Origin of the sequence: Pseudomonas sp. Z3-6 (assembly GCF_051131985.1) — a bacterium.
GTDB classification, from domain to species: Bacteria; Pseudomonadota; Gammaproteobacteria; order Pseudomonadales; family Pseudomonadaceae; genus Aquipseudomonas; species Aquipseudomonas zanjanensis.
Window position 1 is genome coordinate 2,975,893 of the sequence record NZ_CP071644.1, and the last position, 115,343, is coordinate 3,091,235.

Annotated in this window: 70 protein-coding genes (2 of these 70 only partly in view); 25 read left to right on the forward strand and 45 right to left on the reverse strand. The window is 63.3% G+C overall.

The features are described from left to right. Positions 1 to 823, forward strand: the 3' portion of a protein-coding gene (treA, locus tag J3P88_RS13735) for an alpha,alpha-trehalase TreA (RefSeq protein WP_186704813.1). Its footprint begins 806 nt before the window's first position; only the last 823 of its 1,629 coding nucleotides appear in the window; the start codon falls outside the window, past its left edge; the stop codon is at positions 821 to 823. 385 nt (positions 824 to 1,208) lie between these two features. On the opposite strand, the gene J3P88_RS13740 is transcribed toward treA, so the two are convergent. Beyond that, a complete protein-coding gene (locus J3P88_RS13740; RefSeq protein ID WP_434575887.1) occupies positions 1,209 to 2,162 on the reverse strand; it encodes a diguanylate cyclase in 954 nt (317 codons plus the stop codon). A gap of 3 nt (positions 2,163 to 2,165) precedes the next feature. After that, a complete protein-coding gene (locus J3P88_RS13745; protein WP_186704815.1) occupies positions 2,166 to 3,176 on the reverse strand; it encodes a response regulator in 1,011 nt (336 codons plus the stop codon). Between the two features lie 299 nt (positions 3,177 to 3,475). On the opposite strand from J3P88_RS13745, the gene J3P88_RS13750 reads away from it, so the two are divergent. Further along, positions 3,476 to 5,848 (forward strand): bifunctional diguanylate cyclase/phosphodiesterase, encoded by a 2,373-nt coding sequence (locus J3P88_RS13750; protein ID WP_434575889.1) that lies wholly within the window; start codon positions 3,476 to 3,478, stop codon positions 5,846 to 5,848. 11 nt (positions 5,849 to 5,859) lie between these two features. On the opposite strand, the gene J3P88_RS13755 is transcribed toward J3P88_RS13750, so the two are convergent. From J3P88_RS13755 to J3P88_RS13770, 4 genes are all read right to left on the reverse strand, one after another. After that, a complete protein-coding gene (locus J3P88_RS13755; RefSeq protein ID WP_434575891.1) occupies positions 5,860 to 6,297 on the reverse strand; it encodes a phosphate ABC transporter substrate-binding protein in 438 nt (145 codons plus the stop codon). An 11-nt stretch (positions 6,298 to 6,308) separates the two neighbouring features. Beyond that, positions 6,309 to 7,541 carry a porin gene (locus J3P88_RS13760; RefSeq protein WP_434575893.1) on the reverse strand — a complete coding sequence of 411 codons (1,233 nt, stop codon included), beginning with the start codon at positions 7,539 to 7,541 and terminating at the stop codon, positions 6,309 to 6,311. Positions 7,542 to 7,624: 83 nt separating this feature from the next. Further along, positions 7,625 to 9,487, reverse strand: a complete 1,863-nt coding sequence (locus J3P88_RS13765; RefSeq protein ID WP_434575895.1) for an ATP-binding protein — start codon at positions 9,485 to 9,487, stop codon at positions 7,625 to 7,627. A gap of 423 nt (positions 9,488 to 9,910) precedes the next feature. Next, positions 9,911 to 11,614 carry an ABC transporter ATP-binding protein/permease gene (locus J3P88_RS13770; RefSeq protein ID WP_434575896.1) on the reverse strand — a complete coding sequence of 568 codons (1,704 nt, stop codon included), beginning with the start codon at positions 11,612 to 11,614 and terminating at the stop codon, positions 9,911 to 9,913. Between the two features lie 199 nt (positions 11,615 to 11,813). On the opposite strand from J3P88_RS13770, the gene fhuF reads away from it, so the two are divergent. Further along, positions 11,814 to 12,497 (forward strand): siderophore-iron reductase FhuF, encoded by a 684-nt coding sequence (fhuF, locus tag J3P88_RS13775; RefSeq protein WP_186704820.1) that lies wholly within the window; start codon positions 11,814 to 11,816, stop codon positions 12,495 to 12,497. 801 nt (positions 12,498 to 13,298) lie between these two features. Here fhuF and J3P88_RS13780 read toward each other — a convergent pair. From J3P88_RS13780 to J3P88_RS13815, 8 genes are all read right to left on the reverse strand, one after another. After that, on the reverse strand, positions 13,299 to 14,945 hold the full coding sequence (locus J3P88_RS13780; RefSeq protein ID WP_434575898.1) for a cyclic peptide export ABC transporter: 1,647 nt from the start codon (positions 14,943 to 14,945) through the stop codon (positions 13,299 to 13,301). A gap of 1 nt (position 14,946) precedes the next feature. Then, complete coding sequence (locus J3P88_RS13785) at positions 14,947 to 18,777, reverse strand: non-ribosomal peptide synthetase (RefSeq protein ID WP_434575899.1); 3,831 nt, start codon at positions 18,775 to 18,777, stop codon at positions 14,947 to 14,949. Then, positions 18,774 to 28,973, reverse strand: a complete 10,200-nt coding sequence (locus J3P88_RS13790; protein ID WP_434575901.1) for an amino acid adenylation domain-containing protein — start codon at positions 28,971 to 28,973, stop codon at positions 18,774 to 18,776. Before J3P88_RS13790 ends, J3P88_RS13785 begins: the two co-directional genes overlap by 4 nt. Positions 28,974 to 29,066: 93 nt before the next feature. Then, entirely contained in the window at positions 29,067 to 43,013 is a 13,947-nt protein-coding gene (locus J3P88_RS13795) for a non-ribosomal peptide synthase/polyketide synthase (RefSeq protein WP_434575903.1), read from the reverse strand. A 58-nt stretch (positions 43,014 to 43,071) separates the two neighbouring features. Further along, positions 43,072 to 46,134: a non-ribosomal peptide synthetase gene (locus tag J3P88_RS13800; protein ID WP_434575905.1), complete on the reverse strand. Its 3,063-nt coding sequence runs from the start codon at positions 46,132 to 46,134 to the stop codon at positions 43,072 to 43,074. A gap of 111 nt (positions 46,135 to 46,245) precedes the next feature. Then, positions 46,246 to 47,292, reverse strand: a complete 1,047-nt coding sequence (locus J3P88_RS13805; RefSeq protein WP_434575907.1) for a TauD/TfdA family dioxygenase — start codon at positions 47,290 to 47,292, stop codon at positions 46,246 to 46,248. Positions 47,293 to 47,309: 17 nt separating this feature from the next. Then, on the reverse strand, positions 47,310 to 50,738 hold the full coding sequence (locus tag J3P88_RS13810) for a condensation domain-containing protein (protein WP_434575909.1): 3,429 nt from the start codon (positions 50,736 to 50,738) through the stop codon (positions 47,310 to 47,312). Between the two features lie 7 nt (positions 50,739 to 50,745). Further along, positions 50,746 to 51,723 (reverse strand): TauD/TfdA family dioxygenase, encoded by a 978-nt coding sequence (locus J3P88_RS13815; protein ID WP_434575911.1) that lies wholly within the window; start codon positions 51,721 to 51,723, stop codon positions 50,746 to 50,748. A 249-nt stretch (positions 51,724 to 51,972) separates the two neighbouring features. On the opposite strand from J3P88_RS13815, the gene J3P88_RS13820 reads away from it, so the two are divergent. Together J3P88_RS13820 and J3P88_RS13825 are read left to right on the forward strand one after the other, a co-directional pair. Further along, positions 51,973 to 54,036, forward strand: coding sequence for a TonB-dependent receptor (locus J3P88_RS13820; RefSeq protein ID WP_434575913.1), 2,064 nt, complete (start codon positions 51,973 to 51,975; stop codon positions 54,034 to 54,036). Between the two features lie 108 nt (positions 54,037 to 54,144). Continuing rightward, complete coding sequence (locus J3P88_RS13825) at positions 54,145 to 55,566, forward strand: diaminobutyrate--2-oxoglutarate transaminase (RefSeq protein ID WP_434575915.1); 1,422 nt, start codon at positions 54,145 to 54,147, stop codon at positions 55,564 to 55,566. A gap of 54 nt (positions 55,567 to 55,620) precedes the next feature. On the opposite strand, the gene J3P88_RS13830 is transcribed toward J3P88_RS13825, so the two are convergent. The 11 genes from J3P88_RS13830 to tssB all read right to left on the reverse strand — a co-directional run bounded on the left by J3P88_RS13830 (position 55,621) and on the right by tssB (position 68,833). After that, complete coding sequence (locus J3P88_RS13830) at positions 55,621 to 56,574, reverse strand: MBL fold metallo-hydrolase (protein WP_434575917.1); 954 nt, start codon at positions 56,572 to 56,574, stop codon at positions 55,621 to 55,623. 313 nt (positions 56,575 to 56,887) lie between these two features. Continuing rightward, on the reverse strand, positions 56,888 to 57,424 hold the full coding sequence (locus J3P88_RS13835) for a toxin-antitoxin system YwqK family antitoxin (protein WP_434575919.1): 537 nt from the start codon (positions 57,422 to 57,424) through the stop codon (positions 56,888 to 56,890). Between the two features lie 13 nt (positions 57,425 to 57,437). Further along, a complete protein-coding gene (gene tssI, locus J3P88_RS13840) occupies positions 57,438 to 59,447 on the reverse strand; it encodes a type VI secretion system tip protein TssI/VgrG (protein WP_434575921.1) in 2,010 nt (669 codons plus the stop codon). A 43-nt stretch (positions 59,448 to 59,490) separates the two neighbouring features. After that, on the reverse strand, positions 59,491 to 60,159 hold the full coding sequence (locus J3P88_RS13845) for an endonuclease/exonuclease/phosphatase family protein (protein ID WP_186704834.1): 669 nt from the start codon (positions 60,157 to 60,159) through the stop codon (positions 59,491 to 59,493). Between the two features lie 11 nt (positions 60,160 to 60,170). Continuing rightward, complete coding sequence (gene tssH / locus J3P88_RS13850; RefSeq protein ID WP_434575923.1) at positions 60,171 to 62,714, reverse strand: type VI secretion system ATPase TssH; 2,544 nt, start codon at positions 62,712 to 62,714, stop codon at positions 60,171 to 60,173. 1 nt (position 62,715) lies between these two features. Further along, entirely contained in the window at positions 62,716 to 63,741 is a 1,026-nt protein-coding gene (gene tssG / locus J3P88_RS13855) for a type VI secretion system baseplate subunit TssG (RefSeq protein ID WP_186704836.1), read from the reverse strand. After that, on the reverse strand, positions 63,705 to 65,495 hold the full coding sequence (tssF, locus tag J3P88_RS13860; protein ID WP_434575926.1) for a type VI secretion system baseplate subunit TssF: 1,791 nt from the start codon (positions 65,493 to 65,495) through the stop codon (positions 63,705 to 63,707). Before tssF ends, tssG begins: the two co-directional genes overlap by 37 nt. Then, positions 65,479 to 65,922 carry a type VI secretion system baseplate subunit TssE gene (gene tssE / locus J3P88_RS13865; RefSeq protein WP_434575928.1) on the reverse strand — a complete coding sequence of 148 codons (444 nt, stop codon included), beginning with the start codon at positions 65,920 to 65,922 and terminating at the stop codon, positions 65,479 to 65,481. Before tssE ends, tssF begins: the two co-directional genes overlap by 17 nt. Before the next feature lie 13 nt (positions 65,923 to 65,935). Then, positions 65,936 to 66,433 (reverse strand): Hcp family type VI secretion system effector, encoded by a 498-nt coding sequence (locus J3P88_RS13870; RefSeq protein WP_186704839.1) that lies wholly within the window; start codon positions 66,431 to 66,433, stop codon positions 65,936 to 65,938. Positions 66,434 to 66,760: 327 nt separating this feature from the next. Beyond that, positions 66,761 to 68,242, reverse strand: a complete 1,482-nt coding sequence (gene tssC, locus J3P88_RS13875; RefSeq protein ID WP_186704840.1) for a type VI secretion system contractile sheath large subunit — start codon at positions 68,240 to 68,242, stop codon at positions 66,761 to 66,763. 30 nt (positions 68,243 to 68,272) lie between these two features. After that, positions 68,273 to 68,833, reverse strand: coding sequence for a type VI secretion system contractile sheath small subunit (gene tssB, locus J3P88_RS13880; protein WP_207967163.1), 561 nt, complete (start codon positions 68,831 to 68,833; stop codon positions 68,273 to 68,275). Positions 68,834 to 69,057: 224 nt separating this feature from the next. On the opposite strand from tssB, the gene J3P88_RS13885 reads away from it, so the two are divergent. Genes J3P88_RS13885 through tssA form a run of 5 tightly spaced genes read left to right on the forward strand, consistent with a single transcriptional unit; the run spans position 69,058 to position 76,585 of the window. After that, on the forward strand, positions 69,058 to 69,522 hold the full coding sequence (locus J3P88_RS13885) for a type VI secretion protein (RefSeq protein WP_186704842.1): 465 nt from the start codon (positions 69,058 to 69,060) through the stop codon (positions 69,520 to 69,522). 52 nt (positions 69,523 to 69,574) lie between these two features. Continuing rightward, positions 69,575 to 70,906 (forward strand): type VI secretion system baseplate subunit TssK, encoded by a 1,332-nt coding sequence (gene tssK / locus J3P88_RS13890; protein ID WP_434575931.1) that lies wholly within the window; start codon positions 69,575 to 69,577, stop codon positions 70,904 to 70,906. 17 nt (positions 70,907 to 70,923) lie between these two features. Beyond that, entirely contained in the window at positions 70,924 to 71,685 is a 762-nt protein-coding gene (locus J3P88_RS13895; RefSeq protein WP_186704844.1) for a DotU family type IV/VI secretion system protein, read from the forward strand. After that, on the forward strand, positions 71,682 to 75,506 hold the full coding sequence (locus J3P88_RS13900) for a type VI secretion system protein (protein WP_434575933.1): 3,825 nt from the start codon (positions 71,682 to 71,684) through the stop codon (positions 75,504 to 75,506). Before J3P88_RS13895 ends, J3P88_RS13900 begins: the two co-directional genes overlap by 4 nt. Further along, complete coding sequence (gene tssA / locus J3P88_RS13905) at positions 75,503 to 76,585, forward strand: type VI secretion system protein TssA (protein ID WP_434575935.1); 1,083 nt, start codon at positions 75,503 to 75,505, stop codon at positions 76,583 to 76,585. The genes J3P88_RS13900 and tssA overlap by 4 nt, the downstream gene beginning before the upstream one ends. On the opposite strand, the gene J3P88_RS13910 is transcribed toward tssA, so the two are convergent. Next, on the reverse strand, positions 76,582 to 77,535 hold the full coding sequence (locus J3P88_RS13910; RefSeq protein WP_186704847.1) for a 2-hydroxyacid dehydrogenase: 954 nt from the start codon (positions 77,533 to 77,535) through the stop codon (positions 76,582 to 76,584). The two genes, tssA and J3P88_RS13910, sit on opposite strands and share 4 nt — an antisense overlap. 409 nt (positions 77,536 to 77,944) lie before the next feature. Between J3P88_RS13910 and J3P88_RS13915 the strand changes: the two genes are divergently transcribed. Continuing rightward, a complete protein-coding gene (locus J3P88_RS13915) occupies positions 77,945 to 79,225 on the forward strand; it encodes a serine/threonine transporter (protein ID WP_434575938.1) in 1,281 nt (426 codons plus the stop codon). A gap of 748 nt (positions 79,226 to 79,973) precedes the next feature. Here J3P88_RS13915 and J3P88_RS13920 read toward each other — a convergent pair. Then, positions 79,974 to 80,099 carry a hypothetical protein gene (locus tag J3P88_RS13920; RefSeq protein ID WP_434576669.1) on the reverse strand — a complete coding sequence of 42 codons (126 nt, stop codon included), beginning with the start codon at positions 80,097 to 80,099 and terminating at the stop codon, positions 79,974 to 79,976. A gap of 234 nt (positions 80,100 to 80,333) precedes the next feature. Then, a complete protein-coding gene (acnB, locus tag J3P88_RS13925; protein WP_434576451.1) occupies positions 80,334 to 82,943 on the reverse strand; it encodes a bifunctional aconitate hydratase 2/2-methylisocitrate dehydratase in 2,610 nt (869 codons plus the stop codon). A 407-nt stretch (positions 82,944 to 83,350) separates the two neighbouring features. Here acnB and J3P88_RS13930 point away from each other — a divergent pair, with 407 nt between their 5' ends. Further along, a complete protein-coding gene (locus J3P88_RS13930; protein WP_186704849.1) occupies positions 83,351 to 83,821 on the forward strand; it encodes a DUF1289 domain-containing protein in 471 nt (156 codons plus the stop codon). A 217-nt stretch (positions 83,822 to 84,038) separates the two neighbouring features. On the opposite strand, the gene J3P88_RS13935 is transcribed toward J3P88_RS13930, so the two are convergent. Further along, complete coding sequence (locus tag J3P88_RS13935; protein WP_434575940.1) at positions 84,039 to 84,902, reverse strand: universal stress protein; 864 nt, start codon at positions 84,900 to 84,902, stop codon at positions 84,039 to 84,041. Positions 84,903 to 85,080: 178 nt separating this feature from the next. Between J3P88_RS13935 and J3P88_RS13940 the strand changes: the two genes are divergently transcribed. Continuing rightward, positions 85,081 to 85,686, forward strand: coding sequence for a tRNA-(ms[2]io[6]A)-hydroxylase (locus tag J3P88_RS13940; RefSeq protein WP_434575941.1), 606 nt, complete (start codon positions 85,081 to 85,083; stop codon positions 85,684 to 85,686). A gap of 280 nt (positions 85,687 to 85,966) precedes the next feature. Here J3P88_RS13940 and J3P88_RS13945 read toward each other — a convergent pair whose 3' ends face one another. The 3 genes from J3P88_RS13945 to J3P88_RS13955 all read right to left on the reverse strand — a co-directional run bounded on the left by J3P88_RS13945 (position 85,967) and on the right by J3P88_RS13955 (position 88,373). Next, positions 85,967 to 86,455, reverse strand: coding sequence for a GFA family protein (locus tag J3P88_RS13945; protein ID WP_434575943.1), 489 nt, complete (start codon positions 86,453 to 86,455; stop codon positions 85,967 to 85,969). Between the two features lie 197 nt (positions 86,456 to 86,652). Further along, on the reverse strand, positions 86,653 to 87,267 hold the full coding sequence (locus tag J3P88_RS13950) for a DNA-3-methyladenine glycosylase family protein (protein WP_434575945.1): 615 nt from the start codon (positions 87,265 to 87,267) through the stop codon (positions 86,653 to 86,655). Positions 87,268 to 87,290: 23 nt separating this feature from the next. Continuing rightward, positions 87,291 to 88,373 (reverse strand): bifunctional transcriptional activator/DNA repair enzyme AdaA, encoded by a 1,083-nt coding sequence (locus J3P88_RS13955; RefSeq protein WP_434575946.1) that lies wholly within the window; start codon positions 88,371 to 88,373, stop codon positions 87,291 to 87,293. A gap of 145 nt (positions 88,374 to 88,518) precedes the next feature. Here J3P88_RS13955 and J3P88_RS13960 point away from each other — a divergent pair, with 145 nt between their 5' ends. After that, positions 88,519 to 89,025 carry a hypothetical protein gene (locus J3P88_RS13960; RefSeq protein ID WP_434575947.1) on the forward strand — a complete coding sequence of 169 codons (507 nt, stop codon included), beginning with the start codon at positions 88,519 to 88,521 and terminating at the stop codon, positions 89,023 to 89,025. 75 nt (positions 89,026 to 89,100) lie between these two features. On the opposite strand, the gene J3P88_RS13965 is transcribed toward J3P88_RS13960, so the two are convergent. Next, the gene (locus J3P88_RS13965) at positions 89,101 to 90,555 is read right to left on the reverse strand and encodes a TrkH family potassium uptake protein (RefSeq protein WP_434575949.1); all 1,455 of its coding nucleotides are present in this window, start codon (positions 90,553 to 90,555) and stop codon (positions 89,101 to 89,103) included. Positions 90,556 to 90,728: 173 nt separating this feature from the next. Between J3P88_RS13965 and J3P88_RS13970 the strand changes: the two genes are divergently transcribed. Next, a complete protein-coding gene (locus tag J3P88_RS13970; protein WP_434575951.1) occupies positions 90,729 to 91,316 on the forward strand; it encodes a LysE family translocator in 588 nt (195 codons plus the stop codon). 222 nt (positions 91,317 to 91,538) lie between these two features. On the opposite strand, the gene J3P88_RS13975 is transcribed toward J3P88_RS13970, so the two are convergent. Then, positions 91,539 to 92,363, reverse strand: coding sequence for an AraC family transcriptional regulator (locus tag J3P88_RS13975; protein ID WP_434575952.1), 825 nt, complete (start codon positions 92,361 to 92,363; stop codon positions 91,539 to 91,541). A 137-nt stretch (positions 92,364 to 92,500) separates the two neighbouring features. Here J3P88_RS13975 and J3P88_RS13980 point away from each other — a divergent pair, with 137 nt between their 5' ends. Next, entirely contained in the window at positions 92,501 to 93,463 is a 963-nt protein-coding gene (locus J3P88_RS13980) for a diguanylate cyclase (RefSeq protein ID WP_434575954.1), read from the forward strand. A gap of 410 nt (positions 93,464 to 93,873) precedes the next feature. Here J3P88_RS13980 and fabI read toward each other — a convergent pair whose 3' ends face one another. The 8 genes from fabI to gloB form a co-directional block, all read right to left on the reverse strand. Continuing rightward, positions 93,874 to 94,668, reverse strand: coding sequence for an enoyl-ACP reductase FabI (gene fabI, locus J3P88_RS13985; protein ID WP_186704859.1), 795 nt, complete (start codon positions 94,666 to 94,668; stop codon positions 93,874 to 93,876). A 20-nt stretch (positions 94,669 to 94,688) separates the two neighbouring features. Continuing rightward, entirely contained in the window at positions 94,689 to 96,299 is a 1,611-nt protein-coding gene (locus J3P88_RS13990; protein ID WP_186704860.1) for an ABC transporter ATP-binding protein, read from the reverse strand. Position 96,300: 1 nt separating this feature from the next. After that, positions 96,301 to 97,320 carry a microcin C ABC transporter permease gene (locus J3P88_RS13995; RefSeq protein WP_186704861.1) on the reverse strand — a complete coding sequence of 340 codons (1,020 nt, stop codon included), beginning with the start codon at positions 97,318 to 97,320 and terminating at the stop codon, positions 96,301 to 96,303. Position 97,321: 1 nt separating this feature from the next. After that, on the reverse strand, positions 97,322 to 98,395 hold the full coding sequence (locus J3P88_RS14000; RefSeq protein WP_434575957.1) for a microcin C ABC transporter permease YejB: 1,074 nt from the start codon (positions 98,393 to 98,395) through the stop codon (positions 97,322 to 97,324). Positions 98,396 to 98,399: 4 nt separating this feature from the next. Beyond that, a complete protein-coding gene (locus tag J3P88_RS14005; RefSeq protein WP_434575959.1) occupies positions 98,400 to 100,253 on the reverse strand; it encodes an extracellular solute-binding protein in 1,854 nt (617 codons plus the stop codon). Continuing rightward, positions 100,250 to 102,082 carry an extracellular solute-binding protein gene (locus J3P88_RS14010; protein WP_189656087.1) on the reverse strand — a complete coding sequence of 611 codons (1,833 nt, stop codon included), beginning with the start codon at positions 102,080 to 102,082 and terminating at the stop codon, positions 100,250 to 100,252. The genes J3P88_RS14005 and J3P88_RS14010 overlap by 4 nt, the downstream gene beginning before the upstream one ends. A 295-nt stretch (positions 102,083 to 102,377) precedes the next feature. Then, positions 102,378 to 103,826 (reverse strand): transglycosylase SLT domain-containing protein, encoded by a 1,449-nt coding sequence (locus J3P88_RS14015; protein ID WP_411387361.1) that lies wholly within the window; start codon positions 103,824 to 103,826, stop codon positions 102,378 to 102,380. A 99-nt stretch (positions 103,827 to 103,925) separates the two neighbouring features. Then, complete coding sequence (gene gloB, locus J3P88_RS14020; RefSeq protein ID WP_434575962.1) at positions 103,926 to 104,693, reverse strand: hydroxyacylglutathione hydrolase; 768 nt, start codon at positions 104,691 to 104,693, stop codon at positions 103,926 to 103,928. Positions 104,694 to 104,758: 65 nt separating this feature from the next. On the opposite strand from gloB, the gene J3P88_RS14025 reads away from it, so the two are divergent. The 4 genes from J3P88_RS14025 to J3P88_RS14040 all read left to right on the forward strand — a co-directional run bounded on the left by J3P88_RS14025 (position 104,759) and on the right by J3P88_RS14040 (position 107,984). Continuing rightward, positions 104,759 to 105,517: a class I SAM-dependent methyltransferase gene (locus tag J3P88_RS14025; protein ID WP_186704866.1), complete on the forward strand. Its 759-nt coding sequence runs from the start codon at positions 104,759 to 104,761 to the stop codon at positions 105,515 to 105,517. Between the two features lie 88 nt (positions 105,518 to 105,605). Continuing rightward, entirely contained in the window at positions 105,606 to 106,058 is a 453-nt protein-coding gene (rnhA, locus tag J3P88_RS14030) for a ribonuclease HI (RefSeq protein ID WP_030142629.1), read from the forward strand. A 223-nt stretch (positions 106,059 to 106,281) separates the two neighbouring features. Then, positions 106,282 to 107,043, forward strand: coding sequence for a DNA polymerase III subunit epsilon (gene dnaQ, locus J3P88_RS14035; RefSeq protein WP_434575964.1), 762 nt, complete (start codon positions 106,282 to 106,284; stop codon positions 107,041 to 107,043). Positions 107,044 to 107,369: 326 nt separating this feature from the next. Next, positions 107,370 to 107,984, forward strand: coding sequence for a GNAT family N-acetyltransferase (locus tag J3P88_RS14040; RefSeq protein ID WP_186704868.1), 615 nt, complete (start codon positions 107,370 to 107,372; stop codon positions 107,982 to 107,984). Here J3P88_RS14040 and J3P88_RS14045 read toward each other — a convergent pair. Continuing rightward, positions 107,950 to 108,843, reverse strand: a complete 894-nt coding sequence (locus J3P88_RS14045) for a LysR substrate-binding domain-containing protein (RefSeq protein ID WP_186704869.1) — start codon at positions 108,841 to 108,843, stop codon at positions 107,950 to 107,952. The two genes, J3P88_RS14040 and J3P88_RS14045, sit on opposite strands and share 35 nt — an antisense overlap. Positions 108,844 to 108,924: 81 nt before the next feature. Further along, complete coding sequence (locus J3P88_RS14050; RefSeq protein WP_434575966.1) at positions 108,925 to 109,176, reverse strand: hypothetical protein; 252 nt, start codon at positions 109,174 to 109,176, stop codon at positions 108,925 to 108,927. Positions 109,177 to 109,361: 185 nt separating this feature from the next. Here J3P88_RS14050 and J3P88_RS14055 point away from each other — a divergent pair, with 185 nt between their 5' ends. Then, positions 109,362 to 109,919 carry an NADPH-dependent FMN reductase gene (locus tag J3P88_RS14055; RefSeq protein ID WP_041476018.1) on the forward strand — a complete coding sequence of 186 codons (558 nt, stop codon included), beginning with the start codon at positions 109,362 to 109,364 and terminating at the stop codon, positions 109,917 to 109,919. A 324-nt stretch (positions 109,920 to 110,243) separates the two neighbouring features. Then, a complete protein-coding gene (locus J3P88_RS14060; RefSeq protein ID WP_186728528.1) occupies positions 110,244 to 111,527 on the forward strand; it encodes an arsenic transporter in 1,284 nt (427 codons plus the stop codon). A gap of 131 nt (positions 111,528 to 111,658) precedes the next feature. Here the strand turns inward: J3P88_RS14060 and J3P88_RS14065 are convergent, their stop codons facing one another. Continuing rightward, positions 111,659 to 112,609 (reverse strand): DUF1853 family protein, encoded by a 951-nt coding sequence (locus tag J3P88_RS14065; RefSeq protein ID WP_434575968.1) that lies wholly within the window; start codon positions 112,607 to 112,609, stop codon positions 111,659 to 111,661. A 104-nt stretch (positions 112,610 to 112,713) separates the two neighbouring features. Here J3P88_RS14065 and J3P88_RS14070 point away from each other — a divergent pair, with 104 nt between their 5' ends. The 3 genes in view from J3P88_RS14070 to J3P88_RS14080 are tightly spaced (each overlapping or abutting the next) and all read left to right on the forward strand, a layout consistent with a single transcriptional unit that may run on beyond the window. Continuing rightward, positions 112,714 to 113,604 (forward strand): NAD(+) kinase, encoded by an 891-nt coding sequence (locus J3P88_RS14070; protein WP_003180647.1) that lies wholly within the window; start codon positions 112,714 to 112,716, stop codon positions 113,602 to 113,604. Then, on the forward strand, positions 113,601 to 114,575 hold the full coding sequence (locus tag J3P88_RS14075) for a metallophosphoesterase (protein ID WP_434576454.1): 975 nt from the start codon (positions 113,601 to 113,603) through the stop codon (positions 114,573 to 114,575). The genes J3P88_RS14070 and J3P88_RS14075 overlap by 4 nt, the downstream gene beginning before the upstream one ends. Next, positions 114,572 to 115,343: the 5' portion of a rhomboid family intramembrane serine protease gene (locus tag J3P88_RS14080; protein ID WP_186704873.1), read on the forward strand. The gene runs 101 nt beyond the window's last position; 772 of the gene's 873 nt are visible here — the first part of the coding sequence; its start codon is at positions 114,572 to 114,574; its stop codon lies beyond the right edge, outside the window. The genes J3P88_RS14075 and J3P88_RS14080 overlap by 4 nt, the downstream gene beginning before the upstream one ends.

Sequence of the window (115,343 nt, forward strand, 5' to 3'; positions counted from 1 at the left end):
CTGGGATGCCAGCCCGACACCTCGACAGGAGTCCTGGTTGCAAGATGTCAGCACCGCCGAACAGGTGCCGGAGCGGCCCAAGGAGGAGGTTTGGCGTGATCTGCGCGCCGGCGCCGAAAGCGGCTGGGACTTCAGTTCGCGCTGGTTGGACGACGGCCAGAACCTGGCGAGCATTCGCACCACGGCCATCGTGCCCGTGGATCTCAATAGCCTGATCTATCATCTGGAGCACACCATCGCCAAAGCCTGCGAGACGGTGCAAAACATGGCCTGTGTCCAGGCTTATGGCCGGCGCGCCGAACTGCGCCAGCGGGCCATCGAGAAGCATTTGTGGAATGCCGACAAAGGCTTCTACGTGGACTATGACTGGCAACGCAACCAGCAACGCCAAGGCCTCACGGCCGCGACGCTGTTCCCGCTGTACACGGGCCTGGCCGCTGTCGAGCATGCCAATCGCACCGCCGATGCGGTGCGTGACGGCCTGTTGCGCCCCGGGGGTATCGCCACTACCCAGGCCAGCAATGGCCAGCAATGGGACGAACCCAATGGCTGGGCACCGCTGCAATGGGTCGCGGTGGAAGGACTGGAGCGCTACCAGCACACCGCGCTGGCGCAACAGATCGGCAGTCGTTTCTTGCAGCAAGTCGAGAACCTCTACGGCAAGGAAAACAAGCTGGTGGAAAAATACGACCTGTCCGGTCGCGGCGATGGCGGGGGAGGCGGCGAGTATGAATTGCAGGATGGCTTTGGCTGGACCAACGGGGTGACGCTCATGTTACTGGGCAAGTATGGCGAGACGTCTCAAAGCCTGGTGGGTAAGTAAATGCCACACACACATCCCCTGTGGGAGCGGGCTTGCTCGCGAAAGGGGTGGTTCAGCCACATTGAAGGTTGCTGACGCGCCGTCTTCGCGAGCAAGCCCGCTCCCACAGGGGATGTGGGGTGTGTCTCAAGCCTCACCATCGCGCGGAAAAAAACTGTGGGAGGGCACAAATCTCCTCTATCCGAATCGAGACGCACTTGTGGCGAGGGAGCTTGCTCCCGCTCGGCTGCGCAGCAGTCGCAAAAGCGGTGTGCGCGGTGTGCCTGGCGAAACGGTGTGGCTGATTTGGGGTTGCTGCGCAACCCAGCGGGAGCAAGCTCCCTCGCCACAAGTGCCGGTGTTGGATGGGCTGGATGTGATCGGGTACTGAGCCGTTGCGGGCTCGCTACTCATGCACCGTAACCCGGTTGCGCCCGGTCTTCTTCGAGGTATACAGCGCCTGGTCCGCCCTGGCGATCAGGTCGGCGTGGTCGTTCGCGGGCTGGCTCAGGTCGGCCACGCCCAGGCTGATGGTGAAACGGATGGCCTGGTCGTTGTACTGCACTTCCAGCGCTTCGACGGCCTGGCGCATACGCTCGGCAAAAATCCGGGCGCCGGCCTTGTCGGTGTCTGACAGCACCACGCCGAACTCTTCCCCGCCATAACGCCCAGCCACGTCGGATTCGCGTACATGCTCGCGCAGCAGCCTGGCGACATGTTCGATGACCTTGTCGCCCGCCTGGTGGCCGTAGGTGTCGTTGACCCGCTTGAAGTGATCGATATCGAGCATCACCAGGCTCAACGCATTGCCGTAGCGCTGGTGCCGGGCGTAGGCGGCTTTGAGGTTGCTTTCCCAATGACCGCGGTTGTACAACCCCGTCAGCCGATCGGTGCTGGAGAGGAGTTGCAGCTGTGCGTTGGCGGCTTGGAGCTGATGCCGGTTGGTGGCGACGTCGGTGACGTCATAGATCACCAGGCAGATGTGCTTGATGGTGTTGTCCGGCGAGCGCAACGGCAACAGGGTGGTGTTCTGGTACATGAACGCTTCCTGGCCGGTGATCGGCTGGTAGCTCTTGAAGCGCATCAGGTACGGACGCTGCTCCCAGACCGTGAACGCCGGCGTGCCCAGGGTCGCGACGCTTTCCACCTTGCGGCTGAACCATTGGCGATCGATTTCAGGGAACAGGCTGAAAAAATGCTGGTTGTGGGCGTCCTTGGGCTGCACCCCGGAGCGGTTCTCCATGAATGTGTTCCAGACTTGCACGCGGTACTCGCGGTCGAGCACCACCACCCCGACGTCGATGCTCTGAACGATCGCCAGCAACCAGTGGAACTCGTTCAGATCGATGGATTCGCTCATGGCTCAGTTCATCAGGTAGGCAAGTTTATGGGTCAACCGTTCGATGGAGTCCTCCGTGAACAGCAGCAACAGGTCGAAACGAATATCGTGCCCCTCCAGGCTGTAGCTGATTTCCACCGCCAGGGTCTTTTTCCAGTGCTTGCTGTTGTCCCGGATCAATTCCTCGATGGCGGCGTGCTGGCCGAGAATCTGCGGGTGGCCCTGGGAAAACACCACGTCGATCTGTTCGGCAATGCTGCTCAGGCACGCGCCGATCAAGACGCTGGAAAGGTCCAGCAGCATCTCCAGGTCCGAATAGTCGGCGCTTTGGCGCTGCATCAACTGCGCGATATCGGCGATCTCCGAGTCGTGGAAGATCAGCAAGGCTTCGCCGGCGATGCCGCTGCCGATAAACCCCTGGCAAATGGCGGTGAGTTGCTGGGAGCTGCCGACATCGTTCAAGGCCATGTGCAATTCCCCGACCTCGAGGAGGTTGACGTTCGGCACCGGCAATTGCACGAAGACCCCCAACACCTTGGCGATCAGCGCCGCCGCCCGGCCGATGGCCACGTTGACGGTCTCGCGGAACGCATCGTGGAAACCGATGGCCACGTTCGTGGCCGAACGATTCTGCGGCGGCACCTGCCCGGGTTGGGCCAGTAGCCCCAGCCGCGCCAGCGTCTGGCGCAGGTCGTTTTCGTCGAACGGTTTTTTCAGGAACGCCAGGGCGCCCAACTCCAGCACGCGGCGCACCGCCTCATCCTGGACGTCACCGGAAATCACGATCACCTGCGCCTTCAAGCCCTCGTCGCGCAAGGCGCTCAACACTTGGTAGCCATCCATCTCCGGCATGGTCAGGTCGAGCAACACCACGTGGCCCAGGCCTTGGCGTATGGCGTCCATGGCCTGGCGCCCGTTGACCGCCTCGGTGACCGAAACCGGCCAGTCCGCCGGCAGGGCACGCAACACCTGTTTGCGCGCCATGTTGGAGTCGTCACACACCACCAGAGGGATCAACGACACAAGGACATCCATCGAATTTCAATGGCTGGAGAGGAGGTGTTGCGTACTTCATTCATAGGCTTGCAAAGACCCTTTTGGTTAACGAATCGGGTTTATCAAGCGTGGTGTCCAGCACCAGACACCGCTGGACACGGTTGTATTGAAACTGGACCAATAAGTCAGGGACGTCAACTGCACTTCGTCATCGAATCCTGGGCAAAGCCACGGTCGGCGCGCGATTGGGCGTGGCAGGCGCGGTTTGTGGTCTATAGTTTTCAGCAGGCGGTCGGTGACCCGCAGTCCGTCAGTGGGAACAATGCAGGGAGCACACCATGGCGATCCAACGGGCGAGTGTCATGACGTCGGCCCCGAGTGTCGTCCATCGAGAAAACGCCCAGGCCGATGTGACGAACAATCTGTTTCGGCGCGGTTTCGACCAGGCCAGGGAAGCCTATATCCTGTTCCCGTTGCTGGCGGTCCTGCTGCTGTTGCTCATCTGGGCCGGCACCCTGTACCTCATCAAGGTCGAACACGCTCGTGCGCAGCAGGGAATTGCCGAAGCGAGCCTGGAGATCGGCGCAACCTACGAAGCGCAGATCCTGCGGGCGGTGCGTGAAATCGACCAGACCCTCAAGCTGGTCAAGTACACCTACGAGTCCGAGCGGGAGCCCAACCCGTTGCCCAAGCTCAAGGCACGCGGCTTGCTGCCTTCTCCCTACTTGTTTGACGTCAGCGTTGTCGATGCCAGTGGCCGGGTCGTGGCCAGTACCCAGCCGAGCGAGGCCGGAAGCAGGATGGCCAAGGACGCGCTGCAAACACCAGGGCCGGACACGGCGCTGTCGATTGGCCGCCCGCGGAAAAGCCCGGCGACGGGGGAGTGGACATTGCGTTTCAGTCGGCGGCTCGATGAAGGAAATGGCGGGTTCGCCGGGATCGCCATGATCGAGGTCGACGCGGCCTATTTCGTCAGCAGTTATGACCCCTCGAAACTGGGCGACCACGGCTTGCTCGGCCTGCTGGGCATCGACGGTATCTTCCGGGCACGGCGCAGCGGGGAAACGATCTCGGCCGGTGACCCGATCGATTACGCCAGCGTGGTGCCGGATACGGAAAACACCGAGGCCGTACGCGCGATCAACCCATGGGACGGTGTGCGGCGCTATACCAGTGCCCGCCAGCTCTACGACTTTCCGCTGGCGGTGATCGTCGGTTTGTCCGAGGAAGAACAACTGGCTGCGGTGACCCGGCAGGCGCAGCGCTATCTCTGGCGCGCGGCGGGCGCCAGCCTGCTACTGGTGTTGTTGGCGGGACTTCTCGCGCGGATGAGCTGGCAGCTGGCGCAAAGCCGCTTGCGCGCGGGCGAAGCGAAAATTGCCTACGCGGAAAGTGTCGAGTACCTGGCCTATCACGACGGCCTCACGGCATTGCCCAATCGCAGCCTGTTCAGCAAGTTGTTGAGCCAGAGCATCCGTGAGGCCGACCGTTACGATCGGCAATTGGCCGTGTTGTTCCTTGACCTCGACCGTTTCAAGCAAGTCAATGACACCCTCGGGCACGATGCCGGCGATCAACTGCTCATGGAGGTGGCGCAGCGCCTCGAGGCGTGTCTGCGCAGCAGCGATACGGTGGCCCGGTTGGGCGGCGACGAATTCGTGATCCTGCTGCCGGAGCTGTCGCAGGACAACGACGTGGCGAGCGCCGCGCAGAAAGTCCTTGGTGCGATTGCCCGGCCTTTCAACCTTCAGGGCCAGGAGTTTCGGGTGACTGCCAGCCTCGGGATCAGCGTGTTTCCACCGGATGGCCTGGACGAGCAGACCCTCACGAAAAACGCCGATATCGCGATGTACCAGGCCAAGCAACGTGGCAAGAACAACTTCCAGTTCTACTCCGCGAAACTGAACGCCGATTCCCTGGAACGGCTGACCCTGGAGCTGAGCCTGCGCCACGCGCTGGAGCGCCAGGAGTTCCAACTGCATTACCAGGCCAAGCGGGACATTCGCAGCGGCCAGATCACCGGCATGGAAGCACTGCTGCGCTGGAATCATCCCGACCTGGGGATCGTGGCGCCCATGCAATTCATCCCCATTGCGGAAGAGACCGGTTTGATCGTGCCGATCGGCAAGTGGGTGCTCAAGACCGCTTGCCAGCAAAACGTCGCCTGGCAACGCCAAGGCCTGCCGCACCTGGGCGTCGCCGTGAACCTCACGGCACGGCAGTTTGCCGATGAGGACCTGCTGGCGGATTTGGCCGAGATATTGGCCGAAACCGGTATGGATGCGCGCCTGCTGGAACTGGAAATCGCCGAGCGCCTGCTCATGCAGGACGTCAAGAGGGCGCTGAGTGTGTTGACCGGGCTCAAGCGCCTGCAGGTCCGTATCGCCATCGATGATTTCGGTATCGGCTATTCGTCGCTCTCTGCCCTCGAACAGTTCCCGTTGGATGTCATCAAGATCGACCGTTCGTGTATCTGCGACACCAGCAGCGTGTCGGAAGACAAAGCCCTGACCGAGGCCATCATCGCGATGGGCCGCACCCTCAGCCTGACCGTGGTGGCCCAGGGCGTGGAAACCAAGGAGCAGGCCGATTTCCTGCGGGACAATGCGTGCGATGAGTTCCAGGGTTTCTACTTCAACAGGCCGATTCCCGCCGATCAGTTCAAGTTATTGCTGCAGGCCCAGGCAACTGATCCAAACCTCGATCCGTAAGGGCTCGCCATTCATTGCGGCTCGAGCGGCAGAGCCCTGACGCTGTCATCCAGCTCCCGCGCGTCGATATAGCCGATGGTGTCGGGGTTCTCGGCAATACGTTTCTTGACTTCCGTGGCGCTTGAAACCGCCAGTGGCGGCTGGCCCCTGCCGGTGAAGATGATTTTTGACCAGTGCGCCTTGAGCTGGGCTGCGGACTTGCTGGTGATCGTTGTGTAGAACTCATCGCGGGTCGGGGAGTCTTCTGTCTGGTCAATGGGAATCGCCTGGCCACCACCGGGAAAACGACTGGCCTTGCCCAGGAAAATATCCGCCACCTGATTGCGCGCGAGTGTCTTCACCGGGCTGGCCGTGGCGACGACCACCACCACGTCGGCCTTGACGGCAGCGCTGGCGGCGCCCAGGGCGAGTCCCGCCACAGCGAATCCGATGAATCTCACAACCCACATGGCCTGCTCCATCAGAAGACAAAATCCACAGCCAGGCTGATGACGTTGAGCGAGCCCCCCGACGTGAAGTCCGGTTGGGGATTGATCAACGGACCGACCGAGTTGCCCTTGAAACGCGTGTGATCGAATTGCACTTTGGCATCCATGTTCCTGGTGAAATCCCAGCGCACGCCCAGAGAGAGGGTCTGCTGGCCTTCGTTCGAGCCCAGGACGCTGTTGAGCGCACCGTTGAGCTCGGCGGCCGTGCCCGCCAAGGCGGGTGGCAACGCCGCTATCGTCAGGCCCGGGCTGGAAACTTCGGTTTCGGTCCGGGAGCGTGCGTAGGTGACGTAAGGCGTGAACGCTTCGATGCGGTACCCGCCGCTGATGTACCAGGCACTGGTGCGGCCCAGGCCGGAACGGCTATCGAGACGCCCCCATTCACTCATGACGAACCAGTCGCCCGGATCGTAGCTGGCGCCCACGCCGAGAAATTCGACGGGGGTGTCATCGGAGTCGTAGCGATCGGCAATGGCGATGCCTTCTGTGCCGAACGCCCTGAACGTATCGAAGAGTGAATTGAACTGCTCCAGGGTCAGGTCGGCTTTCATGTAGGTGATGCGCGTGGTGAGCACGTCGAACTCGGTGGTATTGGTGATTCCCCAGAAGTTTCTCGTCAGTGCCTTGCCGGCCCCGTCGGGCTGCCGGCTGTCGGTCTGGCCGTAGTGAGCCTGCACGGTATTGATGATTGCATCGACATGAAACCGGTAGCTGCCATCGATGCCGTCGCTGCTGGAAATCGGCATCAGGCTGTAGACTTCCATGGGTGCGCGTACCCAGGGCAGGGTATAGCCCACTTTACGGGTGTCGGACACCAGGAAGGTCGGCAACACAGTACGGCCAATGCGTGCGTTGAAATCCGGTGTGAATTGGTACTTGATGTTGGCCCACTCGACGAAGGGCCGGTAGCTGTTGTCGTAGCGCTGCTCGGAAATGACCTGCACCACGGCCGAAAGCTGCGGGGTGAAGGTGGCGGTCAGTTGGGCGCCTATCAGGCTGTCGACATCGGCGCTCCAGTTGCGCGAATGCCCGGCGCCGTTGGGCTTGAAGATGCTGGACGTGAAGTCGGCTTTTTTCTCGCTGGAATGGACGATCCCCACCGTGCCGAAACTGCTCAGCGAGAACATGTCGGCCGAGTCAGCACTGGCGCCGCCGGCGTACAGCGTCACGACGATCAGGGCCAAGGTATTGGGCTTGTTCACCATGGGCTCACGGTGACCTCGTTGCGTGGATCGGCATTCGTCTGTTCCTTGTGACGTTGGTTGAACCTTCGCGTTTACCACGGGCTCTAGACCGCCAATTTGAGCGTAAAGGTCGCCCCCGTTCCCGGGCCGTCGCTGTGGGCCTCCAACGAGCCGCCCATCTCCATGGCCGCCAGGACGCAGCTGTGCAGCCCAAAACCATGGCCGTCCTTGCGCGTGGTAAAGCCATGGGCAAAGATCCGCGTCAGGTTCTCGGGCGCGATACCTTCGCCATTGTCGATGACCTTGATCACCAGGGTGTCTGCTTGGGGAATCTCGCTCTGAAGGATGATTTGAGGGGCCGGCTCCAACCGGTCGCCCATTGCCCTGCTGGCGTTTTTTATCAGGTTGATCAGGATCAGCAGCACCCGGTGCTTGTCCAGTTGCAGCAAGGGCGTATCGGCCAGGTTTCTCACCACGGTGATCCGATGCGCCGCGATGATGCCGGCGTTCATGCGCAGGGCATCCTCGATCAGTTCCTTGACCTGCACGGTTTCGGCGAGGCTGGATGGACCTGCATAGGATTGCTGGGCGGCGACGATTTCCTTGATGTGGTCGACGCTTTTGCTCAGTTGGCCGAGTTCTTCGGTCATGCTCTGTTGCTCGATCGCCAGTGCGTCCACCAACTGGTTCAGGTAGCCGGGCAACAGCTTGCCTTTGTCGTCGTGGGAGATGAAATCGCCGAGGTCTTCAGCGTGCTCGTTCATCATTTGCACCGCCTTGCCAAGCCCCAAGGCCTTGCTGGTGCGCAGTTTGCGGGTGACCAGATCGGCGGAGATATTCACGCTGTTAAGCACGTTGCCGACGTTATGCAGCACATTGGTGGCGATTTCGGCCATGCCGGCCTGGCGTGCGGCCGCGGCCAGTTGGACCTGGGCTTCGGCGGCGCGCAAGCGGCTTTGCGCCAGCTGCCAGCTCATCCGGGCGAGCAGGCCCACCAGCAACACCAGTACCAGGCTACCGCCCGCGGCACGCCACAGATAGGTACGCGCTTGCTGGTTCACCGCGGCCAGCTGTTCTTCCTCGGACAAGCCGACGATCACCGCCAGCGGAAAATCGTAGAGCTGGCGGGCACTGGTGTAGCGCCGCACGCCGTCCCAACCGTTGATCGAGAGCTTCGCCTCGGTGTTTTCGGCGTCCGGCACCACCGCCGTGTAATTGACCGCATCGCCGGCCGATAGCGTTTCCCCGGTGCGCCGTACGCGAAAGATGCCGTCCGTGCCCAGCAGCCCGAGCGCACCCTGGTCGCCGAGTTTCGAGGCGTCGTAGCTGCTGACGAAATAGGCAGCATCCACTTCGACCCTGGCGATCCCGGAAAGCCTGCCATCCGCGGCATCGAGTCGCCGGCTGAAGCGCAAGCGCCATTCTCCAGTGATTGGGCTTTTCCATGGGTGGCTGATGGACAACGAATCGCTGTGTCGCAGTGTTTGCTGTTCATCCGGGTCAGCGATGTTTTCCCGGTCGTTGACCCGCGTGCTCGCCACGAACCGGCCGTCCGGATTGACCACGCTGACGTCGAACACCAAGGCCGGCGGCAACAAGGCCCGCTCCTGGAGGCGGCGCAGGGGATTGGGCTCGTCCTCGGTCTCAAAGGTGTATTTGACCAGCTTGAGGGTCTGATCGATTTCATGGATGGCGCGCAACATTTGCGCTTCGTAGGTAGCACCCATCTCCAGGCTGGCCGTCGCGGCGCTCTGCTGCGCGCGAAGATGTTCAACCTTGATCAGGTAGAGGGTGGCGCTCCAGACAACCAGCAACAGCAGGGCGGCCAGCAGCGGGAACAGGATGTAGGCTTCCTTGGCCTGGTCGAAGAAGCGCCGAAGCGTGCTGGCTTCGGTACCGCCATCGGCTTCTGCACAATGAGCGGTGCCAGGGGCCAACCTCAGTGTCTCGGGCCGCTGGATCGGCATGGCTTGCTCCCTGCATTGTCCGACCGAAGGCTGGTGAGCATCCGACACGGTTACGGCTCGAAGGGGTGTTGCTCCTGAAGGCCCGAGCGAAAGAGCCTGGATGTGTCTGACTATAGACCACAAACTCTGCATGCCAATTATGCGAAGAGGGATGGAGTGTCGCGCAGGTCATTTGCGCTTTTTCAGGGATCTGATTGCGCAGCAAGAGGGCACATTTTGAATGAGCCCTGTGGCCCAAGTGCATCCTGTGGCGAGGGAGCTTGCTCCCGCTGGGCTGCGCAGCGGCCCCAAATCAGCCACACCGTTTCGCCAGGCACACCGCGGACACCGCTTTTGCGACTGCTGCGCAGCCGAGCGGGAGCAAGCTCCCTCGCCACGGATCTATCTTTCCCATGCTCTATTTCGTAGGCACAGGATGCGGGTTCACACCGCTTGCTTGACCTTGCGATGCACCCACTGCGCCTCGTCCTTCAGCTCCAGGACGTGCCAATGGAAGTGCTCCAGGGAAGCGCTGTGCCCGACGCTGATCAGGATCGTGTCCGGCAGCGTCTCCCTGAGCAGCTGATAGCAACGCGCTTCGTTTGCCGCATCCAGCGCCGAGCTGCTTTCGTCGAGGAACAGCACCGTGGGCCGGGCCAGCAGGGCCCTGACGAACGCGCAGCGTTGCTGTTCGCCGATGCTGAGGGTCTGTGACCAGTCCCGCTCCTCTTCCAACTGATCGGCCAGGTGTTGCAGGCCGACTTGCTCCATGACCTGGCGTAGCGCGGCATCCTCTTCGCGACGGGGCGGGTTGGGGTACCAGAGCGCTTCGCGCAGGCTGCCCAGCGGCAGGTAGGGTTTTTGCGACAGGGTCAGGGCGCGCTGGCGGTCATAGCCACTCGAGCCGCGAGCGTGATGCCACAGCCCGGTGATCGTGCGGATCAGCGTCGATTTGCCGTAGCCGGACGGCGCGCTGATCATCAGGCTGTCGCCGGGTTTGAGTGACAGGTTGAAACCTTTGAACAACGGCCGGCCATTGGGCAGCCAGATGTCCAGGTCCTTGATATCAAGACCGCTGGCCTGCTGTTCGTGCCTGACCTGGGACTTGACCTCGACGTTATCCAGGCGCTCCTGGAAGCCGACCAAGCGGTCGATCACCGATTTCCATTCCGACAGTTCCGGGAACACGCTCACCAGGTAGGCGATGGCCGCGTGCACTTCGCCGAAGGCCGCGCTTATCTGCGTCAGGCGGCCGAGGGGAAAGGCGCCGGCAAAGAACTGTGGCGCCATGATGAACATCGGGATGACCGTCGCGCTGCGCAAATAGAAGGTCGAGTAGCCCATGATCAGCTTCTGTTTCTTGACCAGCGCCCAGAAGTTTTCCAGCGCCGCGTCCAGGCGACGGTTGAAGCGTTCGTTCTCCACGACTTCGCCGCGGTATTGCGCCACCGAGTCAGCGTTCTCCCGCAGGCGGATGAGCGAGAAACGAAAGTCCGCTTCACGCCGCTGTTGCATGAAATTGAGGCTGGGCAGGGCGCGGCCCAGCCAAAAGGCCAGGCCGGTGCCCAGGAACGCATACACCAGGGCGATCCACACCAGCAGCCCCGGAATGACGAACGACTGATCGTTGAATGGCACGCTGACGAGGCTGGAGGCTTGCCAGAGGATATGCAGGAAGGAAAACAGCGACACCACCGACGTCAATAGGCCCAGGCTCAACTTGAGTGACTTGACGATGAACAGGTCAATGTCTTCGGCGATCCGCTGGTCGGGGTTGTCGACATCGGTTTCGGTCAATTTCAGCTTCTGGTAGCGCTGGCTGCCCAGCCACTGATCGAGCATGTTGCGGGTCGCCCAGCGCCGCCAGCGGATGGTCAGCTTTTGCTGAAAGTGAAACGCGCCCACGGTAAAGGCCGCCGTGCCGATCTGCAGCAGGATGAATTGCAGGCTGCCGATCAGGAAGCCGTGGTAATCCAAGGCCTGCAAGGCGTTATAGAAATGCAGGTTCCAGAAGTTGGTGAGGATGTTGACACCGACCAGGCACAGGGTCATCAGCACGGTGGCCAACAGTAGCCACAGGGCCGGGTACTTTTCCTCGGAAGCCCAGAAAGGCCGCGCGAGACGCCAGAAGTTGCGGAGTGTGTGCATGGAGTCTTGATGAGCCTGGTCGCTAACGACGTTGAGTTTGCAGGGGAGGGAGGATAGGATCAGCCAATGCTAATCGTTTGCATTAATTAGGGAAAGCCACGGGAGCCCCGTTATCGAATTTCCAGAATGGCTTAACCAGGCCTGGCCGCCGATACAGCGGGTCATCCGGCAGGCACCTGGCGATCAGTCTTCCGTCGCGTTGAGCCAGCTTGCCGATCCTGCCGTGCTGCAACCCTTGCTGACTCGATTCGCCCTGCGTTACCCGGGGGTGAACCGTGCCGCCGTGGTGTCGCAGTGGTCGATGAACTACATGAGCATTGTCTTGCCCGCCACCCTGGCCTGTGTGCTGACGCGTCACTGCGCCATCGAGTTCTGGGGCGAGGACGCGCTGCTGTGGCACGACGACGGCCAACCGGCGGCGCTGGGCCTGGCTGCCGGGGTGTCGGACTTGGCCGCGGATGACCGGGCGGCCTACTGGTCGCGGTTGGTCCATGAGCACCTGGCGCCACTGTTCGGCACATTGGCCGCCGCCGGTGGCCTGGCCCCGAAAATATTGTGGGGCAACTTCGTCGCCATCTGGGACGGCGCCTTCGCCAGGATGGACCCGGAGCTGTCCAGGGATGGTTTCGCCGAGGCGCACCAGTGGCTGGAGCCCGTCACGGTGAACAATGGCCGCTTGAAGCTGCGGGGTCTGCAACGCATGGTCGAGTCACCGGCGCCGCAGATTTGCCCCAGCTTGCCCTTGCGCCGGCATTGCTGCCTGCATTACCAACTGCACGAGCCGGTCGAAGGCCAGCCGCCCGTGCTCTGCGAATCCTGCCCCAAGCTGCACCGCCTGCCGGTGGCGGAGCAGGTGAGCTACCTGCATTACATCTATGAGTAGGAATGACCGCAGGTTTTGAACAGCCTTCGGGGTACTTGCCGGCATTCCATGTGGCTGAGCCACCGCTATCGCGAGCAAGCTCGCTCCCACACTGGATCTGCGGTGAACACAAAATTCATGTCCGACACAGGACCACTGTGGGAGCGAGCTTGCTCGCGATAGCGGTGGCACATCCAACATCACCGCAAACTGAGCCACCGCTTTCGCGAGCAGGCTCGCTCCCACACTGGATCTGTGGTGAACACAAAATTCATGTCCGACACAGAACCACTGTGGGAGCGGGCTTGCTCGCGATGAGGCCGGCACATCCAACATCACCGCAAACTGAGCCACCGCTTTCGCGAGCAGGCTCGCTCCCATACTGGATCTGTGGTGAACACAAAATTCATGTCCGACACTGGATATGTGGTGAACACAAAATTCATGTCCGACACAGAACCACTGTGGGAGCGGGCTTGCTCGCGATGAGGCCGGCACATCCAACATCACCGCAAACTGAGCCACCGCTTTCGCGAGCAGGCTCGCTCCCATACTGGATCTGTGGTGAACACAAAATTCATGTCCGACACAGAACCACTGTGGGAGCGGGCTTGCTCGCGATGAGGCCGGCACATCCAACATCACCGCAAACTGAGCCACCGCTTTCGCGAGCAGGCCCGCTCCCACAGGGGAAACGCGGACTCACCAAGCCCGTCTGGAAAAAGGCGCGTAGATTTTTCAAAAAAAACGGCGCTTTTCATTTCTGAAACAAGCGCCGTTTTTCCTGAGTGAACAGCATTACCTACAGTATTCAGGGTTTGCTCAAGACAGCATTTCGGCCAAGGGCGCGGCATCAGACTGTGGGGTAACTTCGCTGAGCTTACCGTGTTCGATGCGGATCAACCGGTCGGCCAGGCCGAAGTAGGCGTCGTCATGGGAAATGACAATCAGCAGTTTGCCGCGCTCGCGCAGGTCCGGCAGGATCCGGGTGTAGAAAAAGTGCTTGAACACCGGGTCCTGGTCGGCGGCCCATTCGTCGAACAGATAGCAAGGGCGGTCGTCCAGATAGGCGCTGAGCAGCGCCAGGCGCTTGCGTTGCCCGGTGGACAGCGCCAGCGTGGTCAGCTTGCCTTCCTCGATTTGCACCTTATGGTCCAGTTGCAGGTGGACCAGGTAGTCCTGCGCCTGTTTCACCAAGTGCGGATCGTCGCCATCGAACAGGTTCTCGAACAGGCAGAAGTCGGTGAAGATCGCCGAGAAGTGCTGCCGGTAATGGTGGTTGTCATTGCTCGAGGACACTTGCTCGTCGAGCATGATCTCACCGCTTTCCGGTCGGTACAGCCCGGTCAGCAACAAGGCCAGGGTGGTCTTGCCGCTGCCGTTGCCGCCGGTGATGAACACCACTTCGCCGGCATTGAGGGTGAGGTCGATGGGGCCCAGGGTGAAGTGCCCGTCCTCGCGCTCGCGGTAGTAGGTGTGGGTGACCTGGCGGCACACCAGGCTGCGGACCTGGGTCGGCGAGATCGTGTCGAGGGTCTCGTCGGCGGTTTGCATCTCGCCTTCCAGGGCGCGGATCTTGTTCAGGGCCACGCTGGCCCGGCCGAGGGTCGGCAAGGCATGCATCAGTTCCGACAATGGCGTGATCATGTAGAGGATCGCCAGGATATAGCCAGTGACCAGGCTCGCGCTCAGGTCGATGAAATGCGGCGCGGCGAACAACACCACGCCGATCAGCAGGTAGAACACGGCATTGCCCCAGTTCAGGACCAGGGCATAGATGCTCATGCCCCGGACAAAATCGCGGCGGTATTGCTGGCTCACCGGTATCAGCAGCCGGGTGAAGAAGTGCTGCCGGCGCGGATGGTTGAGTTGCAGTTCCTTGCTGCCATCGGTGAGCAGGCGGTATTGATTGAACAACTGGTCCTTGAGCTCACGAGCACGGGAGATCGAGGTCAGGGCCCGGCGTTGCGGCCAGTGAAAGCTCAGGCTGCCCAAGGCGATCAGCAGCAGTGTCAGGCCGAGCAGCGGCATGCTGAGCCAGCCCAGGTAGGCGAGGCACGCGGCGATGATCCCGACGTTGACCAGCAGGATCGGCACCAGCTCCACGGCCTGGCTGATGGTTTGCGTATCGTCGGTGAGCATCGCCAGCAGGCGATGCTTGCCCAGGCGCTGCAATTGCGCGTAGGGCGTGTCGATCAGCTTGGCGCTCAGGTGCAGGCGCATGTCGTTGACCGCCGCCTGGCCCAGGCGCAGCAGGCTGATGTCGGAGATGATCCGCGACACCGCGACCAACACCACCAGGCCGGCGAAGAGCAGGCCATCCACCGGGCGCAGCGTATCGAACACCTCCAGGCTGTGGTTGATGTTGGCGATCAGGCCGGCTGCCGCGAGGCCGCAGGTCAGACCCGTGAGGGTCGCCACCAGCAGTGCGCGCCAGGAGCGTTTAGCCATGAGTAACAACAGATCCATTTCAAACCGCTCCGTGTGTAGCAATGGCCGTGAGGTGCGCCGCCAATTGTTCGTGCAGGGCGCGTTGCTCAAGGATGGTCAGGTGTTGCGCTGCGATGACCTCGCGGGTCAACGGCCCACTGCTGAGGTTTTCCCAGTGCGGGTCGGCGAACTCAGCCTGGGCCAGGGTATCGCTGGCCCACCAGACATGCACCGGGCAGCTCAACCGTACGGGCTTGAACGTGGCCAGCAGGTGCTGCGTATGCTGCTGGTAGTTTAGACGCGTCTGCAGGTGCTCCCAACTGTCGCCATCGAGTTGCAGGCCTTGTTGCCGTGCCCACTGGACCAGTTCCGGCAAGCGTGCCGCTGGGGGCAGGGCGTCCAGTTGCGCCAGCAACGCGGTCATGATCGGCGTTGGCAACTGGCGTAACACGGCCTGGCTGTCCTGCGTCAGCGCTTGGGAAGCTGATTCCAGCAGCGCTTCGACACTGTCTTCCGGCGCTTGATGCTGGTATTGCGAGTCGATGATACCGAGAAACGCCACTTCTTCGCCCTGGCTTTCCAGGCGCGCGGCCGCGGCAATCGCGAGCAGGCCGCCGAGGGAGAACCCCAGCAGGTGATAAGGCCCCTGGGGTTGTTGTTGGCGCAGGTGCTCGACGTAGCACGCGGCGAGGCTTTCGATATCGCCGCCCAGTGTCGTGCTGTCGTCGGTCAGGTATGCCGCCTGCAAGCCCCAGAGGTGCCAGGCCGCAAGCGGCGTCAGCAGCGTGCGGTAATCCTGCACGTGGCCGGTGGAGGGGTGGAAGCAGAACAGATGGGCGGCTTCAACGGCGTTGGGCGCCGACAACCGCACCAGCGGCGAAAGCTTGAGTTCGGCCTGCACCAGTGCGGCAAATGCCGAGACGCTCGGGGCGTTGAACACCGCATTGACCGTCACCGGTGCCGACAGCGCGGTCTGCAAGCGGCTGGCAAGCGTCACCGCCGCCAGGGAGTGGCCGCCCAGCTCGAAGAAGTCGTCGTCGATGCCCACCCGTTCCAGGCCCAGCACCTGTGCCCAGACCTCGGCGAGCAGGGCTTCCAGCGGTGTGCGCGGCAAGGCGCTGCCGACGGTGTCCAGCACTTTGTCGGCCCATTGCTGCAAGGTCTTGCGGTCGAGCTTGCCGTTGCCCATCAGCGGTAATGCCTCGACGATCCGCAGGGTCGGCAGCATGTAGTCCGGCAAGCAATCCTGGGCCTGGCCATGCAGCCGCGCGACCGTGGTCGAATGCCCAGGTGTCAGGGTCATGAAGGCGAACAGTTGCTGGCCGAGCTCGCCCCGGGGGATGCATTCGACCGCGGCCTGGGCCACGCCGGGAAGGCCGGCCAGTTGTGCCTGGATCTCATCGAGCTCCACGCGGAAACCACGGATTTTCACTTGGCGGTCGGCGCGCCCGGTGATCTCCAGGCTGCCGTCATGGCGATAGCGGGCCATGTCGCCGGTGCGATAGAGGCGTTCACCTGGCCGTTGGGCCAGTTCGATGAAACGTCCGGCATTTTGTTGTGCGTCCAAGTACCCGCGAGCCAGTTGCGGGCCGGCGATATACAGCTCGGCGCTCTGCCCGGGAGCGGCCGGCGCTTGCTGCTCGTCGAGCAGGTACAGGCGCATGCCGTCGAGGCGGTCGCTCAGGGGCAGGCGGCGATAGTCCATGGCCGGTTCGGCTTTGTGCATCACCACCCCCACGGTGGTTTCGGTCGGGCCGTAATGGTTCAAGACTGTCAGCGCCGGCGCGAGGCTGCGAATGCTTTGCAGCAGGCGCCGCGAGCAGCTTTCGCCACCGAGAATCAATTGCTTGCGCGGCAACACCGCAGCGCTCTGAGCGTGAATCAACCAGGCGTCGAGCAACGACGGCACGACCTTCAGGTGGTCGATCGGGTACTGCGCCTGCCAGGCTGCCCAGGCTTGGGCGTCCATCGCCGTTTCCTTGTCCAGCAGGTGCAATTCGCCGCCGCTGAGCAGCGCCGGAAACAGCAACGTGTAGCCCAGGTCGGCGGCCAGGGAAGTGACCACCGCACTGCGTTCGCCCACTCCCAGGACCAGGCGCCGGGACACGCTGGCGACATAGCTGGCGAGCTGCCGATGCTCGACGATCACGCCTTTGGGCGTGCCGGTGCTGCCGGAAGTGAACAGCACATAGGCCGCGTCCTGGCCTTGGACTCCGGCGTTGATTGCCGTGGCAGGCGCTTGCTGCCAAGTCGCTTCATCACTCAGGTCGAGGCTGCCGATGCCGGGCAACGCGGGGGCGCTGCCGGCCGAACCGCTAAGGACGAAGACCGGCTGGGCCTGTTGCAGGATCGCCAGGGAGCGTTGCGCCGGCTGATGCACATCCAGGGGAACGAATGCCGCGCCGCTCTTGAGCACGGCGAGCATGGCCAGGACCATCTGCGTCGAGCGGTCCAGGTACAACGCCACGCGATCTTCGCGCCCCACGCCCTGGGCGCGCAGGTAATGGGCCAGTTGGTTGCTGCGCGCCTGCAATTGGGCGTAGCTCAGTGGCCCGTTGTGGTCGCGCAGGGCCAAGTGTTCGGGGAACTGCGCGGCACAGGCATCGAAATCGGCCGGCACGCTGGTAAACGGCAACGTTGCGACATCGTCCTGCAGGGCGGCCAGCGTCGCGGTGAAGCTCGGCGCCTGCAAGGACAGCTCGGCCAAGGGTTTGTCGGGGTGGGCGAGGGCATCGAGCAGCAGCGATTGGAACTGCTCCAGCAGGACCCGTGCGGCTTGTTCGCTGTAGCGGCCCGGCAGGTGGCAGAGGTTCAGGCGATAGCCGCCGGCGCTGGTCTCGGCCACCAGCAACAGTTCTATGCCCGCGGGGATAGCTTGGGCGTCCAGCACCGTGAGTGTCGATGCCAGGCTGCCCAAGGTGTCGAGTCGATCGGGCAACTGACCACCCCACTGGAAGCCGTACTGCGAAGCCTCGGCCGGCAGTGCAGCGCTGACGCCGCAATATTCCTGCCATTCCGTCGCGTGTTCGCAAAGCGCTTGCAGTTCTGCCAGCGCCTGGGAAAAAGGGCTGCCTGCCGGGGGTTGCCAACGCAGGGGCAAAGGCTTGGCGAACAAGCCCCAGCAGTCGGCGAGTTCTTCATAGTCGTCCCGGCAATCGTGGACCCAGTTCAGGGTCAGTGCCGGGTTGTCACCGGTGCTCAGGCGTTGCAACAGTACGCCCCAGGCGGTCATCAGGACCTGCTCGGGCGAGGCGTCGTGACGTTGGCAAAAACCGTCGAGGGCCACGTTCAACTGTGGATCGGCGCTCAGGCGAGTGGTCACCGGGGCGCCAGGGCGGTCGCTGCGTACCTGGCGGTAGAGCAACTCGCCGGCGGCCGGCTCGTCCAGGGCCTGGCTGGCCCAGAAACGCCGGCCAGGCTCGGCGTCTTCATCGGCCTGCAATTCGTAGAGCCAGGCGCTGTACTGGGTATACGTCATGGCCTCGTCATCCACCGTCGGCGCATCCGTCGAGGCCAATGCCTGCACCAGGCGCAGCAGGGTCCCGCGATCCGCGCTCAGCGCCGGCAGTTGCAGCGTCACCCGGTGGCGATCGTCGCCGACCGCGTGCGCCTCGACGCTGATGGCGTCCGCGGCCATGACGGTGGATTCCACCACTTGCAACGGCATCAGCAAGCCCGGCTCAGGCCGCAGCCGCAGGCGCAGGGCCTCATGGCAGTCGCTCAGGGCGACGAGCCGTTGGCGCAGGCGCTCAAGGGCCAACGGGCCGGTTATTTCCAGTTCCAGGCGCACTGCGGGCAACCCCGCCAACCACTGGCTGCGTTGCTGGGGCGAGAGGGCGAAGGCTTCTTCACGTTTCTCGAAGGCGCTCATGCCTGCACCTCCGCAGTCGGCTGTGCTTCGGGCAGGCCGCCGGTCAATTGTTCACGACGCATCATCTGGCCCATGGCGACGCAGATCTTGCGCTCGCCCTCGAAGGGATCCCGAGCGTGGGCCACCAGCATGTTGTCCAGCATCACCATGTCACCCTTTTGCCAACTGAAACGTACCGCGCAGTCTTCATAGGCCGCGCCGATTACCTGCATCACCGCGTCTTCGATCACGCTGCCGTCACCGTAGTAGACGTTGCGGGGCAGGTGCCCGGGACCGAACAGGCTGATCAGGTTGCTGCGCACTTCCGGCTCCAGGCAGGCGGTGTGGTGCAGTTGCACTTGGTTGAAGAACGACAGCTCCCCGGTCTCGGGATGCGCGACGATGGCCGGGCAATGCTGGGCGATCCGCAGGTTGTCGGCCCCCAGCCACTCCCAGCGCATGCCCGATGCCAGGCATTGGCGCTCGACTTCCTCGCGCTGTTCGGTCTTGAAGAAGTCCTGCCAGCGCACATCCAGCTTGTCGGTGAAGTGCCGCACGTAAAGCAGGCCCAGGGCCTTGAAGCGGGCGACGATATCCTCGGGCAAGCGCGCCAGCACCTGCCGGCAATCGACGATGGGCGTGCAGCCGCCACGTGGCGCCGGTGTTTCGCAGTAGAACCACTGCTTGCGTGGCCACTGCGGCAGATGGGAGCTCTCGTTGTGGAAGAGAATCATGTGCTGTTCCGGGTACGGCGTGGAGTGGTAGATGTTCTTGCCGGAAGTGTTTTTTGGCAGGTCGCCGTAGGTCCCGTACAGGTCGGGTTCGATGGCCTGGGCGAACTGTTCGAAAGCGGCGGCATCCGGCAGGTTGAAACCGCGGAACAACAGGCCGCCGTGGGTCAGCAGTTGGGCGTTGATCCATTCCCGAGCTTGCAGCGCCCAGTGCACCGGGTCCAGGTCGCCGAGCAACGGCTCGATCACCAACGGCAAGGCTTGCCCGGCGTCGAGGGTGCGGGTACGGACCTGCTCGTGGGCCACCTGGCTCACGGCGGTTGCGCGGGTCTGCTTGAGCTTGCTCAGTTTCGACTGCTTGCGCGCGCTGCGGGCCGAGGCCTCGTCGAGCGACGCTTCAGGCTGGGACGCTGCGCTGGCATTGTCGCCGTCAAGGCGCCACGACCATTGGTCCAGCGCTTGCGCCGGGGCCACGACGAGCTGCTCCAACAGGTGCTCGAAACCTTGTTCGAGGCGCTGGATGGTCTGCTCTTGCAACACGCTGGTGCGATATACCCAGCGCACGTTCAGCCCTTGTTCCTCGTCTTCTTCGACAAACACGGCGAGGTCGAACTTGCTGCTCTCCTGGGGCGATACCAGGTGTTCCACCTCAAGGTCCGGCAGGCTGGCATTGCCGCTGGGCGTGTTCTGCATGACGAACAACACCTGGACCAGCGGATTGATCCCTGGCGTACGCGGCGGCTGCAGTTCCTCGACCAGTTTGTCGAACGGCACTTGCTGGTGCTGGAACGCCGACAGGCAATCTTCGCGCAAGCGCTGCAGGCGGGCGTCAAAGGTTTCGCCTTCGCTCAGGCGGGCACGGATCGGCAACACGTTGACGAAGAACCCGATGAGGTGTTCCAGGGCCGGATGTTCGCGGTTGGCCAGGTCGGTGCCGACGATAAAGTCATTGGCCCCGGTGGCCCGCTGCAACAGGCTGTTGAAGGCGTTGAGCAGGACCATGAACAGCGTCGCCCGTTGATCCTGCGCATAGGCCTTGAGCACCTGCGTCTGGGCTGCGGTGAAGCGTTGCTCCAGGGCCGCGCCCTGATAGTCGGGGCGTGCCGGGCGTGGCTGGTCAAGCGGCAGCGGGATCACCGTGGGCGCGCCGTCGAGCTGGCGACGCCAGTAATCGATGGCCCGGCCCAGCAGGCGCTGTTGCGTTTCGCTGCGTTGCCAGTAGGCATAGTCGGCGAACTGGATCGGCAACACTGGCAGCACCGGCGTCGAGCCGCTGGTGCGGGCCTGGTAGCCGACGATCAACTCCTGCATCAGGATGCCCATGGACCAGGCGTCCGTGGCGATGTGATGCAGCACCAGTTGCAGCACGTGATCGTCGCTTCCCAAGTGCAGCAGGTTGGCGCGCAGCATCGGCGCCTGTTGCAGATCGAACGGACGCCCGGCCTGTTCATCGATCAGGCGTTGCAGGGTTTGCGCCTGTTCCTCGCTGGCGAGGTGACTCAGCTCGGTGGGTGTCAAGTCGACCATCGGCGCCGGGCTGATGACCTGGCAAGGCTGGTCGCCGTGGAGGTGGAACGCGGTGCGCAAGGACTCATGGCGTTCGAATACCGCTTGCAAGGCTCCTTGCAGGGCCGTGATGTCCAGCGCGCCACGCAGCCTGACGGCGGTGGTCATGTTGTAGGCGGCGCTAGGGCCTTCGAAGCGATCCAGGAACCACAACCGTTGCTGGCTGTAGGACAGCGGCAACGGCTGGTTACGCGGCGCCAGGGCAATTTCGCTGTCGCCGTCGGCCTCGCTCTGGGCGTCGCGCTGTCGATCCACCGCGTCGGCCAGTTGCTCGAGGGTGCCACGCTCGAACAGCGTGCGCAGCGGCAGGTTCACGTTCAACCGTCGACGAATCCGCGACAACACCTGGGTGGCCAGCAATGAGTGACCGCCGATGGCGAAGAAGTCGTCGTGCACACCCACGTTGTCGAGGCCGAGAATCTCTTGCCAGAGTTCGGCCAGGACCTGTTCGGTCGGCGTGCGCGGTGCCATGGATTGCCCCTGCGCCGTTTCGTCCTGGGGTACGCCCAGGGCGGCGAGGGCTCGACGGTCGACCTTGCCATTGGCGTTCAGTGGCAATTGCTCAAGGGCCAACCAACGAGCCGGGACCATGTAGCTTGCCAGTTGCTGGCCCAGGTAAGCGCTCAAGGCCTGTTGCGTGGACTCGCCGCCCAGGTTGGCCGCTTCGTCGAGCACATACCAGGCCACCAGTTGCAACGCGCCACGGGCATCGGGCAGCGCCAGCACCGCCGCGCTGTCCACTGCCGGGTGCTGCATCAGGCGGTTTTCGATTTCGCCCAGTTCGATGCGGTGGCCACGGATCTTCACTTGCTGGTCGCGACGGCCGAGGTATTCGATCACGCCATCGGCGCGCATCCGGCCGATATCACCACTGCGATACAGGCGCGCATCGGCCTGGAATGGGTGCGGGACAAAAGCTTCGCGGGTGCGTTGCGGATCGCGCAGGTAGCCGCGACCGACGCCGACACCGCCGATGCACAACTCACCCGGCACGCCGATGGGAACCATGCGCAGGTCTGAATCGAGGACGAACACCTGGTTATTGGCGGTCGGCTTGCCGATGGGCATGTGCAGGCAGTCGTCGGCTGGCGCTTCGGTGATGGGGTAGAAGGCGACGTCGTCCGAGCACTCGGCGGGACCGTAGGCGTTCATCAACGCAATCGCCGGGAAGCGGGCGAACCAGTCTCGCGCCAGGGCCGGTGGCAATGCCTCTCCGGTGGGCAGGAGCCAGCGCAGGCTCGCCAGGGCGTGGTGCGCCTGGCTTTCCTGGAGCATGCCGCGAATCAGCGCCGGCACGGTTTCCAGCAGGGTCAGCTGATGTTCTTCAACAGCGTCGAGCAGGGCCACGGGGTCGTGGGCCTGGGCATCGGGCAGGATGTGCACGGTGGCGCCGAACAGCGGCGCGGCGAGGAACTGCCACACGCTGATATCGAATGCCGCCGAAGCGGTCTGGGCAATCCGGTCGTGCTCACCCAGGCCCAGGCTCGGGACCTTGCCGAACATGTTGTTGAGCATGCCTCGCTGTTCGACCATCACGCCTTTTGGCGTACCGGTGGAACCCGAAGTGAAAATCACGTAGGCCAGTTGCTCAGGGGTGTGGGCGTAGGTGACCGGTGGCTGCTCGTTGCCTTGCCAGAGCGCCTGGGCGATCAGGCAGGTGGGTTGCTTGCGCATTTGCGGCAGGACATTGTCCAGTGTCGAGGCTGCGTGCTCGCATACCAGCAACAGCGGCGCTTCACCCAAGTCCAGCAGTTCCGCCAGGCGGGCGTGGGGCTGTTGGATATCCAGCGATTGGAACGCCGCGCCGACCTTGAGCGTGGCGATCATCATCGTCAGCAGCGCCAGGCCGCGCTCGGCGAACAGCGCCACCAGGGTTTCCGGGCCGGCACCGGCGGCTTGCAGCGCATGGGCGATGGCGTTGGCGCGACGGTCGAGTTCGGTGTAGGTCAGCGATTGCCCCTGGCAGATGGCAGCCAGGTGTTGCGGGCGACTGCGCACTTGCTCGGCGAACAGCGCCGCATAGCCGCGCTCCAGGGGGAAGTCGACGTCGCTGCGGTTGCAGTCGATCTGCAACTGCCGACGTTCGGCCTCGGGCAGCATGTGCAAGCTGCCCAGGGGCGCCTGCGGTGTCTCGAGCATGCCCGAAAGCAACTGCACCAAGTGCCCGAGCATGCGTTGCACGGTGTCCGTGGTGAAACGCTGGCTATCGTAGGACAGGCGAATGCCCAGGCGGTCGCCGGGGTACAACACCACCGTCATCGGGAAGTTGGTGTGCACGCGGTCTTCATAGATGTCGATGCTGAAGGCATCCAGTTGCACGCTGCTGATGTCCAACGGCGCGTTCTCGAACACCACCAGGCTGTCGAACAACTGCTGGCCGCGCGGCACTTGGCTGCAACGCTGGATGTCCACCAACGATGCGCTTTCGTGTTCGCGCAATTGCGCGTTGTGGGACAGCAGCGCTTGCAGCCAGTCGGCCACGGGCGCATCCGGGTCGACATCGATGCGCAGTGGCAGGCTGTTGATGAACAGCCCGACCATTTCTTCTACACCGGCGAGGTCGGTCGGGCGGCCGGCGACGGTCACGCCGAACAGCACGTCGCGGTTGCCACTGTAGCGCGACAACAACAGCGCCCAGGCGCCCTGGATCCAAGTGTTGGGTGTCAGTTGGTATTGCTGGCACAGCTGCTGCAGACGCTGGGTCTGGGCGATGCTCAGGGTCTGGTCGAAGTCGCCGACCTGTTCCGGTGCCTGCTCCGGGCGGGCCACCGGACTGTCCACATGCAGTGGCGTTGGTTCGCTGAAACCGGCCATTTCGGCTTGCCAGAACGCGTGGGCGGCAGCCATGTCATGGCGTTCCAACCAGCTCATGTAGCCGCGGAACGAGCGCAGGCGTGGGCGGGCCACCGGCTCCTGGCGCACGATGGCCTGGTAGATCGCCAGCAGATCTTCCATCAGCAGGCCGAAGCACCAGGCGTCGGTCAGGATGTGGTGGAAGCTGCGCACCACGGCGAAGCGTCGCTCATCGAGTTGGAACACCCGCAGGTGGGTCAACGGCGCACAGGCCATGTCGAAACCTTGCAGGCGTTGTGCTTCGAGGGCCTGGTCCATCGCCAGGCGCTGTTGCTCTTCGTCGAGGTGGCGCAAGTCCTGCCAGTCGAACGCCCGGTGGGTTTGGCGATATACACATTGCAGTGGCTCATGGTCGTCCTGCCACCAGAACGCGGTGCGCATCATCGGATGGCGCTCGAGGAACAGTTGCCACGCGGCTTCCATCGCCGGGCGCTGCAAGGCCCCGTCCCAGCTGTAGCGTTGCTGCATCAGGTAGATGCCGCTGTGGGGTTGCAGCAGGGTGTGCAGGAGCATGCCTTGTTGCATCGACGACAGCGGGTAGACGTCCTCGATGTTCAGCCAGTCCAGCGGTTCGGCCGCCAGGGTCGCCGCTTGCTTGTGGCACAGCGGGAACGCTTGGCTGGCAGGACGCAGGTCGGCTGCGGTGGCCAGCCCGGCGAGTTCGCCCAGGCGTTGTGCAAGGCGTGGTGCCCAGTCGGCGGCGAGGGTGCCTTGGCTGCGTACGTGCAGGCAGTCATCCTGCCACCAGGCGTCCAGGGCCAGCGGGCAAGTCGGCGTCGTCAATGGGCTTGCGGCTTCGACCTGGGCCAGGATGCCGCATTCTTCGCGGTGGCTGTCGAGGTTGCCCAGCCAGCGGATGGCGACCGATGCCGCGGGCAGGTCGCGCAGCGGTTCTTGCAGGTAGGTGTTGTCCGACAGGTAGCGCAAGGCGCCATAGTCGACGCCGTGTTGCGGGTAGGCGCGGATCTGCGCGGCCAGTGCCTGCAAGCGTTGCAGGAGGCTGTCGCCTTCGGTCTGGAGAAAGTACGGCACGGCCAGGGCCAACGGGCCCATGATGCGTGCCGGATCGAGGTCGGCCACGGCAATCGGCGCATCGACCGGCAGGCGCTCGGCACTCGGCCGTGCATCGTGCACGCTCAGGGCGACCAGGCCATTGCCGCACGACTCGCGGCACTGTTCGGCCACGGCAGCGGCCAACAGGCTGTTCCAGTCCAGTTGCAGCACTTCGCCCAGGCGCTTGAGTTCGCCTGAGGTGACGGCTGGCAGGGTTTGTTCGTTCACGCTGGCCGGCTGTTGGCTGTCAGGCAGTTGCAGCGGTTCCACGCCGGCGTATTGCAGCCAATGTTCCCAGGCCTCGTCCAAGGCATCGCCCTGGGCATGGGCCAGTTGGTGCCGCGTCCATTGGGTGAAGTCGCCACCGGCGTAGGACAGGCGCACTGGCCGCTGATAACGCAGTTGCGCCAAGGCCAGGTTGAGGTCGGTCAGCAGCAGCGACCAGGACGCTTCGTCCAGGCACAGCGGATGTGCGGCCAGTAGCAGCGAATATTTGCCGTCCACTTCCAGCAGACGGGCATGCAGGCTTTGGCCAGCCTCCAGTTCCAGCGCGTCGACACCGGCCTGGGCCAGGGCTTGCAGGTGTGTCGGGGCGCAGGTCGCCAGTTTCTCGGTGGCGATCACTGGGGCCTTGGCCGCGACCAGGACCCGTTGCTGCCACTCGCCCTCCGGCAGGGCCTTGAGCGCCAGGCGCAGGGCCTGGTGATGTTGCTGCAAGGCGCTGATGGCTTGGGTCAGCAGCTCGCTGTCGATGGCCTGGGTCAACGCCACGCAACGCCAGGTGGCGTGCAGTGGCCCGTGTTGCAGGCGCGCCAGTTGCCCGGCGGCCAACGGCAGTTCATAGCCATCGGCACTCTCGTGCGCCACGCCCTGGCTGGCATCGGCGCCCAGCACGCGGGCGATGTCGGCGATGGTGCGGTTCTCGAAGAGCTGGCGGGGCGTGAGTTTCAGCCCTTGCTGGTTGGCGCGGGCAATGATCTGCAAGTTGATGATCGAGTCGCCGCCCAGGGCGAAGAAGTTGTCGTGCACGCCGACACGTTCCAGCTTCAGGACGTCTTGCCAGATGGCGGCCAGTTGCGCTTCGACTTCATTGCGCGGGGCAACGTGGGTGGCGCTGTCGTCCGTGGGTTTGTGCGGGAGCGGCAAGCGCTGCACATCGACCTTGCCGTTACGGGTGAGGGGCAGTTCGTCGAGGGTGATGAAGTGCGTCGGCACCATGTAGTCCGGCACCCGCGCACCCAGGTCGTTGCGCAGTTTCGTGGCGGACAGCGACTGGCTGGCGACGAGGTAAGCCACCAGGCGCAGGCTGCCGTCCAGTTCCACGGCGCGGACCAGGGCCTGTTCGATCAGCGGCGACAGGCGCTTGATCTGCGCTTCGACTTCGCCCAGCTCCAGGCGATTGCCACGGATCTTGACCTGGCTGTCGACCCGGCCGAGGAACGCCAGTTGGCCGTCCACTTGCCAGCGCACGCGGTCGCCGGTGCGGTACCAGCGTTGCTGGTCCGCGTCGAGGTGGAAGCGTTCGGCGGTCAGGTCCGGGCGGTGCAGGTAACCCCGGGCCAGGGCGCCGTTGATCAGCAGCTCACCGGACACCCCGGTGGGCACCAGGCGACCGTTGGCGTCCACGACTTGCAATTGACGATTTGGCAATGGCCGGCCGAGGGCGATGCTGCGCAGGCCCGCAGGCAGTTCGGTGGCAATCGCCCCGACTGTCGCTTCGCTCGGCCCATAGTGGTTGAACACCCGCAGCCCTGGCGCCAGGCGGTTGACCTGCTCCAGCAGCGCCGGGCTGAGGGCGTCGCCACCGAAGACCAGCAGGGCGCGCGGCAACAGGCGCGCATCGGGTAGCGCCTGCAACAGGCCGGCCAGATGGCTCGGGGTGATCTTCAGCACATCCACCGGGTGTTGGGCGAAGAGTTCGGCCAGTGCCAGGGGGCTGAAACCGCTGTCTTCATCCACCAGCAACAGGCTGGCGCCGCTGCACAGGGCGCCGAACAGTTGGGTGTGGCCCAGGTCGGCGGCGATGCTCGACAGCAAGCCGTAGCGGGCCGCCGGCGGCGGGTTGAGTACCGCGTGCACCGCCGTCAGGTAATCGACGATGGACTGGTGCTCGACCACCACACCCTTGGGGGTGCCGGTGGAGCCCGAGGTGTAGATCACGTACGCGGCATCAGTCGGACTGTGGGGCACGGTTGGTGGTGTGTCTGGCTGGGCGGCGATGGCGTCGGCCTGTTCCGCCAGCCACAGCGTCGGCGTGTGCTCGGCCAGGCCGTTGAGCAGGGGCGAGGCGGCAGCGCCGACCAGCAGCGCGGCGCGGCTGTCCACCAGCACGTCGGCCAGGCGCCCGGCAGGCTGCTTGAGGTCCAGCGGCAGATAGGCGGCGCCAGCCTTGAGGGTGGCCAGCAGGGCGATCACGAACTCGGCGCTGCGTTCCAGGGCCAGTGCCACGACGCTGTCCTGGCCGATGCCCTGGGTGCGCAAGTATTGGCTGAGGCGGTTGGCCTGCTGGTCCAGTTCACGGTAGGTCAGGGCAACCTGACGGTCGCGGACCGCCAAGTGTTCCGGGTAGGCGGCCACTTGTTGTTCGAAGCGCTGGTGCAGGCATGCGGAAGGCACCGGCAGTTGCGCGCCGCGCCCCTGCGCGAGCAGTTGCTGGCGTTCTTCAGGGCTCAGCCACTCCAGCTCGCTGACCCGGCGCTGCGCTTGCGCCGTCATCGCCAACAGGATGGCGCGCAACTGTGCCGACAGCACCGCGACCTCGGCATCGCTGAAGCGACTGCGGTCGTAGCTGATCAGGTAGTGCAGTTGCTTGTCTGGTACCACGATCAGCGACAACGGGAAGTGGTTGCGGCCTTGGGTAAGGGTGATGCCGTCGACCTGCTGGTCGTTGCTCGGGGCACTGAAGCTCAAGCCGCCGGTGTCCTGGTTAAGCGCGTCGGTGACCGGGAAATTCTCGAACACCAGGATCGAGTCGAACAGCGCCTGTTCGGCGGCGATGCGCGTCATCGACTTGAGCTTGCCCAGCGGCAGGTAGGCGTGGTGGCGCAGGTCGCTGTTGGCTTGCTGCAAATGTTGCAACCAGGTCACCAGCGTCGGCGCGTCGGCCCATTGCACGCGCAGCGGCAGGGTATTGATGAACAGCCCGACGGTGCTTTCCACCGCCGCCAGGTTCTCCGGACGACCGGCGACGGTGACGCCATAGACCACGTCGTCACGCCCGGCGTGTTGGCCCAGCAGCAATGCCCAGGCGCCCTGGATCAAGGTGTTGATGGTCAGGTCGTGCTGGCGGGCGAAGCTTGCCAACTGCTCGGTTTCGCTGGCCGTTAGCAGGCTTTCCCGCTCGGCGAAGGGTGCCCCTGCCGGTGCCGGCTGGCGTACGGCGAAGGTGGGCAGCGGCGTTGGTTCGCTCACGTCTTGCAACTGCTCGCGCCAGAAGCCTTCGGTGGCGGCCATGTCCTGTTCCGCCAGCCAGGCGATGTAGTCCCGGTAAGGGCGGGTCGGCGCCAGGTCGGCGGGGCGGCCATGGGCGTGTTCGTAGTACAGCGCCAGCCATTCCTGGACGGCAATGCCGACGCTCCAGCCGTCCATGAGGATGTGATGGAAGGTCCAGATCAGGTGCCAGCGTTCGGGGGCCAGGCGCACCAGGCACACACGCATCAGTGGCGAGTCATTGAGCTCCAGCGGTTGTGCCCGCTGCTCCAGCGCCAACTGTTCCAGCGCGGCCTGGGGCTCGGCGCGGTCTTGCCAGTCCAGTTCGGTCAGGGGCAAGGGCACGTCCTGTTGCACCACCTGATAGGCATCGTCCAGTTCTTCCCAGAGAAATGCACTGCGCAGCACGGCGTGGCGCTGCATCAGCGCCTGCCAGGCGCCGCGAAACGCGCTCAGTTGCAGCGGGCCGTTCATGTCCAGGCTCAATTGCTGGTAATAGACCCGCGAATCCGGTTCATAGACGCTGTGGAACAACAGGCCGTGCTGGGTCGGCGAAAGGGAGTAGATGTCTTCGATGTTGTTCATGCTTGCTTGGTCCATTTCAAAGTCTTGAAAACTCAAGTGAGTCGATCCAGGCGCCGCGCAGGTCTCAGACCTGCGCGGGCGCGGCGGCGCTCGCTAGCTTTGGGAATTGGGTTTGGTCTTGAGCTTGCCCAGCAGTTTGTCCAGGGATTTCTGGTTCAGCGCCTTGGCCAGCGGGAAATCCGCCGGCATCAGCGAACCGGCCTGCGGGTCGAGGCAGTGTTCGACCAGCGCCTGCAAGCGTTCTAGCAGGCGAGCGGGCAAATGGCTGTCGGCGTTCGGCGTGACGCTGTGCCATTCGACACGCAACACGCCGTCCTCCAGCCAGGCCACCACTTCCCGGGCATGGGTCACTCGGTTCACCGGGGCCACGTCCGGCGGCGGGGTCAGGGCGCTGGCGCGTAACCAGCCCGCGGGCGTTTGCTCATGCCCCAGGTAGTTGAACAGCACGTCGCCGTGGCTGGCCGGCAACTCACCGCGCTGGCGCAGCAAGCCGTAGCCCAGGCCCAGGCCGGGGACGTCACGCAAGGCTTGCTTGGCGTTGCGCACCTGATCGCCCGCGGCACCGCTGGCGCTCACGCGCAGCGGGTAGAGGGTGGTGAACCAGCCGACGGTGCGGCCGACGTCCAACCCGGTAAACGGTGCGTCACGCCCGTGGCGCTCCAGGTCCACGACGATGTCACTGCGCTGTTCGACCTCGGCCAGGGTCGCGGCGAGGGCGGCGATCAGCAGTTCTTCCGGTTGCGTGCGGTAAGCCGCGTGGGATTCGGTCAGCCATTGGTGCGTGCGGCTGGCGTCCCAGCGGGCCGACAGGGTCTGGCGCTCGGCGACCGTGGCCATGGGTGGCCGGTTCGCAGAGGCCTGGGCACTCCAGTAGCGATGCTCGCCGGCAGCCTTCGTGGCATGGGCTTGCAGGTGCTCGGCCCATTGACGATACGAGGTGGTTTTCGCCGGCAACGTCGGCTGCTCGCCGCGCTCCAGGGCCGCGTACAGCTGTTGGAAGTCTTCCAGCAGCGGCGTCCAGGACACCGCATCGACCACCAGGTGATGGGCCACCAGGTACAGGCGCTGCGGCGTGCCTTCCAGCAGGGCTGCGGCAAACAGTGGGCCGTGCTGCAGGTCCAGGCTTTGCGCGACCTGCAGCAGTTGTTCCGGCTGCTGGCAGCAGGTCAGTTGGGCCGGCGCCACTGGCGCGATGTGCGCCTGCCATTGGCCGTCGACCTCGGTGAAGCGCAGGCGCAGGGCGTCGTGGTGGGCCACCAGCCGGTCCAGCGTGGCTTGGACGATGGCCGGTTCCAGGCGACGGTCGCTGTCGGCCAGCACCGATTGGTTCCAGTGCGCGGCCTGGACCTGTTGCTGGTCGAAGAACCACTGGTGCAACGGCATCAGCGGCATCGGTCCGGTCACGTCGCCTTGTTCGGCCTGGGTCAGCAGGGCCGTGGTCACGTGGGCCAGGGCCGCCGGGGTCGGCGAACGGAACAGGTCCCGTGGCGTGAGCGAATAGCCCTGTTCACGCAAGCGTGAGATCAGTTTCAGGCCGAGGATCGAGTCACCGCCCAGGGCGAAGAAACTGTCCGAGGTGCCGACTTCACGACCGCCGGTCAACGTTTCGCCGAGCAGTTCGCCGAACAACTGGCAGAGCAGGCGCTCCAGGTCGTTGCGCGGTGCCGCGTAGTCTTTCTGGGTGTTGGGCAAGGGCAGGGCGGCCAGGACCTTGCGGTCGATCTTGCCGTTGGTGCTCAGGGGCAGGGCCGGGATGTGCACCCACACCGCTGGCACCATGTAGGCCGGCAGCTCGGTCGCCAGTTGTGTGTCGAGGTCCGACTGCGCGGTGGTACTGCTGTAGAACGCCACCAGGCGGTTGTCGATGACCAGGGTGCAGGCGCCGGTAACGGCCGGCAGGTTCAACAGGGCTGAGTCGATTTCACCCAATTCGATGCGTTGACCGCGCAGTTTTACCTGGTGGTCGAGACGCCCCAGGTATTCGATGTTGCCATCGGCCAGGAAGCGGCAACGGTCGCCGGTGCGGTACAGCCGATCACCGGCCACGAATGGGCTGGCGAGGAAGCGTTCTTCGGTCAGGTCCGGGCGTTTCAGATAACCACGGGCTACGCCGACGCCCCCGATGTACAGCTCGCCGATGCTGCCAATCGGCAACGGTTGCAGGGCTTCGTCGAGGATGTACAGGCGCAGGTTGGCGATGGGCTTGCCGATCGGCACGATCGTATCGTCCGCCGAGCAGCGCCAGACCGAGACGTCGATGGCCGCTTCGGTCGGGCCGTACAGGTTGACCAGCGCCGCCGGGTGTTGGCCCATGAAGCGCCGCACCAGGTCCACCGGCAAGGCTTCGCCACTGGCGAAGACCTGGCGCAGGCTGTGGCAATCGACCAGGCTCGGCTCCTCGACAAACGCACGCAGCATGGAAGGTACGAAGTGCAGCGTCGTGACCCGTTCCTGCTGGATCAACTGGCTGAGGTAGGCCGGGTCGCGATGACCGTCCGGACGGGCAACCACCAAGGTCGCGCCGGTGATCAATGGCCAGAAGAACTCCCACACCGAGACGTCGAAGCTGTACGGGGTCTTTTGCAGCACGCGGTCGTTCGGGCCAATCGGGAAGGCGTCCTGCATCCAGTGCAGGCGGTTCATCAAGGCGCCGTGTTCGTTCATCACGCCTTTGGGTTGGCCGGTGGAGCCGGAGGTGTAGAGCACGTAGGCCAAGTCGTTGGCTTCGACGCTGATCGGTTCGAAGGCTTCAGCGTCTGGCAACGCATCCAGCGTCCAGGCCTGATGCCCGGCTGGCAGGCGCTGCATCCACTGGGCTTGGGTCAAGGTGACCTTGGCGTCGGCGTCCTCAATCAGGAAGGCCAGGCGCGTGGCCGGCAACTCCGGATCCAGCGGCAGCCATGCGGCGCCGGCATGGACGATGCCGAGCAAGGCCACGACCATCTCCACCGAGCGATCCATGCACAGCGGCACGATGCTGTCGCTGCCCACGCCGGCGGCGCGCAGGGCCCGGGCGACGGTGTGCGCCCGCTGGTCCAGTTCGGCATAGCTCAAACGCTGGCCTTCGAACACCAGCGCCGGGGCGTTGGGGCTCAGGGCCGCTTGCTGGCTCAGGGCGGTGTGCAGGTTGCTCGGGCCGCTGTAGTGACGTTCGGTGGCGTTCCAGCGGTCGAGTTGCTGCTGGTCCTGCTGTTGCGGGAACAGCTCGACCAGGTTGCGCCCAGGGGCGGCCACCAAGGCGTCGAGCAGCGCGCACCATTGCGCGCTCCAGCGTTGCATCGTCGCTTCGTCGTACAAGGCCGATTGGTATTCCAGCGCCAGCGTCATGTCGCTGCCGTCGTCCTGGACTTCCCAGCTCTGTTCGAATTTGGCGTCGATCACCGGCAACATCTGCTCTTCGACGTTCAGCCCTGGCCACTGGCTGCTGTCGACCCGGCCGTAGTTGAGGGAGAACAGCACCTGGAACAGCGGCGTACGGTTCAAGTCGCGATTCTGCGCAATGGCGCCGACCAGGGTGGCGAAGGGCAGGTCGGCGTGGGCCTGGGCGGCGCGCAGGTCGGCCTCGAGGCTGGCGAGCAGTTGCTCGGCCGGGGCCCGTTGGTCGACGTCGCTGCGGATCACCAGGGTGTTGACCAGGCACGCCAGCAAGGTCTGGGTCTGGGCGTGGTCACGCTGGTCCGCCGGGGTGCCAAGGCGAATCTCCCGCTGGCCGCTGTAGCGGGCCAGCAGTGCGCTCAGGGCCGTGGCCAACACCACATAGGTGGTTGTGCCACGCTGGCGGGCGAACTGTCGGATGGCTTCGGCGCGCTGGCTGCCGAGGCGGACAGTCAGTTGCCGGGCGCGACGATCGGCTTCGGCGCCACGTGGATGGTCGATGGGCAGGTCGAGCTGATAGTTGTCCTGGCCCAGGTGGTTTTTCCAGTAGTCGAGGCTGGCACTGCGCCGGGCCTGGGTGTCCGGGTGCTGTTGCCACAGGGCGAAATCGACATAGTCGATCTCCAGCGGGGTCCAGGTGGGCGAGTGCCCGTTCAGGCCGGCGGCGTAGGCCTGGGTCAGCTCGTCGATGAGCAACTGCATGGCCCAACCGTCGGTGGCGCTGTGGTGCAGGCACACCAGCAACAGGTGTTCGTCGCTGCCCTGGCGTTGCAGCAGATGCGCACGCCAAGGCGCGGCGGCGGCCAGGTCGAACGGTGTCATCAGTTCGTCTTGGGCGTTGGCGCAGGTCGCGGCCCAGTCCTGGCTTGCAACGCCAGTGACCGTAAGCGCCGGGCCGTGGTTGTCGATCAGCAATTGCGGCTCGCCGTCGACCTCGACAATCCGGCTGCGCAGCACCAGGTGGCGTTGGCTGACCTGCTCAAAAGCTTCACGCAAGACCTGGACCTGCAGCTCGCCGCGCAAGCTCAGGGCGAATGGCATGTGGTACTCGCGGGACTCCGGAACCAGGCGGCTGAGCATCCAGAAGCGGCGCTGGGCCAGGCCCAGGGGCAAGTGCGCCGGGCGCGGTTGCGCGGTGATCGACTCACCGGGCATGGCCGTGCGCAGGTGCTCGGCCAAGGCCGCGACCGTCGGTTGGGCGAACACCAGCGGCAAGGGCAGGGAGACCCCCAGGCGCTCACGCACCCGACTGACCAGGCGGGTGGCCAGCAAGGAGTGGCCGCCGAGTTGGAAAAAGTTGTCCTCGATGCCGACTTCCGAACCACCCAGCACTTCGCTGAACAGTTCGCAAAGCACGGTTTCAGTCCCGTCCCGTGGCGCGGTGCGTGGCTGGTCGCTTTGGCTGTGTGGCAGCGGCGTGGCGGCCAGGGCCTTGCGGTCGAGCTTGCCGTTGCTGTTGAGTGGCAGGCAGTCGAGCTGCACGAACAGGCTGGGTTGCATGTGCACGGGCAGGCTGTCGCCCAAGTCGGCACGCAGGGTCGCCTCATCGGCGTCACCGCACCAGAAACTCACCAGGCGTTGGTCGAGCAACAAGGTGGCGGCGTCGCGAACACCGGCCTGGGCCAGCAGCGCCGCGTCGATTTCACCCAATTCGATGCGTTGACCGCGCAGCTTCACCTGATGGTCGAGACGCCCCAGGTACTCGATGTTGCCATCGGCCAGGAAGCGGCAACGGTCGCCGGTGCGGTACAGTCGATCACCGGCCACGAATGGGCTGGCGAGGAAGCGTTCTTCGGTCAGGTCCGGGCGTTTCAAGTAGCCACGGGCCACGCCGACGCCGCCGATGTACAGCTCGCCGATGCTGCCAATCGGCAACGGTTGCAGGGCTTCGTCGAGGATGTACAAGCGCAGGTTGGCGATGGGCTTGCCGATCGGCACGATCACATCGTCCGCCGAGCAACGCCAGACCGAGACGTCGATGGCCGCTTCGGTCGGGCCGTACAGGTTGACCAGCGCCGCCGGGTGTTGGCCCATGAAGCGCCGCACCAGGTCCACCGGCAAGGCTTCGCCACTGGCGAAGACCTGGCGCAGGCTGTGGCAATCGACCAGGCTCGGCTCCTCGACAAACGCACGGAGCATGGACGGTACGAAGTGCAGCGTCGTGACCCGTTCCTGCTGGATCAACTGGCTGAGGTAGGCCGGGTCGCGATGACCGTCCGGACGGGCAACCACCAGGGTCGCGCCAGTGATCAGCGGCCAGAAGAACTCCCACACCGACACGTCGAAGCTGTACGGGGTTTTCTGCAAGACGCGGTCGTTCGGGCCAATCGGGAAGGCGTCCTGCATCCAGTGCAGGCGGTTCATCAAGGCGCCGTGTTCGTTCATCACGCCTTTGGGTTGGCCGGTGGAGCCGGAGGTGTAGAGCACGTAGGCCAAGTCGTTGGCTTCGACGCTGATCGGTTCGAAGGCTTCAGCGTCTGGCAACGCATCCAGCGTCCAGGCCTGATGCCCGGCTGGCAGGCGCTGCATCCACTGGGCTTGGGTCAAGGTGACCTTGGCGTCGGCGTCCTCAATCAGGAAGGCCAGGCGCGTGGCCGGCAACTCCGGATCCAGCGGCAGCCATGCGGCGCCGGCATGGACGATGCCGAGCAAGGCCACGACCATCTCCACCGAGCGATCCATGCACAGCGGCACGATGCTGTCGCTGCCCACGCCGGCGGCGCGCAGGGCCCGGGCGACGGTGTGCGCCCGCTGGTCCAGTTCGGCATAGCTCAAACGCTGGCCTTCGAACACCAATGCCGGGGCGTTGGGGCTCAGGGCTGCTTGCTGGCTCAGGGCGGTGTGCAGGTTGGTTGGGCCGCTGTAGTGACGTTCGGTGGCGTTCCACTCGATCAGTTGGCGCTGACGCTCGGCCGCTGGCAACGGCGTCCAATCACCGAGGCGGGTGTGTGGCGCGTCGAGCATGGTTTCCAGCAGTTGTTGCCACTGTTCCAGCCAACGCCGGGCCGTGGTGTCGCTGAACAGCGCGGCGCGGTATTCCAGCAACACCGACAGCACCTCGCCGTCGTGTACTTCCCAGTTCAGGTCGTACTTGGTGGCCTGGGCGGTCACGGCGCGTTCGCTGACTTGCAAGCGGGGCCATGGTTGACTCGATACGTCGGCGTTCTGCATGGCGAACAGTACTTGGAACAGCGGCGTCTGGCCGAGGCTGCGCGACGGTTTCAAATGCTCGACGACCTGGTCGAACGGCACGTCCTGATGCTGTTGGGCATCCAGCACACGGTTGCGCACGTGGTCGAGCAAGCCTGTGAAGTCCAGCGCCGGATCCAGGTCGGCACGCATGACCACGGTGTTGACGAAGCAGCCGATCAACGGCTGCAGCTCGGCGAATGGGCGCTGGGCCACCGGGCTACCGACCCGCACGTCGCGTTGGTTGGCATAGCGGCCCAGGAGCAATTGCGCGGCACTGAGCATGAGCATGTACAGCGTGGCCCCGCGTTGCTGGGCGAACTGCCGCAGGCGTTCCACCAGGGCGGGCGGCAATTGCAATTGCACCGCGCCGGCCGTCGGGTCGAGCTGGTTTGGACGGCCCTGTGCGGTCGGCAGGTCCAGCAGGTAGTCGCCGTCTTCCAGTTGGTTGCGCCAGTAGTCCAGTTGGCTGCTGAACGCGGTCTGTTGACCGGGTTCGCGCTGCCAGAGGGCGTAATCGGGGTATTGCAACGCCAGCGCCGGCAGTGTCGCCAGGGAGCCTTGGCACTGTGCGGTATAGAACTGACGCAGTTCCTCCAGCAGGTTCTGGCTGGAGGCGTCATCGGTGGCGCAGTGGTGCACGCTGAGCAACAGCAACGACTGGGCGCCGCCGCTGCGTTGCAGCAACGTGGCCCGGATCAGTACTTCGGCGGCGAGGTCGAAACGGCGGCCGGTTTCTGCGTGAATCGCCGCGTCGGTCAGTGCCTGCCATTGCTCGTCACTGGCGGCCTGCAGGGTCTTCACCTGCACGGTGATGTCAACCTGCGCGTCGATCGCCAACTGCAATTCGCCGTCGCTATCGCGCACGATGCGACTGCGCAGGATCTCGTGGCGTTGGACCACGCTGTTCAAGGCCGTTTGCAGGGCCTGGGCATTGAGTTCGCCGTCCAGTTGCACGGCGCTGACCACGTTGTACTCGCCACCGCCGGCGCTCAGTTGTTCCAGGAACCACAAGCGTTGCTGTTCGAACGACAGCGGCAGGCGCGCCGGACGAACCGCCGGGACGAAGGTCGCCGCCGGGGCTTGCAGGGGATCGCCCAGCAGCGCGGCCAAGGCCTCGAGGGTCGGGTGCTCGAACACCGCCCGCAACGGCGGCACGCTGGCGAAGCGTTGGCGCAGGCGGGCGAACAGCGCCGCCGCCAGCAGCGAGTGGCCACCGAGGTAGAAGAAGTGGCTGTCACGGCCGATCTGCGTCGTCGGCACGTTCAGCAACTCGGCCCACAGGGCCGCCAGTTGTTGTTCGGCGGCGCTGCGCGGCGGGTCCAGGGCGTCTGGCGCGGCTTGGATATCCGGGGCCGGCAAGGCCTTGCGGTTGAGTTTGCCGTTGTCCGTCAACGGCAGCTCATCGAGCACCACGAACGCCGAGGGCACCATGTAGTCGGGCAGGGCGGCGCCAATGGTTTTGCGCCAGGCGTGGATGTCGGCCTGCTGGTCGCACGTCACGTAGGCCACCAGGCGCTTGTCGCCAGGCACGTCTTCACGGGCCAGCACCACGGCCTGGCGCACGCCCGGTTGGGCGCCGATCAGGGTTTCGATTTCCCCCAGTTCGACGCGGAAGCCACGGATCTTCACTTGATGATCCATGCGTCCCAGGTATTCGAGCTGGCCGTCGGGCAACCAGCGCACCAGGTCGCCGGACTTGTACATCCGCGCGCCTGGCTGCGATGAGAACGGGTCTTCGATGAACACCTTCGCCGTCTGCTCGGCGCGGTTGAGGTAGCCCAGGGTGACGCCGGCACCGCCGATGTGCAGTTCTCCCGGGACGCCCACCGGCATCGGATTGAGGAAGGCATCCAGCACATAGGTGCGCACGTTGGCGATGGGCCGGCCGATGATCGGCCGCTGCGGGAAGTCATCCACCGCGCAGCCGGTGGCATCCACGGTGCATTCGGTCGGGCCATAGGTGTTGAAGAAGCGGCTGCCGGCAATCGACGGCAGGCGTTGCCACAACTGTGCGTCCACCGCGTCGCCACCGAACAGTACGAAGCGCGGCAGGTACACCTCGCCCCGGCGAACGCCGTCGCTTTCCAACAGCGCCTTGAGCTGTGCCGGGGTGCACTCGAAGGCCTCCAGGCGGGTGTCGCGGAAGAAACCGGCCAGGGCCTCGGGGTCGTAGCGCACGTCTTCCGGCGTCAGGTACAGGCTGTGGCCGTCGAGCAACAGGATCAGTTCGGCCACCGAGCTGTCGAAGGCGAACGAGTAGTTGAAGCTGGTGCGCATCGGCTGGTCGGTGTAGCGGCGATACAAGCCATGGATACGTGCCCAGGCCAGGTTGACCACCGAGCCGTTGGTCACCAGGGTGCCCTTGGGTTTACCGGTCGAACCGGAGGTGTACATGATGTAGGCCAGGTCTTGCGGGCCGGCGAGCGGGGCGGGGTTGCTGTCCGGCTGGTCGGCGAACAGCGCCGCGTCGCTGTCCAGGCGCAAGCGTGGCAGTTCGGCCCCCAGCTGTTCCAGCAGGCCCTGCTGGCCGAGGAACAGCGCCGGTCGGGCGTCTTCGAGCATGTACGCCAGGCGATCCACCGGGTAGGTCGGGTCCAGCGGCACATAGGCGCCACCGGACTTGAGGATGCCCAGCAGGCCGACCAGCAGCTCCAGCGAACGCTCGACACACAGTGCCACCGGGCTGTTCGCCCCGACGCCGCGGCTGCGCAGGTAATGCGCCACTTGGTTGGCGCGACGGTTCAATTCGCCGTAGCTCAGGCTGCGGCCTTCGAAACACAGCGCGTCTCGCTCCGGGGTGCGCTCGGCCTGTTGTTCGAACAACTGGGCGAAGGTCAGGTGCGTCGGCACCGCCATTTCGGTACGGTTCCACTCGACCACGGTGCGTTGCCATTCCGTGTCCATCAGCAGCGGCAAGGCGGCGACCGGACGCTGGGGTTCGGCGAGCATGTGTTCGAGCAGGTGTTCCAGGCGGGCGAGGGTCTGGCGAGCACTGTCTACGACGAACAGATCGAGTGCGAACATCAGTTCCAGTTGGATCGGCGCATTGGCCGGGCACAGCACGTGCAGGTCCAAGTCGCATTCGGAGTGTCGCAGCGGTGTGTCCAGCGCTTCGAATTCCAGGCCGGGGAAGCGCAACCGCGACTCCATGGCCAGTTGCTGGGCGACCATTACCTGGTACAGCGGCGCATGGCTGAGGCTGCGTGGCAATTGCAGGCTGTCCACCAATTGCTCGAACGGCAGGTCCTGATGCTGAAGGCCACTGCGCAGGCGTTCGGCCACTTGTTTGACCAAGGCGCTGAAGTCCGCTTGCGGCTCGAAGTCCGCGCGGATCGCCAGGTTGTTCAACAGGATGCCCAGCAAGCCTTCGGTGCCCGGCTGTTCACGGTGGGTGACCGGGGTGCCGACCAGCACCGTGGCGTCGCCGCTCAAGCGGTGCATCAGCACGGCAAAACCGGCGAAGAGGACGGTGAACGGCGTGGTGCCGAGGCCACTGGCGAAAGCTTGCACCCGGCCACTGAGGTCGGCGCTGAGTTCACGCTGGACAATCCCGGCGCGGTAGCTTTGCACCGAGGGCCGTGGATGATCGGTGGGCAGTGCCAGCAATGGGCTGGCATCGCTGTCGCGTCGGTCGAGGGCGGTGGTCCAGTAATCGAGCTGGCGCTTGAGTTCGGCGCCTTGCAGGTGCTCGCGCTGCCACAGGGCGAAGTCGGCGTATTGCAGTGGCAAGGCCGGCAGTTCGGCGGGGGCGCCGTTGCAACGGGCTTCATAACCCAGGGCCAGTTCGCGCAGGGCGATGGTGGCCGACCACGCGTCCGAGACCAGGTGATGCAGGGCGATGCCGAGCACGTGCTCGCCCGGCGCCAGGCGCAGCAAGCGTGCCCGTAGCAGCGGAGGGCAGGTCAGGTCGAACGGTTGCTCGAAGGTGTCTTGCAGGGCATTGAACTGCGCGCCTTCGCGCGCGGTGGCGGTCAGGCCCGACAAGTCTTCGAAGGGCAGCGCGATGTCCAGCGCCGGGCTGATGCGTTGGCAGGGTACGCCGTCGTTGCTGTGGATGCCCGTGCGCAGGATTTCGTGGCGCGCCAGCAGATCGTTGAGGCTGGCGTGCAGCGCCTCGACATTGAGTTCACCCTTGAGGTGCAGGGCGAACGGGATGTTGAACAGGGTGGTGCCGGGTGTCAGTTGTTCGATGAACCACAGGCGCTGTTGGGAGAACGATAGCGGCAGCAACGGCGGGCGTGGTTGGGCCTTGAGCAGGCTCAGCGCGTTGGTTTGCGGTGCGTCGGCCTCGGCCTGGCGGGCGCCGATGGCCTCGGCCAGCAAGGCCACGGTTGGCTGTTCGAACAACACCCGCAACGGCAGGTCGAGCTTGAACTGAGTGCGCAGGCGGGCAACGATCTGGGTCGCCAGCAGCGAGTGTCCGCCGAGGGTGAAGAAGTTATCTTCCACGCCCACCGTGTCACGCCCCAGGACCTCGGCCCAGATGGATGCCACGGCGGTTTCCAGCGCGTTGCGCGGGGCGATGCTCTGCTGGGTGTCGGCCTGCCAGTCCAGCTCGCGGGCGGCGAGGGCCTTGCGATCGACCTTGCCGTTATTGTTCAGGGGCAGTTTGTCCAGGCAGACGAAGGCCGCCGGCACCATGTACGGCGGCAGTTGCGCTCGCAAGTGTTCGCTCAGGCCATCACTGCCCACGTTCTGGCCATGGGCCGACCAGTACGCCACCAGCCAGGCTTCGCCGACGGTGTTTTCCCGCAGCAGGACGGCGGCTTCGCGCACGTTCGAATGCTGGGCGAGACGGTGTTCGATTTCCGTCAGCTCGATCCGGTGCCCACGCAGTTTCACCTGTTGGTCGCGGCGGCCGAGGTACTCGATCACGCCGTCTGCTCGCCAGCGTCCCAGGTCGCCGGTGCGGTACAGGCGACCTTCGAGTCGAGGATGGTTGATGAAGGCCTCAGCGGTGCGCTGCGGGTCGTGCAGGTAGCCGCGGCCAACGCCGACGCCACCGACGCAGATTTCCCCGGCCACGCCCACCGGCACCGGGCGCAGGGCTTCGTCCAGCACATACAGGCGGTTGTTGGCGGTCGGTTGGCCGATGGGCATGTGGCTGACCTCGGCCCCCGGTGCTGCGAAGATCGGCTGGAAGGCCACGTCGTCGGCGCATTCGGCCGGCCCGTAGGCGTTCATCAAGGCGATGTCGGGGAAGCGCGCGAACCAGTCCCGGGCCACGGTTGGCGGCAGGGCTTCACCGGTGGGCAATACCCAGCGCAGGTCCGGCAATTGCAAATCGCACGGGCACAGCGCGAGCAGGGTGCGCATCAGGCTCGGGACGATTTCCAACACGTTCAGGCGCTCGCTGGCGAGCACCTGCAACAGGCGTTGCGGGTCGTGGGCGACTTCATCCGGAAGAATGTGCACGGTGGCACCGAGCACCGGCGCGGCGAGGAACTGCCACACCGAAATGTCGAACGCCACCGACGCGGTCTGGGGAATCCGGTCGGCGGCGCTGAGCCCCAGGGCCGGTACTTTGCCAAAGATGTTGTTGAGCATGCCGCGCTGTTCGATCATCACGCCCTTCGGTGTGCCGGTCGAACCCGAGGTGAACAGCACGTAGGCCAAGCTGTCGGGGCGGGCGAGCGCCGGCAATGGCGCGTCGTTGCCGCCGGTCCAGCAGGCCTCGGCGAACAGTGCCTTGGGCGCCGGGTCGAGGCCGCTGAGCAGTTGATCGAGCAGGCCGCTGCACCCTTCGCTGGCAACCAGCAACGGTGCGCGGGACAGCCCGAGGATTTCCCGCAGGCGCTCGGGCGGATGATTGACCTCGAGGGGCAGCATCGCCGCGCCGGCCTTGAACACCGCCAGCATCATGGTCAACAGCGCCAGGCCACGGGGGGCGACCAGCGCGACCAGTTGGTCCTCACCGGCGCCGGCCTCGCGCAGGGCATGGGCCAAGCGCGTGGAGCGCAGGTCCAGCTCGGCGTAGTTCAGCGACTCGCCGGCACAGATCGCGGCGACCTGATCACCGCGCTGGGCGACCTGGGCGGCAAACAGCTCGGCGTAGCTTTGATCCAGCGGAAAATCGTGAGGGTTGAGCGCCCACTCGCCGAGCAACTGTTGACGCTCGTCGGCGGCCAGCAGTTCGAAGCTGGCCAACGGCGCGTCTGGGGCGGCGAGCATGCTGCGCACGAGGCTGGCGATGTGGCCCAGCAGGCGCTGCACGGTGGCGGCGTCGAAACGTTCGCGGTCATAGGACACGCGGATGCCCAGTTGTTCGCCCGGCAGGATCACCACGGTCAAGCCGTAGTGGGTGTGCACGCTGTGGTCCATGCCTTCGAGGCTGAACTGGAAGCCGCCTTCGAGGATCTGTTCGTCGATGGGCGCGTTCTCGAACACCAGGATGCTGTCGAACAGGGTCTCGCCCCGGGGGAAATCGCTCCAACCCTGGATGTCGGTCAACGGCGTGTGCTCGAAGTCGCGCATGTCGACGTTGAGTTTTTGCAGGTCGCCCAGCCAGTTGCCGAGCGCGGCGTTCGGGTCCACCGAAACCCGCAGCGGCAGGGTATTGATGAACAGGCCGATCATTTCCGCGACGCCTGTCAGGTCGGCCGGACGCCCGGCCACGGTGACGCCGAAGACCACGTCCTGTTGCCCGCTGTAGCGCGACAGCAGCAACGACCACACACCCTGGAAAAACGTGTTCGGGGTGATCCGGCGACTGCGGCAGAACGCTGCCAGCGCCTGGGTTTCCTGTTCGTCGAGGTGAATCAGTTGGTCGTCCACCAGCACCGCATCGGTGTAGCGGTCGCGGGTCACGCCGTTGTCCACGGTCAGTGGCGTGGGCGCGTTGAGGCCTTGCAACTGGCCGCGCCAGAATTGCTCGGCCTTGCCCGCGTCCTGGCGCTGCAGCCATTGGATGTAGTCGCGAAACGGCCGAGGGCTTTTCAGCTCGGGCGTGCGGTCGTTGCACAGCGCTTCGTAGACTTTGAGGAAGTCCACGGTCACCAGGGAAATGCACCAGGCGTCCATCAGGATGTGGTGGAAGCTGCGAATGAATTCGTAGGACTCGTCGGCCAGGCGCACCAGCCGGAAGCGAATCAGCGGTGGCTTGGACAGGTTGAAGCCGACTTTCTGCTCGTCTTCCAGCAGCGTGCGAATCCGCGCTTCCTGTTCATGGGGGGCGAGCCCGCGCAGATCGAGGGTGTCCAGCGGCACCTTGACCTGGCGATGGATGACCTGCACCGGTTGCTTCTGGCTTTTCCACTGGAAACTGGCGCGCAGGGAAGGGTGCAGCGCCACCACCTGGCGCCACGATTCGAGGAACGCCCCTTCATCGATGGCCCCGCCGATGCGGTAGCGATCCTGCATCAGGTACACCCCGGAGTCTTCGTGCAACAGGGAGTGGAACAGCATCCCTTGTTGCAGCGGCGACAGCGGGTAAATGTCTTCGATCGGGTTGCCGGTGGTTTTTTCGGTGGTCATTGAAAGCGTCCTGCGTAAAAAGGGGCAACGGTGATGGCTTGGCGAGGTGAAGAGCCGTTCACAGGTCGGCCTCGTCCAGTTCGGCCATCAACGCTTGCATTTCGTCATCGGACAGGCCCGAGGCGCTGAATTCGGTGCTGTCGGCGTCCGGCTCGGCGGCGCTCGGGTCCAGCGCTTGCGCGACCTCGGCCATGGCGGCGATGGTCTGGCGTTCGAAAACTTGCTTGGCCGACAGCGCGATGCCTTGCTCGTGGGCTTGGGCCACCACTTGCAGGCTCAGGATCGAGTCGCCGCCGATGGCGAAGAAGTTGTCGGTGACGCTCACCGTCGAGAGCTTCAAGACCTTGGCGACGATGGCTTGCAAAGTGGTTTCCATGGCGTTGCGCGGCGCCACGTGGGCGCTTTCGTCGAACTGCTCCGGGTCGGGCAACTGGCGTGTGTCGAGCTTGCCGTTGGGTGTGCGCGGAAAGCTCGGCAGGGTCAGCACCAGGGCCGGCACCATGTACGACGGCAGGCGTTCGCCGAGGAAGCGCTTGATCGCCTCCGAGTCCGGTGCGTAGCCGTGGGCGGCGAGGATGTAGGCGAGCAGGCGCTTGCCAGCGGCCTGTTCCTGGACGATCACCGCGGCTTCGCGCACGTCGCTGTGGCTGCACAACTGGCGTTCGATTTCCCCCAGCTCGATGCGGTAGCCGCGCACCTTGACCTGATGGTCCTTGCGCCCGAGGAAGGCCAGGCGCCCGTCGGCCAACCAGCACGCCAAGTCACCCGTGCGATAGGCTCGGGTGCCGTCGGCCAGGGTGACGAAGGCCTTGGCGGTTTCTTCGGGCTTGTTGCGGTAGCCGCGGGCCAGGGTTGGGCCGGCGAGGACGATTTCTCCCGGCTCGCCGATGCCGCAGGCGCTGTCGAATTCGTTCAGCAGGCGCAGGTCCATGCCGGCGATGGGGCGGCCGATGCTGACGTTCCGGCCTGGCTCCAACACCTCATAGGTGGCCCAGACGGTGGCTTCGGTGGGGCCGTATTCGTTCACCAGCCGTGCATGGGGCAGGGTCTTGCTGTGTTGCGCGATCAGCGACGGCGGGCAGGCCTCTCCGGCGACGATCCAGCAGGCGAGGCTGTCGGTTGCGCCGCTGCGTTGCAATTGATCGAGCAGGGCCTGGTACAGCGATGGCAATGACAGGCCGTGGCTGACCTGATGCTGGGCAATCAATTGCGCCAGGCGGGCCATTTCCAGCTCTTCACCCGGGGCGGGCAATACCAGGCGCCCGCCTTGGGCCAGGGTCCAGAAAATCCCGGCGACCGAACTGTCGAAGGCAAACGACGACAGCAGCAGGTAGGCGCGTACCGGCGTCTCATAGGCCGCCATGCGCACCTGGGTCGAGAAGCTCAGTGCGCCGTGACTGATTTCCACGGCTTTCGGCGCACCGGTGGAGCCGGAGGTGTAGATCAAGTAGGCGAGGTCGTTCGCGCCCGGCAACGGTAGCGCCGGCAAATCGCCGAGGTCGGGTGTTGCCAGGTCATCCAGCACGAAGCGTTGCAGGTCGGTCGGCACGCTGTCGGCCAGTTCGGCGCTGACCACGATGTGGGCGATGGCGCTGTCGGCGAGCATGTAGGCGCGGCGCTCGGCCGGGTAGGTCGGGTCGACGGGGACGTAGGCGCCACCGGCTTTCAGGACGGCGAGCATGGCGACAATGGCGGCGTTGCCGCGGGCGAACAGGATGCCGACCGGCACCCCAGGGCCGATGCCGGCGGCGACCAGTCGATGGGCCAATTGCGTGGCGCAGGCGTCGAGGCGGCTGTAGCTGAGGTCACCGTGCTGGTCGCTCAGGGCGATGGCGTTCGGTTGCTGGCGAACCTGGCGGGCAATCAATTCCACCAGTGTCACCGGTTCGATGGACGGCACGTCCGCGCCGGTGCCGATCAACCGGGATTGCAGCGCACCACCGAGGGGCAACTGCGCCCAGGTCCGTTGCGGTTCGGCCAGTGCGCCTTGCAACAGTTGCAGCCATTGCTCGGCGAGGCAGCCGGCGGCTTCGGCGCTGAGGGCATGGCGGTCGTAGACCAGTTGCGCGTGCAGGCTATCGGGCAATTGGCGCACGTTCAGGCACGCTTTCAGCGGGTTCATCACCGCGCTGGCATGACGCTCCTGGGCATCGCCCGAGCGCCAGGCAAAGGCGTATCCGCCGTTGAGGGTGCCGGTGTAGTAGTCCTGCCAGCCAACCGCCCGTTCCAGGGTGGCGGCCACTTGCGTGCTTTGCTCCAACAAGGTCGCCTGGGCGTCCAGTTCGATGCTCACGGGCAGGCACTGCTCGAACAGGCCCAGGGTGTTTTCCAGTTCCGCACCGCGACTTTCGTGGATCAGGGTGAGTGGCACCTGTTGCTGGCCGGCCAATCGTCCCAGTACCGCGGCCCATGCCGCCAGCAGCAAATCCGGGGTCAGGGCTGGGTGGCGAGCGAGGTCGGTCGGCAGTGTCAGGTCCAATCGGGTCGGCGCGAAGCCGCCTTCGAGGGTCGTTTCGAGGGGCAGTTGCAAGGTGGCCTGTTCGGTTTCGCCCGAGGGTTGCCAGAAGCTCACGCCCGGATGGTCCGGCGCGTCTTCAACCAGGCTCCAGCGCCACTCGGCGTAGTCGGCGTACTGCAAGGTGTCGGCCAGGTCCGTGGCGGTGTCATGCAGCAATGCGGCGGCCAGCCATTTCAGGCTGGCGAGGTCGAAATGGGTGCTGGCCGCGGCCAGGTCCAGGACCGATTGTTCATCGTCCAGACGCACCAAGGTCACGCACAAAGGGCTTGTCCAGTCGCGAGGCTGGCTGGCGAATTGAGCCAGGGCGGCGTCCTGGTCGGCGCGGCTGTGTTGGCGCAGGTCCTGGACGCTCACCGCCAGCACAGCGGTTTCGTCGATCACCTGCACCGGATGGCGCAGGCCAGGCACGGGCATCAGGCGCGTGCGCAGGATTTCGCTGCCGTCCACCAGCGCCTGTAGGCGGTTGTTCAGCGTATCGACGTCCAGCGGTTGCGACAGCGACCATTGCAAATGGCAACTGAATGGGTGCTGCGTCGCGCCGTTGATGTGGGGGTAGACCGATGCCTGTTGCGGGGAAATACGAAAACCTTGAAGTCCGCTCATGTTCATCTCGACTGGAAAAGGGCTTGAGCCTGGATCACCGCACCGACGCCGGGGCTTGCTGGACATAGGTCGGGCAAGCCTCCTGCGAACGACGGGTGGACCCGTTGAATGTCAGACGGCAACGTCGCTCGACAGCAAGGCTTCAGCCATGCCGGTCATGATGGCGCGCTTGCCAGTGAAGGGTTCGCGACCGTGCACGGCGAGCATGTTGTCGATGAACAACACGTCCCCCTGTTGCCAACTGAACCGCACCAGCGAGTCGAGGTAGGCCGCGCGTAGCGACTCCAGGACCTGTGGCTCGATCGGTTCGCCATCGCCATAAAAAGTGTTGGTGGGCAGGTCGAGGTCGTTGAAGTTGCTTTGCAGCGAATCGCGGATTCGCCCGGGCAAGGTGCTGATGTGGAAGAACGTGGCGTGGTTGAACCAGACCTCTTCGCCGGTGCGCGGATGGCGCACCACGGCCGGTCCGCGTTGGCGGGTGCGCAGGCGATTGTTGTCTTTCCATTCCACTTCGATGCCGACGCTGGCGCAGTAGGCTTCCACTTCGCCGCGGTCTTCGGACTGGAACACGGTCTGCCATGGCAGGCCGAAACCGTCGCCATAGTTGCGCACGTACAGCACGCCTTTTTCCCGGAACCGCGCTTCGATCTGCGGGCTGATCCTGGCTTTCACGGCACGGGTCGAGCCGATGGGCGTTTCACCGCCGGTCTCGGACGGCAATTGGCAGTAGAAGAACAGCCGCAGCGGGAAGCGTGGAGAGTAGGAGTGTTCGTTGTGGGGGAAAATCATCTGGTCGGCCGGGTAGTCGGTCGAGGTGTAGATGTTGCCGCCAACCCGAGTCCGGGGCGAGGCGCGGAACATGTATTCCAGCGCCCCGGGGGAAAGGGCGGCGATCACCTGGTCGAACTGCTCGACGGACGCGACGTTGAAACCACGGAACAGCAGGGCGCCGTATTCCAGCAGCTTCTTTTCCAGCGACTCGCGTTCCCGGGCGGCCCAGGCCACCAGGTCGACGCCACTGACTGCGGGCTCGATCACCAGGGGCAGGGCGTGATCGGGGCTGAGCAGGCGCTCGGTGACCAATTGTTGTTCCGAGACGTTCATGGCTTTGCGACGCACGGCGCCAAGGGCGCGGGGCGATGGGGGCACGATAGACATAACAGCATCCGACTCGGTTAAAGGGACAAGGAGCGACGTTTGGCTTGCATCATCTGGCTGCGACCGGCCAGCGCCTGGGACTGTTGCCGCTCACGGGCAAAGGCCTGGTCCCAGCTGTCGATGCGCTCGGCCAGCGCCGGCAACGGCTCATCCAGCAGGCTGGGGAGTTGCTCCAGCAGGCACGTCCACAGGTGTTGCAGGCGCAGGGCACGGCCTTGGTCGAAGTATTCGCCGCGATACTTGAGCGTCGCGGCGAGACCTTCGTGGCTGTGCACCAGGTCGAGCACCAGGTGGAAATCCCCCGGTGCCTGGGCCACGTCCAGCGCGGACAGCTGCGCGCCGGCGATGGTGGTTGGGGTCACCCGTGACGGTTGATAGTTGAGCTTGACCTGGAACAGCGGCGAGTGACCGGGCCGGCGCTGCGGCGCGAGGGCCGAGACCACCAGGTCGAAAGGCAGGCCTTGATGGGCATAGGCCAGGCGCGCTTCATCGCGAACCCGCCCGAGGAAACCGCCCAGGGTCGCTTCGCCACGCACGTCACAACGCAGGGTCAACTGGTTGACGAAGAAACCGATGACGTCGTTGTGCTCGGCCAGTGGCCGGCCGCTGACATCGGTGCCCAGCAAGAATTGCGCTTGGCCACCCAGTTGCTTGAGCACCAGTTGGTAACTGGCGATCAGCAGCATGAACAAGGTCATGCCTTGTTCTCGGGCCAGCGTTGCCAAATGCTCGCAGCGGGCCTGGGGCACGTTGAAGTCCAGGCTGTGTTCGCCAGGGGCCTGGCCGTTGCCGCCCAGTTCCAAGGTCTGGGGCATGCCGGCCAGGTGTCCGCGCCAGAAATCCTGCTCGCTGGCGATCCGCTGTTCGCTCCAGTGCCGGGCTTCCCACTGGGCGAAATCGAGGTATTGCCCCGGGAGCGCGGCGTCTGTCGAGCCTGCCAGTTCCGCCAGCAGCACTTGCGCTGAACGTCCGTCGAAGGCGATGTGGTGCAGGGTCAGCAGCAGGTCATGCTGTTGCTCATGTCGGCTGAGCAACTGTGCCCGCAGCAGCGGGCCGGCTTGCAGATCGACAGGGGTGGCGTGTTCATGGGCCAGGCGCTCGCTCAGCGTCTGTTGTTGCTGCGCTTCATTCTGTTCGCGTAAGTCGTGATGGACCAGCGCGACCGCCGTGGCCGGCAATACCTGTTGCTGCGGGCCCTCGACACCGTCGCGGTACACCGTGCGCAACACGCCGTGCCGCGCCACCAGCGCGTTCAAGCGCAGGGCCAGCGCCTCGATGTCCAGTGGACCTTGCAGGCGCAGGTGCAGTACCAGGTTGTGGCGGGTGTCGTCCGGGTTCAGTTGGCGCAGGAACCACAGTCGGCGCTGGGCGAACGATTGATGCCCCTGGCTGAGGTTAGCCCGCGCGGTCGAAGCCTCGGCCGTCGGCGCCGGTTCATTCAGAAAGTTTTGCAGGGCCAGCGCCCATTGCCCCAGGGTGGTTTGCCCAAACAAGTCCTGGGTGTCGAGGTTCCAGCCCAGGTCCTTGTGCAGGCGCGCGGCGAAGTCGGCCACGCCAATGGAGTCCAGGCCTTGGCCGATCAGGCTGAGGTCGAAGTCGGCGGAAAAATACGGATTGACCGCGTGCAGCGTCTGCTCCAGCCATCGGCGGCAGGCGGCCTGGGCCTGTTGCGGCGTTTCGCTCGCCAGGTGCTTGAGCTGGGCAAGGTCCAGGACCTCGCCATTCGAAGCCAGCGTTGCACCGCTCTGGGCGATGATGCTCAACGTGCCCGCGGCCAGTTGCTTGCGCGCGCCTTGACGGGCGATCTTGCCGCTGGTGGTCATCGGGATGGTGCCGGCTTGCACTAGCACGATTTGGTCGATGCCGCAGTCGGCGGCTTCACGCACGGCGTTTTGCATCGACGCGAACAGCGCCGGGTGATGCGCCGGGTCGACGAACTTGCGTTGCGGCTCGGCGACGATCACCAACTTCTCGCGGCCCAACGCCGGGTCCATTTCCGAGAAGGCGGCAATGCGTCCGGTGCGGATGCCCGGCTCGGCATCGGTAATGGCGAATTCGATGTCGTGTGGGTAGAGGTTGCGCCCATTGAGAATCAGCAGGTCCTTGAGCCGTCCGCAGATCACGACCTGGCCTTCGTGCATGAAACCCAGGTCGCCGGAGCGCAGGTAATGCTCCGACGAACCGACAATTTGGGCTTCAAAGGCTTCGCGAGTGGCCTCGGGATTCTTCCAGTAGGATTCGGCGTTGCTCGGCCCCCTGAGCCAGACTTCGCCGATGCGATCGGCGGCGCATTGCTCGAAGGTGTGCGGGTTGACGATGGCGATGCTGTGCAAGGCTTGCGGGTAACCGCAGCCGACGAATTCCACGGCGGCGGCATCGGCCGCCGCCAGTGCCACGCGACCGCTCTCCAGCACGGCTTTGTCCAGGCGCAGCACCACCGGCAGCGCGTCGGCCGGCGTGGCGCTGACGCACAGGGTGGCTTCGGCCTGGCCATAACCGGGGCTGATGGCCAACGGGTTGAGACCACAGGCGGCAAAACGTTGGGCGAAAGCCTCCAGGGTGCCGGGGTGGATCGGTTCGGCGCCGTTGATGGCGTGTTTCCAGGCGCTCAGGTCGAGTTGCGCGATCAGGTTGTCGCTGACCACGCGGTTGCACAGGGCATAGGCGAAGTTGGGGGCGAAACTGGCGGTGGCGCGGTAGCGACTCAACGCCTGCAGCCAGGTCGACGGTGCATTGACGAAGGTCTGGGACGCCATCAGGTAGCATGGCATGCCGCTGTAGAGCGGGGCCAGCATCCCGCCGATCAGACCCATGTCGTGGTACAGCGGCAGCCAGTTGACCATGGCGCCGTGTTCGTCGAAATCGTAGGCCTGGCGCATCAGCTCGACGTTGGCGATCAGGTTGCGCTGACGCACCTCGACGCCTTTCGGCGAGCCGGTGGAACCCGAGGTGTATTGCAGGAAGGCCACGGTCGAACCGTCGATGGTCGGACGTTGCCATTGGCTGGCCGGTGGTGTGCCCAGGTCCTGGACGGTCAGCACATCGACCCGGCCTTCCACCAGTTCCAGCAAGCCTTCGCAATACTCCGTCGGGGCGAGAATCAGCGCCGGCTCGGCATCCACCACCACGTTACGGACGCGGTCGAGGTGACGCGGTTTGCGCGACGGCGGTGGAAACAACGGCACGGCAATCAGCCCTGCATAGAGGCAGGCACAGAAGGCGCGGGCGTAGTCGAGGCTGCTGGGCAGCATCAACAGCACGCGATCACCCGGGGCATAACGCGCTTGCAGCGCGGCCGCCAGGGAACGGGATTGTTCGTGCAGTTGGGCAAAGGTCAGGGTTTCGCCGATCTCTACGCCGTCCGGCAGAAAATGCAGGGCGGCACGCTGAGGGAAGTGCTGGGCGTTGGTTTCCAGCACGTCGATCCAGTGTTCGAAAGAAAACATGTGCAATTCACGCCATGGCCACGATGACTTTGCGGTCACCGGTGAAAGGATTGCGACCGTGTGCCACCAGTCGGTTGTCGAGCATCAGGATATCGCCGGGCTGCCAGGGAAAACTGACGGCAGTCTCGCGGTAGACCTCGCGCACGGTGTCGAGCAGGTCGTCGGCAATCGGCGAGCCGTCGCCGAAATAGACATGGCGCGGCAGGTTCTCTTCACCCACCGCCGCCAGCAGGCTGGCGCGTACGCTCGGTTCGATGGCCGAGACATGGAACAGGTGCGCCTGGTTGAACCAGACCCATTCGCCGGTCTCGGGATGCTGTTGCACGGCGGCGCAACGCTGGCGGGTGCGCAGGTCGCCATCGGCTTTCCATTCCCACTCGATGTCGTTGTCCTGGCAGTAGCGTTCGACTTGGGCACGGTCCTGGGTGTTGAAGACTTTTTCCCAAGGCAGGTCCAGGGCGCCGCTGTAGTTGCGGACATAAAGCAGCTCGCGGCTGGCGAACAGCTCGCGGATCTCGGCAGGCATGCGCTGGTAGATCAGGCGGCTGTCGGCAATCGGGGTCTCGCCGCCGGTTTTACTGGCCTTGATGCAGTGGAACCAGATGCGTGAAGGCCAGGGGCGGGTGTAGGCCTGCTCGTTGTGCAAGGGGATGAATTGATGGGCCGGGTATTCGGTGGAGCTATAGACCCCGGCGAAGACTTTGCTGCGCGGTGTGGAACCGAATTCGTAACTGGCCAGCGGCGCGCCGAAGCTGGCGGCGAAGCGCTTGAAGTCGATGGGGGTGGCAACGGTGAAACCGCGAAACAACACGCCGCCAACAGTGGTCAGGACCTGGGCCACGCGGTCGCGAATCGAGGCGTCCAGGTCGTGGATCGACTGTCCCGGTACCCCTTGCACCAGCACGGGTAGCGATTGGGCGCTTGCATCCGTGGGCGCCATTGAAAAAAGCTCGGAACGCCCGTTCAGGTGTTCGATTGAGGTCATCCTTGTGCATCCTTTTATAGCGTCTTCGACCAGTCCCAAGACCTTGAAAGCAGGGCAGCGGTCAGTGTTGTAGGACTCGTCTGTAATGTATGTAAGGCAATACAAGACGCCATACTAGGTACAAATGAGAGGGATTATCAATACTATTTATTTAATTTTTTTTTTGGATTAGACTCCGCTCCGCTGGCGCCAAACAGCCTTCGGCCAGCTCAAAAAAACCTAAAAATATCTGTCGCAGGGGAGCGGGGCGTGAATTTCAAAAAGAACACAATTGCGTTGGCTGTAGGGTCGGCCATCGGCCTGAGCAACGGCGCTTGGGCGGCTGAAGAAGCCGGCAAGATGGAGATCGCTCCAATCACCGTGACCGGTGAAAAGATCGACCGCACCCTCGAAAAGACCCAATCCAGCGTCGTGGTCGTCACCGACAAGAACCTGCGTGAGCACGGCGACAAGGACCTGGTGGATGTGTTTGCCCGTACGCCCGGCGTCTATACCCAGGCCGGCAACGAGAACTGGGGTATCCGTGGCGTGCCAGTATCTGGTTTTGACGACCAGGGCCCGGCGGCCCTCAACGGCGCGGTGTCGGTGTACGTCGACGGTGCCGTGCAGCCGAACCGCGCGCTGACCCTCAGCCCGGTCCCGCTCTGGGATGCCGAGCAGGTCGAGGTTTTCCTCGGCCCGCAATCCACCACCCAAGGTCGTAACTCCCTGGCCGGCGCGGTGGTGATCCGCACCAAGAACCCAACCTTCGAACCGAGCTTCTCGGCCCAGACCAACGTGGGTAACTACGGTGAGCACGGCGCCGCCGTGGCCGGTGGCGGGGCCATCGTCGATGATAAGATCGCCGGGCGTATCGCCGTGGACTATGGCGAAGGTGACGGCTACATCCGCAACACCACGCTCGATAAAGACGCCAACCCGCGTCGCACCAGCAACGTCCGCGGCAAATTGTTGATCCTGCCCAATGACGACACCGATGTCCTGTTGACCTACGCCCACAGCGAACATCGCCAGGGTGACCGCTCGACGATGCGCGGCGCCGATGGCAAGCCGAGCTATTACGACATCGCGTCCAATACCGAGGCCTTCGACAACCTCAAGCAAGACACTTTCAGCGCCAAGGTGGATTACCGCCTGAACGATACCTGGTCGTTGACGAGCATGACCGCCAATACCAGTACGGACTACAGCAACCGTCTGGACTTTGACCAGAATGCGGTGGACAACGAGGTCGTTCTGCGTAAGCAAGACGGCAACCTGTTCAGTCAGGAGCTGCGTCTGAATTACGACTCGGATACGGTGAAGAGTTTCGTCGGTGCCTACTATGGCCACAACACCAACAACTTCCACGACCGGTTGTTGTTCGATGACGTTCTGGTTCGTACCGTCAAAGGTGACACCAAGATTGAAAACAAGGCGGTGTTCGGTGAAGTCAACTGGACGTTCGCGCCGCGCTGGACGTTGATCACCGGCCTGCGTTACGACTATGAGACGAACGATACCGACATCGAGGAAGACGGCCGCTTCGTTCCCGAGAAAATCAAAAAATCGTTTGATGCCGTGCTGCCGAAACTCGGCATCGACTACGAATTGGCAACCGACCAGTACCTCGGTTTCATGGTGCAGAAAGGCTATCGCGGTGGCGGTGTCAACCTGCGCTCCGGTAGCGGCCACCAGGCCTACGACCCGGAATACACCACCAACTACGAGCTGTCCTATCGTGGTTCGTTCTTCGACAAGACCCTGCGTACCCGCGCCAACCTGTATTACACGGATTGGAAAGATCAGCAGGTCAGCGTGCGCCAAGCCGGTAGCAACGTCATTGATATTTACAACGCTGGTCGCAGTGACATCAAGGGCTTGGAAGTCTTCGTCGAAAAAGACATCACCGAACAGCTGACCCTGAATGTCGGTGGCGCTATTACCGATAGCAAATACAAGGATTTCGTTTCTGACAGTGGTCAGGACAGGAGTGGCGAGGCGTTCCTCTACGCGCCTAAATACAAGGCCTCGGTGGGTGGTGTCTATCGCTTCGACGATCGCCTGATCTTCGGCACGGACATTGTCTATCAGAGCACCGCGCCTTCGGAGTACGAGTTCGACGCAAACGGCAAAGTCACGGGTGAACGTAAGAGCGACGCCTATGTGCTGGTGAACTTCAACACCGAATACAAAGTCACCAAGAACGTCGCGGTGTCTGCCTACGTGAAGAACGCGTTCGACAAGGAATACGTCACCAACAACCGCAACGACGACATCATCGACGTTGGCGCACCGCGCACGGTGGGGATGATCCTGCGCTACGACATGTAAACCCATGGGCGCGGGGAGGCAATCTCCCCGCGCCTGTCCTGCAATCTATCGGATGTTTGTTTCCAGGCTGTTCGCTCCCTTCCAAACCCAGCCTCCATGGAGGAAATCATGAGTGCTTTTTCGAATGTCACAGCAGGTGGCGCGCAACAGCTACGCCTGTTGCACACCGGTCTGTCGAGCCCTTACTGCCTTGACTCGACGCCGCTGCTGGAGCGTCAGCAACAGCAGGAGTCCAACGCCCGCAGTTACCCGCGACGCATTCCCCTGGTGCTTGAAAGGGCCCATGGCATTTATGTGCAAGACAGCCGGGGGCAAGTGTTCGTCGATTGCCTGGCCGGTGCCGGAACCCTGGCGCTGGGGCACAACCACCCGGTGATCGTCGAAGCCATCACCCAGGTCATGGCGGCCGGTGTGCCGATGCACACCCTCGACCTCATGACGCCTGTGAAGGACGCATTCGTCCAAGAAATTTTCGCGTGCCTGCCCAGCGAGTTCGCTCGCCACGCACGCATTCAGTTCTGCGGCCCAAGTGGGGCCGATGCGGTCGAGGCCGCGCTCAAGTTGACCCGTACCGCCACCGGGCGACATTCGGTCCTGGCGTTTGAAGGGGCCTATCACGGGATGACCCTGGGGACGCTGGCCATCAGCGGCAACCTGTCGCCGAAAAATGCCCTCGGCGCATTGATGCCAGGGGTGCAGCGCCTGCCGTTCCCTCACGATTATCGTTGCCCGTTCGGGGTGGCCGGCGATCAAGCGGTCACGTTGAACGTTCGTTACCTCGAACATTTGCTCAATGACCCGGAAAGCGGGGTGACCGCACCCGCGGCGATGATCCTTGAGCCAATCCAGGGCGAGGGCGGGGTGATTGCCGCGCCGGACCGTTGGCTGCAGGAGCTGCGTCGGTTGACCCAGGCCCACGGCATTCCGCTGATCGTCGACGAGATCCAGTGCGGCATTGCCCGCAGCGGGCGGATGTTCGGCTTCGAGCAATCGGGGATCACGCCGGATGTCATCACCCTGTCCAAAGCCATCGGTGGCGGGCTGCCGCTGTCGGTGATGGTCTATCACGAGTCGCTGGACGTCTGGCAGCCGGGTGCCCACGCGGGCACGTTCCGTGGCAATCAGTTGGCAATGGCGGCGGGTACCGCGACCTTGCGTTTCATTCGTGATCAAGGCTTGGTCCAGCACGCTGAAACGATGGGCGCTCACCTGCAAAAACACTTGCAGGCACTGCAAAGTGAGTTCGCCTGGATCGGCGATGTGCGTGGGCGCGGCCTGATGCTCGGCATGGAAATCGTCGACCCGCAAGGTACTCCAGACGTACAGGGTCATCCGCCGGTGGACACGGTCCGGGCCAAGGCTTTCCAGCAGGCGTGCCTGAAGCACGGGTTGATCGTCGAGCTGGGCGGCCGTCACGGCGCGACCGTGCGCTTCCTGCCGCCGTTGATCATCACCGAGCAGGAAATCGATTTTGTGGCGCAAATCCTGTTCCAGGCTGCGAGCACGATCAACGAGCGTCCCGCCGGCTGATCATCCGGTTCGGGCCAGCGTCCGGTTTGGACGCTGGCCCGGCCCGACGTGTACTCAGTAGTCCCAGAAGGCCGCTACCCAGCGAAACGCGTCTCCGTTGACCGCCACGCGGCCAACGGAGGGGAACGGTAGGTGAGTAGCGACTAGCAGCTCGCCGGATGCCGCCGCTTCTTGCATGAGGCGGACCCGAACGCGAACCGATTCTTCAGGGTCATGTTCAAAACCGTTCTGCCAATCGGGATGGTCGAAGGCGACCGGGAACAAGGCATCGCCGGCGAACGTCAAGCGCTCCTCGCCGGACGTTACGTGGACCACACTGTGCCCTGGGGTATGGCCGCCGGTGCGCTTGACCACCACACCCGGGGCGACCTCGTAGATTTCCTCGAAGGTGTGCAGTTTGTCGTGGTAGTCGTGCATGAATTGCGTGGCGGTAGCGCGCAGTACGTCCGGTACCGGCGAGGGCATGGAGGTGAGGGAGAAATCCGGTTCGGCCCAGAACGCCACCTCGGTCGCGGCCACGTGGATCCGCAGGTCGGGACGCAGCCGGCTCTTCACCTCATCGACCAGCAGCCCGCCAATGTGGTCCATGTGCATGTGGGTAATCACCACGTCGGTCACCGACTCCAGGTCGATACCGGCGGCGGCCAGGCGCTTGGGAAACTGCCCGGCGCGCGGGAAGCCGGGGAATTGGCCGCCGAGCCCGGCATCGACGAGGATAGTCTGCTCGCCGCTGCGCACCACCAGCACGTTCAGCGCCCAATCGAAGGCGTCCGGGCCCAGGAACATGTCCTTGAACCAGGCCGCGCGGGCGGCTGGATCGGCATTGGTGGACATCGTCGAGGTCGGCAGCGGCAGTACCCCATCGCTGACCACCAGCACGTCGATCTCGCCAATCTTCAGGGCGTAGCGCGAAGGGACCAACTCCTCGTACGAGGTCACGTGCAAGCTCATGGTTGAATCCGGATGCATTCCATCCTGGGCGGCAGGGGCGTTCAAATGCGTGGTCATGGTCGTTCTCCGATGGCTTGGGTCAAGGCTTGGGCGAGCACCGCCTCTCTCGGCATGAGAAAGGGGTGTCGCTGGAGAATGAGTCTGCATCCCGTCGAACCGCGCTCGATACCATACGTGGGTATGTTGCGCAGGCGCTTTAGCGTGATTGACCCCAGCAAAAGGTATGGGCATCCAGTTTGCCGGGGTGAGGGCGGCACAGGCGCTATGGATGCAAACTGACCCGCCACCATCGCGAGCAGGCTCGCTCCCACATTCACTCTTCAGTGCATACAAATTTGATGTCCACCACAGATCCCCTGTGGGAGCGAGCTTATGCGGGGTCGTTCCAGCGCTTGAACCACCAGCGCAGCCGGGAGATGGGTTTGCCATCGGCGTCCAGTGGCCGGCCGTCGTCGGCGTAGGCCTGGGCCGGTTCCAGCAGTTGGCCGTTGAGGTAGCGGGCTTCGACCGCCAGATTGCCGTTGGGGTGCAGGCGGCGATAGCGGCCATCGCGCACGCCGTCGCGATAGACCTCCGCTTCAGCCAGTTGCCCGTCGGGGAAGTAGTTGTTCGCCTCACCGTGCAACAACCCACGGCGATACGTGGCCTGGCGTTGCAAGCCGCCTTCGGCTGCGTAAAAGCTCGCCACGCCTTGCAACTTTCCCTTTACGAACGGCAAGACCGCCGAGACCTTGCCATTCGGGTGATACAGGGTGCTGGTGCCTTGCAGTTCACCTTGGCTGTAGTTGAGCTTCGCTTGCGGGCGTTGGGCTTCTTCGATCTGCAGCGGGCCGTCGAGCCGGCCATCGACCAGTTGCCCGTCCAGCCGGCTGTCGCCGCGTTCCAGGTCCAGTCTTTTCGTGGTCATCGTTGCGTTCCCATCAGTTGACCTTCACCAGGCCACCCTTGATGGTCAGCATGCCGCCGCCGTCCACGGTCTGTTCGGCGGCCGCCTTGTTCACCAGGCTGATGCCGGCGTCGTTGGTGAGGGTGGTGCCAGCCTTGTTTTCCAATGACGTCCCGGCCTGGTTGCTCAGGGCCGTGCCGGCTTTCTGGCTGATGGAGGTGCTGGCCTCGGCCGCCAGGTCCGCGCCGCTCTTGATGGCGAAGCTGCCGCCGCTTTGCAAGGTCAGGGTGCCGCTGACCTTGATGGTCAGGTTGCCGTCCACGGTCAGGCTGTAGTTGCCGGTGACCTTCTGGTCGTAGTTGCCACCGGTGCTGTGGGTCTGGTCCGAGCCCACGGTGACGGTGCGGGTGTCCTTCACGTCGAGGCTGTCGCTGCCGGTCTGGATGGTCACGCTGCGCTTGCCCTTCTCCAGGGTGACGGTTTCGTCGCCGTCCTTCACCGTGCGGGTGCGGGCGTTCTGCACCGTGAGGGTCTCGTCGTGGCCGACGGTGGCAGTGGTGTCGTTGAGCACGTTGATGTTGAAGTCTTTCTGAGCCTGGAGAAACACCTCTTCGGCGTCCTTCTTGTCTTCGAAGCGCAGCTCGTTGAAACCGCCGCCGCCCTTGGACGAGTTGGTCTTGATCCCGGATTGGGTCTGGTTCGCCGGCAGCGCATAGGGCAGGGCATTGGCGCCGTTGTACACGCAACCGGTGACCAGGGGCCGATCCGGGTCGCCGTCGATGAAGGTCACGATGACTTCCTGGCCGATGCGCGGCACGAACTGCATGCCGAAGCCCTTGCCGCTCCAGGGCAAGACCACACGCACCCAGCAGGAGGAGGTCTCGTCGTTCTTGCCGGTGCGGTCCCAGGGGAACTGCAATTTGATCCGGCCGTATTCATCGGTCCAGATTTCTTCGCCGGCCTTGCCCACCACCACGGCCGTCTGGGTGTGCATGCGCGGTTTTGGCGTGATGCGGGCCGGTCGATAAGCCGTGGCCTTGGGGATCGCTTCGAAGCGGTTGCGATAGCTGTCGTGGCTGGCTTCATGGCTGACCGACGTCACCACCCAATCGATATTCAACGTCGTGTCTTCATGGCCGGCGAGGGTGAACCAATACCCCGGCACCAGCCAGCGGCAATCGCTTTCGCCAACGAAACGTTTTTCCTGGCTGCGCAGGCCGTCCACCCGCTGTTTGGTCAGCGCGTCGCCCTGGGCCTTGGCGGTGTAGCTGCCTGGGTGTTCGTACATTGAACTTGGCCCGGCCACGGCTTCGGCCTGGCTGAAGAGCGAGGTGGTCGGCGTGGTGAACTCATAATCGGTGGCCTGGTAAACCCCGGCCACCGCTTGCAGGCACACCTGCCCTGAACGGATGCCGTGCAGTTCCCGCTCGCCCAGTTTTTGCCCGAGATAATTCACCGTCGGCCCGTTGGGGATGGGCGTGAAGGCATCGTTGCTGTCGGCCAGTACCAGCGTGTGCTTGCCGGCTTCATGGCTGAAGAACCAGAAAATCCCGTCTTCTTCCAGCAGGCGCGAGACGAAGGCCAGGTCGGTTTCGCCGTATTGCACGCAGTACTCGCGAGGGGTGTAGCTACCGGTGAGCTTGAGTTGGAAGTCGGTGAAACCGTGGGCCTTGAAAATCGTCGTGACGATATCCGACGTGGCGAGGTTCTGGAACACGCGGTTGTTGCTGGCCAGGCTCAGCCACCAGAGCCAGGGGCGGAGCAAAAGTTGATAGCGCTCGGCGGTGGCATCGGCGGGAAGTTGGCGGATTTCGGCGACCAGCCAATCCAGGGGGCGCAGCAAGGCGTCCTTGTGCAGCGTCGTGGTGACATGGCTGGCGACGGCCGTGGTGAGGTCCAGCGAGGCGCCGTCGTTGATGCCGGTGAGGATATGCGAGCCCAAGGCATTGAGGCGTTCTTCGCCGGACAGTGCCTCAGGGTACAGCGCCGACAGCGAGCTGGCACTGAGGGAAAGGGTGGTGTTGCTGTCGGTGGAGCGGGGCATCAAGCGTCCTCGGCAGGGCGTGAAAAACGGCGACCGTTGTCGTTCAGCTCGTCACATCGAAAAGGATGGGGCGATGATCGGGGCCGGACATATCGAACACATGGGCAAGTCCGGAGATGTCGACCGGCACGACCTTCACGTCCACCGATGCCAGCACCCAGTCGAGAATGCCGCCCTTGCTCTGGGTCTGCTGGCCGTTCCAGCACTCATAGGCAAGCCCCGCCGTATCGAGCTGCCCTACGTTTTGATAATCCAGGTTCAGGTCACCTGTCGCGACCCATTTCCCGCCCAGGGCTGTGCAGGATTTCAGTTGGCTCTTGGTCACGCCGTTCTGGCCAGACTTGAAGTGCGCAAGGAACACGTAGCCGGTATAGCCCTTCACACCGTTGGCCTCCACCGCAATCAGGTCCCGGTTCAGGGTAAACAGACTGCCTTGGCTGATCACTTGCAATTGCTCAAAGCTTTTGACCATGACGATGTAGGCGTTCGAGTAGCCGCCCGTAAACGCATAGACACTGTAATTCTTATAGATGGCCGCCAGGTTCGAGCGGTAGTTGTCGATTTGTGCCGAATGTATTTCACACAAGAACACGATGTCCGCATCCCAGTAGTTACTGGAGCAGCAGTTGTAGAGAAAGATGTCTACTTGGGTTTGCTTTTCCAGGGTGGAAGACTTGCCGTTTTTTTCAACGTTGAAGCTACCGATTCGCATGAGCCTGCTCCTTACTCAAGTACCCACTCCGCCAACTTCCCCGTCACCTGCGTCATCAACACATTCTCGACATCCCGTGCCCCCGCCGCGCTGCACTTGGCCAACACAGCCTTGACGATTCCCGCATCGAATTCGAACTGCTTGCCCGTCGCCGCCTTATAGCGCCCGCGCAATTTCTCCAACTTCGCCAACACAATCCCTTCCAGCGTCGCTTCATCCAGCGGCCGGTACGCCACCACCGTCATGCGCGCCAAAAACGCCGGGCGAAACGCTTGCAGCAGCACCTTGTGCAAGGCTTCGTTGAAGGCGTCGCTGCCCAGTTGCGCCACTGGCGTGTCCAAAAGCAGTTCGGCGCCGACGTTGCTGGTGGCGAGCATCACGGTGTTCTTGAAATCCACCACCAGGCCGGTGCCGTCTTCCATCAGGCCTTTGTCGAAAACGTTGTAGAAAGCTTCGAGCACGTCCGGGTGGGCCTTCTCGATTTCATCCAGCAACACCACGGAATAGGGTTTGCGCCGCACCGCTTCGGTGAGCACGCCGCCGCTGCCGTAGCCGACGTAGCCGGGCGGGGCGCCTTTGAGTTGGCTGACGGTGTGGGCTTCCTGATACTCCGAGAGGTTGATGCTGATCAGGTTGCGCTCACCGCCGTACAAGGCATCGGCCAGGGCGTAGGCGGTTTCGGTCTTGCCCACGCCAGTGGGGCCCACCAGCAGGAACACGCCGACCGGTTTCTGCGGGTCGGTAAGGCCGGCGCGGTAGGCTTGCAGGCGTTGGGCGATGGTGTTCAGCGCCGTGCCCTGGCCCATGACTCGCTGGCCCATGCGCTGGCCGAGGGTGCGCACGGCATGGGCTTCATCGGCGAGCATCTTGCCCACCGGGATACCGGTCCATCCGGCGATCACGGCGGCGACGGTCTTGCTGTCCACCTGTTCGGGCACCAGCGGATCGTCCTGGCGAATGGCATCCAGGCCCGCCTCCAGGCGCAGCAGTTCGGCGGCCAGGTGATCAATGCGATTATCGATCTCGGTGTCGGCTTTTTCACTGTCGGCGCGTTCGCTCAGGGTGAGCAGTTCACGCCGGGTGTCGAGTAGTTCGCGCACGGCTTCGCGCTCTTCGCCCCAGCGGATTTCCAGCTCGCGGATGGCCTGCACGTTGCTGGTCGATTCGCTTTCCAGCAAGGTGATGCGCTCGCGATGATCCAGACCGGTGGCCTGTTCCCGGCGCAGGCGTTCGACTTCATCCTTGAGGCTGTTCTGCCGGTGGCGCAGGCTTTCCAGCGGCGGCGGCACGTCGTGCTGGCCGAGGGCAACCCGGGCGCAGGCGGTGTCGAGCACGCTGATGGCCTTGTCCGGCAACTGGCGCCCGGAGATGTAGCGGTGGGACAGCTTCACCGCCTCGTGGATGGCCGCGTCGAGCACTTGCACGCCGTGGTGCTGTTCCAGTTTGCTCGCTACGCCCCGGAGCATTTCCACGGCGGTGAGTTCGTCCGGCTCCTCGACTTGAACCAGTTGGAAGCGGCGGGCCAGGGCCGGGTCTTTCTCGAAGTATTTCTTGTATTCCAGCCAGGTGGTGGCGGCCAGGGTGCGCAGTTCGCCCCGGGCCAGGGCTGGCTTGAGCAGATTGGCCGCGTCGCTGCCGCCCTCCGCACCGCCGGCGCCGATCAGCGTGTGGGCTTCATCGATGAACAGGATAATCGGCTTTTCGGCGCTGCGTACCGCGTCGATCACGCCCTTGAGGCGCTGCTCGAACTCGCCCTTGACCCCGGCGCCGGCCTGCAACAGGCCCAGGTCGAGTACGCGCAGGGTGACTTCCTGCAACGACGGCGGCACATCCCCGGCGGCGATGCGCAGGGCCAGGCCTTCCACCACGGCGGTCTTGCCGACCCCCGGCGCGCCCACCAGGATCGGGTTGTTCTGCCGGCGCCTGAGGAGGATGTCGATGCACTGGCGGATTTCGCCGTCGCGGCCGACGATGGGGTCGATGCGGCCGTTGCGGGCGTCGGCGGTCAGGTCCTGGGTGTACTGGTCCAGCACCGGGTCCTGTTTCTGGGGGACCTCGCCGGGTTTGGCCGTGCGCACGCCACCGACATGTTCACGGGAGCTTTCGGTCCATTCCAATAGATGGGCGCGCAGGGCATCGCGGGGAATACGCAGCAACGACGAGGCGCTGTTGAGCAACAGGCTGCGGCGCTCGTCACGGTCCAGCAGGGCCAGCAGCAACAGCCCCGAGCGGATGCTGTCCAGGCCCAGCACACTGGCCTGGACCACGGCATCTTCCAGCAGGCCAATGGTTTGCGCCGACAGGGCGGGCGTACGGGTGCTGCCGGATTTGAACAGGTCCAGGGCCTTGTTGGTTTCGGCGGCCACCGCGTCACGTTCCAGGCCGAAGCGCGGCAGCAGGCAGGCGAAGTCACCGCCCTCGATGTCGAGCAACTCCAATAACAAGTGTTCGATTTCCACGTAATGGTGGCTGCGCTGCAGGCAGCGTTGTGCCGCCCGTTCCAGGGCGCGGCGGTTGTCCGGGTTGAGGCGTCCGATCAGGCTGGCCAGTTCCATTTCAGGCGATCTCCGGCTGGCGAAGGCGAGTTTCGATCCGTTGCACGGCGAGGGTTGGCTGGCGTTGCAGGCCACCGTTCCAGTTCAACCGTGGCGCGGCCTGACGGTCCAGTTGCAGTGGGCCGGCGCCGCGGATCAGCAGCGCCAGGGTGCAATCCAGGTCAGGGCCGAAATACAAGGCAAAAAGGCTGGCGAGCAACGGATGGGCTTCCCCGGTGGGCAGCAATCCACTGGCCTGGGCCGTGCTCAGCGGGCCGAGAGTCAGGCGCACGCCGGCATGTTCGTCCCAGACCCGAGTGCCGGCCACGGCGTTGCGACCCAGGCGCAGGTTGCGCCCACCCGGTTGCAAGCGGCTACGGCTGGCCGGCGGGATCTCACGCCAGCCACCTGCGTAGGCGCTCAGCTCCACGGGCAAGCCGAACTGTTCACGGACAATCGCCGCGAACCCCTCCAGGGAGCGCCGGCCATCGGCATACAGCGCGGTGCAGGCCAGGACCGCCGAGTCAGGTGCGGCCTGGCGTTCCTGCAAGGCCTTGGGCAACAGGCCGGTCAACGCGCGCAGTTGCGCGTGTACGGCGGACGCGCCGGGCGCCGTGAAACCGAGGGCGATGCGATGTTTGCGCATCACCTTGTACAGCAGGCTGAGCAGGCGATGCTGGAACAGGTCGAGGAATTCCGCCGGGGCATGGTCCTTCGCCCGCGCCCGTTGTTGCAGCCATTCCTGGTAGGCGTAGGGCAGCGGACCGTCCGGGCCACCGAGGCCGAAGATCGGTGTGGTCAACGTGGGCGGCAGGCCGGGTTCCTGGCCCAGGCTCTCCACTTCACTGGCGGCGAACAGCGGCGTCAACGGCCCACGCAGGCGCAAGGCTTCGGCATGCGGTGCGGTGCCGCTGCCCAGGGGTTCGGCCTGGGGATGTTCGCGTTCGAGCAACAGCAAGGCCTGGAGCCATTCGAAGCGTTGCGGGTCGCGCCGCAACCGTTCGCTCAGGTTCAGAGCACCAGGGGTTTGCCGGCTTGGGGTTGCCATGTCTTCACCTCCTTGTCGGACTGGACCAGCACGGTGCGCACGAAGCGATTGGCGGTGGCGTAAAGGGAAAAGAACTGCGCCAGCACCCCGGAGAACAGCACCGCGCTGCTGCCGACGAAGTGTTGCGGATCCAGTTGCAGGCGCACCTCCAGGCCGTTTCGCCAACCGCGCCAGGCGTCTTCGCCAACATGGGCGATGACCCGATCGCAGCCCAGTCCCGCAACCCCTCCGATCTGACGGTGAGCACTGGCCTCATCCCGCAGGTTGTGTAACTCGAGAATCTCGCGCAGTGCGTCGAGTGCCTGGGGGCCTTCGACCAGTGACAGATGGTTGAGGGTCAGTTGCGACACCAGCCGCCAGCGCGATTCACCGTCCAGGCGCGGCAGGCTTTGCGGGCTGGGTGGGTTGCGCAGGCGCGCCCAGGCCACCGGCCCCGGGCGCTCGAAACCCAGGGGCGTGCCGGCCGGCAGGCTTTGGGCCAGGTGGCGGTTGGTGCACAGCAGTTCGGCGGTGAGGCTGTAGTCGCGAGTGTCGGCCAGCGGGTCGAACTGGGTGTCCACCAGGCTGATCATCAAGTCGGTGCCCAGTCGGTTCGGGCTCATGCCGCTGACCCGGCGCGCATGCCAGTAGCAAGTTTGCTCGTTGCCATGCTGGCTGCCGTAATAGGCCGGCACTTTGCGCACACCCTGGCTGGAGATGGCGCGCATGCCCCGGATGCTGTGGATCTCGACGCTGTTTTCCCGATGACTGTCGGCCACCAGCCGGTACTCGCTACGGGTGCCGTCCGGGCGCAGCGGTTCGGACGTGCGGGGAAACAGGTTGATCACCGGCGTGCAGCCCAAGGCGATGTCGCTGGCCTGGAGCGGCAGGCGACTGCTGGGCGCGCGGTCGAATACGATGTACAGGTACAAGGACTGGCTGTCACTGGTGGCGCCGGCCAGGGGCAGGTCGAAGAAGCTGAATTTATCCGGAAAGGCAAAGTATTCGGCCAGCAGGCGCATGCCCGGGTGCACGCCGTCTTCGTCTGGCAGCAAGACCTGGTCGCTGGCGAAGCCGACGATCTGCGGCAGGCCAGCCAACGGTTCCGGCACGCTTCCCGGTGCGGCGGCCAAGACCTTGATGGCGTGAGCGCCCAGCAGATCGTACAGCCCGGCGTTGATCATCGGTGACGCCGCCAGGTGCACCCGCAGCGAGTCGATCCCCAGCGTTGACCACTGGCTTTCCCCCAGGCAACGCAATTCCAGGCGCAAGGCCGAGCGGGCCTGGACCACGCCGGTCAATGCCTGGGCTTCATCGCTGCCCAGCAGCAATGCTTCGCTGACCTGTACCGGCCACAAATGGACAGCGGCGGTGGTGCGAAAGTGAATGCTCTGGCCTTTGTCGGTGGTGACGAACAGCGGCGTATCGCGGGGCAGCGGATAGCCCTCGTTCAAGTTGCCTTTGCTCGGGTCGGGTTCGAACTGCACGATGGCGCACGACGGCAAGGGCCGCATGGCCAGCGGGTAAAGCTGTTCGAGCAGGGCATCGCTGAATTCGGCGTAGTCGTCGTCCAGCCGCCGTTGCAAGCGCGCGGCCAGCAGGGCGAACCCTTCCAGCAGGCGCTCGACATGGGGGTCGGGGCACTCGCCGGGGGAGAGCTCCAGGCGCCGGGCGACCTTGGGATAACGCTCGGCGAACAGGTTCCCGGCATGACGCAACCAGGTCAGTTCGCGTTGGTAATAGTCCAGCAGTTGCGGGTCAATCGAGTCGCTCATGGCGCACCTCAAGGCCGTCGCCGGCGTGCTCGATGACAAAGGCCACGGGCCAGGCATGCACGTCGCCGCGCAGCTCGCCCGACAGCCGTATGCACAGCTGCTGCGGATGGCCCGGCACCGGGCAGACCTCGATCTCGCCCAGGTGCAGGCGCGGTTCGAAGTGGGTGATGGCCTGGCGGATTTCCCGGGTCAGTTGCCGCCGGTCATCGCTGCGTTGCTGTTGCAGCGCGGTCCAGTCGGCGATGCCGTAGTCGAGGATGCTCGGGGGTTCGGTCAGCGCCCGTGGGCCGCGACGGGTATTGAACAGGCGCGACAGCTCGGCATGCACCGAGTCTTGCAGCGCCCGTCGGTCAAACGCCCGCCCGGTATCGCCCGCCAGGCTGGCCAGGCGTTCGAACAGGGGCGGGCGCAGCCCGAAGCCAGCCATGGGCACGGCTTCCTTACTTGGTCATTTTGTTGGCGGCCAAGTCCCAGGTCGTGCCGGCCGTGCCTTCCTTGGTGCCGTCGTCTTTCTGTGCGGTGAGCTCCCATTTGATCTTGGTGAAATTCAGCGACAGGGTTTCCACGGGTTTACCGCCGGTGCCGCCGCTGACACTGACGTTGGACAGCACGACATTGGTCAGGGTATAGACGATGAAGGGCATGATCTGGCCGCTGCCTTCGGCGGCGTTGCGGCCGATGGTGACGACGGCTTGCGGGATGGGCTTGCCGGCGCAGCAATATTCGTTGAGCGACGGGGTGGAGCTGTCGATGAATTTGGTCAGGGTGAATTCGCCGATGTGGGGCCGGCCGGAGGTGCGCTCCGAGTTGCTGACGTCGTTGGTGACCTGCATGGCCACGTTATGGCTGTAGGACATGACCTCGATCTTGTCCGTGAAACCCTCCAGCAGGCTGTCGCCCTTGATGTCGCCGCCGAGGTCGAGAATGATTGCATCCATTGTGTGGAACTCCTGAAGAAGACGAATGAGGCAGTGCCCGATACCGATGAATTAACCTGTGGCCAATGCGCTTGCTGTGGCTAGAAAGCTTTTTGTGGCCGGAGCGCTTTTTGTGGCAATGGAGCTTTTGTGGCTGGAGCGCTTTTTGTGGCAATGGAGCTTTTGTGGCGAGGGAGCTTGCTCCCGCTGGGGCGCGAAGCGGCCCTGTTTTTTGGGACTGCTGCGCCCGAAGCGTCGGACCGGTCCAGCGGGAGCAAGCTCCCTCGCCACAAAAAGCTCTCCAACCACATAGCCACACAGTCACACAGCCATACAGTCACGCCGTGGTCAGGCAGCTACCGGTGGTGGCAACGTCGCCACCAAACGGATCGAGGCGGTCAACTCCTCCAATTGGAAGTGCGGCCGCAGGAACACCGTGGCCTTGTAGGCGCCAGGCTTGCCGGCCACCTCGGTGACGTCCACCCGGGCTTCGCGCAACGGATACTGCGCCTTGATCTCTTGCGGCGCGTTGTCGTTGATCAGCACGTAGTCGGCGATCCAGTTGTTGAGGTAGGTCTGTACGTTGTCGCGGGTCATGAAGCTGCCGACCTTGTCGCGCATGATCACCTTCAGGTAATGGGCGAAACGCGAAGCCGCGAGCACATACGGCAACATCGCCGAGATCCGCGCGTTGGCGTTGGCCTCGTTGGTGTTGTAGACCTTGGCCTTGTTGGTGGTCTGGCCGCCAAAGAACACCGCCACGTCGCTGTTTTTCTTGTGGCACAGGGAGATGAATCCCAGGTCATTGAGTTCTTTTTCACGGCGGTCGGTGATCGCCACTTCGGTCGGGCATTTGAGCGACAGGTCGCCGGAACTGGTGCGGAAGGTATGGGCCGGCAAGCCTTCGACTGCGCCCCCGCCCTCGGCCCCGCGAATCGCCGCGCACCAGCCATATTTGGCGAAGGCTTCGGTGATGCGTTGCGCCAGCGTCCAGGCGGCGTTGCCCCACAAGTATTTGCTGTGGTCGGTGCCGTTGACGTCTTCGACGTAGTTGATGCCTTCCACCGGCAAGGTGTCCGGGCCGTAGGGCAGGCGCAGCAGGAAGTGCGGCAGCACCAGGGACACGTAGCGCGAGTCTTCGCTTTCGCGGAAGGCGCGCCACTTGATCAGTTCCTGGCTCTCGAAGATCTTCGACAGGTCCCGTGGGATCGCCAGTTCGGTGAAGCTGGTCATGTCGAACAACCGCGGACTGGCGGCGGCAATGAACGGGGCGTGCGCGGCGGCGGCGACGTTCGAGAGTTTTTCCAGCAGGCCGATGTCCTGCGGATGCCGGCCAAAGGTGTAGTCACCCACCAGCAGGCTGAACGGGTGGCCGCCGAAGGTGCCGTATTCTTCTTCGTAGATTTTCTTGAACAGCGCGCTCTGGTCGAATTCGACGGCTTTTTCCAGGTCGTTCTGCAGTTCTTTCTGGGTGACGTTGAGCAGGCGCAATTTCAGCCGGGTGCTGGTTTCGGTGTTCTGCACCAGCAGGTGCAGGCCGCGCCAGGAGGCTTCGAGTTTCTGCAGTTCGGGGTGGTGCAGCACTTCGTTGAGCTGGGCGCTGATCAACTGGTCGATCTGGCTGATGCGGTCGTTGATCATCGCCACGGTGTCCTTGTCGATGGCCATGCCTTCGTCGAGGACCTGGGTGGCGAATTCGGCCAGCATGTCGCGGGCGTAGTCTTGCTGGCTGTCGTCGTGGGCCATGCGGCCTTCGGCGATGATCTTGTCCAGCAGGGACAGGGTCTGGGTCGTGCTCTCGCTGGTTTGAGCGCTGGATGAAGCAGGCATGGCTTTATCTCCCTTGAATGAGGCGCGCGATCAGGCCTGTGGCTCGGCCGGGGCAGGGTCATCGTTGGCGGCGACGGTCGGCAGCTCTGGCGTCGTGTCCTGGGGCCGGGCCGATTTGATCTCCTGCAGGCCTTCGGTGTTGGCGATCACGTCACGCAGCAATTTGTCCAGGTCGTCGTTGCCGTCGAGCTTGGTCAGCAAGTCCCGCAGGCGTTGGCGCGCTTCGAACAAACGGCGCAACGGCGTGACCTGCTCCACGACCTTGACCGGGTCGAAGTCGTCGATGTGACGGAAGTTGAGCTCGATGTTGAGCTTGCTGTCGTCGCCGCTGAGGGTGTTGTTCACCTGCAGCGTGGCGCGGGGGGAGATGGAGGCGAGCACCTCGTTGAAATTGTCCCGATCGATTTCCGTGAAACGCCGCTCGTTGAGCTTGGGCAGCGGGTCCAACGGCTTGCCCGAGAGGTCGGCCAGAATGCCGACGACCAGTGGCAATTCTTTTTTCTCGATGGCGTTGCCAATTTCCACGTCGTAGGTGATCTGGACGCGGGGAGGGCGGACTCTGTCGAGCTTGTGCTGGGTACTTTCTGCCATGGCGGCCGACTCCGATGCATGTGTGGGAGCAATGCATCGGGAGTCCCGCTCATCGCATTCCCTTGCTGATCCGCAGGTTGCAAATGGGCGGCAGAAAACCTGTCATTCCCTTGACGAACCTGGTCCATTCAACCGTGTGGGTCGAACTATCCAAGACGCTAGAACAGGTCTATAAAAAAGCAAGCAAAAACAATTTTTGACCGCTGAGAAAAGGAAGATTCATTTTGCGTGGGTTTTTTTATGGATTTTTTTTGAGCCTGGCACTCTCCGGTTGCTCGCTCTTCGCCCCCAGTGTCGACCTCGACAGCTTGACCCTGGACGTCGCTTCCGGCGCCAACGACGACACGCCGATCGCGGTGGATTTCATCGCGGTGAACGACCCGGACCTGCTCAAGCAGCTGTCGGGCATCACCGCCAGCCAATGGTTCGCCGAGCGCGAACAGTTCCAGCGCGACTATCGTCAACTCATGTCGGTGTGGGGGCTGGAGTTGGTTCCGGGGCAGTTCATCGACCGTCAACCCTTCCCGTTGGAGGGCCGGCGCGCCGCTGGACTTTTGGTCTTCGCCAGCTATAACACTCCCGGAGCCCACCGGCTTCGGCTGGACGATCAGCGCAAGGCCTGGCTGAAGTTCGACAGTCGCGAGATGACCCTGGTCAACGATGGCCAGCGCGATGACAGCCAGCCTTGAGTGAACCGCGGGCCGCCTTGCGCGGCGACATTGGAATGTCGAAGGGAGTCGTATGAGTCTGGTACCTGACGCGGTGTGCTGGCATGAGGGCATGCAATTGCTGCCCCAGCATTTTCAATTGCAGGGGTTGCGCGCCGAGGCCTTGGCTGCGCATTTCGCCGGGGCTTGCAACCCTTGGTTCTGGGGCGTCAGCCAGTTGGAAGTCGACCCGTCGGCCCTCAGCGCCGGCCAGGTTCGACTGCTGCAATTGCAAGGCACCTTGCCGGACGGTTTGCCGGTCAATCTGCAGGCGGGCGTCGGGCCGACCTTGGAGCTGGATATCAGCGAGGCCATCGATAAGACCGACGACGCCACCGTGACCGTTTACCTGGCTGTCAGCCCGTTGTGGCGCGCCGGCCAACTGCTGCCGCTCAAGGGGCGCATGCAATCGGTGGTCGGCGAAGCGCTGCCAGACCTCACGAGCGGCGAATTTCCCGAGTCAATCACCGTCTGGCGACCGAACCCGAGGCTGTGCACGCAACTGAGCAAGGCCGATTCGATCTGCCTGCCGCTGCTGCGCATCCGCAAGGAGGGCGGCGGTTTCTGGCGCGTGCCGTACACGCCGCCGACGCCGGTCCTGTTGCCGGAGTCGGTCCTCGGTCGGCGGGTCGCCGGGGTGTGCGCCAGGGCTCGGGAAAAATGCATGTTCCTCGCCGGTCGCTTGCGCCAGGCCCAGGCGGCTGGCAACCAGGACGACGCCATGGAAATCCGCCGGCAATTGACCGCCTTGTGGGCGCGCTTGCCGGAAGTCGAAGGGGCGTTGACCACCCGGGTGGCGACGCCCCAGGCACTCTACGGGCTGCTGCTGGGGCTGGCCGGGAGCTGGTCGGCCCTCGATCCGCTGGCAGGCGTCCCGGCCTTCGCGCCGCTGGATTTTCTCGAGTTGCAGCGTGGTTACGAGCCGCTGCTCGACTGGCTGGAAACCACCCTGGAGCTGGTCCGCGCCGGCTATCGCAGCCTGGCCTTCGAGCGCAACGAGCAGGTCTTCTCGATCCAATTGCCGGACGACCAACCGGATCAACGCTTGGTGATCGGCCTGCGCATGCCCAACGGCGCCAGCGAGCAAGCGGCGGCCGACTGGTTGCGCGGGGCGATCATCGCGTCGGCACGGCACGTCCCGCTGCTGAGCCGGCAACGCATGAGCGGTTTGCCCCACCAGGCCATGAGCCGCAACGAACAGGTGGCCTACAGCGTCGGCGACGACACCCGTCTGTTCGTGGTGGCCGCCAGCGGGCAATGGTTCGACGGGCAATTGCCGCTGCACATTGTGGCCCCGGCATCGGCCCAGGCCAGCAGCCCGTGGCAGGTGGTGTTGTTCGTGGCGCAAGCCGGTGAAAGTGCCTGATCGCAGAGGGGAGTCGTATGCCAGACGGAAGTGGCGGGGCGGTTCGGAGTCTGCATGAGGCGCCGCTGAGCAGCGCTTTTCGCCAGGCCTGGCTGAAGTGGTCCCAGGAATGGCAGGACTTGCCCAAGGACAGCGACCCTGCGGTGTTGGTCAATCGGGTGGTGGAGTTTTCCGGGCGCAGTGCCCAGCGTCTGTGGCGGGTAGCGTTCGCCACTGTCGGCGATGCGGCCACCGAGCAGGTCAAGGCGCTGGTCTATGCCTTCGTGGCGTTGGTGGACGAAACCCTGCTGTTCAGCCCCTGGCCTGGGCAATTGGCTTGGCAGCAGCACCCCCTCGAATCGCGCATGTACGCCAGTCGCCAGGCCGGCGAGCGCTTGCCGGCGGCGATCAAGAAATTGCTGGATGAGCAGATGCCCGGCACCCGGGACCTGGCGAATGTCTACCTGCAATGCCTGATCCTCGGGTTCCAGGGGCGATTGCGTGGCGAACCCGGCCAGCTTCAGCAGGCCAAATGGCGCGGGGCGCTGTTCACCTTCGCCTGGCAACACGAGGCCGATTATGTCGATGTCAGCCAGCGCCTGGCGCTGTCTTCGGCGGTGCCGCCGGTGCGGATGCCGGTGCAGCAGTCGTTGCCGGACGGCTTGCGGCTGGGGTTGGCGATCCTGGCGATGGTGTTGTTGCTCACCGGCCTGGGGCAGGTGTTCTGGCGTGACATTCGCCTGGAGCTCGAACCCGTGCTGCAACTGGGCGAGTCGGTGGTCCAGGAGCAGGACTCATGAGCCTGTTCAGTCTCGTTGCCCTGGTGTTGCTCGCCGTTGTCGTGATGCTGTTGATTGCGGCCCTGGTCTGGTGGCTGCGGACCCAGGGCGGGGCGGCGATCCGCAGTTTCTATGGGGCGGTGCGCCACATGGAGCAGGAGCAGGGCACTCGCGACCGCTATCAGATGCCGTGGCTGATGATGCTCGGCAACGAGACCGACGGTGCCCAGTTATGCGCCCAGTGGCGCTTGCAACCGACCGAGAAGGCGGCCTGGTTCGGGCGCTGGTTTTGCGATGCCGACGGCGCGGCCTTGGTGGTGCCCCAGGCGCTGTTTCTGCCCGATGAGGGCATGAACCGGCAACGGGGCAATTGGTGGCGCCTGCTCGGGCTGATGTTGCGCTTGCGCAGCAAGCGGCCATTGGATGCGGTGATCTGGACCGTGCCGTTCAGCACCCTCGATGACATCGAACACACCACCGAGCTGAGCCTCAAGGTCCGGCGCTGTTTCATCGACCTGTTGCAACGCTTCGGCCTCAGCCTGCCAGTGTATGTCGTGATCACCGGGATGGAAGAACTGCCCGGGTTCCAGGAACTGGTCAGCGCGCTGCCCGCCGAGGCGCGCGAGTCGATGCTGGGCTGGTCGTCGCCGTATTTGCCGGACGCGGCGTGGCAGTCGCAGTGGAGTGACCAGGCCCTGGACCAGGTCAACGCCGCGCTGTCGCAGTCGATCATCGAGATCGGTGCGCTGTCGGGGCAACTGAGTACCGATCTTTATGGCTTGCCGGAGCGTTTCGAAGGCTTGCGGCGGGCTTTGCAGATCCTGCTGGAGCCGGTATTCCAGGGCAATGCCCAAGGCGAGGCGCCGCGTTTTCGTGGGGTGTATTTCACCGCCAGCCAGGCACCTTCCCTCAGCAGCGACGGGTTCACCGCCTCTGACAACGCCCAGCGGCAAACCGTGTTCGCCCGGCAGTTGTGGTCGCGGCGATTGGTGGCCGAACGGGGCCTGGCCCAGCCGGTGCCACGGCTGTTGCGCTTGCGCCAACGCGGGCATCGGTGGGTCGCGGTGGTGGCAATGGTGGTAGGGCTGGTATGGCTGGGGAGCATGGTCTGGGTCTGGCACGATTCAGTGGAGGAAGCCGAGGGGCTGTCGCGGTTGATCCTCAGCGCCCATAAGAACCACCTCGTGGTTGACGCTGACGAGCCGCAACTGGAGCCGACCCGGCACAACGTGCAGAACTATTGGAACGTGTTGGAAAAAGCCCCGCGCTGGCGCTTCGTCTCGGTGGTCTTTCCGACTTCGTGGTTCTCTTCCGTGGACACGCAACTGGAGAATGGCTTGCGCCTGACCGCCCGGCATCATTGGATATTGCCGCTGCGGGACCTGCTCAACTCAGACCTGGAACAACTCAAGTCCATCCGTAACACCGAGCGGCGGGGCAACGTCGAGAGCGAAGACCCGGCGCAATGGCAGAGCTACGTGAAAGCCAAGGCGCTGGTGGACCTGGCGGTACGCCTGGAACAGCACAACCAACTGTTCAGCCAGGTGGTGAACGATCCCAAGGCGCCTCTGGACGAACTGGTGCAACTGAGCAACACCGCCTTGTCCCTGGGCCTCAATACCGGCACCTTGAGCCGCGCACATTTCTACAACCGGGTGCTGTTCGACGCCCAGAACAGCGACTTGAAAGGGCTGGATCTGAACGCTGCTCGCCCAGTGATCTCCGATAATTTCACCGGCCTGATGCAGCGCTGGCTGGACCACTACTTCCTGGCGGACAACTTCGTGCGCCAGGCCGGTTACCTCAAGCTGCACCTGCAACGGCTGGAGGCCGGCAGTGGCAACTCCTTGAGTGAGCTTGAAGACCTGATGGCGCTGATCGACGATTTACAGACGTTGGTCAGCTTGACCAATTCCGCCTGGGGGCGAGGCAAGGGCCAGGACCTGGTGCCCGGTTACAGCCAGATGCTCGACAAGGTCAGCCACAGCGCTTTGCTGGGGCCGGATATCGAACAGGACCTGGAGAGCCAGGCGGCGAAGTTGCAGCAGAGTTTTCGTGATCAGTGGATTGTCCAGACCGGTTCCCGGGACAACCTGTTGGTGCAACAGGGCAGCGGCCTGTTGGTCTTGCAAGACCATGTCACGGCGCTGGACGGTGCGGTGCAGGCACTGTTCAAGCGCGATTTCGTGGCGTTGGCGATGCAGAAGGATCCGTCGGACAGCAACCCCGATGCGATGGGCCAGGGCGATGGCAGCGATGATTTCAGCGTCGCCCTGAACTACTTCGCCAGCTACAAGAGCTATGCCAGTGAGGAGCTGCCGCGCATTCCGCCGGATTACCGTGACGCGCTGATGCAGGCCGCCGAAGGTGCCGCGGCACGGGCCATGTGGCTGAGCCTGGACGAAAGCGACGCGTCATTGCCCGGCATGGGCTTCAATGTGCAGACGGCCCAGGCCGTGGCACTGCAAAAAGCCTTCATGGATGTGCACCGCGGCGACCTGGCGATCCGCTTCCAGCGTCTGCTCAATCGCCGGGCCTTGGCGCAGATCAAGAGTGGCCTGGACGAAATCGATGCCCAGCCGCTGTTCAGCCAGCGGGCCGATATCCAACGCTGGGACGGTTCGAAGAACTTCGGCTTGCAGCTCTACGGTGCCAGCGATCCACAAGACTTGAAGCTGAGCCTGAGCCAGCAATTCGGCGTGATGCTGCAGGCCGCCGAGCAGCGAATGCCGGCCCTGGAATGGCTGATCGTCCAGCAGGACAACCTGTCGGCCCTGGAGCACGACCAGGTGGCGCGCTTCATGGCCCTCAACGACGAATTGCTCAAGTACAAGAACCAGAACCCGGCCAGCTCGGCGGCCCAGCTGGAGCAATTGGTGAGCCGCGACTTTATCGCCATGGACACCGCGTCCTGCGCGCAGATCTTGCAGACCGCCAGCCTGCCCAGCGGGCGCGGTGACCTGGCCCAGCGCACGATTGCCTTGCAGCAGGGCGCCCTGCAGCGCTGCCTGTACTTGCAGCAGGACCAGGCGGCGACCGCCTGGAATGACCTGGCCAACTATTTCAATCAATACCTGGCCGGGCGCTTTCCGTTTGCCCAGGATGTGCGGGCCAGCGATGCCGACCCGGCGCGGGTCCAACACTTGCTGGCGTTGATCGACTCACGCCTGCCCCTGGCCCAGGCCGGGTTGGCGTTGAGTCAGACGCCGGAGCGGCTCGCGGCCGAGGATTTCCTCAACCGTTTGAAACAGGCCGGTACTTGGCTCGGACCGCTGTTCGTACGGGACAAGAGCGGCATTCTTGGCGTGGAGATGGACGTGCGCTGGCGGACCGATCGTGATGAGGAGCGCGGCGCCGACCAAGTGATCGCCTGGGGCCTGAACGCCGGCAACCAGCAGATCCGCTACCCCGGCGGTGGCCAGCAGAACCTGCGGTGGATGGTGGGTCAGCCCGTGAGCCTGACCTTGCGCTGGGCCCGTAACGGTTACCAGCGTCCGGCCAACGACCCCTTGCAACCGAACCTGGTGGTGCGCGACCTGGAGGCGGGCTGGGAATACCAAGGGCCTTGGTCGTTGCTGCGGTTGATGCGCAACCAGGCGTCAGCCCAGCGCCAGCCGAACGTCGACTACACCGATTTTCCCCTGGCCCTGCAATTGCCAGTCACCGCCCAGACCCAGGCGCGCACGGCGGAGCGGACACTGATGTTCGTGCGCCTGTCGTTGATGAGCCAGGGCTCCAAGCTGCCGTTGTCGATCCCGCCGCTGCCGACGCGGGCCCCCCGTTCACCCTTCATGGCGACCTCATCGAGCCCCGCCATCGCCACCCGTGAGGAGGGCCTGTGAGCTTGCCGATATCGCCTTTGCCGGAACGGGTCACTCAGTTGCTTGAGCCGATCAGCGCCGAATCGCCCTGTGGCCAGGACCTGCGCTACGAACCGGAATACGATCAGTTGCGCGAGTTGCGTCGGGAGGACGACACCAGCCTGCCCACCGGCGTGTGGCAGTCTTCGATCAAGCGAGCCCTGTGGCCGGACCTGGAGCGGCTCGCGACCACGCTGTTGCTGGAGCGCAGCAAGGACCTGATGATCAGCGCCTGGCTGGGGGAGGCCTGGCTGCACATGGCCGGGCTGGAGGGATTGCCGGGCAGCCTGGCGCTGGTGGCGGGGCTGTGCGAGCGCTATCCGGAGCAGTTGCACCCCCAAGCTGACGAAGGCGACCAGTCGTGGCGGGTGATTCCGCTGGAGTGGCTGGCCCGTCGCTACAGCGAAGTGCTACTGACGCGGGTGCCATTGCTCGATGGCCGGGACCCGACGTTCGCCAGTTTCTGCCTGGACGACTGGCAACGCTTGCAGCGCCAGCAGGTATTGGTCAACGACAGCAAGAACGCCAAGGCCTCGGCGGAAGCGGCGCGCAACGATCACAAGAAACTCAGCGAACTGATTCGCGGCACACCCTTGTCGTTCTGGTTGCATCGCCAGGGCAGCCTGATGTTGAGCCTGCAGCACCTGCAACGGCTCGAAGCCTGGAGCGACGCTTATCTGGGCAACCTGGCGCCGGGTTACAAATCCTTGCAGGACGTGATGCAGGCGTTGCTGACATTGGTAGAGGAGTTCATCGCGATGCACCCACAGCAACCCACCGTCGTGCCGGTGCAAACGGCCCCAGCGGCTACGACACCGACATCCCAGCCACCGGCGGCAGTGGCCCAGGTTTTCCAGGAACCGGCCAATCGTGAAGAGGCCTATCGACAGTTGCTGGTGATCGCCGGTTACCTGGCCCGCACCGAGCCCCACAGCCCGGTGCCCTACCTGATCCGGCGCGGGGTGGAGTGGGGCAACAAGCCGCTGAGCGAGCTACTGGGTGAACTGATCAGTGCCGATGCCGAGTCCCGGCGGTTGTGGACCCTGCTAGGGGTGCTTTAAGGCTGCGGGTCGGGTAGCGGCACCGGCGTCAGCACCGGTTTGCCGGAAAAGAATGCGTTCAGGTTCTGGCCCACCAGCTCCACCGTGCCCCGCGTCGCTTCCGGCGACAGGCCAGCCACATGGGGAGTAAGCACGACGTTGGGCAGGTGTTTCAGCGCGTCTGGCACTTCGGGCTCGTGGTCGAACACGTCCAGGGCGGCTCCGGCGATCCGTCGATGTTCCAGGGCGTGGATCAGGTCGGTGGTGGCGACCACGCTGGCGCGAGCGATGTTCACCAGGAAACCATGGGGGCCCAGGGCATCAAGGGCCTGTTTGTTGATCAATTGCCGGGTGTCCAGGCCGCCGGGCGTGGCGACGATCAGAAAGTCCGAGACCCGGGCCAGTTCCGTGGGCGTGGCGCAGAAGGTGTACGGCACGTCGTTGCGCATCCGCCGATTGTGGTAGCTGACGTTCATGTCGAAGCCGAGGGCGGCCCGCTTGGCGATCGCCATGCCCACCGCGCCCAGGCCCAGCACACCCAGGCGCTTGCCGGCCAGGGAGGGGCGCATGACCTTGGCCCACTCGCCCCGGCGCACACTCGCGTCGGCCCGGGGAATGTCACGCACCAGCGCCAGCAGCAGCGCCATGGCATGGTCGGCCACCGACGACGCGTTGACCCCGGCGCCGTTGGTCACCACGAGGCCCCGGTTGCGTGCGGCCTGCAGGTCTACCTGCTCGTAGCCGGCGCCGATCACGCAGATGATCTGCAGGTTGGGCAGGGCGGCGATTTCTTCCGCCGTCAAACCCAGGGGGCCACGGGTCAGCACTGCGCTGAAGCGTTCACCGTGTTCGAAGATCGCGGTCTTGCGTTCGGCCGGCGTGGGCGCCAATTCCAAGTGGTAACCCTGCCGTTCGAGAATCGGCAGGTATTCATTGACGGTTTCAACCAGTACCAGAACGGTTGCGGTCATGCTGGGCTCCTGTGGGCGCTTTGTCGAACATCAGGTATTCAACCTGATTGTAGGAGTCGGGGGCAGGGGGAGCCTGGGCTTTTTGGATTCATTTTTGGATCCTCTTGTCTGTGGGAGCAAAGCTTGCTCGCGAGGCGATGGCACATCCAGCATGAATGTCGGCGGATCCTCCGCTATCGCGAGCAGGCTCGCTCCCGCAGGGAAGACAGGAAGACAGGAAGACAGGGAAATACGGGGACCATTTTTATGACAGCCATCTGATCCGCATAACCGCTCCTCAGCTAAGTCTTTGCTTCTGCTCGCTAATCCCGGACAATCGCGCCCCTGTTTCGGCCAGGGCGCTGCCTGTCGGGGTTTTCCGACTCGTCCTGGCCGGGTGCATGTGACCGGAAAGCGGAGATCCGACCGGATGAATGATCAGGCCAATAGCGTCGAAGAGCGCTTTGAAACGACAGTCCCAGCCACCCTCAGCCAATGGAGTCGCCAGGACACCACCTGGATGTTGGGTCTGTTTGGCACCGCCATCGGTGCAGGCACTCTGTTCTTACCGATCAACGCGGGCCTGGGCGGTTTTTGGCCGCTGCTGATCCTGGCGTTGCTGGCGTTCCCCATGACGTTTTATGCCCACCGGGGCCTGACCCGTTTCGTGTTGTCCGGTCGTGATGGCGCGGACATCACTGAGGTGGTTGAGGAGCATTTCGGTCTCAAGGCCGGCGCGCTGATCACGCTTTTATACTTCTTTGCCATTTTCCCGATCCTGCTGATCTACAGCGTGGCGCTGACCAACACGGTGGGCAGTTTCCTGGAGCATCAGTTGCACATCCAGCCGCCTCCTCGGGTCGTGCTGTCCCTGGTGCTGATCCTGGGCCTGCTGGCGGTGGTCCGCTGCGGCGAGCAGGCGATCGTCAAGGCCATGAGCCTGATGGTCTATCCGTTCATCGTGGCGCTACTATTTCTTGCGGTGTTCCTGATTCCCCACTGGAACGGCGGCATCCTGACCACGGCGTTGACGCCGCCTGCACCGTCGGCGTTGTTGCATACCTTGTGGCTGGCAATCCCGGTGATGGTGTTCTCGTTCAACCATTCGCCGATCATCTCGGCGTTTGCGGTGGACCAGAAACGTCGCTATGGCGATAACGCCGAGGAGCGCAGTTCGCAGATCCTGTCGCGCGCCCATGTGCTGATGGTGGTGATGGTGTTGTTCTTCGTGTTCAGCTGCGTGCTGACCCTGACCCCGGCGCAACTGGCCGAGGCCAAGGCGCAGAACCTGTCGATCCTGTCGTACCTGGCCAACCACTTCAGCAACCCGACCATCGCCTTTGCCGCGCCGCTGATTGCGTTTGTTGCTATCTCCAAATCGTTCCTGGGGCACTACATCGGCGCCAGCGAAGGCCTCAAGGGCCTGATCGTCAAGAGCGGCCGCCGCCCGGCGCCCAAGACCCTGGACCGCCTCACCGCAGCGTTCATGCTGGTGGTGTGCTGGATCGTCGCCACCCTCAACCCGAGCATCCTGGGCATGATCGAAACCCTGGGCGGCCCGGTTATCGCGGCCATCCTGTTCCTGATGCCGATGTATGCCATCCGCAAAGTCCCGGCCATGGCCCGCTATCGCGGTCAGGCTTCGAATGTCTTCGTTACGTTGGTGGGTTTGGTGGCGATTACAGCGTTGGTTTACTCCCTCTTGGCGTAGGCGTTTCTTGTGGGGGGGATTTTTGAGGTTGGTGTGTATATCCGTTGCTGCGGTAACGGCTGCTTAGGGTTCCGCCCTGACGGCGGGTCACTTTTGAAAAGCCCGGAAGCCGGCCCAGTCAAAAGTAACCAAAACGCTCCTGCCCCACCACTCGGTGCCTCGCTAGGGCTCGGCATGCCCTCACTCCGGCATTGCTCCGTGGGCCCGCCGCGAAGGGCCATCCATGGCCCAGCGCGGCTATCCCGGCATCCATGCCGGGATGCCCACTCCACAATGCCTGCGTTCGGCCAGCGTGGTTTAACGGGGCGCCGAGATCAACGTCCACCGCGAGGCGGCCTAACAGCCGACCTGGTTCTTGGTGGGACCACGTTTCTCCTGTGGGAGCGGGCTTGCTCGCGAAGGCGGTGCCTCAGTCGGCGAAAATGTTGGATGTGCTGGCCTCATCGCGAGCGCTCCCACAGGTGATCTTGGGTGTTCATGAGTCTTGTGTTCACCGCAGGACCATTGTGGGAGCGAGCCTGCTCGCGATGGCGGTGGGTCAGTTTGCGGTGATGTTGAATGTGCCGGCCTCTTCGCGAGCAAGCCCGCTCCCACAGGTTTTTGCGGTGTACATGGATTTTGTGTCCGCTGAAGATTCATTGTGGGAGCTTGCTCGCGATAGCGGAGGCTCAGACACATAGATGCTGGCACGTATCCCGCTCTTGCTCTTGCTCTTGCTTTGGATCTTGATCTTGATCTCGACGCCCCGTTAAACCACGCTGGCCGAACGCAGGCATTGCATAGTGGGCACCTCGGCATGGATGCCGAGGTAGCCGCGCTGGGCCATGGATGGCCCTTCGCGGCGGCCCACGGAGCAATGCCGGAGTGAGGGCATGCCGAGCCTAAGCGAGGCACCGAGTGGTGGGGCAGAGCGTTTTTGGTTACTTTTGGCTGGTCCGGCTCCCGGCTCTTCCAAAAGCGACCCGCTGTAAGAGCGGAACCGCCAGCAGCCGTTACCGCAGAAAAGGATATGCACCCCAAAAAAGGCATTTCCCCTGAAATAGACAAGCCATAAAAAAACGCCGCCCCTCGCAAGAAGGGCGGCGTTTTTCGTAGGGCGTTTTAAGCGTTAGGCTTGAACGACCGGGATGTTGGCGTTTGCCGCCGCTTCACGGAACTCGGCGATCTGATCGAAGCTCAGGTAGCGGTACACGTCCGCTGCCATGCTGTCGATCTTGCCGGCGTATTCCATGTACTCCTCGACGGTCGGCAGGCGACCCAGGATCGACGCAACGGACGCCAGTTCGGCCGAAGCCAGGTAGACGTTCGCGCCGTCACCCAGACGGTTCGGGAAGTTACGGGTCGATGTCGACACCACGGTGGAGTTCGGCTCGACGCGTGCCTGGTTACCCATGCACAGCGAGCAGCCTGGCATTTCCATCCGTGCACCGGCCTTGCCGTAGATGCCGTAGTAGCCTTCTTCGGTGAGCTGGTGAGCGTCCATCTTGGTCGGTGGCGACAGCCACAGACGGGTTGGCAGCTGGCCCTTGACCTGCTCCAGCAGCTTACCGGCAGCGCGGAAGTGACCGATGTTGGTCATGCACGAACCGATGAACACTTCGTCGATCTTCTCGCCAGCAACGCTGGACAGCAGACGGGCGTCGTCCGGATCGTTCGGCGCGCAGAGCACAGGCTCGCTGATGTCGGCCAGGTCGATTTCGATGACTTCGGCGTATTCGGCGTCGGCATCGGCTTCCATCAGTTGCGGGTTGGCGATCCAGGCTTCCATCGCTTGGGCGCGACGTTCCAGGGTACGTGCATCACCGTAGCCTTCGCCGATCATCCAGCGCAGCAGGGTGATGTTCGATTGCAGGTACTCGGTGATCGACTCTTTCGACAGCTTGATGGTGCAACCGGCAGCCGAACGTTCGGCCGAGGCGTCGGACAGTTCGAAAGCCTGTTCCAGGGTCAAGCCTTCCAGGCCTTCGATTTCCAGGATGCGGCCGGAGAAGGCGTTTTTCTTGCCTTTCTTCTCGACGGTCAGCAGACCGTTCTGGATGGCGAAGTACGGAATGGCATGAACCAGGTCACGCAGGGTGATGCCAGGTTTCATCTTGCCTTTGAAGCGCACCAGGATCGATTCCGGCATGTCCAACGGCATGACGCCGGTGGCAGCGGCGAACGCGACCAGGCCGGAACCGGCCGGGAACGAGATGCCCATCGGGAAACGGGTGTGGGAGTCACCGCCGGTACCCACGGTGTCTGGCAGCAGCATGCGGTTCAGCCACGAGTGGATGATGCCGTCGCCCGGACGCAGGGAAACGCCGCCGCGGGTCATGATGAAGTCAGGCAGGGTGTGGTGGGTGGTCACGTCGATCGGCTTCGGATAGGCCGCGGTGTGGCAGAAGGACTGCATCACCAGGTCAGCCGAGAAGCCCAGGCACGCCAGGTCTTTCAGTTCGTCACGGGTCATTGGACCGGTGGTGTCCTGGGAACCCACGGTGGTCATTTTCGGTTCGCAGTAGGTACCAGGGCGTACGCCTTGGCCTTCTGCCAGGCCGCAGGCCTTGCCGACCATCTTCTGCGCCAGGGTGAAACCCTTGGTGCTTTCAGCCGGTGCTTCAGGCTTCTTGAACAGGTCGAACGCTGGCAGGCCCAGCTCTGCGCGAGCCTTCTCGGTCAGGCCACGGCCAATGATCAGCGGAATACGGCCGCCAGCGCGGACTTCATCCAACAGCACCGGGGTCTTCATTTCGAAGGTGGTGATGACTTCGTCGGTACCGTGCTTGCAGACCTTGCCGGCATGTGGGTACAGGTCGATCACGTCGCCCATGTTCATGTTCGACACGTCGAACTCGATAGGCAGTGCGCCGGCATCTTCCATGGTGTTGTAGAAGATCGGAGCGATCTTGCTGCCGAAGCAGAAACCGCCAGCACGCTTGTTCGGCACGTAAGGAATGTCGTCACCGAAGAACCACAGCACCGAGTTGGTGGCCGATTTACGCGAGGAGCCGGTACCGACCACGTCGCCGACGTAGGCGATCGGGAAGCCTTGGCCGCGCATTTCTTCGATCTGCTTCATCGGGCCGGTCTTGCCTTGCTCGTCCGGAACGATGCCGTCACGGGCCATTTTCAGCATGGCCAGGGCGTGCAGCGGGATGTCCGGGCGGGACCAGGCGTCCGGGGCAGGGGACAGGTCGTCGGTGTTGGTTTCGCCGGTGACCTTGAACACGCGCAGGCTGATCTTGTCGGCCAGCACCGGGCGCTTCTTGAACCACTCGCCGTCAGCCCAGGATTGCAGCACGGCCTTGGCGTGGACGTTACCGTTCTTGGCTTTTTCAGCCACGTCGTGGAAGGCATCGAACATCAGCAGGGTGTGCTTGAGTTCTTCGGCGGCGACTGGCGCCAGCTCGGCGTCGTCCAGCAGCTCCACCAGGGTCACGATGTTGTAGCCGCCCTGCATGGTGCCGAGCAGTTCAACGGCACGCTTCTTGTCCAGCAGGGGGGATTGGGCCTGGCCCTTGGCCAGGGCGGACAGGAAACCGGCCTTGACGTAGGCGGCTTCGTCGACTCCAGGCGGAACGCGATTGGTGATCAGGTCAACGAGGAAAGCTTCTTCGCCAGCCGGAGGATTTTTCAGCAGCTCGATCAGGCCTGCGGTTTGTTCGGCGTTAAGCGGCTGGGGAACGATACCCAGGGTTGCACGCTCTTCGATATGTTTGCGGTAGGCTTCAAGCACAGTTATTACCCTCATCAGTGGTCCCAAATGGGTGTCCGGGACGCTCATCCAGAAACTCACGGCACTCATGCGCGTCAGGGGGCTTTTTGGGCCTCCACGCCAGAGTTGCCGGAGTTCCTCACAGAAGCTGCTTTCAAAGTTTTACGCCTGCAGAACGGGAGCTGATGAGGGTTGGCGTTGGGCTTTCCCCGCTGGAAAGACCCTTCGCCAACACCGCTCTGAAGGAACGACTGTGCTCGTGACGCTTTGAAAACAGCTTCTAACGGACATTGGCGCCTTAAAAGGCTGGCTGATTCTACGGGAAAAAAAAATTAAAGGTAAGTTGGGCCGGGAAGTTTGAGGGGTGATCAATCTTAGACAAAGGGCTAACATGCCGGCCTGTCCTGTTTTTGCGTGTGCGTTTCCTTATGCCCAACCAGCTCATCAAGACCCCTTGCGTCGGCCTTTGCTCCACTGTCTACGGTGACCTGGTGTGCCGTGGCTGCAAGCGGTTCCACCATGAAGTGATCCACTGGAACGGCTACAACGAGGAGGAAAAACGCGCGGTGTGGATGCGGCTCGAACAGCTGTTGGTGCAGGTGATGGTGGCCAAGTTGGAGGTTTTCGACCCCGGATTGCTGCGCCAGCAACTGGAATCACGCAAGATCCGCTTCGTGCCGCACCAGTCGCAATACTGCTGGGCCTATCAGTTGATCGCCCGGGGCGCGCGGGTGATCAATAACCTGGAAGCCTACGGCATGGTGTTGATGCCGGAATTTCGCGATTGGGAACTGCCGGACCTGCGCGATGCCATTGATCGGGAGTTTTTCCTTCTGTCCGAAGCCCATTACCAGCGTTACATCGCGCCGGGGTTCCTGAAGGATGCGATTGGCGGCTGACCACCAGCCATTTGTGCATAGGAGCTTTTGTGCCAGGGCGCTTTTGTGGCGAGGGAGCTTGCTCCCGCTGGGACGGTCCGACGCCTCGGGCGAAGCGGCCCTCGCTCTTGACCTGGAAAATTTCCTGGCCATGACAAATCCAGGCGTCTGCTGCGCAGCCGAGCGGGAGCAAGCTCCCTCGCCACAAAAGCAGGCTGGATCAGCCACAGCGTTCATGTCATTCCTTGACCGCCAACTCCACCAGATGATCCTCCACCTCCTGGGGCTTGAGCACCAGCACATCGCTTTCCAGCGTGTCGAGCACAGCCTCGGCGGTGTTGCCGATCAGCACCCCGGACAACCCCGAACGGGCCACGGTGCCGATGACCGTCACCGCCGCCTGCAGCTTGCGCGCCATGTATGGAATCAAGACGTCCGCCGGGCCTTCTTCGATGTGCAGGTGCTGGTCGTCGATGTCGAACTCGGCCTGGAACGCCCGGCATTGCTCGCGGTAGCGGGCCTCGATGGTTTCCTTGAGCTGGAACGTCGGGTCAGCGGACGAGAGCATCGGCGAGGGGTGGGCGCTGATCACATGCAGGTGCGCCTTGGCGAGGAGGGCGATGTCGTAGCCATGGTCGATGATGGTGGAATGCAGGTGGCGATGCTCGCCGTCGGCATTGCCCACATCGACGGCGGCGAGGATCACCTTGTCTTTCCAGGAACCGGCGGTTTTCACCAGCAGCACCGGGGTCGGGCAATGGCGTAGCAGTTTCCAGTCCGCCGGGGTCAGCAGGGCCTTTTTCAATGGGCTGTCGGGGAAATGCTGTTTGATCACCAACCCGCAACCTTCAGCCTGTTGCACGTCGATAATGGTTTCGTAGAGGCTTTCGTTCCAGGCTTGCTCGGTGGTGACGCTGTAGCCGTCGGCCAGCAATGCGCTCTTGAGCACGCTGAGCAGGCCGGCATGGTCATGTTTTCTGTCGCACACCAACAAGTGCAGGTGGGCCTGAGTCACCCCGGCGATCAGTTTGGCGCGCTTGAGCGCCAGGCTTTCCGCATGTTCGGGTTCGATGACCACCAGGATGCTGCGAATGGCTTGCATGATCGGCGTTCTCCTGAAATGAAAAGGCTGGCGTTGCTCAACTATAGTTCTTGTGGGGCAGTCTAGTGGTTGTGGGTGTGCCGTCGACTTGATGCATATCAACGGTGGTGGCTGGTGGTCTGGGGGCAGGCCGGTATAATCGGCGCCCTTCGCTCGACTACCTTTGCCCGTGAGCCCCATGAATCTTCCCGAAATCCACGAATTCCTTGGTTGCCGCACCCCCGATGCCTGGGTCCAGGCCGCGCTGGCCGACCAGGAAACGTTGCTGATCGACCACAAGAACTGCGAATTCAAGGCGGCCAGCACCGCCCTTAGCCTGATCGCCAAATACCATTCCCACGTCGACCTGATCAACCTGATGTCGCGCCTGGCCCGGGAAGAGCTGGTGCACCACGAGCAAGTCATGCGCCTGATGAAAAAGCGCAAGATCGGCTTGCGCCAGCTCTCCGCCGGCCGTTATGCCTCGGGGCTGCGCAAGGTGGTACGCAGCCACGAGCCGGTCAAGCTGGTAGACACCCTCGTCGTCGGCGCCTTCATCGAAGCCCGCAGTTGCGAGCGTTTCGAGGCCCTGGTGCCGCACCTGGACGAGGAGTTGGGCAAGTTCTACTTCGGTTTGCTGAAAAGCGAAGCGCGGCATTTCCAGGGGTACCTGAAACTGGCTTACCAGTATGGCGATGCCAAGGACATTGCCCAGGTGATCGACAAGGTCCGTGAGGCCGAGCGGGAACTGATCGAATCGCCGGATGTGGAATTTCGCTTCCACAGTGGTGTGCCTGCGCTTTAATGCGCAGGTGTTTCTACTGACCCCATCGTCGGAACGCCGCCCGGAGCAAGCTCGCTCCCACAGGGGAATTTGGGTAAGGCACCAATATATTTGCAACGCCACAGAACAGTGTGGGAGGGGGCTTGCTCGCGAATGCGTCAGGTCAGTTGAATGAATGCTGGCTGACCCACCGCCATCGCGAGCAAGCCCGCTCCCACAGGGGGTGGGTTTCCCAAATCCAGTGGGAGCGAGCTTGCTCCGGGCGGCGTTCCGACGATGAGGCCTTCTGCAGCGCTGCCTCTCAACCAGTCAAACCCAGGCGTTCATGCCATTGGGCAATGGACTCTTCGGGGTAGACCTCGAACTGCTGGTCGCCCTTATGCACCTCGACCTCCACCCACGGTGCCCTGGACCCGAGCATCAAGTGGGTATGCTCCGGCGGTACCGGCAGCGGCGTGTCGATGGCTGAAGCGAACGGGTGCACCAGCTCCGGCCATTCGGGGCTGAACAGCCACAGCCCCGATCCACACAGGGAACAGAAATGCCGCTCGGCACTGCTGCGGTGGGCGCGCTTATCGCCGTCGTCCTTTAGCCGTGCATGGTAGATCGAGATGTGCTTGCGACCATGCACCTTCAGGCTTTGGGCATCGCCCCCCAGGTTGATCGCATAACCGCCGCCGCCCTGGGTCTTGCGGCAGATCGAGCAGTAGCAACGTTGGTATGGGTAGGGGTGGGCACAGGCCAGGCTGAACGACACGGCGCCGCAGTGGCAGGATCCTTCTAGCTGCATGGGAACCTCCAGTGGATTGGAAATGGCTCAGTACAGCCTAGACGGTTTGTGTCTTGACAGTTGAATTGAGGGGGCCATGCGACCGCCTTCGCGAGCAAGCCCGCTCCCACAGGGGATCTGTGTCGGTCATAGATTTTTGTCCGCTCTCGGTCAATGTGGGAGCGGGCTTGCTCGCGAAGGCGTCGGTACAGCCAACATCACTTTGGCACCCGCCACAAATACCACGCGGCCGCCGTCCGGTAAGGGCGCCAGGCCAGGCCTATCTCGATCATCTGCTTGCGGCTGGGCTGTTGCGCCAACCCCTTGAGCCGTCGATACCCTTCGCGCACGCCAAAGTCATCGGCCGGCAGGATGTCGGGCCGCTCCAGGCTGTAGATCAGCAGCATTTCCACGGTCCAGCGCCCGACGCCGCGCAGGCTGACCAGGCGTTCGATCAACCCTTCGTCTTCCATTGCCCGCGCCGTGGCGTAATCCGGTACCACCCCATCCAGGGCTGCTTGGGCGATACCCTGGATGGTTGCGATCTTGCTGGCGGAAAACCCACAACTGCGCAGTTGCGCAACGTCTGTCGCCAGGATCTGCGTGGGGGAGGGGAAGGTCTGCGCCGGGAACAACGCCAGCAGTCGACCCAGGATCGCATCGCCTGCCTTGGCGTGCAGTTGCTGGTAGGCAATCGCCCGGACCAAGGCTTCATAGGGATCCCGGGCCGGCTTGGGTTGCAGCAGGCAAGGACCGATCGTCTCGACGTGCCGTCGCCAGACTTCGTCGAGATTGGCCAGGAAGGCGCTGGCGTCGTGGTAGGGCGCAGGCATCAGGTATTCATTCTCCGGAGCGCTCAAAACGCCAGGGGCAGCGAAACCTGCACCGCGGCTTTTTCCAGCCGCAGCAGAAACGCCTTGCGCGGCTGGCCGCCACCATAGCCGGTCAACGAGCCATCCGCACCGATCACCCGGTGGCAGGGAATGACGATGGCCAGGCGATTCTGCCCGTTGGCCAAGCCCACGGCGCGGCTGGCACCCGGGCTGCCCAGGGCCGTGGCGATGCCGCCGTAGCTGCGGGTTTCGCCGTAGGGAATTTTTTGCAGTTCAGTCCAGACTCGTATGGCGAATGCACTGCCGGGCATGTGCAGCAGGACGGTGAACGTCGTGAGTTTGCCGGCGAAATACTCGGCCAGTTCGGTTTCGATCTGTTGCAGGTGAGTGTTGTGCCCTGGCGCGACCGTGTAGCCGTAGCGTTGCTGCAGTTCTTCCAGTTCCTTGGTCAGGGCCGGACGGTCGAGGAACTCCAGCAGCACCAGGCCCCGTCGTTCGGCCATGGCCAGCATCGGCCCCAATGGCGTGGTCAGGCGGGTGAACAACAAGGGTTCGCTGAGGGCCGCGCGGCCCGGCGTGATGTGGAAGGATTTGACGAAGGCGTCGCGAAACCCGCTCAACGATTCATAGCCGGAATCGAACGCGGCATTGTCGATGGAAGTGCCGTCCTTGATACCGCCCAAGGCAATGCCCAGGCGACGGGTGCGCAGGTAGGCGTGAAAAGTCATGCCGAAATGTTGTTTGAACCAGCGGCGCAATTTCAGCGGTTCGATGCCTTGTTCCAGCAGCAAGGCGTCGGTCCAGCGCAGGTCGGGTTCGGCGTCCACCGCCTTGAGCAGGGCTTGGATCCAGTCCGGCGCAATGGCCGCAGCGTCCAGCGGCTTGCAGCGCAGGCAGGCGCGGTAGCCGGCCGACATCGCTTCGTCGGCGTGGGCGTAGAACTCCACGTTTTCCGGTTTCGGCTTGCGCGCCGTGCAACTGGGGCGACAGAAGATGCCGGTGGTCTTGACCGCAGTGAAGAACACCCCCTCGTAGGCGGTGTCTCGTTCGAGCATGGCGCGGACCATCTCGGCATGGGGCGGGAGCAGCGAGTCGTGTAGGTTCATGGAGCAGAGCATAGAACCGTGTCCGGAACGACTCCACCGAAAAATCGACAGTGAATTTTCCGGTTGTTTGTCGGGTGGTCGCGAACAAAAATTGAACCTTCGAGTCTTAAAGGTTCACCCGCTGTTTTTGTCTTTCGGAGACATCATGCCCAAACATAAGAAATCCCTGATTGCCGTTGCTGTCTGTGCCTTGGCGTTCGGTGCCTCGGCCTTGTTGCCTGCCGACCTGTCGCCGATCGGTTCGAGCTACGCCGCGGGCAATGGCGGCGGCGGTGGCGGTGGCGGCGGCAATGGCGGTGGTGGCGGTCACGGCGGAGGAAACGGTGGTGGTAATGGCGGTGGCCACGGTGCTGGTATTGGCGGTGGCCAGGGCCATGACAAGTCGGGCGACGCCCGCGGCCTCGGCAAAGGATTGGCCAGCGACCACACCGGCACTCGTACCCGCACCCGGGACCATGGCGTGAGCGGCAAGCACACCGGTGCCACCCGCACCGACCGTACCAGCAAGGCGTCGTTGACGTCGACCATCGCCAAGGACCGTGATACGCGCGGCCTGACCAAGGCGTCGGCGATTTCCACCGCCACGCCAGGCACCCACAACACCAAGGGCCTGACCAACGCGACCAGCTCTTCGATCAAGAACGATCGCTGATCGCCCGAACAAGCCGTGATACCTGCAAGGTGTCGCGGCTTTTTTTCGTCTGTCAGTTACGCATGACCATCGCGTTCAATATTTCCAGAACACCGGGGTGAACAACACCAGCACCGTCAGGATCTCCAATCGCCCCAGCAGCATGCCGATGGTCAACAGCCATTTTGCTGCATCGGGCAGGGTCGAGAAGTTGCCGGCTGGTCCGATGATGTTGCCCAAGCCCGGGCCTACGTTGCACACCGCGGTGGCGGCGCCGGTCAGGGCGGTTGTCCAATCCAGGCCGATCAGCGCCAGGCCCAGGGCAATGGCGCCAATCGTGATGGTGAAGAAAAACGAAAAGGTCAGCAGCGAGCGGACGATTTCTTCGTCGATGGGATGGTTGTTGTATTTTTTCCGGATCACCGCCCGGGGGTGGATCAATTGCTTCAGGCTGCCCATCAGCAGTGCCCCGGCTACTTGAAAACGAAAGATTTTCAACCCGCCGGCCGTGGACCCCGAGCAACCACCCACGAACGTCAAGTAGAAGAACAGCAACAGGGCGAAACTGCCCCACAGCGTGTAGTCACCCAACGCCACGCCTGTGGTGGTGACGACAGAGGTGACATTGACGGCCACGATGCGAACCGCGTCCCACCAACCATGATCACTGTTCAGGCTCAGCCAGGTACCGACCACGAGCCAGGTAACAACCAAAAATCCAATGAAGCCCCGAACCTGCTGATCCTTGAGCAATGCGCGCCTGTTGCCCCGCAGTGTCGCGACATACAGCGTAAAGGGCAGCGATCCCGCCATCATGACAACGACTGATACCCAGTGAATGGCCGGTTGCGTCCAGTGCGCCAGGGAAGCGTCGGATGTAGAGAAACCGCCAGTGGAGATCAAGGACATCGCATGGTTGATCGCCTCGAAGGGGGTCATCCCGGCCAGCCACAGCGCCAGGGTCGAGAAGGCGGTCAACCCGACATAGACCCAAAGAATGTAGTTGGCCGCGACGTGAGAGCGCGGCGTGACTTTTTCCGACCAGTCCGATGATTCGGTCTGGAACAGCCGCATGCCGCCGACCCGCAGCAGCGGCAGGATTGCCACGGCCATGCCGATAAAGCCGATGCCGCCGAGCCAATGCAGCATTGAGCGCCAGATCAACAGGCCGGGAGACGAGGTATCCAACCCGGTGAGGATGGTCGAGCCGGTGGTCGTGATGCCCGACATCGTCTCGAAAAATGCATCGGTGTAACTGATGTGCTGGATGAATACCATCGGCAGGGCGGCGAAGGCGCAGACCACCACCCAACTGGCGGTGGTCAACAGGTACATTTCCCTGGGGCGCATGTGGACATGTTCCGGTCGTCCACGGGCGACCAGGGCGATACCACACACGAAGGTAATCAGGCTCGACCAAAGAAACGCCGACAAGTCATCGTTGCGCTCGTAAAACATCAGCGTGAACAGCGGGATCGCCATGCTGATCGCCAGGGTAATCAGGAAAATTCCGAGGATGAAACCGATGAGACGCAGAACCGCAATCGACATGAGAAACGCCTGATCCATTGAGCCGCACAGTATCGATTTGGTTAATCGGCTACCGCGTAAAGTTTGCGTAAAAAAATAGACGTGACGCTCGATGACAAGGCAGTTTTCTTCAATACCCCCGAAGCGGGCCCCTTTACCTTTGGGACTCGTTCCTGAACTGAAGAAGATATGTGATGAGCTTGATATTTTCCATGGCGACCTTTGCGCTGGTGGCTTCCATTACCCCGGGCCCGGTCAATATCGTCGCCCTCAGCTCCGGGGCCCGCTACGGGTTTCGGGCCACGTTGCGGCACGTGGCCGGCGCTACCCTCGGGTTTGTCCTGCTGCTGGTCTTGATGGGGTTGGGGTTGCATGAAGTGTTGCAGCGTTGGCCGGGGCTTACGCGCGTGGTGCAACTGGCGGGTGTGGCCTTCCTGCTGTTCATGGCCTGGAAACTGGCGATGGACAATGGCGAGCTGGGAGGGCGGGACGAGGGGCGTGCGCCGTCGATGCTCTACGGCGCGCTGATGCAGTGGCTCAACCCCAAGGCCTGGCTGGCCTGTGTGGCGGGAATGGGCGCGTTCGTCGCCGATGGCGAGGTGCGGCTGGTGTGGCAGTTTGCGGCGATCTACCTGGTGATCTGCTACGTCTCGGTGGGCTGCTGGGCCTATGCGGGGAGTTTCCTGCGCTCGTGGCTGGGGAATCCGGCGACCATGCGCCTGTTCAACCGGGCGATGGCGGTGTTGTTGGTGGTGAGTGCGGTGTATCTGTTGTTGCCGTGAGCTGAAGTGCGCGGCAACCCTGGTTTTTAAGAAGCAAGTGCTGTTGTGGCTGCAATCCGCGCTTTAGAGGTGGGAACGCTGTTGTGGCGAGGGAGCTTGCTCCCGCTCGACTGCGCAGCAGTCGCCCGGAATCGAGGGCTACTGCGTAGCCCAGCGGGAGCAAGCTCCCTCGCCACAGAGATCCATTGGGCCCTCGGTCCAAACAAGCTGTTGATGGTGGTATCAGCCGCGATATTGCCCGGGCGTCGCCGCCAGGTGTTGCTTGAAGGCGCGCTGGAAATGCGCCTGGTCGGCAAACCCACAGTCCAGCGCCACGTCGGCGATCAGCTTGCCTTCGCGCAATTGGCGCCGGGCAAACTGGATCCGGCGGTTGACCAGGAAGGCGTGGGGCGTCATCCCGTAATGGCGCTTGAAGGCTCGGCTCAGGTAGGACGGCGACAGCTGCGCGGCGGTGCAGATGTCTTCGAGCTTCAAGGCTTCGCTGCAATGGTCATGGATAAATTGCGCCGCACGCATCAGCCCTGGATGACTGCCCCGGTCCGGACGGCCAGCAGGGTTGAGCCGTTGTTGCAGGTCCATGAAAAAAGCCTCGGCGGCGGCGTGCTTGCCGGCCGTGTCGAGTTGCTCGTCCACCAATTGCCCATACAACCGTCCCAACGCGGCAAACAGCTCTGCGTCGCGGCTGTGGGTAGTGGCGAACCCTTGGAAATCGAGGTTTTCGTCAAAGCCGATACGGCGCTGCAGATCCCTGAGCCACTGGGTGTCGACGTACAACATCACGTAGGACCAGGGCTGATCGTCGATTGGGTTGCAGGCATGGACGTCGCCGGGGTTCATCAGCACCACTGTGCCGCTTTCCACCTGGAAACTCGAGCGTTCGTGGAAATAGGTACTGCGCCCGGCGGTGATCGCGCCGATGGAGAAGTGATCATGGGAGTGACGCGAATAGCAGACCTTGCGCCCATCGTCGATGGCGCGGGCTTCGATGAAGGGCAGGGCCGCGTCGCGCCAGAAGCGTGGGGCGGCGTCAGGGTTGGCGTGCTTCATCGGTCAGCATCCTCGTCGTGAACCTGAGTGGCAGTGTATTAGCCCTGGCCGGCAAATGCCCGTTGGATTTGGCTGTTCGGCTTCAAGGGCCATGGTCCTGGACTAGACTCCAAGCAATCCCGCCAATGGAGTTTCCGATGCTTGCGCCAGGTAAACCGGACAACGAAGCCGTTCGCCTCAAGAATCTGCACTCGCTCAAACTGCTCGATACCGCACCCGAAGAGCGCTTTGATCGCCTGACCCGCCTTGCCCGACGCCTGTTTGACGTGCCCATCGCCCTGGTGTCGCTGGTGGACGCCAACCGGCAGTGGTTCAAGTCCAGCGCTGGCCTGGAGGCCAGCGAAACCTCGCGGGAAGTTTCGTTTTGCGGGCATGCGATTTTGCAGGATCAGATCCTGGAGATCTGCGATGCGGAACAGGACGAGCGCTTCCACGACAACCCACTGGTCACGGACGCGCCTGGGATTCGCTTCTACGCAGGGCATCCGCTGGGGTTGGAGGATGGCAGCAAGCTGGGCACGTTGTGCCTGCTCGACACCAAGCCGCGCCGGCTCAATGACGAGGAACGCGAACTGCTGCGTGACCTGGCGCGCATGGCCGAGCAGGAAATGGTCGCGGTGCAGATGGCGAGCATGGACGAGCTGACGCTGTTGTCCAATCGGCGCGGCTTCAGGACGCTGGCCCAGCATGCGTTGAGTGTGTGTGATCGCTTGTCGCGACCGGCGACGCTGCTGTTCTTCGACCTCAATGACTTCAAGCCGATCAATGATCGCTATGGGCACGCCGAGGGTGACAACGCGCTGAAAACCTTCGCCGACGTGCTGCGCATCGCCTTTCGCGAAAGTGATGTGATCGGTCGCTTGGGCGGTGATGAATTCGTGGCGCTGCTCACGGGTTCTTCCCATGTCGAGACAACGACGATCATGGCACGGCTCCAGGAAATCCTTCACGAGCGCAATGCGATGTTGCAGCGCGGCTATGACATTCGGTTCAGCGTCGGCCAGATCGAGTACGACGCCCAGCGCCATCGGTCGATCGATAACCTGCTGGCTGACGCGGATGCGGCGATGTATGCGCAGAAGCAGGCGCTGCGCAGCTAGCACAGGCTAATCCCTGTGGGAGCGGGCTTGCTCGCGAAGGCGTCGGTACATTCAATATCAATGCAAGCTGACCCACCGCTTTCGCGAGCAAGCCCGCTCCCACAGGTAACGCTGTTTACTTAAGGTCGTCGACAATCCGTGGCGAGGGAGCTTGCTCCCGCTGGGGCGCGAAGCGGCCCCAAAACCTGCCGAATGCGGAGCGTCAGACACACCGCACCCGCCGGTTCACGACTGCTTCGCAGCCGAGCGGGAGCAAGCTCCCTCGCCACGGGGCCATATCACCGACATACCGCCATCGCGAGCAAGCTCGTTCCCACAGGGAATGGCGGTGCAATCAGGCAATCGAATAAAAAACGCCGCTTGCCCTTTCCAGGACGAGCGGCGTTTTTCAAGCGTGGTGCGCGTGAAGATTACTCTTCGATGTTACCCATGGCGGTGGTGTTGAAGCCGCCGTCCACGTACATGATTTCGCCGCTGATGCCCGACGCCAGGTCCGAGCACAGGAAGGCGCCGGCGTTGCCGACTTCTTCGATGGTGACGTTGCGACGCAGCGGGGTTTGCGCTTCGTTGGCGGCCAGCATCTTGCGGAAGTTCTTGATGCCGGAAGCGGCGAGGGTGCGGATCGGGCCTGCCGATACGCAGTTGACGCGGGTGCCGTCCGGGCCCAGGGAGCCGGCCAGGTAGCGGACGCCGGCTTCCAGGGAAGCCTTGGCCATGCCCATGACGTTGTAGTTCGGCATGGTGCGCTCGGCGCCCAGGTACGACAGGGTCAGCAGGCTGCCGTTGCGGCCTTTCATCATTTCGCGACCGGCCTTGGCCAGGGCCACGAAGCTGTAGGCGCTGATGTCGTGGGCGATGCGGAAACCTTCACGGGTGGTGGCTTCGGTGAAGTCGCCGTCCAGTTGGTCGCCCGGTGCGAAGCCCACGGAGTGCACGATGCAGTCCAGGCCGTCCCACTTCTTGCTCAGCTCTTGGAAGACCTTGGCGATTTCTTCATCGCTGGCCACGTCGCACGGGAAGCACAGCTCAGGGCTCGAGCCCCAGCCTTGTGCGAACTCTTCGACACGACCCTTGAGTTTGTCGTTCTGATAAGTGAAGGCAAGCTCAGCGCCCTCGCGATGCATGGCGGCGGCGATGCCGGATGCGATGGACAGCTTGCTGGCGACACCGACGATCAGTACGCGCTTACCGGCGAGAAAACCCATGTGTTGCTCCTCTTTTCAGGTTATTCGGCAGTTGTTGGGGCCAGGAAGGCGGCCTCCAGCAACTGCTGTGTATAGGGGTGCTGCGGCGCGGCGAATATGCTGCGGGCATCACCTTGTTCGACCACTTGGCCATGCTTGACCACCATTAGCTGGTGGCTCAGCGCTTTGACGACAGCCAGGTCATGGCTGATAAACAGGTACGTCAGGTTGTACTTGGTTTGCAACGACCGCAACAGCTCCACCACTTGGCGTTGCACGGTACGGTCCAGCGCCGACGTGGGTTCATCCAGCAGAATCAACGCCGGCTTGAGCACCAGGGCCCGGGCAATGGCGATACGCTGCCGTTGCCCTCCGGAAAATTCATGGGGATAGCGGTTCCGGGTTTCCGGGTCCAGGCCTACCTCCTTCAATGCCGCGATTATCGCTTGTTCCTGTTCGGCTTCGGTGCCGATCTTGTGGATCCGCAGGCCTTCGCCGACGATCTGGCTGACGCACATCCGTGGGCTCAGGCTACCGAAGGGGTCCTGAAACACCACTTGCATCTCCCGGCGCAGCGGCCGGACTTGCTGCTGCGTCAGGCTGTCCAACGACTTGCCTTCGAAGCGGATTCCGCCCTGGCTGCCGATCAACCGCAGGATTGCCAGTCCCAGGGTGGACTTGCCGGAGCCGCTTTCGCCGACGATGCCCAGGGTCTGGCCCTGGGGCAGGCTGAAGCGAATTCCGTCCACGGCCTTGATGTAGTCCACCGTGCGTTTGAACAGGCCTTTCTTGATCGGGAACCAGACTTTCAGGTCCTCTACCTGCAACAGCGGCGGGCCGACGACATTGTTCGCCGGGGTGCCGCTGGGTTCAGCGCCCAGCAGTTCCCGAGTGTACGGATGCTGCGGCGCGCGGAACAACTCTTCACACGATGCCTGTTCGACGATGCAACCGCGCTGCATGACACATACGCGATGCGCAATTCTTCGCACAAGGTTCAAATCGTGGCTGATCAACAGCAGAGACATGCCCAATCGCGCCTGCAAATCCTTGAGCAATTGGAGGATTTTCAGCTGGACGGTGACGTCCAGGGCGGTGGTCGGCTCGTCGGCGATCAGCAGTTCCGGCTCGTTGGCCAGGGCCATGGCGATCATCACCCGCTGGCGCTGGCCGCCGGACAACTCGTGGGGCAGGGCCTTGAGGCGCTTGTGGGGCTCGGGAATGCCGACCAGCTCCAGCAGCTCAAGGGTTCGGCGGGTCGCGACCTTGCCGCTCAGGCCCTTGTGGATGCCGAGCACTTCATTGATCTGTTTTTCGATGGAGTGCAGCGGGTTGAGGGAGGTCATCGGCTCCTGGAAGATCATCGCGATCCGGTTGCCGCGGATATGGCGAATGGTTTTTTCCTTCAGCCCCAGTAAATCCTGGCCGGCGTACTGGATGGTCCCGGTGGGGTGATGGGCCAGGGGGTAGGGCAGCAAGCGCAGGATCGAGTGGGCGGTGACCGACTTGCCCGAGCCGCTTTCACCCACCAGGGCCAGGGTTTCGCCGCGCTTGATATCGAAACTCACGCCTTCGACCACGCGCTGGCGGCGTTCGCCGACAACGAATTCCACCGCCAGGTCGCGTACTTCGATCAGATTGTCCTGGTTCATATCACTTCCTCGGATCGAAGGCATCGCGAGCGGACTCGCCGATGAATACCAACAGGCTCAGCATCAGGGCCAGCACGGCGAACGCGCTGATGCCCAGCCATGGCGCCTGGAGGTTGGACTTGCCCTGGGCCACCAGTTCGCCCAGGGACGGCGCGCCCGGCGGCAGGCCAAAGCCGAGGAAATCCAGGGCGGTGAGGGTGCCGATGGCGCCGGTGAGGATGAACGGCATGAAGGTCATGGTCGAGACCATGGCGTTGGGCAAGATGTGGCGGAACATGATCGCGCCGTTCTGCATGCCCAGGGCCCGGGCGGCGCGCACGTATTCGAGGTTGCGCCCGCGCAGGAACTCGGCGCGGACGACGTCCACCAGGCTCATCCAGGAAAACAGCAGCATGATCCCCAGTAGCCACCAGAAATTGGGCTGCACGAAGCTGGCCAGGATGATCAACAGGTACAACACTGGCAGCCCGGACCAGATTTCCAGGAAGCGCTGGCCGGCCAGGTCCACCCAGCCGCCATAGAAGCCCTGCAGGGCGCCGGCGATCACGCCGATGATCGAGCTGAGCAGCGTCAGCGTCAGGGCGAACAGTACCGAAATGCGGAAGCCGTAGATGATCCGGGCGAGGACATCGCGGCCCTGGTCGTCGGTACCCAGCCAATTCATGGCAGAAGGGGGGGCCGGGGCCGGGACCTTCAGGTCGTAGTTGATGCTCTGGTAGCTGAACGGGATCGGCGCCCACAGCACCCAGGCGTCCTTGGCGGCCAGCAGTTCGCGGATATAGGGGCTCTTGTAGTTTGCTTCCAGGGGGAACTCGCCGCCGAACGTGGTTTCCGGGTAGCGCTTGAGGGCCGGGAAGTACCAGCCGTCGTCGTAATGCACCACCAACGGCTTGTCGTTGGCGATCAGCTCGGCGCCCAGGCTCAGCCCGAACAGGACCAGGAACAGCCACAGCGACCACCAGCCACGCTTGTTGGCCTTGAACAATTCGAAGCGACGGCGATTGAGAGGGGACAGGTTCATCTCAATGCTCCCGGCTTTCGAAGTCGATGCGCGGATCGACAAAGGTGTAGGTCAGGTCGCCGATCAGTTTCACCACCAGCCCCAGCAAGGTGAAGATGAACAGGGTGCCGAACACCACCGGGTAGTCGCGGTTGATGGCCGCTTCGAAACTCATCAGGCCGAGGCCGTCGAGGGAGAAGATCACTTCCACCAGCAGCGAGCCGGTGAAAAAGATCCCGATGAATGCCGAAGGGAAACCGGCGATCACCAGCAGCATGGCGTTGCGGAAGACATGGCCGTAGAGCACTCGATGGCGGGTCAGGCCCTTGGCCTTGGCGGTGACCACGTATTGCTTGTTGATTTCGTCGAGGAAGCTGTTCTTGGTCAGCAGGGTCATGGTGGCGAAGTTGCCGATCACCAGGGCGGTCACGGGCAAGGCCAGGTGCCAGAAGTAATCGAGAATCTTGCCGCCCATGCTCAATTCGTCGAAGTTGTTTGAAGTCAGTCCGCGCAACGGGAACCAGTCGAAATAACTGCCGCCGGCAAATACCACGATCAGCAGGATGGCGAACAGGAACGACGGGATCGCGTAGCCGACGATGATTGCCGAGCTGGTCCACACGTCGAAATGGCTGCCATGGCGCGTGGCCTTGGCGATCCCCAGCGGGATCGACACCAGGTACATGATCAGCGTGCTCCACAGGCCGAGGGAGATGGACACTGGCATCTTTTCCTTGATCAAGTCGATGACCTTGGCGTCGCGGAAAAAACTGTCGCCGAAGTCCAGGCGGGCGTAATTCTTGATCATGATCCACAGGCGTTCGGGCGCCGGCTTGTCGAAGCCGTACATGCGTTCGATTTCCTTGACCAGCGCCGGGTCCAGGCCCTGGGCGCCGCGGTAGGAAGAACCGGCCACCGATACTTCGGCACCGCCGCCGGCGATGCGGCTGGTGGCGCCCTCGAAGCCCTCGAGCTTGGCGATCATCTGTTCAACCGGCCCGCCGGGCGCGGCTTGGATGATGACGAAGTTGATCAACAGAATGCCGAACAGGGTGGGAATGATCAGCAGCAGTCGCCGAAAAATATAAGCCAGCATCTTGTTACTCCACGCTCGCAGGGGCGGCGACTTGCTGCTCGATAACCTGCTTTTCTACTTCATCGGCCGGTTTGACCTCCGGCTTGACCCACCAGGTGGTGGTACCGATGTCGTAGGTCGGCGTGACTTTCGGGTGGCCGATGTGGTTCCAATAGGCCACGCGCCAGGTCTTGATGTGCCAGTTGGGGATCACGTAGTAGCCCCATTGCAGGACGCGGTCCAATGCCCGGGCATGGGCCACCAGGCTCTTGCGCGAATCGGCGTTGATCAATTGCTCCACCAACTGGTCAACGGCCGGGTCCTTCAAGCCCATGGTGTTGCGGCTGCCGGGCTTGTCGGCGGCGGCGGACATCCAGAACTCGCGCTGTTCATTGCCTGGCGAGCTGGATTGCGGGAAGCTGCCCACCACCAGGTCGAAGTCCCGGGAGCGCACACGGTTGATGTACTGGGACACGTCCACGCGGCGAATCACCAGTTCGATGCCCAGGTCACTCAGGTTGCGCTTGAATGGCAACAAGACTCGCTCGAACTCGGTCTGGGCCAGCAGAAACTCCAGCACCACGGGCTTGCCTTGGGCATCGACCATCTTGTCGTCGACGATGCGCCATCCGGCCTCCTGCAGCAGGTGATAGGCCTTGCGTTGCTGGTCACGGATCATGCCGCTGCCGTCGCACATCGAAGGCTGGAAGGCTTCGGTGAAGACCTGCTCGGGAATCTTGCCACGCAAGGGTTCGAGGATTTTCAGTTCGTCTTCGCCAGGCAGCCCGGTCGCCGCCATCTCCGAATTCTCGAAATAGCTGCGGGTGCGGGCGTAGGCGCCATGGAACAGCTGTTTGTTGGTCCACTCGAAGTCCAGCAGCAGGCTTAGGGCCTTGCGTACCCGTACGTCTTGGAAAACCGGGCGACGCAGGTTGTAGATAAAGCCCTGCATGCCGGTAGGGTTGCCGTTGGGGATCTGTTCCTTGACCAACCGACCTTCGGTCACCGCCGGAATGTTGTAGGCGTTGGCCCAGTTCTTGGCGGCCATTTCCAGCCAGTAATCGAACTGCCCCGCTTTCAACGCCTCCACGGCCACGGTGTTGTCGCGGTAATAGTCGGTGGTCAGCACGTCGAAATTGTAGAAGCCACGGTTGACTGGCAGGTCCTTGCCCCAATAGTCCTTCACGCGCTCATAGCGGATCGAGCGTCCGGCCTTCACTTCGGCGACCTTGTAGGGACCGCTGCCCAGAGGGATCTCAAGGTTGCCCTTGCTGAAATCTCGACTGGCCCACCAATGCTTGGGCAGGACGGGTAACTGTCCGAGGATCAATGGCAGCTCGCGATTATTGGTGTGCTTGAACTTGAAGAGGACCTTGAGCGGATCTTCGGCGATGACTTCGGCGACGTCGTTGTAATAGCCGCGGAACATCGGGGCGCCGTCCTTGGTCAGGGTCTGGAAGCTGAAGACGACGTCTTCTGCGCGTACCGGGTGGCCATCGTTGAAACGGGCTTCGGGGCGCAGGTAGAAGCGCACCCAGCCATTGTCCGGGGCTTTCTCGATTTTTTCGGCGATCAACCCGTATTCGGTGAACGGTTCGTCCAGGCCCTGCTTGGCCAAGGTGTCGTAGATCAGGCCGATGTCGTCGGCCGGTACGCCTTTGCTGATGAACGGGTTGAGGCTGTCGAAGCTGCCAAACCCGCCTTGGCGGAATATTCCACCCTTGGGCGCATCGGGGTTCACGTAGTCGAAATGCTTGAAATCCGCCGGGTACTTCGGCGGCTCGTTGTACAGCGTCAAGGCGTGCTGCGGCGCAGCGCAGGCCAGCCCGGCGAATAACAGGCAACTGGCCTGCAGGAGCAGGGCACGTAGAGGCTTCATTGATCTTTCTCCGAAGATTTCAGCCACCAGGCGCTCAGGCCCAGGGTGTAGGGCGGCGTGGTGACGAAGGCGAACCGGTTGCGGTACGCCAGGCGATGATAATTGAGATACCAGTTGGGAATGCAGTAATGCTGCCACAACAGCACGCGATCCAGGGCCTTGCCGGCGGCGACCTGTTCGTCGCGGGTCTGGGCGGCGAGCAGTTTTTCCAACAGGTGGTCGACCACCGGGTTGGCGATCCCGGCGTAGTTCTTGCTGCCCTTGACCCCGACCTGGCTGGAATGGAAGTACTGCCACTGCTCCAGCCCCGGGCTGAGGGTCTGGCCCAAGGTCAGCAGGATCATGTCGAAGTCGAACTGGTCCAGGCGCTGCTTGTACTGGGCTCGGTCCACCGTGCGCAGCCGTGCCTGGATGCCGATGCTGGCGAGGTTTTCGACGTAGGGCTGCAGGATGCGCTCCAGGTTCGGGTTCACCAGCAGGATTTCGAAGCTCAGGGGCTGGCTATCGGCGTTCAGCAGGCGCTGGCCGTTTAGGCTCCAACCGGCCTCCTTCAGGAGTCCCAATGCTTTGCGCAAGGTTTCCCGAGGGATGCCGCGCCCGTCGGTCTTGGGCAAGCTGAAGGGTTCGGTGAGCAGTTCAGGTGGCAGTTGTTCGCGGTACGGCTTGAGCAGTAGCCATTCATGACCCACCGGCAGGCCGGTGGCGGAGAATTCGCTGTTGGGGTAGTAGCTGAGGGTGCGTTTGTAGGCGCCGCTGAACAGGGTGCGGTTGGTCCACTCGAAATCGAACATCAGCCCCAGGGCTTCACGTACCTTGATCTCGGCGAACGTGCCGCGCCGGGTGTTCATGAACAGGCCTTGGGTCTGGGTCGGGATCTGGTGGGGAATCTGCGCCTTGATCACGTCGCCGCGGTTGACCGCCGGGAATTGATAGCCGTTGGCCCAGTTCTTGGCCTGGTGCTCGATGTAGATGTCGAATTCACCGGCCTTGAAGGCTTCGAAGGCAACTTCGCTGTCACGGTAGAACTCCACGTCCATGCGGTCGTAGTTGTACTTGCCGCGATTGACCGGCAGGTCCTTGCCCCAGTAGTTCTTCACCCGTTCGAACACCAGTTGGCGACCGGGTTGCACTTTGGTGATGCGATACGGCCCGCTGCCCAGGGGTGGCTCGAAGGTCGTCGCCTTGAAATCGCGGCCTTTCCAGTAATGCTGGGGCAACACCGGCAGCTCACCCAGGCGCAGGATCAGCAGCGGATTGCCCGCGCGCTTGAAGACGAAGCGGATTTTCAGCGGGTTGAGAATGTCGACCCGCAACACTTCCTGCAGGTTGGTGCGGTATTGCGGGTGGCCGTCCTTGAGCAGCGTGCGGTAGGAGAACGCCACGTCATAAGCGGTGATGGGGGCGCCATCGTGGAACCGCGCCTCGGGGCGCAGGTTGAACACCACCCAACTGCGATCTTCGCTGTATTCCACCGACTGGGCGATCAGGCCATAGCTCGACGTCGGTTCATCACCGGACGGTGCGTACTGGCCGGTGCCGACCATCAGCGGTTCGTTCAGCTCATTGATGCCGTATTGCAGGAAATTGGGGGTGGAAACCGGGCTGCTGCCCTTGAATGTGTAGGGATTGAGCGTATCGAAGGTGCCGAATGCCATGACCCGCAAGACTCCGCCCTTGGGCGCTTGCGGGTTGACCCAGTCGAAGTGGGTGAACCTGGCCGGGTACTTGAGCGTGCCGAACTGTGCATAACCATGGCTTTCGCTGATGGTTGCGCTGGCGGGAGAGCTCAAGGCCAGGCTGATCAGGAGCAGGAGGAGGGGACGTATCAAGTCTGAGATCCGATCCAGGCGGCTTGGGCTTTTATGGCCTGTACAGTAACAGCTTGTATCGGCAGGAAAAAGGCGGGGTGCCAAAGCGTCTCGGATTACTCGAAACCGGCGCGAGAACGCTTTGTGGCGAGGGAGCTTGCTCCCGCTGGGTTGCGCAGCAACCCCAAAAGCCGTGACCCAATCCATCTGTCACACCGAGGTGCCAGATTCGGGTCTGCTGCGCAGCCCTGCGGGAGCAAGCTCCCTCGCCACAAAAGCTTCTCGGGCACAAACAGCCCCTTCAACCATCGATGGCTTAGTGCGGCGAGTAAACCGTCAGCATCTGCCCAGGCTTGAGCGCCTTGCCCATTCGCGGGTTCCAGCGCTTGAGGTGCTGCATTTCCACGTTGAAGCGCTTGGCGACCACGTACAGGGAATCACCTTGCTTGACCTTGTACTGGGTTTGCTTCTTCTGGTTCTTGCTGTTGGCGGCCACCACGGTGCTGATGCGCTTGCCGGTGGTCTTGCTGGCCCTGGTGTCCTGCATCACCAAGGTCTGGCCGACCTTGAGCTTGTTGCCGCTGAGTTTGTTCCAGCGTTGCAGATCCTTGGTCTGGACCTTGTTGGCCTTGGCGATCTGGGCCAGGTTGTCGCCGCGCTTGACGCGGTAGGTGCGCCTGGCACCTTCCACTTCGCTGTCGTCGGCGGATTCGAAAACCGGCTTGAGCGAGCGCTGGCTGATCAACTCTTCCGGGCGCATGGTCGACAGGCTGGCAGTCAGCAACTGTGCCTTGGACGTCGGCACCAGCAAATGCTGGGGACCGTCGATGGTGGTGCGCTGCTTGAAAGCCGGGTTGAGCTGGAAAAGCTCGTCTTCGTCGATGTTGGCCACCGCCGCGACCTTGGACAGGTCCATGCGCTGGTTGATCTCGACGACTTGGAAATAAGGTTCGTTGGCGATCGGGTTGAGGTTCACGCCGTAGGCGTCGGGCGAGAGCACCACCTGGGACAGCGCCAGCAACTTCGGCACATAGGCCTGGGTCTCGCTGGGCAGCGGCAGGTTCCAGTAGTCGGTGGGCAAGCCCAGTTTCTCGTTGCGCTCGATGGCGCGGCTGACCGTGCCTTCCCCGGCGTTGTAGGCCGCCAGCGCCAGCAACCAGTCGCCGTTGAACATGTCGTGCAGGCGAGTCAGGTAGTCCAGGGCGGCCGTGGTGGAGGCGGTGATGTCGCGACGTCCGTCGTAGAAGCGGGTCTGGCGCAGGTTGAAGTACCGCCCCGTGGAAGGGATGAACTGCCACAGGCCCACTGCGTGCGCCCGGGAATAGGCCATGGGGTTGTAGGCGCTCTCGATCACCGGCAGCAAGGCCAGCTCCAGCGGCATGTTGCGCTCTTCGAGGCGTTCGACGATGTAATGGATGTACAGGCTGCCGCGCTCACCGGCGTTTTCCATGACGGAAGGGTTGCTGGCGAACCACAGGCGCTGTTGCTCGATACGCGGGTTGACGCCGGCCGTTTCCTGCAATTGGAAGCCCTGGCGCATGCGCTCCCAGACGTCCTGGGGCACTTGGGGGCTGGGTTTCTCGGTGAGCCATACCGGCTTCTGCTTGGCGCGAGCGGCGATATTCGGGGTGTGCGCCGCGTCGGTCTGCGGCAGCTGGCTCGTGCTCTGGCAGCCCGCCAAGGTGGCGGACACAGCCACCGCGATGGCTTGAGCCAAGCGGGTCAATGTGTCTGACTGGACGGACCTGCGTATAGATGACGACATTGGCTGGAAGTAAGTTCCGGGCAAAAATGTCGGCCGATTCTAGGAAGCGCACCCCAACAGGTCAACCTTTCAGAATTTTTGTATCAATCGATAGCTGCCTTAGAACGTATCTTTCCAAGCCCTCAAGGCCGCAAAAACCTCACTCGGCGTCTGGTTTCGCTGGCCGTTCCGTTCGTCCGCTTTTTGTTTAACGGATGTTTCAGCGGTGCGCAGGAATGGATTGGTGAGTTTCTCCAGGGCCAGGGTCGAAGGCAGGGTGATGACGCCTTCGTCGCGTTGTCGGCTGACTTTTTCCAGGCGGGCGGCGATGTCCGGGTTGCCGGGTTCCACGGCAGCGGCGAACTTCAGGTTGCTGAGGGTATATTCATGGGTGCAGTAGACCAGCGTATCTTCAGGCAGGGCGGCGAGGCGACTGAGCGAGTGGTGCATTTGCGCAGGGGTGCCTTCGAAGAGTCGGCCGCAACCGGCGGCGAACAGGGTGTCGCCGCAGAAAAGCAGGCCATGGTGGTAATAGGCAATGTGCCCCAGCGTATGGCCGGGCACGGCATGGACATCGAAGTCCCAGCCCAGCACGTGGACCTTGTCGTTATCATTCAGCCCATGGTCCCGCGCCGGGATGTTTTCGCTGGCCGGGCCGTAGACGGTGGCGTTCGTTGCCTTTTTCAGCGCCTGGACGCCGCCGACGTGGTCATGGTGATGGTGGGTGATCAGGATGTCGCTCAGGACCCAACCCGGATGGGCGTCGAGCCAGGCCTGTACCGGCGCGGCATCCCCCGGGTCGACCACGGCGCAGCGCTGGGTGGAGTGATCCTGTAACAACCAGATGTAGTTATCGGTGAACGCGGGCAGGGCACTGATCTGTATCATCGTGGAATTCGCCAAGCGGAAAACAAAGGCGCATCTTAGAACTTCCTGACGCGTTGGAGAATGCAATGACCGATGAAGCGTTCGCTCAGGCTGATCCTGACTGGCTGGCGTTGATCCGCGCCGCCCGTGAATGGCTGTCCGGCCCTGTGGGGCAATTTTTGCTGGATGAAGAACGGCGCATGCTCGAAGACGAGTTGGGCCGGTTCTTCGGCGGCTATCTGGTGCATTACGGGCCGTCGGCGCAAACGCCGCCGTCGGCGCCGCAGGTCCAGCGCAACGTTCGCCTGGGGGCACCGTTGCCCGGGGTGGAAATCGTCTGCGAAGAGCAGGCCTGGCCGCTGAGCGAGCATGCCGCCGACGTGGTGGTCATGCAGCACGGCCTGGATTTCTGCCTGTCACCCCACGGCTTGCTCCGCGAGGCCGCCAGCAGCGTCCGCCCCGGCGGACATCTACTGATCATCGGCATCAACCCCTGGAGCACCTGGGGGCTTCGTCACGTCTTTGCCCATGACGCCTTGCGCCAGGCCCGCTGCATCTCGGCGTCGAGGGTCGGCGACTGGCTCAACCTGCTGGGCTTCGCGCTGGAGAAACGCCGCTTCGGGTGCTATCGTCCGCCGCTTGCGTCACCCAAGTGGCAGGCACGCCTGGCCGGCTGGGAGCGCAAGGCTGGCGACTGGCAGCTGTCCGGCGGCGGTTTCTACCTGCTGGTGGCGCGCAAGATCGCGGTCGGGTTGCGCCCGGTACGTCAGGCGCGACGCGAGCCGATGGGCAAGCTGATTCCCTTGCCAATGGCCAAGGTCAATCGTCGCCACATCGAGCCGTAACCTTTTCTGATGGTTCTTGCCGGCATTGGGCTGCGGGTTTTGTCGGGCCCGATGGGCGGGCCTTTGCATTTTTTCTGGATAGATTGGCATGAGCGATAGCGTAGAACTCTTCACTGATGGCGCCTGCAAGGGCAACCCCGGGCCGGGTGGCTGGGGCGCGTTGCTGGTGTGCAAGGGCGTGGAGAAGGAACTCTGGGGCGGCGAAGCCAATACCACCAACAATCGCATGGAGCTGATGGGCGCCATCCGTGGCCTGGAAGAGCTCAAGCGGCCTTGTGATGTGCTGCTGGTGACCGACTCGCAGTACGTAATGAAAGGCATCAACGAGTGGATGGCCAACTGGAAGAAACGCGGCTGGAAGACGGCGGCGAAGGAACCGGTGAAAAACGCCGACCTGTGGAAGTTGCTGGACGAGCAGGTAAACCGCCACAACGTCACCTGGAAATGGGTGCGTGGCCACATCGGCCACCACGGCAACGAACGGGCCGATCAGTTGGCCAATCGTGGGGTGGATGAGGTGCGGGGCTATAAGCAGGCTTGATAGAGGCGTTATCAGGATCTGGCAGCATGACACCTGTGGCGAGGGAGCTTGCTCCCGCTGGACCGGTCCGACGCCTCGGGCGAAGCAGGCCCCAGGGGCGGTCGCTGCGCAACCGAGCGGGAGCAAGCTCCCTCGCCACAAAAAGCGGTCCCGGGCTAATCCCACCTAATAGCGTGTTAAGATCCGCGCTTTTGCAAGACTGCCCGTTGAGAGCTGAACACTGATGGCCAACAGATCTGTAGTACTGGATACCGAAACCACCGGCATGCCGGTGACCGATGGTCACCGGATTATTGAAATTGGTTGTGTCGAGCTGATCGGCCGGCGCCTGACCGGTCGCCATTTCCACGTTTACCTGCAACCGGACCGCGAAAGTGACGAGGGCGCCATCGGCGTCCACGGCATCACCAACGAATTCCTGGTGGGCAAGCCGCGTTTCGCCGAAGTGGCCGATGAGTTCTTCGAATTCATCCAGGGCGCGCAGTTGATCATCCACAACGCGGCGTTCGACGTCGGGTTCATCAACAACGAATTCGCCCTGATGGGCCAGCACGACCGGGCCGACATTACCCAGCATTGCACTATCCTCGACACCCTGATGATGGCCCGGGAACGCCACCCTGGCCAGCGCAACAGCCTCGATGCCTTGTGCAAGCGCTACGGCGTCGACAACTCCGGCCGTGAACTGCACGGCGCCTTGCTCGACTCCGAGATCCTGGCCGACGTCTACCTGACCATGACCGGCGGCCAGACCAGCCTGTCCCTGGCCGGCAACGCCTCGGACGGCAATGGTACGGGCGAAGGCTCCGGCAACCAGGCCACGGAAATCCGTCGCTTGCCCGCCGACCGCCAGCCCTCGCGGATCATCCGCGCCAGCGAAAGCGACCTGGCCGAGCATGCCGCGCGTCTGGAAGCCATCGCCAAGTCCGCAGGTGCTCCGGCATTGTGGACACAATTGGTCGAGTCGCAGGCCGCCACGCACTGATGAAACCCTGTGAAAGCCATGCTGTTCATTCAAGGTAAGTAAAGAACCTGTGGCGAGGGAGCTTGCTCCCGCTGGGCTGCATAGCAGCCCCTTTTTGTGAGCGCTTCGCACTCAAGCGGGAGCAGCCTCCTTCGCCACATTGATTCAGCCAGCCTTAAATGAGCTACTGCATCCATCGTTCATTTCTCGCCACAATCGCCACGACCTTCTACCCTGAGGGAATGGGCAGGCTACGGATCCCGCTTGATGTGTGAAGATTTGAAAGACAAGGGCAATGGATGGCACCACGCCGTTGGTTGTCTCAAGGAATGAGGACCTTCCCCAGTATGCAACCGGTCATGAATCCCAAGCACCCCGGGTTGTCGGTGCGAGTCGTCGATGACGGCTTTGCCGCCTATATCTGGGGCAGTGACTTCAGTTTTGAAGTCAACGACTACGCGACGGCGCAGATCGGTCGTCCTGTCAGCCAATGGCCGGTGACGCCCATTGTTCCCTATCGCAAGTGCTATGGCATCGATCCCGAAGAGTTCAGCAGTTTCCGCAACGCTCCGGACAGCGAGATCTTCATGGCCTACCTCGATGACCAGCCGGTAGGGCACCTGGTGATCAGTACCAATTGGAACGGCTATGCCCACATCGACGAGTTGGCGGTGCACGCCCCGGCCCGTCGCCATGGGGTGGCCAAGGCGTTGCTCGACGTTGCCCAGTTCTGGAGCCGCAAGAAAAAACTGCCGGGCATCATGCTCGAGACCCAGAACAACAATCTGGGCGCCTGCCGGCTCTATGAACGATGCGGTTACGTGCTCGGTGGCATCGACCACCTGCGCTATCGCGGCATTGACCGGCATACCGCCGAAGTGGCGTTGTTCTGGTACCGGTTGTTCGACGACCCGCTGGGCATGTCGATCAGTGGCTCAGCAACGCCTCGGCTTGTTCCGTAACCCGCTCCAGCAGCGATTGCAGGGCGGGTGAAGAGGGTGCGCCGTTGAGGCTCAGGGCATAGAGGCCAATCGCGACGGCGGGCGATAGCGGGCAGACATCGAGACCGCCGCCCTTGGCGCCCGAGGCGGTGAACGGGTCGACGATGGCAAGGCCTTCGCCGGCCTCGACCATGGCGCGCATCATCTGATGGGTCTGGACGCGGATCTGGATCATCGGCGCCGGACGCAGCGCCGCCAACTTGTGCTCGAACGCAGGGCTCAGTGGGTCATGGCCATCCAGGCCCACCAACGGTTGGCCCGCCAGGTCCTGGATCGAAATGTATTTTTGCCGGGGTTGCAGCCAGCCGTGGGGCGCGAGCAATTGCAGTTTGCCCTGGGCGATCATCTGGCAATGGATGTCCGGATGTTCAGGGTCGTGCAGGCTCAGGCCCAGGTCGCTTTCACGCAACAGCAGGCTGTGGACGATGTCACGGGTCGGTTGGCTGAGCAGGGTGCACGGCGCATCCGGATGGCGGCGGCGCAAGGCAGCGATGCTCTGGGGCAACAACTGCTGGGCCAGCGGCGGGGTGCAGATAATGCGCAAGGGCGGTGCCTGATGGTGTTTCAGGCTGCTGGCCAGGCGTTGCACCGGTTCGAGCGTGTCGTACACCCGCGTGATGCCGTCGCGCAGTTCAAGGGTTTCCCGGGTGGCCTGCAAGCGCCCGCGCACGCTGGCAAACAGCATGAAGCCCAATTGGGCCTCGGCATCGCGCAGGATCGCCTCGACCTCCGCCACCGGCAGTTGCAGCCATTCGGCCGCCGTGCCGAGATGGCCGGTCTGCAACAGCGCCTGGATTACTTCGATGTGGCGTAAACGCATGCAAGAAATCCATGTTCGGCGGGTGAGCCATTGAGTGGCTGAATCCTAACCCAAGTCCGGGCATGACTTCTGCTCTAACGGTTATAGCGCTATCTGCGCTTCAGGTTCGCTGGTGAACGTTGCGACTTCGCGTTTCAGTTCGATGCCTGACTGAACCAGGAGGAATCGGTCTTCGTCGAGTTTGCTGACGCGATCACCGATAGCCAGTTTATAAGTGACGACATCCTTGCCGCTACCGTCCGCAGACGGCTCCGATTCCTGGAACTCATGCACCGAATAGACGCGACCTTCGGCGTCCCGCGCATGAAATTGTCCGACAAGTACTGCTGCCATTGCTTAGAACCTCTGGAAATAGATCACTCGATTTGCGGTTCTGTAGACCTTGCCCAAGCGTGGTAAGTTTTCCTACATGAAAAAAATAGTCGAACCGGCCGGTTTTCGTCGCTCCACTGGTCCAATTGTCACGCCGATCATCTATAACTACAGGCTCCTTTGAGCCGACAGTCGAGAAGCCTCTCATGAGTAATGTCTACACCGTGGCCGTTTTGGTGGGCAGCCTGCGCAAGGCATCGATCAACCGCAAAGTCGCGCTGGCACTGGCTGACCTGGCGCCCGCCAACCTCAAGCTGAACATCGTCGAGATCGGCGAGTTGCCACTTTATAACGAAGACATTGATGTAACACCGCCGGCAGCCTACACCACATTCCGTCAGCAGGTGGGTGCGGCGGATGCTTTGTTGTTCGTCACGCCTGAATACAACCGCTCGGTGCCGGCGCCGTTGAAAAACGCCATCGACGTCGGCTCGCGTCCCTACGGCCAGAGTTGCCTGAGCGGCAAACCGGGCGCAGTGATCAGCGCTTCACCGGGCGCCATCGGTGGTTTCGGTGCAAACCATCATCTGCGCCAGTCGCTGGTGTTCCTTGACGTGCCCTGCATGCAGCAACCGGAAGCCTACCTGAGCGGCGCCGGAACAGCGTTTGACGAGGCGGGCAACCTGTCGGAGTCGGTACGGCCGTTCCTGCAGAAGTTCATCGATGCCTACGGCAAGTGGGTCGAGCAGCATAAGAAGGCTTGATACCCCGAGATTCCAGGTAAACCCTGTGGCGAGGGAGCTTGCTCCCGCTGGACTGCGAAGCAGGCCCCTTTCGGCGGTCGCTGCGCAACCGAGCGGGAGCAAGCTCCCTCGCCACAAATGTATCTGCATCGGCAATTCAATCCGCGCTTTACGGGCTATTCGAATTTTCCATATATTCGCCCCTCCGCACCTTCAGATCATCCTTCGTCATGTCCAATTCCCACAATCGCGTCGATGGCTTCAGTTCGAACGCCATGGCTGATTGTCCGCTGACACGTCGCTGCCGATGTTCTCCTTTCAATCCTCCTTCCAAGGCTGTTGTACATGCTGATCGCGTCGTTGATTTTCCTGCTGACCATTACGTTGGTGATCTGGCAGCCCAAGGGGCTTGGCGTCGGCTGGAGCGCGACGCTGGGCGCGCTGCTGGCCTTGTTGAGCGGGGTGGTGCAGGTCAGTGACATTCCCCTGGTCTGGCAGATCATCTGGAACGCCACCGGTACGTTTGTCGCGCTTATCATCATCAGCCTGCTGCTGGACGAGGCCGGGTTCTTCGCCTGGGCGGCCCTGCATGTGGCCCGTTGGGGAAAGGGCAGTGGGCGCAAGCTGTTTGCCTTCATGGTGCTGCTGGGGGCGCTGGTATCGGCCTTGTTTGCCAATGACGGGGCGGCGCTGATCCTGACGCCCATCGTGATCTCGATGCTGCTGGCGTTGCGTTTCTCCCCGGCGGCGACGCTTGCATTCGTGATGGGGGCTGGTTTCATTGCCGACACCGCGAGCTTGCCACTGGTGGTATCGAACCTGGTGAACATCGTCTCGGCGGATTTCTTCGGCATTGGTTTCAACCGCTATGCGGCGGTCATGGTGCCGGTGAACCTGGTCAGCGTGGCGGCCAGCCTGGCGATTCTTATGTGGGTCTTTCGCCGCGACATCCCGCGGGACTACGACCCCGATCAACTGGACGACCCGGCGACGGCGATCCACGACAAGGCAACGTTCTACGCCGGTTGGGTGGTGTTGGTGATCCTGCTGCTGGGCTGTTTTGCGCTGGAGCCACTGGGGATTCCCATCAGTGCGATCTCGGCAGTCTGTGCTGCGTTGCTGCTGGGGGTCGCGGCCTATGGCCACAAGATTTCCACCCGCAAGGCGATGAAGGAAGCGCCCTGGCAGATCGTGATCTTCTCCCTCGGCATGTACCTGGTGGTCTATGGCTTGCGCAACGCCGGGCTGACCGGTTACCTGGCCCAGTGGCTCGACGGATTCGCCGAATATGGCGTGTGGGGCGCGGCGATGGGCACCGGCGTGCTGACGGCATTGCTGTCGTCGGTCATGAATAACTTGCCGACGGTGCTGATCGGTGCCTTGTCCATCGATGCCAGCCAGGCCACTGGGGTGGTGAAGGAAGCGATGATCTACGCCAACGTCATCGGCAGCGACCTGGGCCCGAAAATCACCCCGATCGGCAGCCTGGCGACGTTGCTGTGGCTGCATGTGCTGGCGCGCAAGAACATCCTGATCGGCTGGGGGTATTACTTCAAGGTCGGGATCGTGCTGACGGTGCCGGTGTTGCTGGTGACGTTGGCGGCTTTGGCTGTGCGGTTGTCCATCTAGACCGTAGCGACCTCTTCGCGAGCAAGCCCGCTCCCACAGGGTTATGTATAGATCTTCAATTATGTACACAACACAAATCCACTGTGGGAGCGGGCTTGCTCGCGAAGGCGGTCGTCCATGCACCGCAAAAATCAGCCACTGCCCGGCACATTCGGCCAAAGATCCGCCACAAGGAACGCCCGCTCGGATTCCTCCCATTCACCCTCGGTATTTTCCGTCAGGCGCACCATCAGTTGCGCCGGGGCCATCGGGTCGAGGGCGGTTCGCCAGTCGTCCAGTTGCGTGGCAGTCCAGACCAGGTCCGCTGGATAATGCGCCGGGGCCAGCCAGGCGGCGCGGGGCAGGGGCTGCCAGCGGCCTGGCGGACGCTGGGCGATGAATCCGGCCCAATCCCGCTGGTGCAGCCAACGGCCACGCAAGTGCCTGGGGTGGGCGCCGCTCGGCGGTTCGGCCTCGCCCGGCCAGGGATAGAGCAGGTAGCCGCCGAGCCACAAGTGTGAGCGAAACGACTCGATCCCCAGCGTCGCCAGGGCCTCGCGGCTTTCCGGGCGGGCGGATATCGGCAGCTGGTGTTCGCGCAAGTGCGCCAGCTTGCGGTCGAGCCGGTCATGGCAGCCCGGGCCCAGCCATTGCGCGGCGTCCAGGCCGTTACCGTGCTGTGGGCCGAGGTACAACTTGATGGCCAGCTCCAGGTGGTGGATGCCGTCGCGATCGCGCAGCAGCAGGTCCAGTTCGCCCAGGGTATGGCCTTCGCGCCGGATCGGCAGGTTCGCGGCGATCAGTTCGATGCCCGGGGCATGTTGCGCGGCAAACTGCCACAGCCTCTCGTAGTACAGGCCCAGGCGCCGCGTCCGCCCTTGGGACAGGCAATGCAGCAGCGGGTAGCTGTCACGGTCCAGTTGCCGCAACCAGTGTTCGAGTCGCCCAGGCTCCTGTACCCAGTCGCTGCCAGCCAGCGGATGGCGCTGGGGCCAGGGCGTGTCGATGAGCATCGGCGGGGCGATGATCGCCCACGCGAGGTCACGCACTTCGGGATGGCGCAGGCGACGGGGCAGGTCCAGCAATTCAGGGAACAGGATCATCTTGCGAGCATAGCCGTTGCGCTGAAGGCTTAAAGGATTTTGTCTACGGCGCGCTTTCGCCCATAATCGTGTTTTCGCCCGCCGCAGACCTTCGCAGGAGCCTCATGGAGCAATTTCGTAATATCGGCATCATCGGTCGCCTGGGCAGTTCGCAGGTGTTGGACACCGTTCGCCGGCTCAAGCGTTTCCTCCTGGAGCGGCACCTGCACGTGATCCTCGAAGATACCATCGCCGAAGTGCTGCCGGGCCATGGCCTGCAGACCTCGTCGCGCAAGATGCTCGGCGAGGTGTGTGACATGGTGATCGTGGTGGGCGGCGACGGCAGCCTGCTGGGCGCCGCCCGGGCCCTGGCGCGACACAATATCCCGGTGCTGGGGATCAACCGCGGCAGCCTGGGGTTCCTCACCGATATCCGCCCTGACGAGCTGGAGATCAAGGTCGCCGAGGTGCTTGACGGCCACTACCTGGTGGAAAACCGCTTCCTGCTGCAAGCCGAAGTCCGTCGTCACGCCGAGGCCATCGGCCAGGGCGACGCCCTCAACGACGTGGTGCTGCACCCCGGCAAGTCCACTCGGATGATCGAATTCGAGCTGTACATCGACGGCCAGTTCGTCTGCAGCCAGAAGGCCGACGGCCTGATCGTCGCCACCCCCACCGGTTCCACCGCCTATGCGCTGTCGGCCGGCGGACCGATCATGCACCCCAAGCTCGACGCTATTGTGATTGTGCCCATGTACCCCCATACCTTGTCTGGGCGACCCATCGTGGTCGATGGCAACAGTGAGCTGAAAATCGTCGTGTCCAAGGATATGCAGATCTACCCACAAGTGTCCTGTGACGGCCAGAACCATTTCACCTGCGCGCCGGGTGACACCATCACCGTCAGCAAAAAAGCGCAGAAGCTGCGCCTGATCCATCCGCTGGATCACAATTACTACGAAGTCTGCCGGACCAAGCTCGGCTGGGGCAGTCGGTTGGGGGGTGGAGGCGACTGATGCTCGATCCTGCGCGCAGTTACGATTTGATCGGTGACGTGCACGGATGCGCCCTGACCCTGGAACACCTGCTGGACCGACTCGGTTACCAGAAGCAGGGCGGGGTCTGGCGGCATCCGTCGCGCATGGCCGTGTTCCTGGGGGATATCATCGACCGTGGCCCGCGGATTCGCGAGGCGCTGCACATCGTCCATGACATGGTCGTGGCCGGCCAGGCGCTGTGCATCATGGGCAACCACGAGTTCAACGCCCTGGGCTGGAGCACACCGGCATTGCCGGGCAGCGGCCAGCGCTACGTGCGCGAACACACCCCGCGCCATGCCCGCCTGCTCAACGAGACCCTGACCCAGTTCGAGCAGCATCCCGGCGACTGGCATGACTTTCTCAAATGGTTCTATGAGCTACCGTTGTTTGTCGACGCCGGTCGTTTCCGGGTCGTGCATGCCTGTTGGGATGCGGGCCTGATCGAACCGCTGCGGGGTTTGTTCCCGGACGGTTGTATCGACGAGCATTTTCTCCAGGCCTCGGCCGAGTCGGGCAGTTTCGCCTGCACGGTGTTCGATCGCTTGCTGCGCGGCACTGACATGCGCCTGCCCCACGGCCTGACACTGACCGGTGGCGATGGCCTGACCCGTTCGTTTTTCCGTACCAAGTTCTGGGAAGACAACCCGCAGACCTACGGCGACATCGTGTTCCAGCCCGACGCCTTGCCGGAGCCGGTCGCCCGCACGCCGCTGTCGCCGGACGAAAAAAACAACCTGCTGCGTTATGGCGTCGATGAGCCGCTGCTGTTCGTCGGCCACTATTGGCGCAGCGGCAAACCCGCGCCAATCCGCCCGAACCTGGCCTGCCTGGACTACAGTGCGGTGCTCTACGGCAAGCTGGTCGCTTATCGCCTCGACCAGGAAACCCGCCTGGATCCGCACAAGTTCGTCTGGGTCGATGTCGAACGGCCGGAGGTGGTGCAATGAGTGCTGTCGCGGTTTTGCGTCTGCCCCTGGCAGTGGACCTGAGCGGCTTCGTCAAGCTGCTGCAACGCATGCAGGTGCCCCATCGCGTCAGCGAAGAGGCGGGCGAGCAGGTGCTCTGGGTGCCGGACGAGATCAGTGAGGACGTGCGTTCGTTGTACGCGCGTTTTCCTGCTGGCGATCCCGATCAGCAACTGGAACTGCCGGACACCGCCAGCACGTCCCGGCGCGCGGGGTTCGTCCAGCAACTGGTTCGCAGCCCAGTGACGGCCGTGGTGCTGTTGCTGAGCCTGATCGTCAGCGCGGTCACCCTGCTGGGAGACAATCTAGAGACCCTGCGCTGGCTGACCTTCCTCGAGTTCCGCGTCGTTGGCGACTATATCCAGTTCACGCCATTGGCCGACAGCCTGGCGGCGGGGCAGTGGTGGCGCCTGGTGACGCCGATGCTGATCCACTTCGGTTTCCTGCACATCGCCATGAACGGCATGTGGTATTGGGAGCTGGGGCGGCGGATCGAAGCGCGCCAGGGTGGTATCAACTTATTAGGGCTGACATTGCTGTTCAGCCTTGTCTCCAATTTCGCCCAGTACTTTTTCAGCGGTGCGACTCTGTTCGGCGGATTGTCCGGGGTGTTGTACGGCCTGCTGGGCCATTGCTGGATCTACCAACTGCTCGCACCGAACCCGGCCTATCACTTGCCCCGCGGGGTGCTGGTGATGATGCTGGTGTGGTTGCTGCTGTGCCTGTCCGGGCTGGTTTCGCTGATCGGTT

Excerpts from the sequence above, each read along its gene's own strand:
- J3P88_RS13755 (WP_434575891.1), bottom strand. The coding sequence starts at position 6,297 with ATGTGGGTTGTGAGATTCATCGGATTCGCTGTGGCGGGACTCGCCCTG.
- tssI (WP_434575921.1), bottom strand. The coding sequence starts at position 59,447 with ATGCCCCGCTCCACCGACAGCAACACCACCCTTTCCCTCAGTGCCAGC.
- J3P88_RS13825 (WP_434575915.1), top strand. The coding sequence starts at position 54,145 with ATGAGTGCTTTTTCGAATGTCACAGCAGGTGGCGCGCAACAGCTACGC.
- J3P88_RS13930 (WP_186704849.1), top strand. The coding sequence starts at position 83,351 with ATGCCCAACCAGCTCATCAAGACCCCTTGCGTCGGCCTTTGCTCCACT.
- J3P88_RS13760 (WP_434575893.1), bottom strand. The coding sequence starts at position 7,541 with ATGGTGAACAAGCCCAATACCTTGGCCCTGATCGTCGTGACGCTGTAC.
- J3P88_RS13765 (WP_434575895.1), bottom strand. The coding sequence starts at position 9,487 with ATGCCGATCCAGCGGCCCGAGACACTGAGGTTGGCCCCTGGCACCGCT.
- dnaQ (WP_434575964.1), top strand. The coding sequence starts at position 106,282 with ATGGCCAACAGATCTGTAGTACTGGATACCGAAACCACCGGCATGCCG.
- J3P88_RS13835 (WP_434575919.1), bottom strand. The coding sequence starts at position 57,424 with ATGACCACGAAAAGACTGGACCTGGAACGCGGCGACAGCCGGCTGGAC.
- J3P88_RS13805 (WP_434575907.1), bottom strand. The coding sequence starts at position 47,292 with ATGTCTATCGTGCCCCCATCGCCCCGCGCCCTTGGCGCCGTGCGTCGC.
- J3P88_RS14005 (WP_434575959.1), bottom strand. The coding sequence starts at position 100,253 with ATGAAGCCTCTACGTGCCCTGCTCCTGCAGGCCAGTTGCCTGTTATTC.
- J3P88_RS13795 (WP_434575903.1), bottom strand. The coding sequence starts at position 43,013 with ATGACCACCGAAAAAACCACCGGCAACCCGATCGAAGACATTTACCCG.
- J3P88_RS14015 (WP_411387361.1), bottom strand. The coding sequence starts at position 103,826 with ATGTCGTCATCTATACGCAGGTCCGTCCAGTCAGACACATTGACCCGC.
- J3P88_RS13950 (WP_434575945.1), bottom strand. The coding sequence starts at position 87,267 with ATGCCTGCGCCCTACCACGACGCCAGCGCCTTCCTGGCCAATCTCGAC.
- J3P88_RS13790 (WP_434575901.1), bottom strand. The coding sequence starts at position 28,973 with ATGAACAACATCGAAGACATCTACTCCCTTTCGCCGACCCAGCACGGC.
- J3P88_RS13945 (WP_434575943.1), bottom strand. The coding sequence starts at position 86,455 with ATGCAGCTAGAAGGATCCTGCCACTGCGGCGCCGTGTCGTTCAGCCTG.
- J3P88_RS14055 (WP_041476018.1), top strand. The coding sequence starts at position 109,362 with ATGAGTAATGTCTACACCGTGGCCGTTTTGGTGGGCAGCCTGCGCAAG.
- J3P88_RS13935 (WP_434575940.1), bottom strand. The coding sequence starts at position 84,902 with ATGCAAGCCATTCGCAGCATCCTGGTGGTCATCGAACCCGAACATGCG.
- tssC (WP_186704840.1), bottom strand. The coding sequence starts at position 68,242 with ATGCCTGCTTCATCCAGCGCTCAAACCAGCGAGAGCACGACCCAGACC.
- J3P88_RS13900 (WP_434575933.1), top strand. The coding sequence starts at position 71,682 with ATGAGCCTGTTCAGTCTCGTTGCCCTGGTGTTGCTCGCCGTTGTCGTG.
- J3P88_RS14040 (WP_186704868.1), top strand. The coding sequence starts at position 107,370 with ATGCAACCGGTCATGAATCCCAAGCACCCCGGGTTGTCGGTGCGAGTC.
- J3P88_RS13955 (WP_434575946.1), bottom strand. The coding sequence starts at position 88,373 with ATGAACCTACACGACTCGCTGCTCCCGCCCCATGCCGAGATGGTCCGC.
- J3P88_RS14045 (WP_186704869.1), bottom strand. The coding sequence starts at position 108,843 with ATGCGTTTACGCCACATCGAAGTAATCCAGGCGCTGTTGCAGACCGGC.
- J3P88_RS13915 (WP_434575938.1), top strand. The coding sequence starts at position 77,945 with ATGAATGATCAGGCCAATAGCGTCGAAGAGCGCTTTGAAACGACAGTC.
- J3P88_RS13800 (WP_434575905.1), bottom strand. The coding sequence starts at position 46,134 with ATGAGCGGACTTCAAGGTTTTCGTATTTCCCCGCAACAGGCATCGGTC.
- J3P88_RS13975 (WP_434575952.1), bottom strand. The coding sequence starts at position 92,363 with ATGAAGCACGCCAACCCTGACGCCGCCCCACGCTTCTGGCGCGACGCG.
- J3P88_RS13810 (WP_434575909.1), bottom strand. The coding sequence starts at position 50,738 with ATGTTTTCTTTCGAACACTGGATCGACGTGCTGGAAACCAACGCCCAG.
- J3P88_RS13895 (WP_186704844.1), top strand. The coding sequence starts at position 70,924 with ATGCCAGACGGAAGTGGCGGGGCGGTTCGGAGTCTGCATGAGGCGCCG.
- J3P88_RS13750 (WP_434575889.1), top strand. The coding sequence starts at position 3,476 with ATGGCGATCCAACGGGCGAGTGTCATGACGTCGGCCCCGAGTGTCGTC.
- fabI (WP_186704859.1), bottom strand. The coding sequence starts at position 94,668 with ATGGGTTTTCTCGCCGGTAAGCGCGTACTGATCGTCGGTGTCGCCAGC.
- gloB (WP_434575962.1), bottom strand. The coding sequence starts at position 104,693 with ATGATACAGATCAGTGCCCTGCCCGCGTTCACCGATAACTACATCTGG.
- tssE (WP_434575928.1), bottom strand. The coding sequence starts at position 65,922 with ATGGCTGGCTTCGGGCTGCGCCCGCCCCTGTTCGAACGCCTGGCCAGC.
- J3P88_RS13960 (WP_434575947.1), top strand. The coding sequence starts at position 88,519 with ATGCCCAAACATAAGAAATCCCTGATTGCCGTTGCTGTCTGTGCCTTG.
- J3P88_RS13965 (WP_434575949.1), bottom strand. The coding sequence starts at position 90,555 with ATGTCGATTGCGGTTCTGCGTCTCATCGGTTTCATCCTCGGAATTTTC.
- tssF (WP_434575926.1), bottom strand. The coding sequence starts at position 65,495 with ATGAGCGACTCGATTGACCCGCAACTGCTGGACTATTACCAACGCGAA.
- J3P88_RS13785 (WP_434575899.1), bottom strand. The coding sequence starts at position 18,777 with ATGAGCGCCTTCGAGAAACGTGAAGAAGCCTTCGCCCTCTCGCCCCAG.
- J3P88_RS13830 (WP_434575917.1), bottom strand. The coding sequence starts at position 56,574 with ATGACCACGCATTTGAACGCCCCTGCCGCCCAGGATGGAATGCATCCG.
- J3P88_RS13780 (WP_434575898.1), bottom strand. The coding sequence starts at position 14,945 with ATGGATCTGTTGTTACTCATGGCTAAACGCTCCTGGCGCGCACTGCTG.
- rnhA (WP_030142629.1), top strand. The coding sequence starts at position 105,606 with ATGAGCGATAGCGTAGAACTCTTCACTGATGGCGCCTGCAAGGGCAAC.
- tssH (WP_434575923.1), bottom strand. The coding sequence starts at position 62,714 with ATGGAACTGGCCAGCCTGATCGGACGCCTCAACCCGGACAACCGCCGC.
- J3P88_RS14050 (WP_434575966.1), bottom strand. The coding sequence starts at position 109,176 with ATGGCAGCAGTACTTGTCGGACAATTTCATGCGCGGGACGCCGAAGGT.
- J3P88_RS13940 (WP_434575941.1), top strand. The coding sequence starts at position 85,081 with ATGAATCTTCCCGAAATCCACGAATTCCTTGGTTGCCGCACCCCCGAT.
- tssB (WP_207967163.1), bottom strand. The coding sequence starts at position 68,833 with ATGGCAGAAAGTACCCAGCACAAGCTCGACAGAGTCCGCCCTCCCCGC.
- J3P88_RS14070 (WP_003180647.1), top strand. The coding sequence starts at position 112,714 with ATGGAGCAATTTCGTAATATCGGCATCATCGGTCGCCTGGGCAGTTCG.
- J3P88_RS13980 (WP_434575954.1), top strand. The coding sequence starts at position 92,501 with ATGCTTGCGCCAGGTAAACCGGACAACGAAGCCGTTCGCCTCAAGAAT.
- J3P88_RS14000 (WP_434575957.1), bottom strand. The coding sequence starts at position 98,395 with ATGCTGGCTTATATTTTTCGGCGACTGCTGCTGATCATTCCCACCCTG.
- J3P88_RS14060 (WP_186728528.1), top strand. The coding sequence starts at position 110,244 with ATGCTGATCGCGTCGTTGATTTTCCTGCTGACCATTACGTTGGTGATC.
- J3P88_RS13845 (WP_186704834.1), bottom strand. The coding sequence starts at position 60,159 with ATGCGAATCGGTAGCTTCAACGTTGAAAAAAACGGCAAGTCTTCCACC.
- tssK (WP_434575931.1), top strand. The coding sequence starts at position 69,575 with ATGAGTCTGGTACCTGACGCGGTGTGCTGGCATGAGGGCATGCAATTG.
- J3P88_RS13995 (WP_186704861.1), bottom strand. The coding sequence starts at position 97,320 with ATGAACCTGTCCCCTCTCAATCGCCGTCGCTTCGAATTGTTCAAGGCC.
- J3P88_RS13870 (WP_186704839.1), bottom strand. The coding sequence starts at position 66,433 with ATGGATGCAATCATTCTCGACCTCGGCGGCGACATCAAGGGCGACAGC.
- J3P88_RS13770 (WP_434575896.1), bottom strand. The coding sequence starts at position 11,614 with ATGCACACACTCCGCAACTTCTGGCGTCTCGCGCGGCCTTTCTGGGCT.
- J3P88_RS13815 (WP_434575911.1), bottom strand. The coding sequence starts at position 51,723 with ATGACCTCAATCGAACACCTGAACGGGCGTTCCGAGCTTTTTTCAATG.
- J3P88_RS13920 (WP_434576669.1), bottom strand. The coding sequence starts at position 80,099 with ATGCCCTCACTCCGGCATTGCTCCGTGGGCCGCCGCGAAGGGCCATCC.
- J3P88_RS14025 (WP_186704866.1), top strand. The coding sequence starts at position 104,759 with ATGACCGATGAAGCGTTCGCTCAGGCTGATCCTGACTGGCTGGCGTTG.
- J3P88_RS13970 (WP_434575951.1), top strand. The coding sequence starts at position 90,729 with ATGAGCTTGATATTTTCCATGGCGACCTTTGCGCTGGTGGCTTCCATT.
- J3P88_RS14065 (WP_434575968.1), bottom strand. The coding sequence starts at position 112,609 with ATGATCCTGTTCCCTGAATTGCTGGACCTGCCCCGTCGCCTGCGCCAT.
- tssG (WP_186704836.1), bottom strand. The coding sequence starts at position 63,741 with ATGGCAACCCCAAGCCGGCAAACCCCTGGTGCTCTGAACCTGAGCGAA.
- J3P88_RS13990 (WP_186704860.1), bottom strand. The coding sequence starts at position 96,299 with ATGAACCAGGACAATCTGATCGAAGTACGCGACCTGGCGGTGGAATTC.
- J3P88_RS13740 (WP_434575887.1), bottom strand. The coding sequence starts at position 2,162 with ATGAGCGAATCCATCGATCTGAACGAGTTCCACTGGTTGCTGGCGATC.
- J3P88_RS13910 (WP_186704847.1), bottom strand. The coding sequence starts at position 77,535 with ATGACCGCAACCGTTCTGGTACTGGTTGAAACCGTCAATGAATACCTG.
- J3P88_RS13745 (WP_186704815.1), bottom strand. The coding sequence starts at position 3,176 with ATGGATGTCCTTGTGTCGTTGATCCCTCTGGTGGTGTGTGACGACTCC.